We start from the raw sequence: 115343 nt of genomic DNA on the forward strand, positions 1-115343 counted from the left end.
TTCAGAACGCCGGTGATGCTGGAGCTGCTTTGGTGAACGGAGGAGTTCCTGAAATTGGAATGGGAAAACGTATTTTTACAGGGCAGGCCCATCCTTCGGACTATCTTCTTTTCTTATATTTGCTTAACATAAAGGTAAAAGAACCTGCTCCACCTATAAAAGAATCAAATGGTGGCGGCGATAAAGATGGGAACACACCCTCTGATAAAGATGGAAATGCCGATAATAAAAAAGATGATGGGCAGCCCCAAAAAGAAGAAAATAAAGCCCCGGAAGATGAAGGAGCCAATGGAAGTAAAGGACAGGGAGAAAACCAGCCGAAAGCCGACGAGGGAGGAGGAGGAAGTGCTTATGAAGAGTCTGTTTATAGACAGGATAGCCGTCCAAATTCTTCAGAAGGTTCTAAACCAGGAAGGGTTAAATCAAGTATCGATGAAAATGGAGATCTTGTTCCTGCAAATAAAGATGGAAAAGCTACCGTTGCTGATCATATAAGAGGTTCGGAACCGAAGAAAAGTGACAGCCCATACACTTCCTTCTCTGAAGGAAAACCGGGTATAGGTAAAAAGTACGGGGATAATGTAATAGAAGTTGATGTTAAAAGATTAGAAGCAGATATTGCGAATGGTAAAGTTAAAGATGTGGAAGTTCTGAGACCCGAACAGGTTCAGGCAGAATTACAAAGTAAAGTAGACGCGGCAAAAGCCAGATATGATGCGAATCCATCTGCGAAAAATTTGGAGAGACTGGAAAATGCCCAGAGAGATTTAAATAATACCGTAAGAGATAGAGAAGTCTTAATTAAAGGTCAGGTACCCGCAGAGTATATTAAAGTTTATCCCAACAAATAAAAGACAATCATGGAAGAAAACATGTCAAAAGAAACATATGATACCCTATACTATTATGATGAAGAAGGAGAAATAGGGTATGATCTTAGCGAGGTTATGCTTCTTGATAATGTAAATGATACAGATAGAATACATAAGCTCGTACAGTTATTAAGTTCAGATGATAAAGAAATAATTTACCAGGCAATTCTTATATTGGTTTCCTGGAATAAAAAAGAAGGATTTTCTAAACTTCAGCAATTTATCAATGAAAGATGGGATAACATTGAAAATTTTGATCCGCATAGAATATATGGAAGAGATATGGTGTATGATAAATTTTCACATGCACTTAAAATATCAGTCTTCAACGGCAATACCGAAACTCAATTAATGCCCTACATAAATCGGTTTTTGGAGCTATATCATGAGGTTTTTTTTGAAAGCTTTTTTAAGGATCTTTTATTATCACTGAATACTTTGAATTTATACCTTGCAGAAATTGAAAAAGCAGTTTTGAAAACTGTCAAAGCGGGAGAGCCCTACCAAGCCAGCCAACTTTTTCCCGTTTTAGTAAAAGCTGACCGTTCTTATTTTGAAAAATATAAGGTGTTTTTTGAGGATCTTAGCCTTAAAGATGACAGAATAGTATATAATATCGAAGAGGCTCAAAAATTTTTATAAAATGCCCTTCTAAACTTATGATTGACAAAAATGCAGAATTAAGATTAGAAGATATTGATGACCGTTTATATACCAAAAATGATATTAATGGATCCGCAGTATATTTTTTAGATCAGGAATTCACACAACCTTTTACAGGAGAAATATATGTGCAGTTTAAAGAGGTTTTGGAATCTGAAGCTCAATATAAAAATGGCTACAAAAATGGAATCTAATACCTTTATGATTCAGATGGGAATTTAGAACAGACCAATGAAAATAAAGGAAATGTAATGTATGGGATTTCTAAAGAGTATGATGAAAACGGAAATATTATGATAGCCAGTATTGTTTTTAATAATGAGTACCTGAAATCTGTGGAAGTTCTTGACGGGATAATTCAGGAAACGGCTTCTTATAAAGATAAATATGGAGAATCTCTGCCGGAATATATCAAAAAGCTATTAAAAATGTCCGATGAAGAAGTTTTTAATTACGAATTTAAAATCAATAATCCATATCTTAATTATGGTGAATAAGTAAAAAATACGAAAACCTCTCAGGAGTTTTTTTTTATTTTATGAAACTTTAAAATTAAAAATCTACCCATTAATTGTAGAACATAAATATTCCTATTTTCTTATATTTGTTCATTATAGAAAATATGGACGCAACTCAAGATAAAAGGTTATTTCTCATCGATGCTTATGCGATGATTTTCAGAGGATATTACGCATTGATCAGAAATCCAAGATTAACGAGTACAGGAATCGATACATCAGCTATTTTTGGTTTTACCAATTCTTTGATCGAATTGATCAGAAGAGAAAGACCTACCCATTTAGCGGTGGTTTTTGATGTGGGGCAAGCCAGTGTAAGAACGGATGATTTTGCCGACTATAAAGCTAACCGAAGTGAAACTCCCGAAGCAATCAAAATCGCAGTTCCTTATATTCATAGGATTTTAGAAGCAATGCATATTCCCTATTTGGGAGTGGAAGGATATGAAGCGGATGATGTAATTGGAACTATTGCCTGTAAAGCCGAAAAAGAGGGATATACTACTTTTATGGTAACACCGGATAAAGATTTTGCCCAGCTGGTTACAGATAAAATTAAAATGTATAAACCTGGCTTAAAAGGTGGAGATATTGAAATTCTTGGCGTAGAAGAAGTAAAAGCCAAATATGAAATTGAAGATCCTAAACAGGTGATCGATTTTCTTGCCATGATGGGGGATGCTGTAGATAATATTCCGGGATTGGACGGGGTTGGTGAAAAGACAGCCATGAAATTTCTCAAAGAATACGGAAGCATTGAAAACCTTCTAGCTAATACTCATCAGTTAAAAGGGAAATTAAAAGAAAAAATAGAAGCATCAGCAGAAAGAGGGATTTTATCTAAAAAACTGGCAACCATTATTTGTGATGCTCCAATTGAATTCCATCAGGAACAATATGACCTTGAAACTCCGGATTTTGAAAAAGTAAAGGAGGTTTTTGATGAGATAGAATTCAGAAGATTGTATGAAAACCTATACAGAGCCTTCGCACCTACAGAAACTGTTGTAGTTGCTGAGGTTGAAGTAGCTCAAACGTCAAAAGGAACCATTGTACAAGGGCAGGTTACCCAGCTTGATCTTTTTGCTACTTATGAAGAATTGGATCAGGCAACTTCTACAAAATCAACTATAGAACATAACGAACATTTATATCAATTCGTAGATAATCCAAAAGCTCAGAAAATACTTGTCAATAATTTATTACAGCAAAGAGTGGTTTGCTTTGATACAGAGACGACATCACTGAATGAGTTGGAAGCTGAATTGGTAGGAATGAGTTTCTCTTATAAAAAAGGTTTGGCTTATTATATTCCTTTATCGGAAGATAGAAATGAGGTTTTAAAAACATTGGAAATTTTCAGACCGTTTTTTGAAAAAGAAGATTTGCTGAAAGTAGCTCATAATTTAAAATTTGACTATAAAATTTTAAAGCAATATGATATCACGGTAAAAGGAGCGATGTTTGACACAATGATTGCTCATTATCTACTGAATCCGGATGGGCGACATGGAATGGATTATCTTTCAGAAGTCTATTTAAATTATAAACCTGTTTCAATTGAAACGATTATTGGGAAGAAAGGAAAGAACCAGGGAACCTTCAGAGATGCAGATGTAAGAACACAAACAGATTATGCTGCAGAAGATGCGGACGTGACTTTCCAGTTATATGAGCTGTTTGCTCCCCAATTAAAAAAGGAAAATTTAGAAGACCTGTTCTTTAAAATTGAAATGCCGTTGATGGAAGTTTTAGCCAAAATGGAATTGGCCGGAATTTCTCTTGATGAAAAATGGCTGGCTCAGGAAAGTATTGATCTTGAAAATGATTTAAGACAATTAGAATCCAAGATATTTGAGTTTTCTGGAGAAGAGTTCAATATGAATTCTCCAAAACAATTGGGTGAGATTTTATTTGAAAAAATGCAGCTTGATCCAAAAGCTAAAAAGACGAAGACCGGCCAGTACGCAACCTCTGAAGATGTATTACAGAAACTGTCTTCAAAGCACGAAATTATTAAACACATTCTTGAGTACAGAACCTATCAGAAATTAAAGTCAACTTATGTAGATGCATTACCATCACAGATTGACAGAGATGAGCGTGTACATACCAACTTTTCCCAGACCACTGCTGCAACAGGTCGTCTGGCAAGTGTGAATCCGAATTTACAGAATATTCCGATCAGAACTTTGAGGGGGCAACAGATTCGTGGAGCATTTGTTTCCGGAGATGGAAAGAAAATTATCTCTGCCGATTACTCACAGATCGAATTACGTCTCATCGCTGAAATTTCCGGTGAAGATAATATGATCAAAGCATTCCAGGATGGTGAAGATATTCACGCTTCTACGGCAGCTAAGCTCTTTAAAATTCCTTTGGAAGAAGTTTCAAAAACCCAGAGAAGTCAGGCTAAAACGGTGAACTTTGGGATTATTTATGGACAGGGTGCTTTTGCATTAGCTGAGCAAACCGGTTTATCCAGATCAGAGGCCAAGCAAATGATCGAAGCCTATTTTGAAAACTATCCGAAACTAAAAGAATATATGGCTGAGCAGGTGAAGAAAGCCCGCGAAATTGGCTATGTCGAGACCATTTTAGGAAGAAAAAGGCATTTGAAGGATATTAATTCCGGGAACTTTGTCGTAAGAGGTCACGCAGAAAGAAATGCTGTAAATGCTCCTGTGCAGGGAAGTGCTGCTGATGTCGTAAAAATGGCGATGATCAAAATTGATAAGCAACTGGATGAACAGAAACTTCAAACCAAGATGTTGTTACAGGTACATGACGAATTGGTATTTGAGTCTCCAATCGAAGAAATTGAGGTTGCTTCCAAATTAATCAAAACTGAAATGGAAAGTGCAATTGAAACGCAGGTTCCTTTATTAGTTGAAGTTGGAGTAGGAAACAACTGGCTGGAAGCACATTAAAAAAATACCTTGGTTTATACGATAAAAAAATGCTGAATAAAATTCAGCATTTTTTCTTTTACAGTCATTATTGCATTTTAAAATTATCAAGGCTGTGGCTTAAAGTAGCTGAACTGAATTGATCTGCTGTTCCAGAATATCAATGATTTTTTCTTTTCTCCATTTACTTTAAATTCAATGGGTTTGAAAGGAATTCTAAAATCATCAATACTATAGACACCATTTGTTTGTCCAAGAAGCAAAAGTTTTTGCTCTGGAGCCAGTTTAACCATATTTAAAAATTCACCGGCTGCTATTCCAATTTGACCCAGTGTCAGCAAAAGGCTAATTGGACACTGTACCTGAAACTTAGGATCTAAAAGAAGGCTATGGAGTGGGCTTGGATTAATGGAAGCTTTGTAGGAAACATGACCCGGTTTGATATGTAACAATAGGTTTTCCCCATCACGAGATGAGTTTATACTGATCTTCGAAACATTTTGGGGAATATTGATATCGATGTCACTTGTCGTTTTTTTGTCATAATTTGAAAAACAGAAGAAGATATATCCTAAATCCATAGGTTTTAATTCCAAATTAGATTGTAAAGTTGCATCAACCTGTCCTGAATAAGGCATTGTTATCTCTGAAAGATCCCGGTTAAAAGTAAGAGACTGAAGATTAATTAACGCTTTACCATTTCCAGATATTTCCCCTTTAAATTTCCCCAAAGCAAGGAAGTCTAAAGTTTCCCTCCAGACATTACAGGCTGCTACCTTTGCTTCATTTTCTACCTGGTGAGCAATACGGGCTGTCTCACGGGCTGCCTGCCATGCTAACCTTTCAGCTTCCACTCTCAATTTACAGGCTCTTCTTGTTGCCGCACACACAGGATCTTCGACACGAACCCTTCTGCAAAATGGGCAAACTCCAACCGTTATGGTATGCATGCAGTTCCAGTTGCAGCTTGCACCATTAAAATCGGGATATTTAAAATCTGTTCTTACTTTTTGACAATTGATATCACCCCTTTTCACTTCCAGTTTTTCATTAAATGCTGTCTCAGGAATAATGAAGTTCTGCTTTAAAGTAATTGGTTTAGAAAAAGCTTCGTTAAATATAGTAGAAACTTCTTCTTTGCTTATACTCGCTGTTACAGAGGGTTTTATATCAATAGGTTCAAAAACGGTCAGCCATAGATTTTCATACTTTTCATTAAATGCTTTGAACAATTTTGATAATTCGGCGTTGGTTCTTGGTTTAGCTGATGAGGCCAGGGCAGTATTTACAATTGTTGGTTTGTCTTTTATCAGCTCTGCCATTATTGAAATACCATCTGATTGTATTCTTACTGAAGATTTTTTCACAAATCGGGATAGGTTTAAAGGATCAGCAATAACTTCTGTATCCGGATTTTTAAACATTTCCTTAAGACTTAGTTGATAAGATTCGCCCCAGCCAATATCAATAACTGTTGGTTTTTTAAAGATCTGGCCGTTAATATTATCGATGTAGTTCTTAAGAATTGGAGCAATTAATTTTGCTAGTGCTTTTTGAGAGATTTTAGGATGTTTTAAAAATTTGATACTCTCAATTTTTAAAGAGGTTAATGCACTTCTCAAATAAAGAGTATCTGTTTGGGTTGAAATTGCCGTGACACCTTTAAAATTTCCTTTAGTTTCTATATCGTATTTTGGAAATCTAATTAAAAAATCAGCTTGAATAGAGATGCCTTGTCGGTCAAAGGACAGTATAGGCTCAACGTTTTGTACAATAATATTTTCATCATTTATTCCCTCTGTGGCCTTTTTTAACTCCCGAGGCAAATACTGCAAAATAATTTCTTTGTTTACATGCACACCAACATGTGGTTTGAAATCTGAGAGTTCAGAAAGATTCCTTTCTACTGAAGTATATTGTTGATCAATTGTAGAAATAGGAGGGAATTTCTCATTTAATGCTGTCTTTAAGGGTGTACAGCTGCATAAGAAGATCACGATGCAGAGTATGCCCAAGGCTTTTGTTAAATAATTTTTCATGGCTTTTATTTTTAGTTTGTTTTTACAAAATTTATCAATCGCAGGCTGATATTTATTGTCAAACAAAGTTGAAGCTATTGCCATTGAATTTCAATTACCCTTTTTCGCTATTTTAAAAAATAAAAAAGCCTTAAACATTGTTTAAGGCTTTTATCAATGATCAGGTTATCTTCTTCTCGATGGGCTACTTCTTGTATGGGGTCTTACATAAGTTCCATCCTTTCTGGTATATCCTTTTACACTTACTGTTCCTCCTGAAGTCGAACTGTTCGAATTGTAATTATATGTTGAGGAGCTTGTAGTTGTTTTAAGAGGAGTATAATTACCATAGGATGTATAAACTGGATTATAGGCCCAGCCAGAGTAATTTCCCCATTTTATTTTCCTATAATTCCTTTTGTTGATTTTAGATGAAACAAAAACTTGAGTGTCTTTTGGGATTAAAGTTACAATGTTACTGGAATCTGTTGAACTATACATTTTTGCATCTTCAGATAACAAAACTGTATAGTAATTTGTCGAGCATGACATCGTAGTAATACAGAGAAATACAAAGCTTAACAGGTTTAAAATACTTTTCATGATGAATTCTTTTTTAAGTATTTCAAATTTATGGAATGCAATTATTGATTAATTACGGTTTCCCATAACTATTGAAAAGTCTAAGAATTTTCTTACTACTTCGCTTTCGAAAGAACCATTTTCACAGCAAGAAAGACCAGGACACTTGTCATAAACCATTTTTGTACTTTTATCCACATAGGATTTTTAGCGAAAAAGGTAGCTACCTTTGCTGCGGTTAAAACAATGATGAAGTTGATTGTAAAGCTTGTAAAGGTCTGTATGACCCCTAGCTCTAAACTTTGAGTAAAAATAGATCCATATTCCGGTTTAATAAACTGAGGAAAAAAAGAGAGGTAGAAGACGGCAACTTTAGGATTGAGAACATTAGTTAAAAAGCCTACTGCAAATAATTTTCGGGGTCTATCTATAGAAATGTTTTTATCAACTTCAAAAATATTTTTACTATTCGGTTTTATAGCCTGATAAGCCAGATATAAAAGATATATTGTTCCTAATGTTTTGAGGACGATATAGGCATAAGGTACGGCAAACAGAACAGCAGTAAGTCCAAAAGAAACCATGACAATGTGGAATAAAAAACCACAGACCACACCTGCAAGTGAAGTTAATCCTGCTTTTCTTCCCTGCGTTATCGATCGTGAGATAAGATAAATCATATTTGGTCCGGGGCTTATCACCAATATAAATGCGGCTAAGAAGAAAAAGAAAAGATCGTGGATAGGAATCATAATTTTTCACAAAGATAAAGAATCAATAATTGTAATTTATTCATTGTTTTAATAAATCTAATTCTATAATATTATTATCCTTTTTCAAGCCCTCAAGTGCTTTTTTTTCAAATTCACGAAAAATTTCATTTCCGGAGTGAAAAACACCATTAGCATCTGTTTGGTCTGGGAAAGCTCCAACTGAGCCCGCCATCGGATTTTTTCTAAAATTTTCATAAATTTTCACATATTTTTGATAAGTGATTTTCACATCTTTATAATTATTTACGTTGGGATAATTAAAGTTTCCTTTTGTGGCTTTTATCCCCTTAAGTTCAAAAATGTGACTTTTGTTAAGATCCTCTATTTTAAGAATCAATCCTGGAAGTCCAAAAAATTTATATGGACCACTTTGTATCGGAATCTCTTTTGCAAACCACGCAATCCACTTTCTACCTCCAAACTCTGTGGTTGCTTTTTGTACATCATACCCCAAAATATTATTAAACTCCGCAAGTATATTCCATTTTAAATCTATATTCTGATTAACTGAATATCTATAAGGTTCAAGAGGTGTAATAAATTCAATTTTTTGAGTATTAAGATCTCTGACTACTCTATCTTTATTCATTTTTATATTAGAGGGCATGGAAAGGATTCCTTTCTTTGAATCTGCATTCAATGTTGAGTCTGATTTGTATTTTTCAAAACTGTAGAATTCTGATTTATTGTTGCTAATATTTAAAACCATTATTTCTTTCTCTAAACTTTTCGCGTTTGTTGAATCACGAACAAATTTGTATTCATAGAAAAATTGTTTGTTTTGACCAAAAGCATTAATTGAGATAAGAGTAAGAGTTATAATTCTAATTATATTCATTATATTTTTTTATTAAAAAAAGACTGTCATATAATTACTCAACAGTCTCAATAATTTTGGTTGTCTTAACAAGCTCGTAAAAAATATCCTGATGGACAATTGCTACCAGTACTACATCCACCACAAGTATAGAGATCACTACAACATTTATATGTATTTAGAGGTCCACCCTCTCCTGGTTCTTCACAACCTATAGCTCCTCTTGATTGTTCACATTTAGTACCACCAATAACATTTTTTAAATCCTTTCGATTTAATTTTTTAAGATTTTTCATAATAAGTATTTTAAAATTAAGGTGTAAATATATAAAATACTTTGGTCACTACTCAGGGAATTTTATTATGTTAATTATTGTGATGAATATCTTGACTTTTGATCTTAGCTTTTCCCTTGTATAATAATAGTATGATCGACCTTTCACATCAGGATAAGAAAAAGATAAAACTTTTCTATGTCTTCTTAAAAAATAACAGGGAGATGATATTTTTATCTTCCCAGATATTTTGTACTTGTTGGAGTTTATTTTTAATTCCCTTTATAGAGGTGTCTACTATTACTGTATAATCTTAGATTCATCTCGTTTTACCCTTTATTTATTTTATAAGGTGTTAAATCTTCTATATTTAAAATACTGTAACAGTTTTGGAGGAGTATCAGATCTTATAGTTATGGTTAATAGCTCTAAGACCTTTTTTTGCAATTGCCATTTTTATGGTTCTTGTTAGTTTGAATTTTCGATATGTTAGTTTATCCTTGGCTATCCTGATAAATTGCTTCATTTTCTCCAAACTTTATTAATTTATAAAGTTTCATAACGGCATATTTTAATTCATCCTGATTACAAAGATATTCTTCAATTTCACCATATTCCTTGTAACTTGAAATATTGAATCCTTCTTCAATATCATTATACCAGATTACCCTTTGTCCAACAATGGCAACTACCCAAAAACCATTTCCTTCATTTCCATATTCTTTTTCATTCCATTTTTGTGGCTTCACCCTCATAAGTTGCCAGAAATTCCACAAATCTCCCGTTAATTCAAACTGGATCTTGTTAAGCTCTGTATAAATTTCGGTTTCGGTAATTGGAGTCCATCTTTCCATTTTTTAAACTTTTATTAACCTTTAATTTTTTTCCTATTCACTTTATAGTTATCAAAACTAGGATGGTGCCAGAATTTTTCAAGACCAATATTATTATAAATTTCAATCTCGTCGGAGTACATTGGATAGAGACTGGCAATACTTACTTTATAATCTGTTCCAATGTCAATATAGAGATAATCTTCTTTATCGATTGTACTGGGGGCAAAGATAAAAAATGCATCCATTTCAGAATCAGGACTGATCTTTTCTTTAAAATTAATGACCTGGGCATAACTAAAAGGACAGTCACCACGAAGTTGATTGGCAATATATCCCATAGCTTGAGCCCAATCTAAATGTGATGAATTAACGGAAATGCAAAGTTCCGCTCGTCCTATTTTCCAGTCTGGATGTTCAACTAATGATAACCCATAAGTAAAGGCTGTAATACAACCTTTTTCTGGAATGTCTCTATAAACGATTGTTGTTATACCAGGAATTCCTTTTATTAAGCTTTCTTCCAGATACAACTCTGGTTCTTGTTGGAAGATTTGGTATAAGTGATTTAAATACTGATCGGCAGGTAAATGCTTCTGACCTGCTTTCTTTTTCATAAAATCAAATATTCCCATAGTCTTGCTGTTTTGCTTGTATTTGGTTTTAATTCTTAAAACGAATATACTCAATTATATCTTTTTAAATACAAGGATTTTATTCTTTCGTAGTCAATGGTTTTAATACTTTTCAAAAAAAAATGGAAAAAATAATTTTTCATTTCGACAAAATTTGTAAATTTGTCAAATATTTCTACGCAGGATTCTAATCATCAAAATAAATGAACCTACTACTTTCCCAGGAAGAGATTTTAAAAAGCCAGATTTTACAGACCGCACAGGATCTGTACCAACGTTATGGAATCAAAAAAGTAACGATGGATGATGTGGCTAAAGCAGTTGGAAAAACAAGAAGTGCTCTTTATTATTATTTCAAAAACAGGGATGAACTTTTTGAAGCAGTGATGATATCGCTAGTTGATGAGGTGAAAAATGAATTAGAAGAAATCATATACAAAGAGAAAAAACTAGAATCCCGGATTCAGGCGTTTTGTATTGCTAAGGTTAAAGGGTTTAATAAAACCAGAAATTTTATATCCGCCATTGAAGCCAGAATGGATAGTGAAGAACGATCCAAATATTCTGATATCATCTGGGAGATTCATCAAAGAATGATGCAGTCTGAAACAGCGCTGTTGAAAAGAGTGATCCGTGAGTCCAGCGAAAACGGTGAAATTGCTAAACCAGATTCTAAAAATATTGATACTTTATTATTTGTATTGTTGAGCAGTATTCGTGGTATTCGTCGTGAATCCGTAAGTGAGAACTACAAAGATCAATGGGAAGAAGGTGCAAAAATGTTAGCCAAAATGGTTGTGGAAAAAATTAAAGGATAAATTTTTTTAAATAAAATTTGACGTTTTGATGATTTTTGTCAAATAGGTAAATGAATTGTTTGATATATAAAATAGAACATAGTTGAAGTAAGGTATGATGAGTATAAGTAATGTAAGTACATTCAGGGCTTTTAAGAGTGATAATTTTAAATATTATTTTGCAGGCCGGTCAATATCTCAATTTGGAACATGGATGCAGCGAACGGCAATTGTATGGTTGGTCTATTCGCTGACCCATTCTTCATTTATGTTGGGAGTTACCGTATTTGCAGAACAGTTTCCATCATTTTTATTTTCATTTGTTGGTGGTGTCGCTGCAGACCGGTATAACAGGAGTACTATTATTCGTTGGACACAGATTGCGGCAGTAGTTCAAACATCTTTGCTGGCGATTCTGTTTCTGACTAATCATATTGTGGTGTGGCAAATTTTAAGCCTGAGTGTAGTGTTGGGAGTAATCAACGCATTTGATGTTCCTGCCAGACAGACCATGATTGGGCAAGTGGTGAGCGAAGAAGGTGATGTTCCAAGCGCGCTTTCATTAAGTGCAGCAATGTCAAGTGTAAGTAAAGTTCTGGGGCCCGCCGTAGCAGGATTTGTATTGGAACATTGGAATGTGGGATTTTGTTTTGTGCTGAATTCGATCGGTTTTATGGCCGTAATTGGATGCTTTGCCATGATGAAGCTTCCTCCTTATGAAAAAAGAGTAACAGATAAAAAAGTGGTTTCAGAATTTAAAGAGGGAGTTAGCTATCTGAAAAATGAGCCAAGAATTGGATTGGTTATTTTGATGTTATCGTTAATAGGATTGTTTGTTCTTCCTTATGATACTTTAATTCCTGAAGTTGCAAAAATGACCTTTAAGGGCGGTGCTGCAACCTTTGGATATATCTCCGGATTTATTGGACTTGGCGCCGTATCGGGAACGATTTTGCTCGCCTCGCTGAAAAGAAATGACAACCTTCGTTTTTATCTCATCATGAGTACAGTGATACTTGGAATTGGACTCATTTTTTTCTCACAAACCACTAATTTCTATTGGGCTATGTTATTTGTAGTTTTTACAGGATTTGGGAGTGTAATGCAATTTACCAGTTGTAATATCATTGTTCAGTCTGAAGCTGCTGCCCATATGAAAGGAAGAGCAATCAGTATTTTATTAACTGCTATTTTTGGAATGCTGCCTTTAGGTAGTCTGTTGACTGGGTTTGCGTCAGAACATATTGGAAGCAGCAATACACTTTTTATTCAGGGAATTCTCGCTATTCTGATAGCAATATGTTTTTACAGATTGTTTACTGCGTCTAAAAAGAAACAAGTCTCTTCCCTAAAAACGGAAGAGCTCACTAATACAACAATCTAATAGTAAAGAAATGCAACAATCAAAAAAAAGTGCTTTACTGGTAATGGATTTGCAAAATTCCATTGTACAGAATATTGAAGATCATTCAGGATTGGTTATTAAAATAGCTAAGGCTATTTCCCATGCAAGAGCAAATGGGATTCCTGTTATCTATGTAGTGGTCTCTTTCCGACCGGGAGCTCCTGAAATCAGTGAGCATAATAAAAGTTTTTCCAGATTTAATAACAAAGAAATGTGGACACCGGAATTTATTGCACAATGGGAAGAAATTCATCCTGACTTAAAGCCAGAACCTAATGAAGTTACTGTAACCAAACGCCGTTTCAGTGCTTTTACAGGAAGTGATCTTGAAGTAGTATTAAGAGGGCAGGGAATTCAACATCTGGTTCTTACGGGAATAAGCACTTCAGGAGTGGTACTTTCAACGCTTCGGGAGGCTGCTGATAAAGATTATCAGTTGACGGTAATTGAAGACTGCTGTGCTGACAGAGACCCTGAAGTTCATCAGGTTTTAGCTACGAAAGTATTTCCAATGCAGGCCGAAGTTATCAGCCTTGATAGCTGGATCAAGTAAAACTAAAACACCGGATTGCTAGGAGATAATCCGGTGTTTTTATATTTGATTTCCAATATTTACTTATCCATTTCGAAGAGTTTCTTTCTTTTATTGATCATGTAAATAAAAAATAGTAAGCCTCTAAAAGAATAAATCCGATTACAAAAAGTGCTATAGCCAGAATAATAGCAAAAAAATAAATCTTTCTGTTGTATAAATAATCTGCAGGAGCTTTAAAATCATCCGTAGTTTGAATTTCATTCTCTTTAAGGAGCTTATCAACGGCGTCTTCGTCATTTTTATTAAAATAAAACCTAATATAGCCAGAAGTCGTGTGCTGCATTTCAGAATCTATATAATATCCAATTCCTGCATCAATTAACTTAATTTCCAGTAGCAGATATTTCCTAAACGGAACATAAATTCGATATTGGTCACGATCAAAGATTGTTGGTTTCATTAATTTCAGGTTTTGGATGTTAATTAACAAGGCTGATAACTAAGAAAACTGTCAGTATAAAGCCAGTTAAAACCAAAATGAAGATTGCTAATTTTCTAATATCCTCAAGCGTTCGTCCATCCTTTAAAATGAATCTTCTGAAACCACTTGATATGAGTGTAAGAAGGGTAGAGATAAAAATCAATCCCAAAGCAGAACATACTCCCGGGCCGGGAAACGTCGGCGGAGAATCTTCATCTTTAAAGACAGGAAAGAAATCAAAAATAAAAAGAGCATTCCAGGCAACAATAAAAAAGATGGATGCAATTGGTTTTAGAGGAAATCCTCCTTGTGTCTGTCGTTCGATGATTTTGGAATCTCTTGGAATAGGGATCGCATTTTTATTGTCTAAAAATCCTGTATTTTTTATTTCATTAATAACAGTATCAGGGTTTTTAAGAGTCCAGAAAATCACATTCGAATTATAGTTTTCAACGTTATGATTGATTTTGATTCCCTGGCCAATTAGAGGTAAAGAAGTATAAGGTTGTATGGAAATAATATCCTGCGGTTGAAAAATGAGATTGCCGACAAGGGACGCATTGATCTTCAATGTATTTTCATCTACGTACAAATCAGCAAAAGGATACGTTGCATTAGCAAGTCCGATTCTTGCACCGCCTGTTAGTTTAAAAGTTTTTTCCATAGAAATTTACAATACTCGTTTTTCCAGTTCGCTTTCTCCAATAGTCTTCTCCAATCGTGATAACCGTGTTTTTTCCTGTTTAGCAGACATGATCCAATGCAGCATCACCTTTTTATAGGACGGGGCCTGATTAGTAAAGAAATCCCATGCTTTTTTATTGGCTTTAAATTGTTTCTCATAGGCAGGATCCAATTGAGCCAGTTTATTTTCATGAGAATAGATTGACGATTTTTCCTGTTTCCGTAATTCAAATGCTTTGAGGCCCGCAGGCTTCATTAATCCGGCTTTAGTAAGATCTTCCACTTTTTTTATGTTGATGGTACTCCAAATACTGGTAGGTTTCCTGGGGGTAAAACGATTGGAATAGCTGTCTTTATCTATTGATTTTCTAATCCCATCAATCCATCCAAAACATATAGCCTGATCTACAGATTCTGACCAGGTCATAGATGGTTTTTTGGTGCCTACTTTATAGAAGCCTATAATGACTTCTTTCTCTGTTTCATGGTTTTTCTCCAACCATTTTCTGAATTCCTGGGGAGTAGCGAAAAAGAGTGCTTCCATTTAGATTATTTTATGGATTAATTTGATATGTATTTTGTTTTGCTATTTCTAATTTTAGAATTTCAACAAATTTATCACCCTGACCATATGTAATTTTTACTTTTAATCCATTATGCAAAACATTACTATGATTACCACCAAAATGGTGAAATTCATATAAGCCATTATCAATATAATAAAAATGAAGAGAATCAATATCAAATGATTCTGAAGTTGATTCTCCATTTCTCGGATATGCAACTTTTCTTTTAAAGTTCGTAATTCGGCCTTCTATTTTTTTTACTTTATCAGAATTTAATAATTCGGTTAATCTTTTTTCTGTAGTATCTTCGAAAATAAATTTTAAATAAACATATGCAGGAAGTGATAATGCAATAAATAAACTTATTAAAATTAAAAGTAGTTTTTTATCAGGATTATTTTTTGACCTTAATACTAACATAAGTAATGCTACAGAAATAATTAGCATTATTAGGAAAATAGAGTAAGGTTTTATTGAATTACCGGGCGTATCGAGAATAGACCAATATGTATCGTACTCCATTGGTTAATTTTTTAAGGATGTTTTTAGTTCCTTGAATATCATTTTTCTGTAATGCTTTCTGGCTTTTCTCATAAGTTTGGCTGTAGAAACATTTTCATTGACCTGCATGCCATTAAAGTAAAATTTGGTTTTATTACGATCAATACTTCTCATCGCAAAATCAAGGTTCCGTAAAGTATCTTGATCAATAACTAATTGATTGATTTTATAAAAATAAATATTGTTTTTACGAAAATAGGGATTTCTTTCAAGTACTTTTTCGTTCATTGGAAAGATCGTATCGAAAACGATATTATTGTTTCTTAGTTTCCTGACGATTTCTTCCTGTGAATAATTTACTGTAATATTACACTTGAAACAATGTAAATTGCCTTTAGTCCGGGTATAATTGAAACTTGGCGGGGGAGATGTAGCCATCAATGTAAACAATGAAGGAATGAAAACAAAGAGTGGATGAAAATGCATAACTTTGATACTATTCCAATTTTCTACATTTTTAATGATATAATAAGGAATTGGTAAAAGTAGGAAAACCACCAAATCAGAATAGTCTATGACTCTTGTTATAGGAATCAACGCATATTGGTTGTACAAATTAATAAACCCTTCAGAATAGCTCGATTTCCAGAACAGAAATAATAAAGCACTTACCCATAGAGAGTGAACTTTAAGTTTTGGAAAGATGTAGGTTAATAATAAGGGCAGAATAATAATTCCAACAATGTCTGAAAGTTTACCTGTCAGAAAGTTTGAAAATTCATATTTAAAAAAATGATCATTCAGAAATAAAATGAACAGACAAACTACAAAAACATAATTGAGCAGAAGGTATTTATTCCTATTAACTTTCATCAGGTATCGCTTAATATTTAATTCCGAATGTACATAAATTATCAGAAAAACAAAAGCAGATGAAATTATCACCTGCTTTGCTTGTTGTAAAGTAAGATTAACCTGTTTAATTCTTTTTCTTAATAGGATCATCTCTTTTTGTATTGAATAAAATAATATTATTTGTTTTAAGCCTGTTGGCTAACCATGCTTTCAGTTTTTCTTCATCTATTTTAGTTTCAGATTGGTATACAAATGCAGTTTCCAAACTTGTTGAATCAGCCGTAAAATAATTCTGAAGTTTTCCAATCGCTACTTCCTGAACTTCAGGAAAGAGAATTTTGACTTCTTTTACCAATTCAGGATTATCCATTTTATAGAGGTTCAGCTCGTTTTTCAATTCATTGACCTGTAAATCCTTTTCGGTGATATTGTTTTTTTGAAGATTGATTTCACTTAAAATTTCTTTCTTGAGATCACTGGTGTTTTGCTTGATAACAAGGTGGGTGTTCGTTATTCCGAAATCAGGGAGTGAGGCATTGAATTTTTTTATTTCTGTACTGTCAAATTTAGTGGATAAAAAGACCAGCTCAATAGATTTAGGATTTGCATTGTAATCCACTTTTTTATAGATCACCGTATAACCTTTCTTTGAAAACTCTTCATTAACAAAATTTTCTACGTTTTGGTTGTATTTTTTTTGATTCAATAAATTATATGCTAAATAACAGCTGGGAACAATCATCACAATGATCAATATCGAAATTCCATATCGGATTCTCTTTTCAAAAGCTTTGTTAGTCGTCTCAACAGCCTGATATTTAAGAAACTTGATAATAAGAAATGTAGAGATACAAATGAAGAAACAGTTGATGGTATATAAATAAAATGCACCCGCTACAAATGACCAGTTACCCGTTGCGATACCAAAACCAGCGGTACATAATGGTGGCATTAAAGCAGTCGCAATAGCAACTCCGGGAATAGGGTTTCCTTTTTCAACCCGGGTAATGGATACCGCACCTACAATTCCACCGAAAAAGGCAATCAGGACATCATAGATATTAGGAGATGTTCTTGCCAGTAGCTCGGACTGGATGTCCTTGAAAGGGCTTAAATAAAAATATAAACTGGAAACGGTTAAACTGACCACCGTAGCGATCAGCAAATTTTTCATGGATTTTTTTAAAAGGCTGAAATTAAAAGTGGCTAATGCAAAACCTGCTCCTACAATAGGTCCCATGAGAGGGGAGATCAGCATGGCACCGATAATTACCGCCGTTGAGTTTACATTTAATCCTACTGAAGCAATAAGTATGGCGCATGAAAGAATCCAAAGGTTAGCTCCCCGGAAGGAAACATTACTGGTAACATTTTCAAGAACCAGAGCCGGGTTTTCTTCACCGGTATGCAGGTTTAAAAAGTCAGAAATCGTTTTTCTCATAAATGTGTGTTTAAAAAAGTAAAAACGACGGGATGAAAAAGTTTCAGCCCGTCGGGTCAAATATACATGTTTCGTATTAATTACAAAAGATGGCTTTTATTTGCCATCAAACATTTTTAGAAGATTTTCAATGGCATTCTGAGAATGCAGCATGGCAGTATTATCCAAAGTAATTTTAGTCACCTTAGAGGCTCTCTTTTGCATTTGTTTTTCGAAATGAGAAATAGCTGTTTTCACATCTTCAAATGCTCCGCTCGTTAAACATTCAGCGAGTTCATACGCATCCTGCATAGCCATATTTACGCCTTCTCCGGCATAGGGTGGCATTCGGTGGGCAGCATCACCAAGCATTGTAAGATTTGGAAGTGTTTCCCAGGTTTGATCAAGAGGATAATGATACTGTGGACGAACCACAAATGAAGATTCATTGGTGGTAAATAATTCCTGCCAGCTCTCATCCCATGTTCCACATTCTTTCTTAAACCATTCAGAAATCTGATCTTTATTGTTAAAGTCAATTCCGGATTCTTTTGCCCAGTTTTCATCTACATTACATCCTGTATAAAAGGTAAGAGTTCCATCTCCTTTTGTACTGAATAATAAAGTTTTTCCCTCATCTAAAGCAAACATTTTTCCTCCCTCAACAAGTTTCCAAAGCTTCGGTGCATTCATTTCAGCGTTATAGATATTTCCTTCAACCATTGTAACTCCTGAATAAATAGGCAGGATATCTGTAATATAAGGTCGTATTTTAGAATTAGCCCCATCTGCAGCGATTACGATATCTGCATAATAAGAGTTGCCATTTTTGAAATATAATACCCAGCCATCACCATTTTTCTCCATTGATAGGAATTGGCTATCCCAAACTACAGTATCCGGCTTTAAGGTTTCCAGTAACATTTTCCTAAGCGGAGCTCTGTCGATTTCGGGACGGTCTTCTTCATGAGCACTTCCTGAATGATGTTCATCGAGGTATAGGCTAAGGTTTTTATCTACAACTTTTAGTTTCCCTGCATCCGGGCGGTAATTAGCTTTAAAAGCATCGATCAATCCAGCTCTTCGAAGCGCTTCCAGTCCAGATTCTTCATGAAGATCGAGAGTAGCACCCTGAACGCGGACATCCTTATGTTCGTCACGCTCATATACATGAACGTCGGCATTTTGAAGCTGTAAAAGTCTTGCTAAAGTTAGCCCTCCCGGACCTCCTCCAATAATGGCTATTTTTTTATTTTGTATAATCATCATATTTAAATTAATGATGCAAAATTACTTTTTGGGGAGAACGGAAAATTGTATAAATCGGTCGTTTTTGTTCTGACTGAGTTCTTTGGGTAGAAATCCGGAAAGCCTTTTGATCTCTTTAATAAAATGGGACTGGTCACTGAAGTTTTGTTCAGGAAATAATTTCCCTTCTTTAATATGCTTGAAAGAGGCTCTGAAACGGAGAATTCCACAATAGGCTTTTAAAGAAATACCATACTGTTGATTAAAATACCGGTTGATCTGCCGCTCACTCCATATTACCTTTTCTGAAAGTTCTTTGATGGGAATCGCCCCATTGGATAAGTAGATGAAGTTAAAAAGCTTCAACTTTCGCTCATCAATTTTCTGATGAGAAAGTTCAGCTTGTATTTTTTCTGATGCTTTCAAGCAGAATTGATCAAAATCTGTCATATCATCAACCGTAAATCCCCAAAAATCAATGGGTAGATTTTTAGCATAATTTAAAAGCTCTGAAACACTTTCATGCAGAATATATTCGGTGGCCAGCAGATTAAAACTGATCGCGAAAGTTTTGATTTTTTCTGCAATGACAATTTCTTCAGGGTGGGTGCCGATACCTAAAAGAACAATATGGAAAGGCTGCGTTGGGGATTGCGAGAAAATCACATCTATCCGTCCATCAGGTAAAAGAACAACTTCTTTATTGTCCGAAGGATTATCCAACATCCAGAAACTTTCTACAAAGTCTTTGAGAAAGGGATCAGGAAGTTTAGAGTTATAAATAAGATCATTCATCAAGCAAAAAAAAGATTTTTTTTATAAAGTAAATGCGATTTAAATTATTCAAAATTATCAAAAGTTTTTTGTTGATTTTCTCCATCTTCAGGAATATAAGTTCTCATACCCAATATAAAAATTCAGTAAGGTCTTCTGCGATCATTAGTATTATTGTTGATTGCGTAAGTTATTCAAAAAATCTTCAGGGTTTACTAAAAACCTGTAATTATCAGATAAAGTAATTAATTTATATACTTCATTTCGTTCCGGCCGTATCAGATTTCCTTTCACATCCAATAATAGGCAGTTGTATTTTTTTGCAATTTCAATAAATTGATTTAAAAAGACTAAACCACTTTCTCTTAGATCAGCTCTAAAGTAAAGCTCTTCTATCTTTTCAGATTGTTTGTCTAGTACTAAAGAGGCATCGTGATCAATACTATTTACAATATAATATTTCCAATAATAGGAATTAGAATTTTTTATAACATGAGTAGGGAATAGTTTACTGATATAATAAATTATTTCGGTAGGTGAAACATGAATTGAGTCCCACCAATCTATACTTAAAGCATCTTCGAAAAAGTCTGACGATTCCAAGAGATTATCCTTTTTTAGATGATAATGCTCAATTCTTTCTTCAAAATTAATATCTAATTTTGGAGGAATCATTCCCAATATATCCAATACTCCTTTTTCGGGGATTAAGTTTAATTTAAACTGATGAATAGCCATTATTTAATATTGCACTTGTCTTTTTAACAAGATAATTTCAGGAAGTGAAATTAAATAAAATTTAGAGAATTTAAATTTATGCCAATGGTAGCTCAAAATAAAAAGTACTTCCCTGATTTGGAGAACTCTTCACCCCAATTTTACCATCCTGTTTTTCGATAAAGTTTTTTGAAATGGCCAAACCAAGACCTGTTCCATTCTGATGTTCTCCCGGAACCTGAAAATATCGGTCGAAGATCTGACGGTGGTATTTTTCATCGATGCCACTTCCGGTATCTGTAATGCTGAACTGAATCATAGCGTCAGATTTTTCCACTTGAATCTTAATACTCTCATCCTGAAAAGAATGTTTGATCGCATTACTCAGGAAATTATTCATTACCCAAACCGTTTTATCAAAATCTGCGGAAACAAAATCATCATCGGCCATTAGGAAATTTGTTGTAACAGCAATATTCTTTTGCTCAGCTAGTTTTTCTACATTTTTGACAGCTGTAAGGACGATTTCTTTTGGTGAGCAGCTTTTAATATTTAACCGGATGTTTCCCGTTTCTACCTGTGATAGATTGAGTAATTCTCCGGTAATATCTAATAACCTTTGACCATCATCATTAATACTTTTTAAAAGCTCTTGCTGCTGGCTATTCAAATCACCAAATTTTTGATTTCCTAAAAGCTGGACTCCCATCTTTATAGCAGCAATAGGGGTTTTAAGCTCATGCGAGATGGTTGCTATAAAATTGGTTTTTGCAAAATCAAGCTCTTTAAAAGGAGTGATATTTCGTAGGAGAATTACTTTTCCAATATATTTTTTCTCCTTTTCTCCTGTCTTTGCGATATTAATGGGAACGATTTCCTGTTCAAAATAGTTCTCCTTATTATCCGTAACAATTTTGATAGGATCTTTTACCGGATGATCCATATTTTTAAGAAGTTCCCTGATCAGATCATTATTGACAGCAACTTCATGAGCCGTTTTTCCAATGATCTCTTCTTTTCGAAGATTGGTAATATTCAAAGCTTCATCATTGATCATATAGATATGATGATTTTCATCCAGGCCAATGACGGCATCATGCATATTATTGACGAGTGTTTCAATTCGCTTTTTATCCATCAGCTGGGTAGAAAGCGAACTGCTTTCATACTCCTGTAATTTCTCGGCCATAATATTAAAGGAATTGGCAAGGTCATTAAACTCCTCACTTCCTTTAAAATGAACTCTTTCGCTATAATTTTTATTGGCGATCTGTTTGATACTAAACGTTAATTGATTAATCGGTTCAGCAATCGTTTGTGGTAAATTAAATAAAAGGGTAAACGCAATCAGGAAACAAACAGTTCCTATGCTGACGATCCAGAAAGTGGCACGTTCAGCAGTGATAATTGCCGTATCACTTTTACGTTCAATCCCCTTCATATTCAGAGACATGATCTTTACTAAATCTTCACGGATAAGTTTTTCTTTTTTGTAGTCTGGCTGCTTCAGATAACTGGCAAAGTGGATCTTAAGATTTTGAGTAACTTCTTTTTCTCCGATTTCTGATAGGTTATGTTCCTGTAAAGTGTTATTTTTTTCAAAATCCCTTACAGAAACAACACTGTCTGTACTCATCCTATCCAAGGCGATCAGCATATTTTTAGAATATTCTAAGCTATTGTAATTGGCGGTAAGAATTTTCTCGGTGTCAGATTTCAGTTTATTGATATATACAGAGCCAACTACTGAAAGTAAAACGATCAGCAAAAATAAAAGACCTACGCCTAGTGTGAGTTTAGTTTTAAGTTTCATTACTCTTAAGATAAAATGATAATGTCTATCTGTCGTTCGTTCAATCGGTTCATTAATGTATAGATCCAGCTATAACCGGAAAGTCTTTGCCAGAAATGAGAGTGCGGTTTTCCGATACATACTGTTGTGATATTGTGTTGAATGACATAGTCCAGAATTCCTTTATGAACACTGTTTTCCTTTATCCGGATTACTTTGGCACCCATTTCTTGTGCTAAATTAAAATTATTAATTAAATATCGTTGCTTATTTAAGGCTATTTTTTCCGGATTTTCAGAGGGTTTCTGTACATATAAAACCGTCCATGGACTGTTATAATAACTGGCCAGACGCGCTGTTTTCCTGATAATATTTTTGGCGATTTTCTCATTACTGCTGATGCAGGCTAGAAATTTGATGGGTTTAAAGTTTTCAGTTTTAATTTCAGTTTCTACTTTCCTTTCAACATGGGTAGCTACCTCCTTTAAAGAAAGTTCCCGGAGTTGCAGAATGTGTCCGCTTTGGAAAAAGTTGTTCAGTGCCGTCTGAATTTTCTCTTTCTTATAGATCTTTCCTTCTTTTAGTCTGGTTAAAAGTTCATCAGCGGTTAAATCAATATTCACCACTTCATCAGCAAGGGCAAGAATTTTGTCAGGAACTCGTTCTGAAACCTCTATACCGGTGATCTTTTTTACCTCTTCGTTCAGACTCTCAATATGCTGGATGTTCATCGCACTGATGACGTTGATTCCATTATCAAGAATCTCTAATACATCCTGCCATCTTTTTTTATTCTTAGAACCTTCTACATTGGTGTGTGCCAGTTCATCTACAAGAACAACTTCCGGGTGCTCATTGATGATAGCCTGAAGATCCATTTCTTCGAGATTTTTGCCCTTGTAAAATACAGATCTTCTTGCTATTTCAGGAATGCCATCAACCAATGCAACTGTTTCTTCCCGGCCGTGTGTTTCGACATAGCCTATTTTTACATCAATCCCATTTCGTAGCAGGGCATGAGCTTCCTGAAGCATACGGAAAGTTTTCCCCACACCAGCACTCATTCCAATATAGATCTTGAATTTTCCTTTTTTTGATTTTTGAATCAGTTCTAAAAATTGTTTTGCTGATGACATTGATTTTATTCTTTTTAATTTTATTTTTTCTTGAACCATAAAAGGAACAAAATTTTTAGACCTAAACACGCTGAGGTATTTAAGTCTAAAAAAGATTTATTTTTTAAAACCACGCCGCTAGGCTCGTTGTAACAAAGAAGTTTCCTTGTTTAAAATCATCACCTTTTACAAAGATCGCATCTTTTGAATTAAATGCTCTTGCTTCTGTACGAAAAACAATATTTTTCGAAACTGCATAATCTATATTAAAGGAGTATCCAAAAGTCTGAAACCCATTAGGTGTTTTGGTCGCAATAATTACTCCGTTCTTATCACTATAGTATTCAAGTCTTCCCGCAAGAGCCCATCGATTATCAAGTTGATATTTCATCAACAGGTTGGGGCTGTACCACAGACTATATTGGTCACTACCTTTTGATTTCTGCTCAGCACCGATATCAAAACCTATCACTGTGGAAAACGCTTCGGTCAATTGGAAGCTTCCATATAAGTCATGGAAATACCGCATTCTCTTGTCTTCTTTTGCTTTATCATTTCCTATGAAAGAGCTGCTGTTCAAGGTGATTTTATCATTAGGTTTAAAAGTGACCTGATGTCCGAAAGAAATACTTTGATTCCCTTCTGGCTTTGCAATACGCTGCCATCCATTCAATACCATTCCGCTTAGAAACCATTTCCCGTTATCTGAAGTATAAGAGATTTTAGCTCCTGTTTCAAAATAAGGAGAATTTTCAGCAGCAAAACTCCTTGTTAAATTGATATTATCCTTTCCTATCGCACTTTCCCAACCAATATGAGAGGGCATTATCCCCGCATCGATCCATAGGTTTTTGGTTTCGGAGATTTTAATTCCAATATTAGCCTCATTTACATAACGTAGAGCGTTCTGCTCTGCTGCCATATTATCCTGGGCGTACGTCCCTGCCATTAAGGCCATATTAGCACGGAATTTATCACTCTCATACGAAGCTTTTACCATGCCCAGATTAAGATTAAGTTCATTATGCCTGTTGTATGAATACAGGAAATTCTGACGAAGATGATTGGCTGGTTCATTAAAATCATAAGTATAAAATAACTCTGCATAGGCAGAAAATTTCACTTTTGGACTTACTTTCACGGAATCTGAAGATTGAGCTTTTGGAAAATAAATTCCCATTAATATTCCAGCGACAATATATTTTTTCATGTTAGTTTTAAGCATTATTTTAATTGATCTAAAGCGATATTAAGTTGTAAGACATTCACTTTAGAAGGTCCGAAAAGTCCAAGCAGGGGCTTTTCTGTGTGTGTTTTAATAAGATTTTCAATAGTGGCTTCCGAAAGGTTTCTTTCCTTTGCTATTCTTTTGATCTGAAAAGCAGCACCTGCTTCAGAAATATTAGGGTCTAAACCGCTTCCACTTGCTGTAACCAGTTCAACAGGCACTTTTTCGTTGTTCATTTCAGGATTCTGCATTCTTAAAGTGTCTATTCTTTTTTGTACGGTTTCCAGATATTCTTTATTGCTGGGCCCCTTATTGCTTCCTGCACTTCCTGATGCATTGTAGTTCACCGCTGATGGGCGGCTGTGGAAGTATTTCAGGGATTTAAATTCCTGTCCAATGTTGGCGTAAAACTTCTGACCTTTATAAGTAATGGTTTCTGCATTTCCCTGGGTAGGTAAGATCTTTGAACCTGCATAAACAATGATTAAATAAACTCCAACAAGAAGTCCCATTACGAAAGTCAGTTTCAATGATGATATTATATAATTTTTCATTTTTCTAAAATTTTTAAAAGAATAAGCTGATGAGTAGATCAATAACTTTTATTCCGATAAATGGAGCTATGATACCTCCAACACCGTAAATCAAAAGGTTTCTTCTTAACAGCGCACTGGCACCGATGGGTTTGTACGCAACCCCTTTTAAAGCCAATGGAATTAAAATCGGAATAATAATAGCATTGAAGATAATAGCCGATAATATGGCTGATTCAGGGCTATGAAGATTCATAATATTCAATTTCTGAAGAGCCGGAATGAACGTGATAAATAAGGCCGGTATAATGGCGAAATATTTAGCGACATCATTCGCAATACTGAAAGTGGTAAGTGTTCCACGGGTCATCAATAACTGTTTTCCAATCTCTACAATTTCAATCAGCTTGGTAGGGTCGTTGTCAAGATCTACCATGTTTCCGGCTTCTTTTGCAGCCTGTGTTCCACTGTTCATTGCTACACCGACATCTGCCTGAGCCAAAGCGGGTGCGTCATTCGTTCCATCTCCCATCATTGCTACCAGTTTTCCTGACTGCTGCTCTTTCTTGATGTAATTCATTTTATCCTCCGGCTTAGCTTCTGCAATGAAATCATCAACCCCAGCTTTTTCTGCGATAAATTTTGCTGTCAATGGATTATCTCCTGTTACCATCACGGTTTTTACACCCATTTTTCTCAAGCGTTGGAAACGTTCCTGAATTCCGGTTTTAATGATATCCTGAAGTTCAATCACTCCCCAGACTTCTTCATTTACAGAAACGACTAAAGGAGTTCCTCCGTTTTCAGAAATTTTAGTCGTAGCATCCTGAGTTTCCTGAGGAAAGAGATTTCCTGCTTTTTCAGTTAATTTCTTAATGGTATCATAAGCTCCTTTTCGGATTCTTGTATTCTCAAAATCGATCCCTGAAGTTCTCGTCTCAGCAGTAAAGTCGATATAAGTGGGACTCGACACAATCAGGTCTTTTGGTTGTAGTTCGCTTAATTCAATAATTGACTTTCCTTCCGGGGTTTCATCTGCCACTGAGCTTAATGCTGAAGCTTTTATAAATTCTTCCAGTTTAATGTTATGGGCAGGGTGAAATTGGGTTGCTTTACGGTTTCCTATCGTTATCGTTCCCGTTTTATCCAATAGTAAGACATCAATATCGCCTGCTGTTTCAACGGCTTTTCCACTTTTTGTAATGACATTGGCTCTTAAAGCTCTGTCCATCCCCGCAATTCCAATTGCAGAAAGCAGACCTCCGATCGTTGTGGGTATCAAACAAACGAAAAGTGATATAAATGCCGCAATGGTAATCGGCGTCTGCGCATAATCTGCAAAGGGTTTTAAAGTAAGGGTAACTATTATAAAGGTTAAAGTAAATCCTGCTAAAAGTATCGTTAATGCGATCTCATTAGGTGTTTTTTGTCTTGAAGCACCTTCCACAAGGGCAATCATTTTATCAAGGAAAGATTCACCGGGTTTTGTAGTCACTTTCACTTTTATGCGGTCAGAAAGTACTTTTGTACCACCGGTCACTGAACTTTTATCGCCTCCTGCTTCTCTAATGACTGGTGCGCTTTCTCCGGTAATTGCAGATTCATCTATGGTAGCCAAACCTTCAATGATCTCTCCGTCCATTGGGATCTGATCACCGGTTTCACATAAAAAGATATCCCCTAATTTCATTTCAGCAGACATTTTTAACGTAGTGTCTACCTGAAATCCGGGTTTATTTTCGATAATTAATTTTGCCGGAGTTTCTTCACGTGTTTTACGTAATGTATCCGCCTGTGCTTTACCTCTTGCTTCTGCGATAGCTTCTGCAAAATTGGCAAAAAGAACAGTGAAAAATAGAATGATAAATACTAAAAAATTATAAGAGAAACTTCCCTGTGTTTTATCTCCTGTTAAGCTAAATAAGCTCACAACAAACATGATGATGGTTCCGATCTCAACCAGGAACATAACAGGATTTTTAAACATGATTTTCGGATTTAGCTTTACGAAAGACTGTTTGATCGCTTCGTTTACCAAATCTTTTTGAAACAATGTTTGTGATTGATTTTTCATTTTTTTGAAAGAGTTATATAATTTGAAACCAATGTGAACCATTAAGGTGATAAAAAGACCTAAGAATTGATATGGATAATATTATTCGAATGAATGTTTTATGAGAGGTAGACTAGTATCTGGCTTTATCAGTTTCCTTAATGGCTTACGATTGATTTTAATTGTAGGGGTTCACATTTATTTAGAAAAATATTGAAGTTGTTCCGCAATAGGACCCAATGTAAGTGCCGGAAAGAATGATAAGGCTGCGATAAGCAGGATCACGGCTAAAGTCATGAATCCAAAGGTTGCCGTATCCGTTTTCAAAGTACCTGCACTTTCAGGGATATATTTTTTCTGAGCCAGATAACCTGCAATGGCTATAGGACCAATGATCGGGATAAATCTTGAAAGTAAAAGAACAATTCCTGTTGAAATATTCCACCATGGAGTATTATCACCGAGTCCTTCAAATCCGGAACCGTTATTAGCAGAAGAGGAAGTGAACTCATACAGCATCTCACTGAATCCATGAAATCCGGGGTTGTTTAATGTTTTAGCTCCGAATTCCGGCAGGTAGGCGGTTAAAGCTGTTCCCACAAGGATTAAGAATGGGTGGAATAAAGCTACGATCATTGCGATCTTCATTTCCTTGGCTTCGATTTTTTTACCCATAAATTCCGGTGTCCTTCCAACCATCAGACCACTCATAAATACGGCGAGAATGATGAATATGAAATAATTCAGGATTCCTACACCACAACCTCCATAGAAACAGTTGATCATCATAGCCAAAAGCTCGTTCATTCCTGAAAGTGGCATTGTACTGTCGTGCATTGCATTTACAGATCCTGTAGAAATGACCGTCGTAGCGATACTCCAATATCCTGAAGCAGCACTTCCAAAACGGATTTCTTTACCTTCCATTGCTCCCAGGTGACTGTCAGCTCCCATTTGGGTAATCAAGGGGTTTCCATTAGTTTCGTTGATTACATTTGGAACAGTAAGAGCCAGAAAACCAATAGTCATTACCGTGAAAATCGTCCATGAAAGTTTTCTTTTCTTTAAATAAAACCCTAATGCAAATACCAAAGCAAACGGAATGATCATCTGAGTAACCATTTCAGTCATATTGGTCATATAATTAGGGTTCTCAAGCGGGTGTGCTGAGTTGGCTCCGAAAAAACCACCTCCATTGGTTCCCAAATGTTTAATAGAAACAAAAGCAGCAACAGGACCTCTCGAAATATCAGCTTTTTGACCTTCTAAAGTAGTAATATGATCTTTCCCTTCAAACGTCATTGGAGTTCCGTTAGCAGAAAGAATAAGTGCCACAATAATACCTATTGGGATCAATATTCTGATCATGGATTTTGTGAAGAAATCAAAGAAATTTCCTAACTCTGTTGTTGTTTTTTCTTTAAATGCTTTAAAAAGTACCGCCATAGCAGCCATTCCGGTTGCAGCAGTTACAAATTGAAGAAACATTAAATATAATTGACTCAGATAGCTTACTCCCGTTTCGCCGGAATAATGCTGTAGATTACAATTCACCAGAAAAGAAATTGCGGTATTGAAAGCAAGATCAGGTGACATATCTGGATTTCCATCAGGATTTAATGGAAGCCAGGATTGATTTAACAGAATAAAAAATCCAATGATAAACCAAACAAGATTGATCGTCAGCATCGCAAACATGTTTTGCTTCCAGGTCATCTGACGGTTGGGATTAATTCCGGATACTTTATAAATTAGATTTTCAATAGGCTGGAAAATAAAATCTAAAAAGGTTTTTTTATGGCCATAAACATTAGCAATATATTTACCTAAAAATAATCCTATTACTAATGTGATGACAAACATCGCTATGATGCCTAAAATTTCTGTGTTCATGATTGATTAAAATTTTTCTGGTTTTATAAGAACATAGCAGATATACACGAAGGCCAGTATTGAAAGAAAAAATAAACTCCACATAGCTTTATATTTTATCAAAAAATTCAACGGATTTGTACAAAAGCCAAAACATCACTGCACAAAGCAGCACTAAACTAATAAGCATCATATCTTTATAATTAAGGTTAATAGGGTAAATAGTACATACGACACCATCAGCAAGCTCAACTTCGAATGATCCCGTTTTTTGAATGTTCTTTTTGAAATAGTCATTTTGAAATATTTTATTTTTTATCCCTAATGCCAAAAAAGAATCCATTTTGTTATTTTTTAATTTAATACGTTGTTTATTAGTTATTTATGTGTTTTATGGAATAGTACTAAAAACAGAAAAGCCTATCAAAATGATAGGCTCTTTATTAAAATGATAGGCTTAGTTTTATCGTAATCCGTATTCTTCCAGCTTGCGGTATAACGTGGCAATACCAATTTCCAGCAGTCTTGCTGCTTCCGCTTTATTGCCCTTGGTGTAATGCAAAACTTTTTGAATATGTTCTTTTTCAAGTGATCTGATGCTCAAAGAATCTTTGTCACTGTTTACTTTTTCTGAATAATGGGGAAGGCTTTCTGTATCCAGAATATGGTCATTCATTAAAATGAGACTTCTTTCTATCGTATTTCTTAATTCCCGGATGTTCCCTTTCCAGTCATTTTTTTCCAGTGTTTTATAATAGTCAGGAGAAACCTGTACTGAGTTTAAGTGTAATTTGTGTGAAAAAATATCAATAAAGCTTTTAGCCAACACTTTTAAGTCCTCTTTCCTTTCTCTTAAAGGAGGGAGAGTGATCTCAAAAACATTCAATCTGAAATAAAGGTCTTCTCTGAAATTTCCCTGCCTGATCTCATCTTCAAGATTCCTGTTTGTTGCAGCGATCAATCTGAAGTCTGATTTTGAAACTTTTGTTTCACCCATTTTCATAAATTCATGGGTCTCAAGAACGCGGAGCAGTTTAGCCTGGAGCTCAATAGGCATTTCTCCGATCTCATCTAAAAATAAAGTCCCACCATTGGCTTCTTCTACCAATCCTTTTTTGTCTTTGATCGCTCCGGTAAAGGCTCCCTGTTTGTGCCCAAAAAGTTCACTTTCGAGGATTTCTTTGCTAAATGCAGAACAGTTTATTGCGACAAAGTTATTTTTCTTTCGGTCACTTCCTTCATGAATGGCATTCGCAAAGACCTCTTTCCCGGTTCCTGTCTCTCCGGTTAACAGAACAGTGGCATCCGTTAGGGCCACTTTTTCAGCTAGTTTTTTAGCCTGAAGAATGGATGGAGAGCTTCCCATGATCTGATTGAATCCCTTTTGTACATCACCTTTCTGAACAATCTTAGATTTATTATCTTGTACTTTGTCCAAAGCTTTGTATACTAAAGGAATGATTTTGTCATTGTCATCGCCTTTTACGATATAATCGTAAGCACCATTTTTCATCGCCTGAACTGCGTCCGTAATATTTCCGAAAGCAGTCATCAGAATAATTTCCAGATGTGGATATTTTGTTTTGATGGATCTTACCAGTTCAACGCCAAAGCCATCGGGTAAGCGGACATCGCTTAAAACGACATCAAATTCGTATTGCTCAAGCATCGTCATCGCCGAACGGGCAGTAGAAGCTTCTTTGACATTAAAATCTTCCTGAGAAAGGATCATTCCCAAAAGTTTGAGAAGTTTAAGCTCATCATCGATGATCAGAATATTTCCGGACATGGTATAAATTTTAGGTAAAACCTTATGCAAACTTAATCAAACTTGGAGATACAAACCGAATCTTAGAGATTTTTATTTAATGTACAATGTATTTGAATAGCAGAGCATCATTGAAAACTCAACCGATAATTCAACAGTTTTACAAATCTGCAATTTTACCATTTTACCATTTCGCTATTCAGGCATCCAGCCTATCCACTTCGCTATTTCAAATCACCATCATAGATTTAATAATTATAAAATTAACAGGCTTTATTTTTGTATTGCTTACATTTGTAAGGCATTCTGTTTTAAAGAATGAAAATGAACTTACATATTACATATGACGGACAAAAGATATAAGGAGACGATTCACACAGACAAAAATAATTACGAATATATAGCCGTCACTCACGACGAAAACGGGGTAAGAATGTATACCCTGAAAAATGGACTGAAGGTCTTTCTTGCTCAAAATTTTGATTCCCCAAGGATTCAGACTTATATTCCCGTAAGGACGGGAAGTAACAACGATCCTTCTGATAATACTGGTTTAGCACATTACCTTGAACATATGATGTTTAAGGGGACCTCTAAAATAGGAACTCAAAACTGGGATAAAGAAAAGGTCTTACTGGATCAGATTTCGGAATTATATGAACAGCATAAAGCAGAAGAGAACGCTGAAAGAAAAAAAGAGATTTATAAAAAAATCGATGAGGTATCTCAGGAGGCAAGCCAATATGCTATCGCCAATGAGTATGATAAAGTGATTTCTTCATTAGGAGCTAGTGGAACCAATGCCCATACATGGTTCGATGAAACTGTTTATAAAAATAATATTCCTAATAATGAGCTTGAAAAATGGCTGAAAGTTGAGAAGGAAAGATTCTCGGAAATTGTTTTGCGCCTGTTCCATACAGAACTTGAGTCTGTTTATGAAGAATTCAACAGGGCTCAGGATAATGATTCCAGATTAGTGAATTATGAACTGATGGATGCGCTTTTCCCTACCCATGCCAATGGCCAGCAGACTACTTTAGGAAGACCCGAGCATTTGAAAAACCCTTCTATGAAAGCTATTCATAAATATTTTGATGAATATTATGTTCCTAATAACTATGCGATGGTAATGGTAGGGGACTTGAATTACGAAGATACGATCCAGCTTATTGATCAGTATTTCGGAACCATTCCTTATAGAGAACTCCCAAAGAAATCTCCTGTTATTGAAGAACCTCTTACAGGAATTGTAAAGCGGACGGTGAAAAGCCCAACCACACCAAGGGTTCAGCTGGCATGGAGAACAGAAAGTTATGGAACCAGAGAAGCGATGTTGGCGGATATTACAGTAAATATCATGAGCAACAGGGGAGAAGCAGGACTGCTAGATCTTAATATCAATCAAAACCAAAAAATGCTTTGGGCGCAGGCTTTTTCTGTGGGATTAAAACAATACGGTTATTTTTCAATTGTTGCCGTACCTAAAGAAACCCAGACTTTGGATGAAGCAAGGGATATGGTTTTAGAACAGATTGAATTAATAAAAAAAGGAGAATTTCCCGATTGGATGCTTCCTTCAATTATCAATGATTTCAAACTTCAGAGAATGAAGGCGCTAGAAACGGCTGACGGCTTGGCCACCAATCTTTATGATACTTATATAAAAGGAAGGACATGGGCGGAAGAACTTAATGAAATGGATGAATATGCCTCATTTACGAAACAGGACGTTATCGATTTTGCTAAAAGTTTTTTTAAAGATAATTATGTAGTCATTAATAAAGAAAAAGGCATTAACGATAAGCTTGTCAGAGTTGAAAATCCCGGTATTACACCCATTAAAATTAACAGGGATGCGCAGTCAGAGTTTTTAAAACAGATTTTAGCAGAGAAGACAGAGGATATCCAACCTGAATTTATCGATTATAACAAAGAGATCATAACGGGGGCAATTAAAGACAAAAAACTAAGCTTTGTCAAAAATAAGTACAATGATATTGCCCAGGCCTATTTTATTTTCCCTTTTGGAAGTGATAACGATCGTGATTTGGCAATATCAACACAGCTATTGCAATACTTGGGAACTGAACAGTATTCTCCGGAGGACCTGAAGAAAGAATTCTTTAAAATTGGAGTAAGCAACGATTTCAAGACAACAAATGATCAGCTTGTGATTTCACTGAGTGGTTTGGAAGAAAATATTGAGAAAGGAGTTGAGTTGCTACAGCATTGGATGTATAACGTAAAACCCGATCAGAAAATCTACCACCAGTTTGTGGAAACCGTTTTGGAAAACCGGGAAGCGATGAAAAAGGATAAAAACCGGATCATGACCGCTTTAACGAATTATACAAAGCTGGGTGAGTTTTCCAGGTTTACAGATGTCATTTCGAGGGAAGAGCTTGAAACTAGTAAAGTAGAAGTGTTTACAGACCGGATAAAAAAAATGTTTGGGTTTCCATACCAGATATTTTTCTACGGAAAAAATCTCGAAAACTTTAAAAGCTATATTGAGAATTATGTCAAGCCAGCGAGCTTCGAAATTCCTGACGCTAAGAAATATCCTGAGCCTGAAACCAATGGAAAAGTTAATTTCATAGATTATGATATGGTGCAGGTGGAAATGAGTAAAATAGGAAAAGGGCATGATATCAATACCGCCAATTTGGGTAAAATTAATGTGTTCAACGAATATTTTGGACGAGGATTGTCTTCTATAGTATTTCAGGAAATCCGTGAAAGTAAGAGTTTAGCCTATTCAGCCTATGTTTCTTATGCTGCTAATTCAGAATCCGGGCATCCAGATTATGTGACAACCTATATTGGAACGCAACCGGATAAGCTTCAAATTGCTGTGGATACCATGTCGGAACTGATGAGTGAGCTTCCTGAGGTACCTATCCAATTTGATAATGCTAAAAGTACTGCGTTGAAACAGATCGCATCAACCAGAGTTACCAGAACAAATATTTTCTTCAATACATTGAGATTGAAAAAAATTGGAATTACCCATGACTTCAGGAAAGATATTTACGAGCAAATTCAAAAACTGGATTTTGCTGAGGTAAAACAGTTCTATCAAACAGAAATAAAACCATTGCATTTTAATACAGCTATCCTCGGGAAGAAAGAAAACCTGAATATGGAAGCTGCCAATGATATGGGAACCTTTAAAGAAGTCAGTTTAAAAGATATTTTTGGACATTAGATATACAGACCCCGGCTTAGGCCGGGGTTATTTTTTTCAGGCCCTAACTTTATTGATGCGATTTCTGATTGTAAAATTGTTTGCTTGGGTAATGAAAGTTAATGTGGGATTAATAATTTTATAATATATAAAAAATGTTCATCTGTAAATATTTGGTCAAATTTGTCCCTTTCAAATTATTAGGGAATATAAGAACCAAGTATGAACAGAAGAAAGTTTTTGACAAAAACCCCAATTGCAGCTTCTGCATTAATGTTAAGCGGAGCGGCTACCCATCTTTTGGCTGCACCTCAGAAAAATAACAATACAGATCGTAGAAAGAAGCTTTTGCTTACAGTAGGACATATTACTGATGTTCATTTGCCTGCAGATCCTAAAGTAATGGAGCGGTTTTTAAAATGCCTTAAAGAAATAAAGACTAAAAAAGTAGATTTCTTTCTTAATACAGGAGACTCTATTATGACAGTAGATCGGGACAATTCTACACGACAGGAAGTCCATGATCAATGGAATGCATGGGATACCTGTATTAAAGAAATTGCGGATTACGATATGTACAGCTGTGTTGGAAATCATGATATTTGGTGGGCAGGAGATAAATCTGATGAAATGTATGGAGTACCTTATGCCGCCAAAAGACTTAAAATGCCTAAACGTTATTATAGTGCTAAAAAGGGGAAATGGCATTTCATGATGTTGGATGGCAATAATTCCGGGATTACTTTGGATCCTGAGCAAATGGATTGGCTAGCGCATGAACTCGAACGTATTCCTCAGGGAGAATATGCATTGATCATGTCCCATTATCCTATACTTACTGTTACAGGAAGCTGGGAGGGAGGACAGCATAAAGACCATGGAGCCCTGAAAGATCTTTTTTATAAGCATAAGGATAAAGTAAAAGGATGTCTTAGCGGACATCAGCATCTGTTGGATAGAGCCTGGTATAATGATGTGTACTATTTCTGTAACGGTGCAATGTCTGGGTTCTGGTGGGGAGAAGGAGACAAACGCTCTGCAAAGCCCTTCTATTATCAGGAGACACCTCCGGGATATGCTATATTGAAATTCTATGATGATGGTTCATTTGAGAATGAATATATAGTCCATCATTATTAATATATATAATGTAGTAAAATAAAAACTGACGTAATAAGTCAGTTTTTTTGTTTTTGAAAGGTAATAAATACATAAGGGGGTCTGGCATTTATTAGTTTTAGGATTTTGGTTAAAATTTTTAAGCTTGCGTTTCAGTTAGTTAAGGGTGAATATGAATTAAAAGTAAATTTTATGTTAAATAGATTTGGAAGTGTAGGGTAATAAGCTCTACTTTTGCACCACTGAAAACGAGAGATAGTAGGTAGCGCAGAAGAACAGTAATAAAGAGAAACTTTTAAAAAAAAATAAATGAGAATTTATTTTGAAAAGTGAGAAAAGTTTGTATCTTTGCAATCCCAATTAAGGGAGCGCAGGAGTAGAGAAGATTGAATGAATGATTTAAGATTTAGGGTTAACAATAAACTTTAAAATTTCTTAAAAAACATTTGGTCATATTAAAAACATTTATTACTTTTGCACTCGCAAATCGGTAGCTAAAACGACAGAAAAATTAGCTACAGTATAAAGCGGAAGAAAAGAGATCATTGAAAAATAGATATAACAACCAAGTAAGGAAAAACTAAAGCGTCAAAACTTTGAGTGAGTCAGACAAACATACAATGGAGAGTTTGATCCTGGCTCAGGATGAACGCTAGCGGGAGGCCTAACACATGCAAGCCGAGCGGTAGGGTTTCTTCGGAAACCTGAGAGCGGCGCACGGGTGCGGAACACGTGTGCAACCTACCTTTATCAGGGGGATAGCCTTTCGAAAGGAAGATTAATACCCCATAATATATTGAATGGCATCATTTGATATTGAAAACTCCGGTGGATAGAGATGGGCACGCGCAAGATTAGATAGTTGGTGAGGTAACGGCTCACCAAGTCAATGATCTTTAGGGGGCCTGAGAGGGTGATCCCCCACACTGGTACTGAGACACGGACCAGACTCCTACGGGAGGCAGCAGTGAGGAATATTGGACAATGGGTGAGAGCCTGATCCAGCCATCCCGCGTGAAGGATGACGGCCCTATGGGTTGTAAACTTCTTTTGTATAGGGATAAACCTTTCCACGTGTGGAAAGCTGAAGGTACTATACGAATAAGCACCGGCTAACTCCGTGCCAGCAGCCGCGGTAATACGGAGGGTGCAAGCGTTATCCGGATTTATTGGGTTTAAAGGGTCCGTAGGCGGACTCGTAAGTCAGTGGTGAAATCTCATAGCTTAACTATGAAACTGCCATTGATACTGCGGGTCTTGAGTAAAGTAGAAGTGGCTGGAATAAGTAGTGTAGCGGTGAAATGCATAGATATTACTTAGAACACCAATTGCGAAGGCAGGTCACTATGTTTTAACTGACGCTGATGGACGAAAGCGTGGGGAGCGAACAGGATTAGATACCCTGGTAGTCCACGCCGTAAACGATGCTAACTCGTTTTTGGGTTTTCGGATTCAGAGACTAAGCGAAAGTGATAAGTTAGCCACCTGGGGAGTACGTTCGCAAGAATGAAACTCAAAGGAATTGACGGGGGCCCGCACAAGCGGTGGATTATGTGGTTTAATTCGATGATACGCGAGGAACCTTACCAAGGCTTAAATGGGAAATGACAGGTTTAGAAATAGACTTTTCTTCGGACATTTTTCAAGGTGCTGCATGGTTGTCGTCAGCTCGTGCCGTGAGGTGTTAGGTTAAGTCCTGCAACGAGCGCAACCCCTGTCACTAGTTGCCATCATTCAGTTGGGGACTCTAGTGAGACTGCCTACGCAAGTAGAGAGGAAGGTGGGGATGACGTCAAATCATCACGGCCCTTACGCCTTGGGCCACACACGTAATACAATGGCCAGTACAGAGGGCTGCTACCAGGCGACTGGATGCTAATCTCGAAAGCTGGTCTCAGTTCGGATTGGAGTCTGCAACTCGACTCTATGAAGCTGGAATCGCTAGTAATCGCGCATCAGCCATGGCGCGGTGAATACGTTCCCGGGCCTTGTACACACCGCCCGTCAAGCCATGGAAGTCTGGGGTACCTGAAGTCGGTGACCGTAACAGGAGCTGCCTAGGGTAAAACAGGTAACTAGGGCTAAGTCGTAACAAGGTAGCCGTACCGGAAGGTGCGGCTGGAACATCTCATTTTAGAGCGTCTTTAGACGATAAAAAAAACAAAGGTACTTAAATGTACCATGCACTTACTTAAAGAGAAGCTTTAGTTTTTTATTTGGTTGATATATTAAAAAAAATACACACCCACTAGAAATTAGTATAGGGAAGAGATACAAGAGCCCAGAGCCAGGAATCAAGACGAAAGTCTTGTGTCTAGGATCTAGGATCTGTTAGTCTAAAAGACAGTCTCGTAGCTCAGCTGGTTAGAGCGCTACACTGATAATGTAGAGGTCGGCAGTTCGAGCCTGCCCGAGACTACTAATTGAAAAGACGGGAGATAAAAAGACAAGAGATGTGAGACAAATGATAGTCTCAGTTCTCAAATCTCTTCATCTTCAAGTCTAACTAGAGGGGGAATTAGCTCAGCTGGCTAGAGCGCCTGCCTTGCACGCAGGAGGTCAAGGGTTCGACTCCCTTATTCTCCACTATAGATGGTTTAAACTTAAAAAAGCAAATAGAGCCAAATACAATATTTGCGGATTATATCATCAATAGAATAAAGATCATTGACATTAACGGTAAAAATATCACAAAGAGATAACCGAGCACTTTCGAGTGCCGAGTTTATAAAAATAGAGTTCAACAATTAATTGTTGGATAAAAAAAATACTGAACTAATATAATTATTAGGAAAGAAATCGTTAAGGGCGTATGGCGGATGCCTAGGCTTTCAGAGGCGACGAAGGACGTGGTAAGCTGCGAAAAGCTCGGGGGATTGGCACACACGAATTGATCCCGAGATGTCCGAATGGGGCAACCCGGCTGGTTGAAGACCAGTCACCTCTTAGGAGGAGCAAACCCGGAGAACTGAAACATCTAAGTACCCGGAGGAAAAGAAATCGAAGAGATTCCGTAAGTAGTGGCGAGCGAAAGCGGATTAGCCCAAAAGCTTTTATATGTTTAATAGAATGTTCTGGAAAGAACAGCCATAGAGGGTGATAGCCCCGTATATGAAAGGCATATTTAAGTGATAAATGAGTAGGGCGGGACACGTGAAATCCTGTCTGAATATGGGGGGACCATCCTCCAAGGCTAAATACTCCTGAAAGACCGATAGTGAACAAGTACTGTGAAGGAAAGGTGAAAAGCACTTCGAATAGAAGGGTGAAATAGAACCTGAAACCGTACGCCTACAAGCGGTCGGAGCCCACAAGTTGGGTGACGGCGTGCCTTTTGCATAATGAGCCTACGAGTTAATTTTACTAGCGAGGTTAAGGACTTCAGGTCCGGAGCCGGAGCGAAAGCGAGTCTGAATAGGGCGTATAGTTAGTAGGATTAGACGCGAAACCTTGTGATCTACCCATGGGCAGGTTGAAGCTCTGGTAACACAGAGTGGAGGACCGAACCGGTTGACGTTGAAAAGTCTTCGGATGACCTGTGGGTAGGGGTGAAAGGCCAATCAAACTGGGAGATAGCTCGTACTCCCCGAAATGCATTTAGGTGCAGCGTCGTATATAAGTTTATTAGAGGTAGAGCTACTGATTGGATGCGGGGGTTTCACCACCTACCAATTCCTGACAAACTCCGAATGCTAATAAATGTTCTACGGCAGTGAGGGCATGGGTGCTAAGGTCCATGTCCGAGAGGGAAAGAACCCAGACCAACAGCTAAGGTCCCCAAATATATGTTAAGTTGAAGCAACGCGGTTGGACTGCATTGACAGCTAGGATGTTGGCTTGGAAGCAGCCATTCATTTAAAGAGTGCGTAACAGCTCACTAGTCGAGCGGTCCGGCATGGATAATAATCGGGCATAAACATATTACCGAAGCTATGGATTTACAACCGTTGGGTTGTATCTGGTAGGGGAGCATTCTATTTGCGCCGAAGCAGTATCGTGAGGTATTGTGGAGCGGATAGAAAAGAAAATGTAGGCATAAGTAACGATAAAGGGGGCGAGAAACCCCCTCACCGAAAGACTAAGGTTTCCTCAGCCATGCTAATCAGCTGAGGGTTAGTCGGGACCTAACGCGAACCCGAAAGGGGTAGTGGATGGACAATGGGTTAATATTCCCATACTTGCTCACACTAAAAAGGGGACGGAGTGCCGTACTTACTGGAGACTGACGGAATAGTCAAGGCCTAGCCTTCGGGCGAAGCTGCTGTAGGGAAAGTGCTTCCAAGAAAAGCCGAAGTGAAGCAACCCGTACCAAAACCGACACAGGTAGTCGAGGAGAGAATCCTAAGGTGCTAGAGTGAATCATGGTTAAGGAACTAGGCAAAATAGTCTCGTAACTTCGGGAGAAGAGACGCCATCAGCAATGGTGGCCGCAGTAAAGAGGCCCAGGCGACTGTTTATCAAAAACACAGGACTCTGCAAAATCGAAAGATGCAGTATAGGGTCTGACACCTGCCCGGTGCTGGAAGGTTAAGGAAGGGCGTTAGCGTAAGCGAAGCGTTTGACTGAAGCCCCAGTAAACGGCGGCCGTAACTATAACGGTCCTAAGGTAGCGAAATTCCTTGTCGGGTAAGTTCCGACCTGCACGAATGGTGTAACGATCTGGGCACTGTCTCAACCATGAGCTCTGTGAAATTGTAGTCTCGGTGAAGATGCCGAGTACCCGCAATGGGACGAAAAGACCCTGTGAACCTTTACTATAACTTCGTATTGACTTTGAGTAAGTAATGTGTAGGATAGGTGGGAGACTTTGAAGCAGGCACGCTAGTGTTTGTGGAGTCAACGTTGAAATACCACCCTTTACTTACTTGGAGCCTAACTTCTTTTAGAAGGACATTGCGTGGTGGGTAGTTTGACTGGGGTGGTCGCCTCCAAAAGAGTAACGGAGGCTTTCAAAGGTACCCTCAGCACGCTTGGTAACCGTGCGTAGAGTGTAATGGCATAAGGGTGCTTGACTGTGAGACCTACAAGTCGATCAGGTGCGAAAGCAGGACATAGTGATCCGGTGGTTCCGTATGGAAGGGCCATCGCTCATAGGATAAAAGGTACTCCGGGGATAACAGGCTAGTCTCCCCCAAGAGCTCACATCGACGGGGAGGTTCGGCACCTCGATGTCGGCTCGTCACATCCTGGGGCTGGAGAAGGTCCCAAGGGTTGGGCTGTTCGCCCATTAAAGTGGCACGCGAGCTGGGTTCAGAACGTCGTGAGACAGTTCGGTCTCTATCTATTGCGGGCGTTAGATGTTTGAGAGGGCTTGATTCTAGTACGAGAGGACCGAATTGAACAAACCTCTGGTGTATCAGTTGTACCGCCAGGTGCACTGCTGAGTAGCTACGTTTGGAAGAGATAAGCACTGAAAGCATATAAGTGCGAAACTCGCCTCAAGATGAGACATCTTTTAAGGGTCGTGGGAGATGACCACGTTGATAGGCTATAGGTGTAAAGGCAGTAATGTCATAGCCGAGTAGTACTAATTACCCGTAGATTTATAGCCTAATAAGGCGCACGAAAGTGCAGCAAGGTTACCTCTTTGTGATTGTTTTTATCGATTAAAACAGACAAGAGATGTAAAGATAAGAGAAAAGAGACTAAAAGTCTCGTGTCTCGACTCTTAAAATCTCAAAGTCTTATATACCTTCTTTAGGGTGGTTTTAGCGGTGGGGCTCACCTGTTCCCATTCCGAACACAGAAGTTAAGCCCACCAGCGCCGATGGTACTGCGAAAGCGGGAGAGTAGGTCGCCGCCAGTTTTTATTTAAAAGTCTCATACATTTATTTGTATGAGACTTTTTTTTGGTACATACATTATCATTATCCATACATACCCAATCAATAATCAATAATTGATCATAGGAGTTATGAGTTATGAGGGCGAGGCAATCTGTCATTATTGATCAATGATTCCTTCTAATATATTCCTTACTACTACTACTACTACTACTACTACTACTACTACTACTACTGATTGCCTTATCACTAGAGGTGGGCTTTAGCCCGCCTTCAATAAAAAATGCAAAAGCTTATTGGCTTTAGCCAAAACTTACCTATAACCATACAAACTCTCAACTCTCCATTTTCAACTTTCAACTTTTCAATTTTAGTCGATTACTGATAAGCAGCAAATGAGCTCCTCACAATCTCTTTCGCATTATTATTCACATTTTGATATGGATAAAAACCATAAATCGTATCATACTGGATTTCTTCAAAGCGCTTTTCAATTCTTCTAATTTCATGTAATGGGAGAGGAATCCGGTTGGGATAGCTTCTCATGGTTGCAAAATGTTTCATTGAAGGTGATAAATACATGGTATCTCCAATTAAAAGAGTTCCGTTTTCACTCATCCATGGTATTTCTATAATTGAGCTTCCCTCAAAATGTCCGCCGATATTGTGAAGTTTTAATTGATCCCATAGTTCAAGTTGATTACCGGGCCAATATTCTATAAAATCGCCACCATTGGCTACCCATTGTCTGTCATTTTCATGAATGTAAATTGTACAGTTAAAAGTTTCAGCCCACATTTTCATGTTGGAATAGTAATGTGGGTGCGAAAAAGCTATAGCTTTTAAACCTCCTTTAGTATTAATAAATTCCACTAGTCCTTCATCTAATAAAGGGATGCAATCCCATAATATATTTCCACTTTCGGAAAGTATAAGTAAAGCGCGTTGACCGATAGAAAATCCTGGATTAACTAATAATTCATAAAGGTGTTCATTGATCTTTTTTATTTTCACACTGTGCTTTTCCAAGAGCTTTTCGTGGGTTGTCCATGTCTGTCCGCTTTGAGGCATAGCTTGCCTTTCGTCTTTGCAAATTATACACAGGTCATTATTATAATCATTTGGATATTGTGTACCACATTCAGTACAGATTTTAAGATGATTGCCATTCATAAATTGTTTTTACTAAAGTTACATAGAGGTTTGACCTTGGAAAATATTTTTCTATAGATTTTACCTATGCCTAATACTATCTCTTAGTTCCCGACAATTTTATTTGAAACAAATCATAAAAAAACCTATTTAAAATAAATTAAATAGGTCTTGTCAGTTATTGTCGAGATAACAATTATTTTATAATCTTCATTTCATCGATGAGCCATTTAGCATCTGCAAATTTATCAATGATGAATAAGATGTATTTGGTATCAACCATTATATTTCGGCTGAAACGTGGATCGTAATTAATATCACTCATTGTTCCTTCCCACTGTCTGTCGAAATTCAATCCAACCAGATTTCCATAGGCATCAAGAGCGGGACTTCCTGAGTTTCCTCCTGTTGTATGGTTGGTGGCGGTGAATCCTACTGGAACGTCACCTGCTTTATCTCTGTAATTTCCAAAATCTTTTTTGTTATAAAGATCAATAAGTTTTTTAGGAACATCAAACTCATAATCTCCAGGTACATATTTTTCTATGACTCCCGCTAAATGGGTCTGATATCCATAAGAAACAGCATCCCTTGGACTTGAACCTTTAACTCTACCGTAGGTTACACGAAGTGTTGAATTAGCATCAGGGAAAAATTTTCTATCCTTATCTGTCGTTATCTGCTGCGCCATGAATTTTTTCTGCAATGCATCAATTTTTGTCTGAATGGATGTAAATTGTGGATCAGCAGTTTTCATATAGGTATCTCTTATGGAAAGATATAATTGATATACCGGATCTTTCTTAAGTACTTTGATCAACTTATCCTGGTTAGAAAAAGCTTTATCAATATCAGTGCTCAGATTTGCTCCATTTACAGCAGCTCTTCCCGTAATAACGGAGTTTTTAGATATTTCTTCTATACTCTGGATATTTTGGTTTTCATTTTTAAACTTATCAAATCCTGAAGGCAAAAACTGGGCACTTGTTTTATTTGCATATAAAGCGAGGAGTTTCGCTGTTACTTTTGCATCTAGCTCAGGGCTGTAGTCTTTGTAAAAAGAACTAAGTTTATCCTTTAGAGATGCCAAAGCTTTTTCATCCATTCTTCCAGCTTCTACAGAACTGATATAGTTATAATAATCGCTGGCAAGCTTTAAGGTCTCTGCGTTTCTGATTACCTCAGAATAATAGGCATTGTTTAAGGCGTATGGAGCTTGATCTGTATACAGCTTATTAAGTTGATCAAGGGTTGTTTTGATTTCAGAATTTTTAGAAACCAAAGATCCCTCATACATTACTTTCTTATCAACTGCGCCGGACTTTTTAAGGCCTTCTACTTCCCCAATCCACTTTTTCCAGTAATTGGCTACGGAAGCATATTTGGAAGCATATTTAATACGTGTTGCATTGTCTACACGCATTTTTTCGTCTAGGGTTTTTAAAGCGATATCACGAACAGCAATTTTTGCCGGATCAATTTCGGTCATGATTTTCTCAACTGCAACTGCGGGAAGATATTCTGTTGTTTTTCCTGGGAAGCCAAATACGAAAGTAAAATCATTTTCATTTTTATCCTTAATGGAAACGGGAAGGAAATGTTTTGGAACATAAGGTACATTATCCTTTGAATATTCTGCAGGCTTGTTATTTTTATCAGCGTAAATTCTAAACATTGAGAAATCACCCGTATGTCTCGGCCATACCCAGTTATCAGTATCACTACCAAATTTACCGATGCTTTGTGGCGGAGCGCCAACTAGACGGATATCTTTATATGTTTCTATTGTATAGGCATAATATTTATTACCATAATACATGGATTTTACAGCAATCGACTGATAATTTTCAATTTTTTGAGAGTTTTTATAGATCTCAATATTATTATTGATTTTTTTAGTAAGATCAGGTTCTGTAAGATTGTCGGTTCCCTCTAAAATCTGGTCGGTTACTTCTTTGATATCTACAATGAAATCTACTGTTACTCCCGGGTTAGGAAGTTCTGTGCTCATATTGGTTGCCCAGAAACCATTGGAAAGAAGGTCATTTTGTACCGTAGAGTGAGCCTGAATCTGCCCATAACCGCAGTGATGATTGGTTAATAATAATCCTTTTGGGGAAATAATTTCAGCCGTACAGCCGCCATTGAATTGAACAACAGCATCTTTAATACTGGCTTTTTGAGGATTGAAGATGTCTTTTGCAGAGATTTTCATTCCCAAGTCTTTCATTTCCTTTTCATTCAGCTCCGTGGGAATCCACATTCCTCCATATTGCTGGGCAAAAGCCATCGCAGCAGGCAAAAGAAATGCAGATAAAAGTATCTTTTTTATCATAATCAAAAATTTTGTCCAATTTACGAAGAAAATTGAGATTATAGGCTAGTAAATGCACGGAAAACGGGTGTGGAATTAAATTAAAGAGCATTTAATACTTCGTATTGAAAAATATAATTGAGATGTTTACGTTATTGTAAAACCAATATCAATACAACATTTTATGAAGAACAAAGCAATTTTATCAGGAGGAGTGTTGGCTATATTTTTACTTTCATGTTCGCCAAATGAAAAGAAAAGGGAGCTATTTTCCAAGCCGGAAACAGATTCAGTAACTGTTCAAAAGCCAATGGACTCTGTGACAGTTGACTCTGTAGCAGATGGGCATAATTCCCAAATTTCTTTAGATTGGAGCGGAACTTATGAAGCCGTACTTCCTTGTGCAGATTGTCCGGGAATAAAAACCTCTCTTACATTAAATAAAGACAACACATTTATGATTACAGAGGAATATATTGACAGAAAATCAATAAATGAAGATAAAGGTACGTTTCAATGGGATAAAGCCGGAAGTATTATTACTTTAAAAGGGAAATTGGCTAATTACAAATATAAGGTCGGCGAAAACCACCTTAACCAGCTTGATCTGGAAGGTAAGGAAATTACGGGACCCAATAAGGATTTCTATATTTTCAAGAAAAAATAGAGAGTTTTTTTGTTCTAAAACTGATAGGACATTATTTTAGGATCATTCATCATTTGTCTGATCAATAGCTCGTGATGTTTTGTATTTCCTGTTAGTCTCCAGGTTGTAATCAAACTTCCCTGTGAATACTGTTGGCGCATAATGAGAAACTTCAGATGATTATTTCTGAATAACTCTTCACAATGGCTGATATGATCTGAAGCTGAAATGGATATTTTATATTCCCTGATCTTGTGATTATTATCAATAAAATTCTGAAGATAGCTAAGCGAGCTCAAGATCAAAAGGACTAAGGCCGTGCCTAATAAAGAAAAGTAAACATATCCTGAACCTACAGCCATTCCAATAGAAGCCGTTGCCCAAATTGTGGTCGCTGTTGTAATTCCATCTATTTTATTGTCTCCCTTAAAGATGACCCCAGCTCCCAGAAAACCAATTCCGGTAATAATATTGGCAGCTAAACGATCCGGATTTTGAACTCCTATTTTGATTGATAAAATAGTAAAGAGACACGATCCGAAACAAACCAGAATGAATGTACGAAGCCCAGCTGACTTATTTCTGTATTCACGCTCAGCACCTATAAAAAGCCCAAGTATCACTGAAATGAATATCAGTAAGAGTTCGTTTTGAATAGAATAATGATCTTGCAAAAAATCCATTGGTGTACAATTAAAACCTTAAATAAAAATACGATAAATTCTTAAGTGATGGTGAAAGCTCATAAAAAAAGACTGCCTTCAGTTGACAGTCTTTTTTTAACATTAATTTATTGTTTTTCTATCAAATCCAGAAATTGCTGTTCATCAAGAATCTCAATCGTCCCTATATCCTGAGCTTTCTTTAGCTTACTTCCAGCTTTTTCACCCACCACAAGGAAATTGAGGTTTTTGGAAACGGCTGAAATATTCTTCCCCCCATGTTTTTCTACCATATCTTCTGCCGATTCTCTTGTGAATAAAGATAGTTTACCTGTAAACAAAAATGTTTTTCCCTCAAGAACATTAGATAAAACCTCATTGGTACTTTCTCCTTTTTCAAGTTGAACACCATACGATTTCAGACGTTCCAGCATTAACAGATTTTCAGGGTTATTGAAAAATGCCTCAATACTGTAAGCTATTTTTGATCCGATATCTTCTACCTGGCAAAGCTCTTCTGCGGTAGCAGCTTTTAAATCATCAATGGTGGCAAAATTTTTAACCAACTTCTTGGCAACCGTTTCCCCAACATGTTTGATCCCGATACCGTACAAAACTTTCTCGAACGGAATCTCTTTTGACTTTTCAATTCCTGAAATAATGTTCTGGGCAGATTTTTCAGCCATTCTTTCTAGAGGAAGCAGTTGTTCTTTTGTTAAAGCATAGAAATCAGCTGGATTTTCAATCAGTTTTTCTCTATACAATTGCTCAATAGTTTCACTTCCTAAATTTTCTATATTTAAAGCCTTTCTGGAAACATAATGGATCATTCTCCCAACTACCTGAGGAGGGCAGTGAAGCTCATTCGGGCAGAAATGGATCGCCTGGTCTTCAACTTTTACAAGTTCTGTCCCGCATTCTGGACAATGTTTAATATATTCAATTTCTTTACTTTCCTTATTTCTTTTATCAGTGTTGATTCCAACAATTTTAGGAATAATTTCACCTCCTTTTTCTACATAGACAAAGTCATGTTCGTGAAGATCTAATTTTTTAATGATATCCTCATTATGGAGAGATGCTCTTTTAACAATCGTTCCAGCTAATAAAACGGGTTTCAGATTGGCAACCGGGGTAATGGCTCCTGTTCTTCCCACCTGATAAGAAACACTTTGTAATTCTGTTTCTACTTTTTCGGCTTTAAATTTATAAGCCATCGCCCAACGAGGCGATTTTGCTGTATATCCAAGCTGTCTTTGCTGTTGCAGAGAATTAACTTTTAATACAATACCATCAATTTCAAAAGGGAGGTTGTGCCGTTCTGTGTCCCAGAAAGTGATAAAATCCTTTACTTCATCTAATGTTGTGCAAAGCTTTGCCTGTTGAGAAGTTTTAAAACCCCATGTCTGAGCTTTTTGAAGTAATTCCCAATGGCTTTCTGCAGGGACTTCTTCAGAAATATATTGATATAAAACAGAAGATAGTCCTCGTTTTCTGACTTCACCACTATCCTGCATTTTCAAACTTCCACTTGCTGTATTTCTTGGATTCATAAACGGATCCAATCCCTCTTCTTCACGAAGTTTATTGATTTTATCAAAGTTTTTTCTTGTCAGGTAAATTTCACCACGCATAAAAAAACGATAGGGGAAATCTCCTTTTAAAGTTAAAGGAATATCTGAAATGGTCCGTACATTCGCAGTGATTTCATCTCCCTGAAAGCCATCTCCTCTGGTAACCCCCTGTACTAATTTTCCATTTTCATAAAGAATAGAAATGGAAGCACCATCGTATTTCAATTCAGCGACAAATTCGACCGGATCGTTAATTGTTTTGATAATTCGTTTTTCCCAATCTTCCAGGTCATCAAAATCATAAGAATTGTCCAAAGAATACATTCTGAACTGATGCTGAATAGTAGGGAAAACTTTAGTTATTCCACCACCCACGCGCATACTTGGAGAGTTTACATCATAAAATTCCGGGTGCTTTGCTTCAAGATCCTGAAGCTCCTTTAATAACAGATCAAATTCCAAATCTGAAATAGTGGGTTCATCCAGTAAATAATAATTTTCATTATGTTGATGAAGATCCTTACGAAGCTGCTCTATCTTTTGTTGAATGTTTTCAGACATTGCTATTATTTCTTTTAAGCAAAAATAGCTAAAACTAATTTCATTTAAAAAATAAGATAATTAAATAGTGTAGAAAGATTAAAAGTATGTAACATTATTTAATTATTTGGTTTTCAAATTTTTATATATTTTGTTAGTAATTATTTAACAGAACGTTCTAATTTAATTAAAGAAATGTTAAAATTCTCTTAAATAGAAGCTTCATAAGACCTAATACCTTTGCCCCAGCTAATTTGAAAAGATGAGAAAAGTAAAGATTGTATTAGGATTGTTGTTTTTGAGCTTTGGAACAATGGCATATGCTCAAACCACACAAGCTTCTATTGTTGGTAAAATTACAAATACGGGGAATAATGCACAGGGAAAAGTTAAAGTAACTATTGTTAATGAGTCAACAGGTTTCAAAACAGAAACAGAAACCAATTCAAAAGGTGAGTATATCTTTAAAGAAATTCCTTTAGGTGGACCTTACACCGTTATCGTGAATGACGAAAAAAGAGAAGGCTACAATGTGAACTTTGGTGATCAGGTTACTGTCAATATGGATTTGGGTAGCGAAAAAACGATAGAAACCGTAGTCGTTACAGGAAATTTAAAAAACAAAATCGGAAATCTGGGAGCAGCTACTGCTATCTCAGCTAAAAATATAGGAATCTTACCCGTAAATGGAAGGAATTTTGCCAGTCTTACAGAGCTATCTCCTTTAAGCGGAAAAGGCGGAAATCTTTCCGGGCAGTTAGGTTCTTCTACCAACTTTACTATTGATGGGATGACTGCGAAGAATCCAACTTCTGCAGGATCTACCACAAGCCGGAGTGGTGCTCCCTATTCTATTTCAATTGAAGCTGTACGCGAATTTAAAATTACAACAAACCAATATGATGTAACGCTGGGTAGAAGTGGTGGTGGAACAGTAAGTGCTGTAACAAAATCAGGAACAAATACCTTTACAGGAAGTGCCTGGGAGTACCTTAGAACAGGATGGTTATCCAGTAAATATGACATTAGAGGGAATGAAAGAGTCAACGACTTTTCAACTTCGCAGTTCGGAGTGTCATTAGGAGGTCCAATTATTAAAAATAAATTGCACTTTTTTGCTGCCTGGGATCACCAATTAGATTCCAGACCTTTGATTATAGCTGATGTAAGAACTAATGATGATGCTTTAAGATTCAATGTTACTAATGAAACGCTTAATCAGGTTTTGAACATCGGTAGAGCTAAATATGGTGTTGGAAATACACCACAGTTTGGTAGTTTTGATAAAGTAAGAAATTCTGATGCAGGTTTTTTACGTTTAGACTGGCAGATTAACCCTAAAAACTTATTGACATTAAGGAATAATTTCACGTATGATTTTAACAAAAATGGGTTGGCAGATAATACTGCAATCAATTTTTTTGAATCCTATGGAAATGATAAGAACTTAGATAACAGTTTATTGTTAACCTTAAGATCAAATCTAAAACCTAACCTCACCAATGAATTAAAAGCACAATATTTATATACTTACCAGAATAGTTTTCAAAATAGTGAATTAGGACATGCTGTTCCAAGAGCTATTGTAGAGCGTGTTCCGTCCACAATTGATGGAAAAGACCTTACCACTAATATTCAGATAGGAGGACATCGTTTTGGGCAGGAAAGTTTTAGAAACAATGTTTTTCAGATCGTTGATAATTTATACTATAATACAGATAAAATCAAATACACTGCTGGTATAGATTTAATGTATACAAAATCAAAGTCTATTTATGGTAGTGAGGTGAACGGAAGGTTTCAATTCTTAGGAGTTGATAATTTTAATAACCTTACACCTTACAGGTTTTACAGAGAAGTTCCCTTAATGGATGATCCTTCAGTAAAATCAAATATCTGGAATATTGGGGTATATGGACAAATTCAAACTAAAATTGCCAAAGGACTTGACTTAATGGCTGGTTTAAGGCTAGATTATGGTGGATACCCGAAAGCCGAGCTTAATCAAAAGCTATATGATCAAATGGGAATCAGAACCGATAATCGTATTAAATCATTCGTTATTCAGCCTAGATTTCAATTTGACTGGAATATCAATGAAGAAAGTAAAGACTTCCTGAAATTTGGTGCGGGAATCTTCTCTTCTGATATCAATAATTATATGGTGATCAACAACCTTGTATTTGACGGAAGACATTTAGCAACGGTAGATGTGACCGGTAATAATGTTCCTATCCCGAACTTCAATAATTATAGAAATGATTATGGAACTGTTCCTAGTTTATCACAATATCAGATTCCTACCATTAATTACACAGGTAAAGATGCTAAAATTCCAATCGTTTATAAAGCGAATATCTCTTATACTCACTTCTTTAACGAACGATTCAGGGCAGGGGTGGCTGGTTATGCTGCTTTAGGAAGAAATAATTATTTCTATTACGACAGAAACATGGTAGCTAATCCTTATTTTACATTGAGTAATGAAGGTGGAAGAGGTGTTTTTGTTCCTTTGAGTACAGTAAATGCTAATGGAACTGTTGACTGGAAAGCAGGCAGAATTAATAATAATTTCGGAAGGGTTCTTGAGCTTGTAAGTGATGGAAAAGTAAATCAATTCTCGTTTGTACTTGATACCAGCTACCGTTATTTTAAAGATGGAGAAATTACAGCAAGTTATACCTGGTCAGATATCAAAGACAATACTTCTTACAACGGGAATGTAGCCAACTCAGCGACATTATCTACAATGGTAGAGAGTGATCCGAGAAATCTGAGAATGACTTATTCAGATAACCAGTTCCGTAATAAAGTGGTATTGTACGGAAACTCTCCGACATTCTATGGATTTACAGTGGGTATAAGATATTCAGGAATAGGAGGGACACGATTCTCATTAACTTCCGGAGGAAATACAAATGGAGATTTTGTAGATACGAATGATCTTGCTTATATCTTCCCAAATCTTACCCAGACTTTAATTGATAACCCTGAAGTAGGAAAAGCATTAAAAAACTATATCACTGATTACAATAATAAGATTGCTGAGCGTAATGGAGGTAAAAATGGCTTCTATGGAGTTTGGGATATCCGTATTGCTAAAAAAATCAAGTTTGAAAAAATAGGTGGATTTGAGCTTTCTGTTGATATCTTTAACGTGGCCAATTTACTTAACAAAGAATGGGGGGTGAATAAATCTTACGGAAATACAGCATTGTATAGAATTACGGGATTTGATGCTGCCACACAACAATATCAATATAAATTGAATACAAGTGGTTTAGAGCCTTTATCAGGGAATCCTTACCAAATTCAATTAGGAGCAAAATATACTTTCTAAAATTTTAATACTACCTTTATGTCAAAGTCCTGGACTTTGACATTTTTAATTATCTGATTATATTATGAAAAATTTTATCTTAGGGTTAGCAGTTTTAAGTACAGTTGTAATGAAGGCACAGACTCAGATTATCGCACACAGAGGCTATTGGCAAACACAACCTCCCACCACAGAAAATTCACTGAAATCATTGGAAAACGCTCAGAAGCTAAAAATCTACGGAGCTGAATTCGATGTAAGAATGACTAAAGACGGTATTTTGGTTGTTAATCATGATGAGCATCATGACAAAATGGAAATCTCTGAAACGGATTTCAAAGAATTGGAAAAGGCAAAATTATCAAATGGTGAAAATTTTCCAACCTTAAAGGATTATCTGAAACAAGGAAAGAAAGATAAGTCTCTTCAATTAATCGTAGAGATCAAACCTGCAAAAACAAAAGAACTGGAAGATGAATTGGTTCAAAAGACACTGAAAGAAATTAAAGGAATGAAACTGGAGTCTCAAAGTGAATTTATTTCTTTTAGTTTAAACATTTGCAAAGAGATTAAAAAAGCAGAGCCAAAATTCAAAGTTCAGTATCTTAATGGAGAACTATCCCCTGAGCAAATTAAAAATGAGGGATTAGACGGGCTGGATTATCATTATAGTGTTTTCGAGAAAAATCCGACATGGATCTCTGAAGCTAAAGCACTAGGATTAATTACCAATTCCTGGACAGTGAATGATGTTACTGTATATGAAAAATTGAAAGGACAAGGAATTGGGTTTATCACCACTAATATTCCTGATCAGCTAAAAAATAAATAGCATCAAAGATTAAAAGCCGGTCAATTAAAAAGAATCAGCTTGCCTCGTAGAGGCAAGCTGATTCTTTTTAATCAATAAGGAGATTTAATTGTTAAATCACTGAAAATGAAATGTTTGATTAATTTACAATGCTAATTAATCAAAAAAAGACAATAAAGATAGATAATTAAGCTATGCTAATCATATTAAAAAGACTTAATTGAGTTAAGATATTGTTAACCAGAATGATATCGAATATTGTTGATGATACGTTCATATTGTGTTTAATATTTTTTTAATATATGTTAAAATAATATTAAAATCATCTTGAGCAGGTCCTTTTACTTTTGCACAAACAAAAAAGGATATGCGTAAAGAGACACAGAAACTACTGGTTTTATCACTGTTGGGATTAATAAGCGTTAACCTGGCGGCTCAACAAAAGACGAAGAAGGATACCATTAAAAACATTGATGAAGTTGTTGTAACTGCTTTAGGTATTAAAAGACAGGATAAATCCCTTGGATATGTGGCTGAGACCATTAAATCGGAGGAAATCTTAAGAACCCAGAACAATAACTGGTCGCAGGCTCTGGAAGGAAAAGTTGCCGGCCTAAAAATACAGACCGCCGGAGCAGGTCCCTTAGGAAGCTCATTGATCAAATTGAGAGGAGATATCTCTATGAATATGGACCAGAATAATGCACTTATCGTTGTAGATGGAGTTCCTCTCAGCAATTCAACAACAGGTACAGGGTTCTCTGCTTACGGTGCAGGAGCCAAAGCTGATTTACCAATCGATTATGGAAACGGAATCAACAGTATCAATCCGGATGATATTGAAACCATAACCATTCTGAAAGGTTCTACAGCTGCAGCCCTCTATGGCTCCAGAGGGGCGGGTGGAGCAGTAATGATCACTACAAAATCCGGGAAAACAAAAAAAGGTAAGGTCCAGGTTACTTTAAATTCTTACTCAAGCTATGATACTGTTTTGAAATGGCCTGATTATCAGTACGAATATGGACAGGGAACCATGCAGAAAGATACCAAAGGGAATTATTTCTATTCATATGGAGCTTCCCCGGACGGAGTAAGTACGGGAGGAACAAGTAGTGCTTTTGGTCCCAGATTCGCTGGCCAGTCTTATTTCCAATATGATCCGTTACTGGAAGGCCAAAGCGCAGAAAGACAACTATGGAGACCCTACAAAGACAATATAAAAGGCTTTTGGCAAACAGGGACTACATTTTCAAACAATATAGCAGTAGAAACATCTAATGAAAATACATCATTCAGATCATCATTAACCTATCTTAAAAATGAATGGATGATGCCCAATACGGGGTTTGACAGATTTAATGCAGCACTTTCTTTTGATCATAAAATTAATGAAAAACTAAAAGTAGGTGTTAAATTTAATTACAATAAAACAAAGAGTGATAACTTGCCTGCAACAGGTTATAGCAATCAGTCAATTTCCTACTTCATGATCTTTCAGAACCCGAATGTAGATTTGGCATGGTACCAGCCCATCTGGAAAAAAGATAAGTACCAGGTTGATCAGATTCATCCGTTTAGTTCCTACATTGATAATCCTTATATGATCGCTTATGAAATGCTGAATGGAGTGGATAAAAATTTCATTACCGGAAACATTAACCTTAATTATAAAATTGTGAAAAATTTTGAGGTTATGTTCAGATCTGGGATGGAACTTACCAATGAAGAACGGACCCAACAAAGACCATGGAGTTCTGCTAATTACCTTCAGGGAATGTACAGAGAGCAGCATATCAGGCAAATGGATCTTAATAACGATTTATTATTTACTTATAAAAACACATTTAAAGATTTTGACTTCAGTGCATCCGTTGGAGGAAATATCCGTTATTCAGAATATACCATGTATGATTATCTGGCAGACGGACTTCTTAAGCCAGGAGTTTATACCCTTCCTAATGGGATCTCAAATATTACAAAGTTTGCAACCCCAAGTGATAAGCAGGTAAACAGTGCTTATGGTTTGGTAACTTTAGGATATCAGAACAAAATTTTCCTTGATCTTACTGCAAGAAATGACTGGAGCAGTACACTTCCAAAAAATAACCGCTCTTATTTTTATCCATCTGCAGGGCTTTCCTTTATTCTTTCAGATATTTTCAAACTAAGTTCAAACCAGTTTAACTATTGGAAATTAAGAGCCTCCTGGTCAAAAGTAGGAAATGATACAAGCCCTTATAAACTGATCAAGTATTATAACAACAGTGTCTTTTCAGGGTCAGTGGAAGCACCCTCCTTATTTCCGAACCCTGACCTGAAGCCTGAAATGCTGACGAATATTGAGGCCGGGATGGATTTCAGCATTATTAAAAACAGGATAAGTTATTCCATTACTGCTTATCAGAACAACTCAAAAGATCAGATTGTAGATATTCCTGCTTTGTATGAAACAGGGTATAGCAAAAGAACAATCAATGCCGGAGAGGTAAGAAACAGAGGAGTTGAAATGACTTTAAACACCTTTCCTGTTAAGAATAAAAACTTCTCCTGGAGCATCAATGCTAACTGGTCGATGAACAGAAATAAGATTTTGTCCCTTCCTGATGAATTTCAGGGACAGCCTTATACTTTAGCAAGCGTAGGAGGAGTAGTATATTATAATGCTGTTGTTGGAGGCTCCCTAGGAGATATGTATGGATATGGGTTAATGTATTCACCCGACGGACAGGTCGTTTTTGGGACCGATGGTTTAACGGCAAAACCTACTGAAATGAAAAAAATAGGGAATGCTTACCCAAAATGGAGAGCTGGCCTACAAAATGAATTCAGATATAAAAACTTTGCAATAAGCTTCTCATTTGACGGACAGTACAAAGGAATGGCTTACTCGCAGTCTCATCATAAAATGACTGAACAGGGTAAATTAGGACATACTTTAATCGGAAGGGATAATCCAAATGGTCTTATCGTAGGAGAGGGTGTAGTACAAAATCCTGATGGATCTTATTCTCCAAACACAAAAGGGGTCGCGGTTTCAGCATATTATGCTGATTATTATAGAAGAGCCAATGTGGAAACCAATTCATTTGATACTTCTTTCATCAAATTAAGAGATGCCAGAATATCTTATTCTTTTCCTAAAAGTGTAACAGAGCAATTGAAATTGACAGATTTATCTATAGCATTATTTGGAAGGAATCTTTGGATGTGGACCAAGTTTCCATTATTCGATCCTGAAGCTGCGACATTAAATGACAGTCAAATAACGCCCGGAGTTGAAATGGGGCAGCTCCCCACAGCAAGAACAGTGGGAATCCAACTTAACGTTAAATTTTAAAATTTGCAATCATGAAAAAATTACTATTCAATATATTACTGGTATCAAGTGTAAGCCTTATTGCTGTTTCCTGTGACAGAAGTCTGGATGAAGTTAACATTGACGAGAGTAGGATAAGCGATCCTGTAGCAGCCAAATTATTGGTGCCCATTCAATATAATATGGCTACCATAAATTATATGAGAGCCAATGATTTTACATTTGATATCATGCAGGTTTCTCTTGATTTCCCAAATGAAGGGAATTCTTTGAGCCGGTATTATCTTACTGAAAATACAGGATCGGGATTTTGGAATAACTCATACAAATGGCTGAAACAGGTAAAAGATCTTAAAGAGGCTGCTATAGAAGAAAATGATCAGAACTATCAGGCTATTGCCATGGTTTTAAATGCTTGGATCTACTCCAATCTTACTGATACATATGGTGATGTCCCGTTCACGGAAGCTTCGAGATTAGATGACGGTATATCCCAGCCTAAATTCGATAAACAAAAAGATATTTACGTTCAGTTGCTTGATGATTTAAAAGCGGCAAATACTCTTTTTATTACTAATAAACCCCTTACAGGAAATGACCTTTTTTATAAGGCTGAATCAGATGCCAATGGTATTTTAAACTGGAAGAAATTTTGTAATTCCCTTTCACTGCGATTATTAACAAGGATCTTAAAGAAAAATGGTGAAGTAAATGTTCATCAGAGAATACAGGAGATTGTTAATGATCCTGCAACATATCCTGTTTTTCAAAGTAATGCGGAAACAACAAAGCTAAATATAACAGGAGTTTCACCACTTCTTCCACCTATTGCAAGGCCACAGGATTTTACAACAGGAAGAGCGGCGTCAGAGTTTTTTGTTGAAACTTTAAAAGCCAATAATGACCCACGATTAGCCATGTTTTTTGGTCAGGCTAAAGATATTGCTTCTCAACAAAATATTGGATATAAAGGAGCTCCGTCAGGATATGCATATGGTACTGTATTTACTTATCAGCCTTCCAATATGAATCAGAACCTGGCAAAAGCACCTTTGAATATTCTCATTTATCCTTATGCAGAATTACAGTTTACACTTTCTGAGCTTGCAAATAAAGGAATAATTCAGGGAAGTGCCCAGACGTATTATGAAAATGGAGTAAAAGCAGCAATAGAACAGTGGGGATCTGTAATGCCTGCAAATTACTTTGCAAATCCTAATGTAGCTTATAATGGAAATCCGGAAAGGATTATGCTTCAAAAATATATTGCTCTTTTCTTTGTTGATCAACAGCAATGGTTTGAGAAAAGAAGAACAGGATATCCGGTACTTCCAAACAATGGAGGGCTTCTCAATAACGGAAATCTTCCTCAAAGATTAATGTATCCTCCCAATCCTAAAGTGCTCAATACAGCAAATTATCAGGCAGCTGTACAACAAATGGGAGGTGATGATATCAATATAAAAACCTGGTGGAATAAATAATTGATTACCTCTAATTTTAAATACAATCATATTATGAACATAAAATTTTTAATGCCATGCGTGCTGATCTCAGCAATGGCACTTTCGCAAACTTCAGTATCCGGATACGTGTATGAAGACACCAATAAAAATCAAAAAAAAGAGAGCCGAGAAAAGGGAATTGAAGGAGTTGCTATATCAAACGGTGTTCAGGTTATCTTAACGGATAAAAATGGAAAATACAGTCTACCTGTTACTGAAAACCAAACCATTTTTGTGATCAAGCCATCCGGCTATATGACACCACTAAATGCGAATAATCTACCTCAATATTATTATCAGTATAAGCCCAAAGGTTCACCTGCAGATTTGAAATACAAAGGTACGCTCCCAACAGGAGAATTACCAAAAGAACTCAACTTTGCATTACACAGACAGCAGGAGGAGAAGAATTTTGATATTCTGGTTTTTGGAGACCCTCAGCCTTACACAGAAAAAGAATTGGATTATTTTAAAAGAGGGATTGTAAATGAAGTAAAGAATACAAAGAAAAATGCTGTTTTGGGAATAAGTCTGGGAGACCTGGTTGGAGATAACCTGAGTTTGCAAAAACCTTATGCTGATGTAATGAAAGAGATCGGACTGCCATGGTATAATGTGATGGGTAATCATGATATGAATTATGACGCCAAAGAAGATCAGTTTTCTGATGAGACATTTGAATCTAATTTTGGACCGGCTAATTATTCATTTAATTATGGAAATGTGCACTTTATTATTTTGGATGATATTCTTTATCCGGACCCAAGGGATGGAAAAGGATATTGGGGAGGATTCCGTAATGATCAGCTGCAATTCATTGAAAATGATCTTAAACTGGTAGATAAAAATAAATTGATTGTGATTTCTTTCCATATTCCTTTAGAACATCACAATGAAGACAATTTTAGAGATGCTGACCGTCAGAAATTATTTGATTTTCTAAGTCCTTTTCCCAACGCACTTCTTTTATCTGCACACACCCATATCCAGCAGCAGATTTTTTATGGAAAAAAAGCAGGATGGAATGGCGAGAAGGATTTACATGAATATAATGTAGGAACAACTTGTGGCGATTGGTATTCCGGGACACCGGATGAAATGGGATTACCCACTTCTACGATGAGGGATGGTACAGCAAAAGGGTATTCGTTTATCAGTTTTACAGATAATCAATACAAGGTTAAATATAAGACTGCCGGAAAACCGGAGGATTATCAAATTAAATTATACGTTCCCAAAGTAATTCCATATCCTTCAAAAACTTCTGCTAAGATACTGGCTAATTTCTTTATGGGAAGCAAGAAAGATAAAGTAGAGTACAGAATTGATAATGCGGAATGGAAAGACATGGAGTACGATGAAACGATCGATCCTAATTTTGCGTTGTCGGTTTTCAAATGGGATACTACCCAAAACCTTTTTCCAGGGAGGAGACCTTCAAATCCTGAAATGGCAAAACATATCTGGATTGGTGGATTTACGAACAAGCTAACTAAAGGAAATCATAAAGTTGAAGTGAGAGCGATAGATATGTATGGAAATCAGTTTTCCACTTCAGAAGAATTTGAGGTTAAAGAACCTATCATTATTCCTTAATTTTTTCATTTTTACTATACTTTTCAAAGAAACCGACTTGTACGAGTCGGTTTTATTTTTTTAACAGGGATGATGAAAAACTTTTGGTTTGTTCATGCCTAAACAAATTTGCTTCGTAAATTTGTGTAACGAAAAAGTACTATTATGAATATAAAAGGAAAAAATGCCATTGTAACTGGTGGTGGAAGAGGTTTGGGTAAAGCAGTTGCTTTAGCGTTGGCGAATGAGGGAGTGAATGTGGCAATCACAGGTAGAAACGAAGCGAATCTAAAAGCTGTTGCTGAAGAAATTAAGAATTTGGGAGTAAATGCAGCTTATGCAACCTTCAGTGTTGATGATGAGTCGGCAGTGAAATCAGGAATTGAATCTTTAGCAAAAGATCTTGGAGGAGTAGATATTTTAATTAATAATGCAGGAATCGGAGACTTCGGAACAATTGAGGAAATGCCTTCTGAAACCTGGGAACAGGTTATTAAAACCAATCTTTTTGGGGTATATTATGCTGCAAAAGCAGTATATCCATTCTTAAAAGAAAGAGGAGAGGGGGATATTGTGAATGTAGCTTCTACAGCAGGTTTAAAAGGAGGACCGAATATGTCTGCCTATGCAGCTTCTAAAGCAGCCGTAGTGTCTCTATCACAGTCTATGATGGCTGAATGGAGAAAACAAAACATCCGTGTGATCACATTGACACCAAGTACTATTGCCTCTGACATGAGTATTCAGGGAGGACTGACTGATGGAAACCCGGATAAAGTTTTACAGCCTGAAGATTTTGCAGAATGGGTAAGGGATATTTTGAAAATGAACAGACGAGCGTTAATTGCTAATGGTTCTATTTTTTCAACCAATCCTTAAGAATAGATTCTTATCAATATAGATCCTTGATCTGTATTTTAAATGATTTATTTTATATCAATAGAAGCGGGTTTTAATCCGCTTTTCTTTATTTTTGTACCAAATTGATCACATGCAAAATTATTTAGAATTCGATTTCAAGATTTCCCCACTTCAACCTTGGAATGAAATATTAATGGCAGAACTTATTGAAATAGGTTTCGACAGTTTCACGGAAGAATTGGAAGGGATATTAGGATATATACAGAAGGACTTATTTAATGAGAATGAGCTGAAAGCATTACCCCTTTTTGAGAATGAGAATGTAAAAATTGAATATACTTTCCAGGAAATGCCAAACATCAACTGGAATGAAGAATGGGAAAAAAACTTCTCCCCCATTAATATCGATGATAAAGTATTGATCAGAGCAGAGTTTCATGATTCTGTACCTGGAATGCATGAGATTATTATTCAGCCTAAAATGTCCTTTGGAACCGGACATCACCCAACAACACATTTAATGATCCAACAGATGATGGATATGGATTTGAAGGGTAAAAAAGTGTTGGACATGGGATGTGGTACTTCAGTATTGGCAATTTTTGCGAAGCAACAAGGAGCAGGAGATACAAAAGCAATTGATATTGATGAATGGTCAGTTGAAAATTCTAAGGAAAACGCTGAAAGAAATGGAGTTGTTCTTGATATTGAGCAAGGAACTGCAGATAATCTGGGAAAAGAAAATTACGATATTATTTTAGCGAATATCAACCGAAATATTTTGATTTCAGATATTCCGACTTATGTTTCTGTTTTAAATGAGGGAGGCAAGTTATTGCTGTCAGGATTATGTTTCTTTGATGTAGATGATATTCTGGAAGTATGTAAGGAAAATAACCTTGAATTAAAAAAGCAATTACAAAGAGAAGAGTGGGTAAGCTTATTGCTTGAAAAGTAGTACTCAAATTAATTATATGAAGGCTTTATTTACTGTTTTATTTTTGTTTACAATTCAGTTTTTTTCCGCTCAGGAAGAAGCTTATGCCAATGGTGTCTTTGGATATGAAGAAAATAAGGCGCAAAAAATATTCACTAACTGGACAAGAGTTAGACAGGAACCTAAAGTGGATGCTCAAATCCTGGATTCTTTACAAACCAATCAACAGATTCTCATTCTACAAAAAGATGAAGCTATTTTGAAGTTGGGGGAGAGGCGTTCTAACTGGTATAAGATCTCCTATCAGAAGGGAGAGCAAATAGCAGAAGGCTATATCTGGGGTGGAAACCTTTGTGTAGGATACCGCAATAAAAATGGATACGACTTTCTTTTTGGACTTTCAAAAACAGAAAATAAAAAAGATAAACGGTCAGGAGAAAATTTAAAACAGAATATTGCCAGCATTAAAGCGCTTGAAGGAAGTACACTAATCGATGAGGTTTTCTTCAATACCGGACAGGGTGAGGAGCTGAGTTACGGTACATTTACAGTCGAAAGTAATCATAAATTACAAAACGTAGAATTGACCTTAAAAGCAATGGTTTCAGGTGAAGCCTGTGGAATTGCAAGTTATGATCAGTATGTCTTATTTAAGGATAAAAAATTAATGGTATTACCACAACTCATGAACGTCGGAGATGCCGATGTTTATTATCATAGTGAGAGTTTTATATTTCCTAATGATAAAGGTGGTTCTCCTAATACAATTATATTTAAAATGGAAGAAATGGAGAAAGATGACCATGATAAGAAAAAAAAGAAACATTCTTCCAAAACCTATCTTTGGGATGGGAATGCTTATAAGCTGAAATAGCCTAACAACAAGAATCAAAACCACCAAACACCTGGTGGTTTTTTTTATCCAAACCTTTGTCGTTATTATAATGTAAGATTAAATAAGATGGGTAACTTTCAATCGTATTAAATTAGATATGTACAGTAGAATTAATTGCAATAAAATGTCAGCTTGTTTCAGATGTCAATATGAAAGATTTGGTCGTGATCACCTGTCGCATTTTTTCTCTCATCAATTTTAATAAAACCATATTTTTCATAAAGCCCCTTTTCACGGGTCACAAGATATACTTTTTTTAATCCTATATCTTTTGCGTAGCTCAAAGCTGATTTTATCAATTGCTCACTTAATCGCATTCCCCGGTAGTCTTCTCCAACAAAGATAAACCCGATATAAGGCGTATAGTTAACATCGGGAATAGTATCAGTTTTTGTTATAGTACAGTAACCTGCAATATTTTGATCATCAATTGCAACAAAAACTCTTTCCCAGTCTAAAAATCTGTTTTCCTGCATGAGTTTTGCCAGCATTTTTCCGGCCCTCCATGAGCAATTTCGGGCATACTCAACTACTGGATTCCACAGATCATCATCAAATTTCAAGGTTTTAATTTCCATAATCCAAATATACGTATTGCATGAAGCTAATGAACACAAAAAAAACTCACAATAAAAATTGTGAGTTTTAAGTGAGCGCGAAAGGATTCGAACCTTTGACCGTCCCGATTAAAAATCGGGATGCTCTATCCTTACTGAGTTAGTTGTAAAATAAAAAACTCACAATAAAAATTGTGAGTTTAAGTGAGCGCGAAAGGATTCGAACCTTTGACCGTCCCGATTAAAATCGGGATGCTCTATCCTTGCTGAGCTAGTTATAAAATAAAAAACTCACAATAAAAATTGTGAGTTTTAAGTGAGCGCGAAAGGATTCGAACCTTTGGGCGTCCCGATTAAAATCGGGATGCTCTATCCTTGCTGAGTTAGTTATAAAATAAAAAACTCACAATAAAAATTGTGAGTTTTGAGTGAGCGCGAAAGGATTCGAACCTTTGACCGTCTGCTTAGAAGGCAGATGCTCTATCCAGCTGAGCTACGCACCCATTGGTAATTTTGAGAAAATTACTAAAACAGTCGGGGCGGCAGGATTCGAACCTGCGACCTCCTGGTCCCAAACCAGGCGCGATGACCGGACTACGCTACGCCCCGATTAAAGGTCATCTTAAACAAGATTTACCTTGTTTTTTGTGGGTGCAAATATATATAGTTTTTTTGAATTAAAAAAGGAAAAACAAATAAAATATTTTTGAATTACAAATGTTAATGGCTATAAGTCTTTTAATCATTATGTTAAATCTGAAAAAAAAATGTTTGAGTACTGAGTGTATCCTCTTGAATATATTCAATAAACTCAGTAGTATTTTGGGATATTAGATATTAATTGAAAATCACCTATTCTGTTTTGAAAAATTCTGTGGTACACTTATGAATTTTAATCTGGTCCCTTAAATAGGTTGTTGTGTGTTCTAATTTTGAGTTGTCAAATTTTGCTAACCTTCTTAGTGAAGAAGTTAGATGGTAACACTTAAAAAGAAATGAATATAAAACTATTGTCCAAATTATTACTGCTATGCAGTTTGTATGGAATAAGTACTCAGGCCCAATCTCAAAAGAATGTAAAAGAACCGATAAGCTCACATTATGTTATTCTGGAGCAGGTACTTAATGGAAAAGGATTTGATCACAAGTCTGTAGAAATGATGATTGTTGATTTTCCACCATTAGGAACCTCTGCAGCACATAGGCATCCCTGTCCGACTTTCGGATATGTACTTTCGGGAGAGTTAGTTTCAGTATTTGAAGGGAAGTCACATACTTATAAAGCTGGTGACAGCTTCTATGAAACGCCGGAAGGGCTGCATAATAGTACACGAAACCCAAGCCGGACAAAACCAGCTAAGCTGTTGGCATTTTTTATAAAGGATGATCCCGGAGTCACAATAGTTCCTGAGAAAAAGTAAGGTTTTTTTTCAATTACAAATAAAATAGCAATTACGATTTTTAATATAAACTCATACAATATCAACTATTATGAAAAACTCACATGGAATTCCTCAACTTTTTTTACGGATCGCACTTGGTCTAGGTTTTATAATCCCGGTTATGGACAGGTTTGGTTTGATTGGAGCTCCTGACTCAGGAAAAGTTGCCTGGGGTGACTGGTCCCATTTTTCTGCTTATACCAACGTTTTAATGCCATTTCTCAATAAAACCGGAGCCGATGTTGTGGGGATGTTGGCTACATTAGCAGAGATAGCAATAGGAATAGGTTTATTAATTGGTTTTAAAACAAAAATAGTCGCATTGGGAGCTGCTATAATTACATTTGTTTTTGCTGTTATTATGATTTTTAGTCTTGGAATAGGTGCGCCTTTTAAATATCCTGTTTTTGTATTTACTGGAGCTGGATTATTGTTGTCGAGTCTACATCAATTCAATTGGAGTATAGATAACCTCTTGCTCCCAAAGGGAAATAATACTGCGAAAAATATAGATTAATATATTTAGTGATAGGGGATATTGGAAAACTCACAATTTCTTATTGTGGGTTTTAGCTGATTCCTCTGAATAGAATTCGAATTATTTTTCATGGGATTTGAAACTTTTATACGAAATTTGAAGCCACAACCGACAATCAAAAAGTAACCAAAAAACTGAATTACAATGAAATTAGAAACAAACCGATTAGTTTTAAGAGACTGGATATTGGAAGATGTTGATGATTTAGTAGAAGGGTTAAATAATATCGAGGTAGCAAAATGGTTAGCTTTTGTGCCTTACCCATATACAGCCACTGATGCGGAAAAATGGATTCAGTATTGCATGAAAAATTCAAATGAAGAAAAGGGTAGAATGGCGTATCATCTTGCGATTGAACTTAAATCAACGCAAAAAGTTATTGGGGGTATAAGTTTAGATAAAATCAATAATTATCAAGGTACTGCTGGTGGTGGAATTTGGATCAATACAAAATATCATGGTCTTGGATATGGATCCGAAGCTTTTGGAAAACGAATTGAATTTGCCTTTGATGAATTAAACTTAAGACGATTGGATAATGGATATTTTAAGGGAAATGAATCATCCTTTAAGATGCAGGAAAAATTTGGTTATAAACTCGAAGGAATAAGAAGAAATGGTTTCGTTTGTACGGCAAATGGAGAGGTTATGGATGAGTATATCACTGGTTTATTAAAAGAAGAATGGATAAAGGGCTAAGTTGATACTTTAAATGTGTCGTAAGTATATTATCTTCCCATATGCTTTTACAAGAATGCCATCGATGCCTTAATTTATATCAGGCAAAAATATTTTCACCTTTCAGGATTTCTTTATAGGCTATATTGGATAAGTCAAATTCATTGTGTTTAGAATAAAACTGGGGTTTAAAAACAAAATTTTCCCGGTAAAGAGCATTTATTTTATCTGTCTCACTTTGATCCATATGGTCAAAATCGAGATCCCCATTTTCAATGTCCTCCATCAAATCAAAATATTTAATCCCACTCTCCCCACAGGCAACAGGTTTTGAACTGCCTAATTGATGAATACTTATACTCAATTCGTCTAATGATGCATCAATGTCATTTCTAGAAAGATTAACATGATAATAGAAATTCGGAACATTTAAAGTGCTCTGAACGGTCAAGCTAAAGGATTCTACATATGCATTCATAGCGTTGAAATTTCCTCCGCAGGCAATATACCCACAGTCTGTATTGATTGCATAAAAATCTTTTATTATCTCGATATTTCCACGAACAACAATGTCAGATAATGAACTCATGACCACATTCTCTGCAGTTAAGTTTCCGGTTACATACAGGCATATCGGATATCCTACATCTGTTCCATACATATTGATATGGTGATTGATATGGAGATTTCCAATGACTAAAATGGCTCTATTTTGAGGTTGCTCTAAACCATATCCTAAAATAGTTAAGTCCAATTCATCCATTGTGGTATCACCCTCATAAACAGCAAAGGTATTTGTCGCTGGATCAGGGTATACAGCCTCATCTGTCGGGTTATTCGATAAAAATAAATCAGAACTGTAGTCTTGGATATGTAAACCAAATCTGCTTTTAATTTCCATAAAAGGTACAACAATGAAATCTTTTTGCTCAAGCATAATACAAAACTAAATGATATGATAAAATTATGTAAATAAATTTTAAAGTGTCAAATCGATCAGGTTATATTTGTATAGAGATTTAGAATAAAGTATGTGAGCGCGAAAGGATTCGAACCTTTGACCGTCCCGATTTTAATCGGGATGCTCTATCCTTACTGAGTTAGTTGTAAAATAAAAAACTCACAATAAAAATTGTGAGTTTAAGTGAGCGCGAAAGGATTCGAACCTTTGACCGTCTGCTTAGAAGGCAGATGCTCTATCCAGCTGAGCTACGCACCCATTAAAAAAGTTGATTCTCGCTTAGTTAATAAGCGCATTAAAAAAGTCGGGGCGGCAGGATTCGAACCTGCGACCTCCTGGTCCCAAACCAGGCGCGATGACCGGACTACGCTACGCCCCGAAAATGATAGTCGCGGAGAGTAAGGGATTCGAACCCTTGGTACCGTTTCCAGTACGCATGTTTAGCAAACATGTCCTTTCGGCCTCTCAGGCAACTCTCCTGTTAATAACGTTTTTTAATGATCGCTGTTCCGTTATTGCGAGTGCAAATATAGAATAGATTTCTTTATTTACCAAATAAATTTCAAGAAAATTTTACGTATTTTTGAGGTAATAAATGATTAAAAAATTAGACTAATGCGTAAAACATTATATATCATCGGATTAAGTGCTTTTGTTTTTTCTTGCGCCCCTCAGAAGAAAGTTGTGAAAACAACATATAAGCCAAAAAATCCAGTGACACAGCCAAAAACTGTCGTAAAAACTCCTGTTACTGAAAAACCAAAACCACAAATTACAAACGATCATGGAGTAGAGTTTTTTACTACGAACGTTGCCGATCCAACCAAAAATGATAACACGGCAAGTTATGGTTCAATTGTCTCTGCGAAACCAGCGGGGTATAAGGTGGTGAAAACCTATTTTCCGGCTGTCGCTCAGAATTTCAGACAGAGATATCTAATACTCCATTATACTGCTTTACCAGATGATAAATCTATAACGGTGCTTACTCAACAGGCAGTAAGCGCACATTATTTAGTTAATAATACCGGAGATAACGAAATTTATCAGTTGGTAGATGAAAATAAACGTGCATACCACGCAGGAATAAGCTCATGGAGAAACGATAAAAACCTTAATGACAATTCAATTGGTGTTGAAATTGTCAATGCAGGATATACGACTGATGGGACGGGAAAAAGGATTTTTGCTCCATTTAGTGATGAGCAGGTAAGAAAGGTGGCGGCTTTAGCAAAAGATATTGCGACCAGATATCAGATTCCTGCAACCAATGTTTTGGCTCATTCTGATATTGCACCCACAAGAAAACAAGATCCCGGACCTATGTTTCCATGGAAAAAATTATATGACGAATATCAGATAGGAATGTGGTATGATGAAGCGGCAAAACAAAGTATCTTTGAACTGGCACAAACCGATTTTGTAACCAGATATAATGAACCTTCATTTATCTTTTTAATTCAGACTGCGCTTCAGAAGTTTGGATATGGAGTGGAGCAGAGCGGTAAATGGGATGATGCAACAAAGAAAACCATTGAGGCTTTCCAGTATCACTTCCGTCCTCAAAACTATGATGGAATCATGGATGCTGAAACATGGGCCATATTACAGGCCCTGAATCAGAAATATCCTGTAAAATAAAATCTAAAGCGCATCTGTTAACGATGCGTTTTTGCTATATTTAAACGATAAAAAAATAAAAAATCTGTAATGGAAAATTTCAGAAAAGAAAGCGATTTGCTGGGAGAGCTTAATGTACCGGTAGACGCTTATTATGGAGTGCAAACCCAGAGAGCGATCGATAACTTCAAAATTTCGGGACAGCTTCTGTCTTCATATCCTGATTTTATTAAAGGACTAGCTTTTGTGAAAAAAGCAGCAGCCAAAACGAATTATGAATTAGGATTATTAGAGGAAGATCTGTATTTCAAGATAGCGGAAACATGTGATGAGCTTATCGACGGAAAACTGCATGATCAATTTCCTGTAGATATGATCCAGGGAGGAGCAGGGACTTCGATCAATATGAATGCGAATGAAGTAATAGCTAACAGGGTTTTAGAGAAATTAGGAAAAAATAAAGGAGAGTACCAATTTTGCTCGCCTAATGACCATATCAATCTTTCCCAATCTACAAACGATGCTTATCCTACAGCCATTAAGATGGGACTTTTGCGCATGAACGTAGGTTTAGTAGATAAACTGGAAAGAATAGTAGATGCCTTTCGTGCAAAAGGTCAGGAATTTCAGGATGTTATTAAAATGGGGAGAACACAGCTGCAGGATGCTGTTCCGATGACTTTGGGACAGGAATTTGAAGCTTTTGCTGCGAACCTTGAAGAAGACATCTCTAAATTGAATAATAATGCTGACCTTTTTGTTGAGGTTAATATGGGAGCGACTGCAATTGGAACTGGAATTAATGCTCCGATTGGGTATGCTGCACTTTGTGCTAGAAATTTAGCTCAGCTTACAGGTTTCCCGATTGTTTCTGCTCCTAATCTTGTGGAAGCAACTCCGGATACAGGATCTTATGTTATTTATTCTTCCGCAATGAAACGTCTTGCTGTGAAACTATCAAAAATCTGTAACGATTTAAGATTATTGGCTTCAGGCCCGAGGGCGGGGTTGTTTGAAATCAATTTACCTCCGATGCAGCCAGGGTCTTCAATTATGCCTGGAAAAGTAAATCCTGTGATCCCTGAGGTAGTAAATCAGGTGTGCTATAAAGTAATCGGGAATGATCTTACGGTAACTTTTGCTGCTGAAGCCGGACAATTACAGTTAAATGTGATGGAGCCTGTACTTTCTCATGCAATTATGGAGAATATCAACTTTCTGTCCAATGCATTAGACACGCTTCGCACTAAATGTGTTGTGGGAATTACGGCCAATAAAGAAGTTTGTTTGAATATGGTAAAACACAGCATTGGTATCGTTACTGCTCTTAATCCTTATATCGGATATAAACAATCCACACAAATTGCTAAAGAGGCATTAGAAACTGGAAAAAGTGTTTACAATTTGGTATTGGAGAAAGGAGTCCTTACTCAGGAAAAGCTTGATGAGATCCTTGATCCTAAGAATATGCTGATGCCACACAATAAATAATATTTTTATTGTTCTTTTAAAATAATAATACAAAGATCATCACCGGAAATATTTTCTAGTGGTGATCTTTATAATACATTCTGGAAAATTGAGGTTTTTAATTGTAATTCCTGCACATAACGAAGAAGATAATCTTTCATTTACCTTAAACTCTTTGCAACAACAACGGTATAAGGATTTTAAAGTTGTGGTCACGAATGATGGATCCACAGATCGTACACCGGAAATTATTAAACAGTACACCGATACTGATCCGAGGTTTGAAACCATCAATCTTCAGAAATCGGCACATCAGCCAGGATCAAAGGTGGTCAATGCTTTTAAAAATGGTTTACAAACACAAGACCTTGACACTTTTGATATCATTTGTAAATTTGATGCCGATATTATTTTAGCGGAAAACTATCTTGAAAAGATAGAAGAAGCCTTCAGGAATCATCCGGAATATGGTTTGGTAGGCGGTTTATTATATGTAGAAAAGGAAGGCGAATGGGTGTATGAAGGTAATTCAAATAAAAACCATGTCAGAGGTCCGATGAAAGCCTATCGGAAAGAATGTTTTCTTGGGATGGGGGGTCTTAGAGAAACATTAGGCTGGGATAATATCGATTCTTTATTACTCGAAAATTTAGGGTGGAAAGAAATTGTTTTACCGGAGCTGAAAGTGAAGTTGATTAAAGTGAAAGGGGCCGATTATACGGTAAAAGAATCTGATTATTACGGACGATATTTTTATTTTTTAGGATTAAATAGATTTTTGGCTTATATCGCATCTTCAAAAGAAGCTATGAAAAGCAAGTCTATTTCATTTTTCTTCGCGATTATTAAAACGTATGAAGACTGCAGATCTAAAAAACTTGAATTAAAAATCAGTAAGGATGAGCAGAAAATGATTAATGAGCGCCGTTGGAAAACTTTAAAAAAGAAATGGTTAAAGATTTAAATTCTAGATTATAGTAACTAATTTTTGCTAAGTATTAACGCCCTTGCGATCTTAAAAAAAGCAAACTATCATTAAAAATTAGCGAACCTTGCGTTTAAAAAAAATATCATAAATATTTTGAAAAACATAGCCTATATAGAAATTGATACCCATGCCGAAATTGCACAGGCTTTCATAGATATTATGAAAGATTCGCAGGAATTTAAAGTAGATTATTATTTTTCAAAAAAAATTAAAGACCAGGTCAGGGAAGAAGGGGAAACTGTTTTTTTAAGTGACAGTTCGATGATCAGTGATCAGTTAAAAGCAAAAAATTATGATCTGATTATCATAGGAACTGTTCACCGGTATTTTAATACCTTCCTCACGATTGTTCAAAAATATAATACGGCAGTTATTACCCATAATCTGAACTTTCCCCAATCTTCAAAATTCAGCTTAATTAAAAGCATCTTCAAAGAAGATTTGATTTACAGAATTAAATTATGGTGGAAAGAAGGTCTTTTTTATTCTTCTAAAGTGTACAAACAAAGCAGGAGTCTTTTGGTTCTGGATAATGAGTTGTGTGTAGGTAAATACCAGTTTCTGCCATTGTTTTATACCTCGTATTTCGGAACAGGGACACAGGATAATATCGTTATCGTTATTCCTGGAGGAGTTTCGCAAAAAAGAAGAGATTATAATTACATTTTTAAAACAATTCAGGAGCTGACAACCGATGAAAAATTCACTTTTGTATTTCTTGGTAAGGCTCAGGATAAGGAATTGAAAATACTTGACAAATTAGCAGGGAATCTGCCTGAAAATATTACTGTAAACTATTTTAAAGAAAGAGTCTCTTCTGATGATTATGATCTGTGGATGGAGAAAGCTGATGTATTGTGGTGTCCCATTCAGCAGCAAACGGAATTTTTCAGTCAGAAAGAGATCTATGGAAAGACTAAAATGACCGGAAATCTTGGTGATGCCATTAAATATGGAAAATGGGCTGTATTTCCTAAAAATTATCCTTCACAGCTGGAATTTATCATTCCGGAAGAGGAAGATATTATTAAGCAGTTTCAACAGCTTAAAACACAGAATTTCGATTTTCAAAAAAACTACGGCAAAAAGAATATTCAGGAAAAGCTTGGGGAACTCTTGGATCGCCTTATTTAAATTTAAATATACCTTTGATAAACGTTGCATTTAAATAATCCTCAACAGGAAATATTTTTGTGAAGTAATTTCCTATATAGATCAATATCAGGACGACAGCTGGTTTGTAGAATAAATTAATAAGATTATTGTTAAAGGTTGGCAAAACAATCGCTACTGTAATAGCCAGTGTACAAATAATGGATACAAAAATCATCTCAATAGATAAAGGGGAAACTTTAAACATAAAATAATTAAAAGCAATTTTGATGACATTATAAGTGGTTAGTGAAATCGCTGTAGATAAAGCAATTCCAATTAATTTTAAATCGGTATGCTTGATAAAATAGTAATTCAATCCGATCGTTAAACCTGCCAATAAAAGCATAACCAAAATATTAAAACGGTAATATTTCGAAAGAGAAATGATATTTCCATTGAATCCTGTTGCAAGGTCTACTAAAACCGCAGAACCCCAGATCCATACTACGGGCTCATATTCTCTAAGCATGACCCCATTTTTAGGCATAAATTGCGTAAGAAAAGGAAATCCTACCATAATACATGAAAACAGCACAGCGCCCAAAAAATATAGGGATAAAGAAGTCTTTTTGTGGAACCGGTCCAATTCTTCCATATCTCCATCTGCAAGGGTTTTACTAATGATTGGTGCCGATATGTTGAACAATCCCAGCTGTGGGATCGAAATAAGAGAGATAAGAGCATACAGAACAGCGTAGATTCCATTTTCCTCCATTCCCATAAATTCCCCAATCATAAAACTATTGATCGCCAAATAGTTTCCGAAAGTTCCCAAAAACCCAAAGAAACTGTAATTGGAAAACTCTTTCCAGAAGTTATTTTTTTTGAAATAATCTGTGCTGAAATCCAATTGGATTTTTTCCAGTCTGTTGGTATAATAAACGTATCCTGCAAGCATCAGCGAAAACATTCCAAAGAAGAAAGCAAAGGCAATTCTTTGAGATAGCAGTAAGTATGAAAATAGGCAAAAGGCACCTAAATTAGCAATTTTAGGAAACAGATTATCAAATACGTTCGAGACAACAATTCTTTTATAATTCGAAATGTATTTATTGAATATTGCGCACAGTGAAAGGATCAGAACCATCGGTAAGATGATCTCTTTGCTCTTCCATGCTTCCAATTTGGTGAATTTGGGATAGAATAGTGGAAGAATAAAGAAAACAATACTAAATATAACAAAGTTGATAAGGATAGTGAGCAATGAAAGTGAGAGCATATTTTGCTTCTTGCCATCTCTTTCTACCCTGTGGAAAAATTTAACGTTAGAATAGGAGATTCCCAATACAACAAAAGGAACCAGCATTTCTGCTGTGGGCAAAATGTAGCGTAGCTTCCCATAAAATTCAAAATTATTGGGAAAGATAAATATAGCTGAAATGGTACCCAACAAGAAACCAATATAACCAATAATGGAATATTTGAATCCCTGTCTTGCTACTACACTCATAAAGATATTTTAAAAGGTTTTTGGTATAAAAATAATATTGTTGATGTATTCGGTTTTATTTTTTTCGTCGCTTGTGTTCTGTATTAAAATTTCTTCAGTCAGTTTTTCAAGCTTGAAATGAGCACGGTTTAGATATTGTGCTTCATATCCCCAGCTTTCAACCTCAGAAATCTCGCCCCAGATTGGTTTGTCATGATGTCTCTGTTCCATTTCAACCATAAGGGTAGGCTGAAATTGTTTGATGGTTTCTTTGCCACCCAACAAGGTTTTCATTTCGTTTCCTTCAACGTCGATTTTTATAAAATCCAATTTTTGAAGTTGTTCTTTGGCTGCCCAGTCATCAAGCTTTGTTACTTCTACTTTTTCTGTATAGCTTTTTTCTTCCCCTTTTTCTTTATATGAAGTATTTAACGTCCCTCGTGATGCCACCATTTTCCCATTAATGATGGGAACTTTAAATTCGGCAGTTGTATTTTCATCCGAAAGCGCTAAAGAAAGAACTTTCATGGAAGGGAAAAGCCTTTTTAAACGCACAAACAATTTATGATTCGGTTCAAACGCATAAATGTGCTGATGTTTAAGCTTATTTTCCAGTTGGTACAAAAATGTTCCTACATTCGCTCCAATATCTAGGATCACAGCGTTTTCAGATAAATATTCTTTGATCCACACTAATTCAGGTTCAACATTACGCGTTGAAAAGTTATCTTTTGAAAGGTGGTGTAAACTCTTAAAATATCTACTTTTATAAAAACTTGGACTTATGTATTGTAAGTTTTCTGCAATTCTTTGGTATAAAGACATCCTTGATTATTTGACAGGAAGCAAAGATAATCAAAAATGTTAAACTCATGTTAATTTTGTTTAAATCTAAATCATTGATTATGAGTAGTTATTTGCCTGATTGTTTATATTGGAAAAGGGTCTTAATTCCCTGTGTTATATTATGCTATTATTGCGTACACGTATGATTGTGAATGCTTTGTGTTTGGTGTGGAATCAATATTGATGATCATTTTTTTTAAAATGTCATAAAACTATAAAAAAGGAGCATTTAAGAAATCATTGAAAGGTTTCATCAGTTTAAAAACTTTTGTGAGTTCCTTTACCGCGTTCTTATCCAGAATAGTCTCATCTTTCACTTTGTAAACGACAATAAAACTTTTCAGTTTTAGATATTCTCCCATTGGATCTTCCTTTTCAAATCCCTGTGGGATCTTTTTTAATTTGTCTTCCTGGTCTAATTCAGGAAAATGTTTTTTAAAATCCTTGTTGTTGATGATTTTAATGAAATCGTCTCCATATAATGAAATCTCTTTTCGAACTTCTTTTAAAAGAGAGGATTCAGGCATATAAATTCCGCCTGCCAAAAAACTTTTCCCGGGTTCCAAATGAAGATAGTATCCTCCTTTTTGACTTCCTTTCCCCATTCCTAATGAAGCTCCGAAATTCGTTTTGTAAGGAATTTTATCTTTTGAAAATCGCGTATCTCTATAAATTCTGAATAGTGCTTTTTTTGCATCGATCTTGGCCAGTTCTTGGTCGAACCCAGACATTTCCTTTGTTAAATCTTCCAGAAAAGCAATGACATTCTCCTGTGATTCAGTATACAGGTTTTTATTTTCATTGAACCATTCACGGTTGTTATTTTTGGTAAGTTTTTTTAGAAAATCAAAAGTTTTTGTAGAAATGGTTGCCGACATGTTTTTTTATTTTAATCAAATTTAATTAAATCTATTCATATCTCAATGCTTCGATCGGATCAAGTTTAGACGCTTTTAAAGCGGGGTAGTATCCGAAAAATACTCCAGTGATTGCGCAGACAATAAATGAAATAAGGATAGATGATTCTGTAATAAATGTAGGCCAGGATAAAAATGCGGTTACCAGTTTTGAAGTCAGTATTCCTAAAATTACCCCTATAACTCCTCCTGTAATACTGATCAGTATAGCTTCAATAAGGAACTGATATAAAATATCTTTACCTCTTGCGCCAATCGACATTCTTAAACCAATTTCTTTTGTTCTCTCAGTAACGGATACATACATAATATTCATGATCCCGATTCCTCCAACAATCAGAGAAATCCCGGCAATAGCGGATAGTAAAACAGTCAGGAGCTGACTTGTAGAACTCATTGTAGAGATAAGCTCTGCCTGGGTCCGGACAGAAAAATCATCATTATTTCCATCTGCAGAAAGCTTATGCTGTTTTCTTAAAATTTCAGAGACTTCATCTGTGGCTTTCTGGGAAGTACTCGCATTGGTTGATGAAGCATAAATAGTTTGTACGTAAGTGATTCCTAAAAACCTTCTTTGTACGGTACTGAACGGAGCAATGATGACATCATCCTGATCCTGGCCAAATGCGTTAGATCCCTTTGAGGCGAGAACACCAATTACCTTCATCGGGACTTTATTAAATCTGATAACAGAGCCGATAGGGTCTTCACCGTTAGGAAACAGGTTTGTAACAACCGTTTGTCCGAGAAGACAAACTTTATCTGATGTACTTACGTCTTTCGTGGAAAATGAAGTACCATCTGACACAGCCCAATCTCTTATGCTGAAATAGTCCGCATTGACACCCTGTAATTGAGTAGGCCAGTTGTTGGGACCGTTAATAGATTGGCCATTAGTCTGAACGGCGGGAGAAACATAGGATACGTCGGGAGCATTCTTTGAGATTGCTTCAACGTCCTGTGGTTTTAGGGTTTGAAGTCCGGAAGCTCCGATTCTTGCACCTCCGGAAACATTAATGTTACTTGATGGCCGTATGGTGATCATATTAGAACCCATAGATGAAAGTTGGTCACTAATGCTTTTTTTAGAACCTTCACCAATTGCGGTCATCGCTATAACTGAGGCTACCCCTATAATGATTCCAAGCATTGTAAGGAATGCCCGGAGTTTATTTCTTAAAAGTGCCCGCCATGCAATTCGAAAAAGGTTTGAAGTATTCATTGCTTTTCTTTTTTTGGTTGGGATTATTTGTAATCATCATTCACAGGAAGCTGTTCAAGCGCTTCTTTAGCGGACTTTATATTTTCATTTGAAATATCTTTAATAACCTTGCCATCCCTCAGTGTCACGGTTCTGTTGCTGAATGCAGCAATATCGGGTTCATGGGTTACAAAAACAATCGTTCTTCCTTGTAAGTGAAGATCCTGCATCAGGGCCATAATCTCATAAGAAGTTCTTGTATCCAGGTTACCTGTCGCTTCATCAGCTAATATCATGACCGGCTCATTCACCAGGGCTCTGGCAATGGCAACTCTTTGTTGCTGACCGCCAGACATTTGATTGGGGAGATGGTCTATTCTGCTTTCCAGTTTAACGGCTGTAAGAGCTTTTAAAGCACGGTTATGGCGTTCTTCAGTAGATATTTTCGGATTATAGAGCAGAGGAAGTTCTACATTTTCTTTAGCTGTCGTCCTGGGTAAGAGATTGTATGACTGAAAAACGAATCCGATTTTCTGATTTCTTAGAACGGCCAGTTCATCACGATTCAGGTTTTTAATATTAACACCATCCAGGATATAGTCTCCGCTTGTGGGTTTATCAAGGCATCCCAGAATGTTAAGGAGTGTCGATTTTCCCGACCCGCTGCTTCCCATAATGGTTACAAACTCGCCACGTTCCACAGTGAAAGTAACCCCTTTTAAAGCGTGTACAGTTTCCTCACCCATCTTAAAATCTCTTTTCAGATCTCTTATTTCCAGAATTTTTTCAGCCATGATCTTTATTTTTTAATTGAAAACTATCTTGGTCCACCGCCGCCGCTGTTTTTGTTGTTACCTCTTGATCGTTGAGGCAGGAATGGGCTTTTTCCAGCGTTGCCTGAAGATTTTTTAGATAATGCTTTATATCCTGTAATCACTTTATCATTTTGAGCCAATCCTGAAACAACCTGTATTTCAGTGTCATTGTCTAATCCTGTTTTTATTTTTTTACGGGAGATAATACTGTCCTTAGCAATGATCCAGACTCCTGCTTCATTTTTATTGCTGTTAGGAAGTGTAGCCTTTCGTGATTTTTTTCCATTCTTTTTCCCATTGGCAAAAGGAGAATTGATTTTGTAATTTTTCATAACCAGGCTATCCGGCCAGAAAGTGGTTGCTGCAACAGGAATTTTCATTACGTTTTCCAAAACATTTGTATAAATGGTAATATTTGCTGTCATACCAGGTTTTAATTTCAGACCTGAATTATCCGCATTGATGATAGTGGTGTAATTCACTACATTTGAAGAGACTGTAGGATGAAGCCGGACGTCTGAGACTTCTCCATTAAAAGTTTCATCGGGAAATGCATCCACCGTAAAAGTGGCTTTCTGACCTACTTTTACATTACCGATATCAGCTTCGTCTACAGAGGCACGAACCTGCATCTTGGTCAGGTCTTTTGCAATACTGAAAAGAGTAGGAGTGCTGAAGCTTGACGCTACAGTTTGTCCTTCACTTACATTTCTGTTCAAAACAGTTCCGTCAATTGGGGAGTAGATGTTTGTTAAGGATAGATTTTTATTGGCTGCGGCAAGCTGAGCATTAACTGAATTTACCTGTGCTTTTGCTGCATTATACTGATTTAATGAATTGTCATAATCAGCTTTGCTTATCGCACCTACTTCATAAAGTTGCGACTGTCTGTGGAAGTTGGTGTTGTTGTAGGCGAGGTTGCTTTTTGCATTTTGTAAATTGGCATTGATCTGTAACATTTGGTCATGAAGCAATTCCGGATCTAAAGTAGCCAATAATTGTCCTTTTTTAACCTGCGAATTAAAATCAACGTAAAGATTCTTAATAATTCCTGAAACCTGGGTACCCACTGCAATGGTATCTACAGGTTGAATGGTTCCGGTAGCAGTAATTGAATTGGAAATTTCACCCATTTCAGGTTGTACGGTTTCGAGTCGGATTTTTACTTCTTTTTCTTTAAAGAAGAAATACCAGGCTACTCCAATAACAACAATGCCACCGATGATCCAAATGAGCCATTTTTTATTTTTTGATTTCATAGTTATTTGAGTGTTATAGGGTTACCTTCGTAAAATTCATAGATCTGTTTATTAAGTACCGCGGAATATTTTGCCTGCAGATAATTTTGTATGGCCTGGATATAAGCCAGTCTCTGTTGCTGAAGCTGAACGTAATCGATGCTTCCGATTTTCATTTGAGCACTTACGATGTCGTAGCTTTCCTTGCTGATGTTCATTTGCTTAAGAGCAGATTCGTATTGGGCAAGTGAGTTTTGTAAATTGATATAAGACTGTTCGACCTGTTGGTTGAGCAGTGTTTTAGTATTCTGCAACTCGAGATCCGCTTGCTTGATGGCAATTTTTGATTTTTCAATTTCAGTTTTATAGATTCGGTTATTGTAGATCGGGATTCCGAGGCTTAGCCCAACGGGTAAATAAAAATTATTTCCCAGCTGATTAAAATAACCTCCGTTTCCATTGGAATAATTCGTAGAAACACTTCCGACCAGGTTAAGTGTAGGTTGTATAGAAGCACGTGTCATTTTTAAATTGACATTTGAATTTTCAAGGTTGAGTTGACTGTATTTTACCTCTGGACGTTGGTCCTGTGCCAAATTCTGAACATCCTGTAGGGTCTTTAAATTGTTGTCTACAATAATACTGTCGGGTTTTGCAACTTGAAAGTCATAGGATGAAGGCAACTGAAGGAGTTGTTTTAAGTTGACAATATTGGTTCTGAGATTATTTTGGACAGAAACAAGGTTATATTCATCCTGAGCTACCTGAGCCTGAATCTGAAGAAAATTCAATTTGGAAATATTTCCCGCTTTATAAAACTGGCCGCCTTGTTTTAACTGAGTTTGGGTTGTTTTTAAAACATTTTCGAAAGAAATGATATTTTCCTGCGACATTAAAATATTTAAATAAGCCTGAGTGATGCTTAAAGTTATATTGTTTTCTGCCTCCTGTACAGATAGATCAGCCATTTTTACTAAAAGATCTTTCGAGATTTCATTATTTTTAATGTAATTGGCATGATAGAGGGTCATGGAAGAGTTTGCACTTATATTTTGAGAAGGAGCGCCATTCAACTGCAGTCCGTTGGATCCGTTTACAGCAAAAAGATTTTGGGATACAGAAGCGCTCAGATTAGGATATTTTGAATCTTTTGCCTGTAGTAAGTCCTGCTGAGCTGAGTTTTTTGATAACCTGAGGGTATTGATGGAAATATTATTTTCTTTTGCATACCCTATACAGTTTTCAAGGGTCCACTTTTCAGGATAAACAGATGCTTGGGAAAAAAATGCAATTGTTTTGAAAAGGAATATCAAAAAGAAAAATTTGCGTTTCATGATTTTATTTTTGAAAATTCATTAATACCAAAGAAAAAATCAATCCAATTTAACAAAAAAAAATATTGTTTAATAGTTTTTTAACATAAAGCATGATTTTTTGCGTTTAATTTTTTAAAAATTAAAAATACATTAAAGGATTCTGAAATTAAGATTCGTTATTTAACACTTTATTCAAAAAAAAGTCAAATATTAATTGTATCTTTGCAAAAATTTTAAAATATTTAATGAATTTATTTACGGAGTCCAATTTAAGTCCTGACATCCTTAAGGCAATTGGCGAAATGGGTTATGAAAGCCCGACAGAAATCCAAAAACAGACTATCCCTTTTATTCTTTCAGATATACGCGACTTGATCGCACTTGCGCAGACTGGGACAGGCAAAACTGCAGCGTTTTCGCTTCCGATTTTGGATATGATTGACGATACGAGTCGCAAAATCCAGCTATTGGTGCTTTGTCCGACACGCGAACTATGTCTTCAGATTTCTAAAGACATTAAAAATTATTCTAAGTACATGCAGAACATCAAAAGTACAGCAGTATATGGTGGGAGCAGTATTATGGATCAGATCCGTTCTTTAAAGGATAAACCGCAAATTATTGTGGGAACTCCGGGAAGAGTAATTGATCTTATCAACAGAAAAGCACTTGACTTTTCGGCTATTCATTGGTTGGTTTTAGATGAAGCTGACGAAATGCTTTCAATGGGTTTCAAAGACGAATTGGAAACAATTTTGAGAGAAACTCCTGAAACAAAACAAACATTCTTATTCTCGGCAACGATGAATAAAGAAGTGGAAAGAATTTCTAAAAATTATCTTACAAAGCCACATCGTATTTCAGTAGGTTCTATTAACGAAGTTAAGAAGAATATTAAGCATGAATACTATGTTGTAGGATACCGTAACAAAAAAGAAGCTCTTAAGAGATTAATTGACGCAAATCCTAATCAGTATTCCATTATTTTCTGTAGAACAAGAATGGAAACTCAGGAAGTTGCAGATTTCTTAATGCAGAATGGATATGCAGCCGATGCTCTTCATGGTGATCTTTCTCAGGCGCAGAGAGATACGGTAATGAAGAAATTCAGATTGAAGAATATCGATATTTTGGTGGCAACTGATGTTGCTGCAAGAGGATTAGATGTAAACTCTTTAACTCACGTTATTCATTATTCTTTACCTGATGATCCTGAAGTATTTGTTCACAGAAGTGGTAGAACGGGTAGAGCTGGAAAAGACGGTATTTCTATGGCTTTAATTAAGCCTGAAGAAAGCAGAAAGCTAAAACAGATCAAATCAACAACGAAAATTGATATCGTTGAAAAAACTATCCCTACAGGAGAAGATATCATTAAAGCTCAGGTTGGTGGAGTTTTTGAAAAACTATTCACTGAACATGAAGATTTGTTTGAATTTGATGACAGCTTGATTCCTGATCTTAGTAAGTTTACAAAAGAGGAACTGGTACATCAGTTATTGCAGTTTCAGCTAAAAGATCTTGCTTTGTACTACAAAGATAAACATGATCTTGCCGAGCAGAAATTAAGCAGTAGAGACGATGATTACTCAAGAAGAGACAGAGGTCGTGATAGAGATGGAAGAGACAGAGATAGAGGAAGAGATCGCGATAACAGAAGTGGAGACAGAGGAAGAGATCGTGGTGGAAAACCAAGAAGAAAGAATGATGATATGGTAAGATTCTTCTTCAATCTTGGAAAAAAAGACCAATTGAAGAAACTGGATGTTTTAGATATTATCAATAAAGCGACTGCTGGAAACAGTAAAAAAAGAGCTGAAATTGGGGATATTGAAATTTTAGAGAAATTTTCATTCTTTGAGATTGAAAAATCATTTAAAGGAGAACTTTTAAATAATATTTCTTCAATGAAATTCAGAGGAAAAGATATGAGAGCTGAAGAGGCTAATTAAAAACTCATTCTTCGTCATATTAACCGGCTTTACAGCCGGTTTTTTTATTTGAAAATCAGTACTTAAACCAATGTTAACAAAACTTAATGTTATATGCTTTTGGGTAAGGTCCTTTTTTAGGAAATTTGCAGACGAAATTATAAATACTAAAAAATGGGAATTGGAAATATTTTCCACGCTTTTCAGCCTAAAGATAAAATCTTCTTCGTACTTTTTGAAAAAGTAACTGAAAACCTAGTGGCAATGTCTGAGGAATTCAACAACGGAATCAAAGATTTTGACCTTAATGATGACTCTATGTTGAAGAAAATGAGTGATTATGAGCATAAAAATGATGAGCTTACTCACGAGATCTTTATTGAGCTTGGAAAAAACTTTATAACTCCTTTTGACCGTGAAGATATTCACACATTAGCGACAGGTCTGGATGACATAGCAGATTACATCTATGCTTCAACAAAATATATTTTCCTGTATAAATCTCCACTAATGAAGGCTTATGCAGACTTTTCACTATTGATTCACAAAGCATGTCTTGAAATCCAGAATGCGATGAAAAACCTGAAAGGGTTTAAGAATATGGATCAGGTAAAAGAAGCTTGTATTAAAGTAAATTCTATTGAAAATATTGCGGATGATTTACTTTCCAATTCAATGGTAGAATTGTTTGAAACGAATGATGCAATCAATATTATCAAAGTTTCATCTGTACTTAATTATCTTGAAATAGTAACTGATAAGGCAGAAGATGTTGCCAATACTATTGAGAACATCATGATCAAATACGCATAAACAATATAACAAAAAATGGAATTTCCGATTTTACTTACGGTTATTATTGCTTTAGCTTTAATTTTCGATTATATTAATGGTTTTCATGATGCGGCCAACTCTATTGCTACTATTGTTTCTACAAAGGTTTTAACTCCATTCCAGGCTGTACTTTGGGCAGCGCTTTGGAATTTTGCGGCATTCTTCTTAGCTGCTTACGTAATAGGTGAATTTAGAATTGGAAACACCATTGCTAAAACAGTTAATGAAAACTTTATTACTCTTGAGGTCATATTTTCAGGCCTTGTGGCAGCTATTGCCTGGAACCTTTTAACGTGGTGGTTTGGTATACCGTCTTCTTCTTCTCATACGCTGATTGGAGGATTTTTAGGAGCTGCATTAATGCATGCTTTTATGCTGGATTATCATGATGTAGTAGCATCACAACCTAATCTTGGTTCATTTGAAACATTAAAACAGGCTTTTCATCAATTAACAACGCAGAGTGTTGTGAAATTTGACAAAGTAATACCTATTTTCCTGTTTATTTTTATGGCACCGGTTATAGGGATGGTGATCTCGATCATTATTACGTTAATTATTGTTCATCTTTATAAAAGATCAAATCCATATAAAGCGGATAAATCGTTTAAAAGATTGCAGCTTGTATCATCAGCTTTATTCAGCGTAGGGCATGGTTTGAATGATGCTCAGAAGGTAATGGGAATTATTGGAGCGGCATTGATCTATTATCACGTTGAGATGTTGCACGATCCTGTTTATCTTAACATACCTTCAGCAGGTCGTTTTGATTATTTTGCTCAACATTATCTTTGGGTTCCTTTAGTTTCCTTTCTTGCGATTGGTTTAGGGACGATGAGTGGTGGATGGAAGATCATCAAAACCATGGGGACTAAAATTACGAAAGTGACTCCACTGGAAGGAGTGAGTGCTGAAACAGCGGGTGCAATAACTTTATTTATTACGGATCAGCTAAGTATTCCGGTTTCTACTACCCACACAATTACCGGTTCGATTATCGGAGTTGGATTAACGAAGAGAATTTCTGCCGTAAGATGGGGTATTACAGTAAGTTTACTTTGGGCTTGGGTATTAACAATTCCTATTTCAGCAGTTGTTGCAGGAATTACTTATCTTTTGGTGACTTTTCTTTCTTAAATAAAATTTAAAATAACAATACTAAACTTTGTCCAAATGGGCAAAGTTTTTTGTTTTATAACGACTTGAAAAATTGTATTTTTGTTGGAAATTATAGGATTTTATGGAATTTTTAGACAAGTACCAACAGCTGGTTGCTGATGCCATTACTAAGTACACTTTTAAAGACAAACCTACGGAATTATACGATCCGATGAACTACATCATTTCTCATGGTGGGAAACGCCTTCGTCCAATTATGGTGTTAATGGCTTGTGACTTGTTTGGTGGTGATCTTAAAGAAGCAATTAAGCCTGCTTTGGCAATTGAATTTTTCCATAATTTCACGCTGATCCATGATGACATTATGGATGAAGCTCCGTTAAGAAGAAACAAACCCACTATCCATACTTTGCACGGTCTTAATGTAGGAATTCTTTCCGGTGACGGACTACTGCTGAAGGCATACAAGTTTTTCGAAGATCTGGAGCCTGAAATATTTAAAGCATGTATCAGGATATTTACTCATACCGGACTTTTATTATGTGAAGGTCAGCAATATGATATCAATTTTGAAACACAGGAAGATGTAACTTTTGATGATTACATCAGAATGATCACTTATAAAACCGGGGTTTTAAGTGCATCTTCTTTTGAGATCGGTGCTTTAATAGCTAAAGCGAATTTTAAAGATGCCAAGTCTATTTTTAATTTTGGAAAACACATTGGAATTGCTTTCCAGATCATGGATGACTATCTGGATGTTTTTGGAGACCAGGCCCAGTTTGGTAAAAAACATGCCGGAGATATCTATGAAAATAAAAAAACAGTTCTTTACCTGATGGCCAGAGAGCATGCAACTGATGAAGAAAGAAAAGAATTGGATCACTGGTATGCTAAAAAGACCGATAATATTGATAAAGTATACGGAGTAGAGAAAATTTTCAGAAGAACAAAAGTGGATGAAAAAGCTTTACGTTTAATTGAAAAACACAATGAAATAGGACAGAGCTACCTTAAGAAAATAAATATTCCTGAGGAGAAGAAAAAACCATTTATCGAACTGGCTAATTATCTGTTAAGCAGGGAGAGTTAATACAGGTCGTAGATTGAAGGTAGCAGCAGATTTACCTGCAACCTTATACCTATAACCTAATACCTACATAATGAAATTCAGAACTGAAGTTGACATCAAGGAGTCCGAAAAAAAGATCACCATTGAGGATAAAATATTTTCAATAGGTTCGTGCTTTGCTTCTGAAATGTCAGATTTGTTCCAACAGGGACAGCTTCAGACAGTAAATAATCCTTTTGGGACGATTTTTAACCCGTTTTCTATCAATAATGCCCTCCAGAGGCTTCATGATTCGGAGTTCTATGCAGAAGATGATTTAATCACCTTTAATGATGAGTATATCTCTTTCGATCATCACACCAGTTTTGATACAAGATATATTCATCAGACACTGAGTAAAATCAATGCTAAATTGGAAGAAGGAAATCTTTTTCTACAAGAAACCAATTGGGTAATTATAACCTATGGGACTTCCTTTATTTATGAATTTCAGCCGAAGAAAAAAATGGTGGCCAATTGTCATAAAATTCCGCAAAAATATTTTGAAAAAAGACTTTTAACGCATCAGGAAATTACAGACTCCATCTATAAAACTATTTTAAATCTTCAGGATATCTGTAAAGAAAATGTTCAGATCCTTTTTACGGTTTCTCCTGTACGGCATACCAAGGATGGAATGGTGGAAAATCAATTGAGTAAGTCAAAATTAATTACCGCTGTTCATGAAGCTATTTCGGCTTTTGAAAACTGCCATTACCTTCCGGTTTATGAAATTCTGATGGATGATCTGAGGGATTACCGTTTTTATAAAGAAGATATGATTCACCCAAATTCTCAGTCTATTCAGTATGTTTTTGACAAGTTCGGATCTGCTTATTTCTCAGAAGACACAAAAGAATTTATCAGAGAAAACTTTAAGATCAATAAAGCTTTGGAGCATAAAGCGGCTGACAAAAAAGATCCTAAATACCTTGAATTTAAGGAGAAATTAAAGCAGAAGATTGAAAACCAGCAGAAAAAAGTAAAACACAAAATATTCTAGTTGATCATGATAGACTTTACAAAAATTGATTATTTGCAAAGTGGCAATCAGAGACAGCGAAGAGCATATGAAGTTCTTAAAAAATATGAAGTTTTTGAAAAGCTGGAAAATTTTTCTCCCATTTTAGCAGGAACGGTTCCGATTGAAATTGATGTGGAGGGAAGTGATTTAGATATCATTTGTCAAGTAAATCTTACATTTGAAGAAGATTTTCTGGATGAAATCATGCTCGGTAAACTTATTCCTTTTGGAGTGGAGGTAACAGTTGAAAAAATGATTATCAATGGTGAAAAGAGTATTGTTTTAAACTTTATGCTTGACGAGTTTCCTGTCGAAATTTTCGGACAAAATAAACCGACGATCATGCAAAATGCCTATCGCCATATGATTGCCGAATACAAAATATTAGAGGAAAAAGGAGATATATTTAAACAACAAATAATAGAACTTAAGAAGAAAGGGATCAAGACAGAACCAGCTTTTGGTTTATTGATGAATTTGGAGAATCCTTATGAAGATCTATTAAAATTTTAAAATAATGATTGATACACATACCCATTTATATGCTGAAGAGTTTGATGAGGACAGAAATGAAGCAATTCAGAGAGCTTTAGATAAAGGAATTACGGAATTCTATCTTCCGGCCATCGATTCTGAGTCTCATGAAAAGATGCTTCAGTTGGAAAGTGAATATCCGGAACATATTTTTTCAATGATGGGCTTGCATCCCTGCTATGTAAAACCAGAATCATGGGAAAAAGAATTAGATATTGTTAAAACCTATCTGGACCAAAGATCTTTTCCTGCGATTGGAGAAATTGGTATCGATCTATACTGGGATCGGTCAACGTTGGATATTCAGGTGAAAGCCTTCGAACAGCAGATCGATTGGGCCATAGCGATGGATCTGCCTATTGTAATCCATACCAGGGACAGCTTTGATGAGACTTTTGAAGTATTGGAAAGAAAAAAGCATCCAAAACTCAGAGGGATCTTTCACTGTTTTTCAGGTGATCTTGAACAGGCAAAACATGCAATTGACTTAAATTTTATATTAGGAATTGGTGGAGTAGTAACCTTTAAGAACGGGAAAATAGATCAGTTTTTACAGGAAATCCCAATGGAGAAAATTGTTCTGGAAACCGATTCTCCTTATTTAGCTCCGGTTCCCCACAGAGGAAAGAGAAATGAAAGTGCTTATCTCGATCTGGTGGTTGGAAAATTGGTTAATATCTACAATAAAGATTTTTCGGAAATAGACAAAATAACAACAGAAAATGCAAAAAAATTATTCATTTAATGAATAATGACACAAAAATACTTCCTAACATTACCGCGTTAAGATTTTTTCTGGCGCTATTGGTTGTTATGTTGCATGTTCCGCAGTTTTTTCATAACAGGGGAATTGTTACTTTTAATAGTTTACCGGTATTCAATAAGGGGGGGGAAGCGGTGTATATGTTTTTTTCCCTAAGTGGCTTTCTTATTATAAGACAGCTTTTTGAAGAAAAAGAACTGTTTGGGAAAATTGATCTGAAGAAGTTTTACATAAGAAGAATTCTCAGGATCTTTCCGCTTTATTATCTGGTGGTATTTATCGGTCTTATTTATTATAATATTGTTCTTCCGGGATTGGGGATGCCTTTTGAAAGGAATTATGATTTAGTAAATGGAATTATCCTTTTGCTGACCTTTTTTCCAAATATCCTTGCCAGCTATGGACCGGGTGGAATATTGGAAGTACTGTGGTCCATTGGTATTGAAGAGCAGTTTTATATTTTAATAGCCCCACTTTTTGTGATCCCTGTGAAATACATAAAATGGCTTCTTTTGCTCTTCAGCTTTGTATTTGTGTTTTTGTATAACGATGCAAAGCTTCCTTTTCTCGCTGAATATCGGATGCTTTTCTTTTACTTTTCTTTTGCCGGATGGTGTTCTGTCATGAGAATTAAAGATTATAAATATTCAGGTATTGTAGATATTCTTATCTTTATTTTAGTGACTGTTTATTTTACGACCGATATTTTTAAAGAGCATTTTACAGATCTGCAGTATCATATCTTTAGTATGGTTTTATTCGGTACTTTTCTTATTTCATTTACAAAAAAGAGCTATTCTTTTTTTCAGCATAAAACCTTGGTATATCTGGGTAAAATATCTTACGGGATTTATATGTTTCACCCCATTGTCATACAATTAGTGGGTTTTATTTTTATAAAGTTTTTAGTGAACTATCAATTAAATGATCCTACACTTATTATAATGAGTTTTTCAATGGTGATTGGAATAACCATTTTGATAGCCCATATTTCTTATCAGTACTACGAGAAAATATTTCTGAGAATGAAACAGTATCACAGAAGAAGCTGAATGCTATTATATACAGGATATTATATATAAAAAAGCCTTCTCAATCATGAGAAGGCTTTCTATTATTTCTTTCTGAAAAAGCTTTTATTCTTAGGTTTTTTAAAGCCTACATCTTTCTTTTGTGTTGGCTTAGGTCTTGCCTGGCCTGGATTAACAGGTTTGTTATTAGAATCTCTTTTTTGTGCTACAAGATTCTCCGTGTGGAATGGATGATCTTTTACCACCGGAATTTTGAGACCGATTAATTTTTCCGTGTTTCTTAGGTTCAATAAGTCCAGACCATCTACAAATGATAAAGAAGTTCCTTCCGCACCCGCTCTTCCGGTTCTTCCGATTCTGTGAACATAGGTTTCGGAAACATCGGATAGCTCATAGTTGATTACATATTTCAACTCATCAATATCAATTCCTCTTGCGGCAATATCTGTAGCAACCAAAACTCTGGTTTTTCCGGACTTGAAATTATTCAATGCATTCTGACGTGCATTTTGAGATTTATTTCCATGAATAGCCTCTGCAGAGATGCCACTTTTTTGAAGCGTTCTTGCAATTTTATCGGCTCCATGTTTGGTTCTTGAGAAAACCAAAACTGATTCGGAAATATGGTCTTTCAGAATATGGGTAAGAAGGCCTAATTTGTCCTCTTTCTGCACAAAGTATACAGACTGCTTAATAGTTTCTGCGGTTGAAGAAACAGGGGCTACTTCCACCTGTACTGGGTTGTTTAGGATAGAACCTGCCAGTTTTTGTATTTCAGGAGGCATCGTTGCCGAGAAAAATAAAGTTTGTCTTCGTTGTGGTAAAAGTTTTATAATTCTTTTTACATCATGTACAAACCCCATATCCAACATTCTGTCCGCTTCATCAAGAACGAAAATTTCCAGATTTTTAAGGCTGATAATTCCCTGGGCAATAAAATCGAGTAATCTACCCGGTGTTGCTACCAGAATGTCTATTCCTTTTCTTAAAGCAGCTTCCTGAGAACCTTGTTTTACCCCTCCGAAGATCACTAATTTTCTTAAAGGAAGGTTTCTTCCATAAGCATTAAAACTCTCTTCAATCTGTATAGCTAGCTCTCTCGTTGGAGTTAGAATTAAAGCTTTTATCTGATTGCTTTTTGGACGTTCTGCAAGGTTTTGAAGAATAGGAATAGCAAAAGCTGCGGTCTTACCTGTTCCCGTTTGCGCTGTTCCCAATAGATCTTTTTTCTCTAAAATAGAAGGAATAGCTTTTTGTTGTATAGGAGTTGGTTTTTCATAACCTTCCTTTTGAAGCGCATCTAAAATGGGCTTAATGATTTTTAAATCTGTAAATAACAAAATATGTTTGTGTATTAAAAATAATGCGGTCGAAGTAGTATACTTCATCATTTTTAGCGAATCTGCTAAAATTGATTAACAGAATTTTTAAGTAAAATTAATTACTGAAAGGGCTGAGAATGCCGCGAAATATAATGCAAAGGTAGGGAAAATAATTGAAGAACATCATTTTACCCTTCTCTATTGTAAATTCGCTTGTATTATTTAAATCGATAACCTACCCCTGCTTGTAAAAAGCCTGCTTTTACAGGGAGGCTATTTTCTTTATTCATTTCAATAAAATTGAAATTATAACGGGCATCTACAAAGAATTTTTTGTTGAATTTGTATTCTGCTCCTAAAAAAGGGTAGAGGTTTACTGTTTTTATCCCATCAAAATCATACATATCGCTACCCAGGAATGTTGTCTTTACTTTTGTAGGTACGTTAAATGCGATATTTATTCCAACGGATGCGGAGAGCTGGGGAATGATGCTGTATTTTACGGAAAGAGGAACTTGAATTTGAGAAAATTGGTAGTCATAAGAAAGAGAGCCTAAATTAACAACTTGATTGTCAAATATGTGTATTCATTCTGTACTCATTTTTCCTCCAATCTGTGTATAAAGCAATTCTCCTTGAACGGCAACTTTGGGAGACAGAGAGTATTCTACAAGCCCACCAGCATAAAAGAATGATTTAGGATCGAGCTTTTCACCGGTAAATTTTACAGTTGAAAGGTTGTACCCAGCTTTTACACCAAAGTTTATTTGTGCCTTTAGAATAACTGAAGCGCTAATCAAAAGTAAAATAAAGAGAAAATCCTTTTTCATAAAAATTTAAATTTAGATTATTGTTTTTTAATGATTAGATGATAAAAGAATAGAGTATACTAGTGCATACTCTATTCTTGTTTATAATAAGATTATATAATTATCTATCCATGAAGTTTCTTCCAGATGGAATCTTTCAGCTCTGTAAGCCCTTCTCCGGTTACACCAGAGAAAAATAACGGTTGCCTGTTTTCAGGAAACTCCGCTGAGATTTCTTTTTTCAGCTCATCGTCAAGAAGATCAGCTTTTGAAACAGAAATAATGAAGTCTTTATCCAATAATTCCGGATTGTATTCTTTTAATTCATTTTCCAGAATTTTAAACTCCTGGAAATGATCTTCAGAGTCTGCAGGAATAAGGAATAATAAAATAGAATTTCTTTCAATATGTCTTAAGAATCTGTGTCCAAGACCTTTTCCTTCAGCTGCTCCTTCAATAATTCCCGGAATGTCGGCCATTACAAAAGATTTGTAATTCCTGTAATCTACAATTCCTAAGTTAGGAGTTAAAGTGGTAAAAGCATAATTTGCAATTTTAGGTTTAGCCGCAGAAACAGAAGCTAAAAGAGTCGATTTTCCTGCATTAGGGAAACCTACCAAACCTACATCAGCTAAGATCTTAAGTTCGAAAACAATGAAACCTTCCTGGCCTTCCATTCCCGGTTGGGCATAACGAGGGGTCTGATTGGTAGATGATTTAAAAAATTCATTTCCCATACCTCCTTTTCCACCTTCCATAAGGATGATTTCCTGTCCGTGTTCTAAAATCTCTCCGACGATTTCTCCATCTTCATTTTTAGCAATAGTTCCGATAGGAACTTCTATATAAACATCAGCTCCATAAGCTCCTGTAAGCTGGTTTTTTCCTCCGTTTTCTCCACGTTCCGCTTTTATGTGACGGGTATAACGAAGGGGAAGTAAAGTCCATTCCTGGGAATTCCCTTTCATGATCACATGACCGCCTCGACCTCCATCTCCGCCATCAGGACCACCCTTAGGAATGTATTTTTCACGGCGAAGATGCGCAGAACCTGCACCACCATGGCCGCTTTTACAATGAATCTTTACGTAATCTACAAAATTAGACATATAGTATTTGTTACGAGTTGCGAGTTACGGGATAGGAAACTCTCATCCCGTCCCCCGAATCCCGATTATTTTATTTTTTCTATTTCAGCAAACAGTTTTTCGGAAATTTCGTTGATTTCTCCAACTCCGTTTACCTCTACATATTTACCTTGCTGCTTATACAATTCAGCAACTTCTGCTGTTTTTGTATAATATTCTTTAATTCTGTTTTGAATGATCTCTTCGTTGCTATCATCAGATCTTCCACTGGTTTCTCCTCTTTTTAGCAATCTTTCAACCAAAATCGTATCCTCTACAATTAATGAAAGACAAATATCGATTTCGTCATTCAGCTCTTCTTTTACGATCTTTTCCAAAGCTTCTGTCTGTACAGCTGTTCTTGGATACCCATCGAAGATAAATCCTGCTGCATCCGTTGGCTTTCTTAATTCGTCTATCAGCATATCGATTGTTACCTGATCTGGAACTAATTCTCCCTTATCGATGTATGACTTAGCTAATTTTCCCAATTCAGTATCGTTCTTCATATTGAATCTGAAAAGATCACCTGTTGAGATTTGTTTTAAGTTGAATTTTTCGATGAGGTTTTGAGCTTGTGTTCCTTTTCCACTTCCTGGAGGCCCGAACAGAACAATGTTTATCATAATGTTGCTTTGCTTTTGGCAATTCGCTTTTGGCTTCTTGCTTTTAGCTTTGTTTAGTTAATATTTTACTTTTATTTCGATTTAATATTTAAGCTAAAAGCCAGTAGCTGATAGCTATCGGCAATCTAATGATTGATTTTTCCTTCTTCTAATTGATACAGATCTGAAAGGTTTCTTCCCAATTCATCATAATCTAATCCATAACCAAGAACAAATTTATTTGGAATTTCTTTTCCAATATAATCCAGTTTGAAATCTTTCTTATAAACTTCAGGCTTCAATAAGAAAGAAGCTAGTTTTACTGATTTCGGACGCTGTGTTTCTTTGAAATACTTGAAAAGGCTTTCAACCGTATTTCCTGTATCTACAATATCTTCAACAAGAATGATGTGACGGTCTTTAACATCTTTCGTCAGTTCCATTTTTTGATAAACGATTCCTGTAGATTCTGTTCCTGCGTAAGAGCTCATTTGAATAAAAGCGATCTCACAGTTTCCCGGATAATGCTTTAAAAGATCTGAGAAGAACATGATAACTCCGTTCAAAACTCCTATGAAGACAGGAACTTCATCTTTGTAATCTTCATAAATTTTCAGCGCTGTGGCCTTTACTATTTCCTGAATTTCGGCGTCCTTTAGATAAGGAACAAAAGTTTTGTCGTGAACTTTAATGCTTTCCATAAAAATTTTTAGTAGTTGGCAAAGTTACGGTTTTTTGATTTTTCATTAAAATGTTTTTCTGTTTAATCCACTATTTGCATTATATTTGCATTCACAAAACCCAAAAATACGCACATGTAGGATATAATTTCTTTCAGATTTAATTTACAATAACTATTCTGGTTATTGATGTTTAACTTCAATTAGAAAGAAATTATGATTTTTCTACAAAATATATCCTATAGATTTCCCAACAGAGACCTTCTCTTTAATCATATCAATATAACGATCCCAACATCCTCAAAATCGGCTTTAGTCGGAAGTAATGGTATGGGCAAATCCACGTTGCTTAAATTAATTGCAAATGAAATTCAGCCTTTAGAGGGGAGTTTAAATATTCAGGGACACCTGTATTATGTTCCCCAGATGTTTGGGAACTTGAATCATCTTACCATCGCTGAATGTTTGAAAATTGACAAAAAACTCGAGGCTTTACATAAAATTTCCAATGGTGAAGTCGATGAAATTTATTTTGAAATCCTTAATGACGATTGGGACATCGAAGATCGGGGTCTCCAGGCATTGCATCACTGGAAGCTCGGTCATTTGGATTTAAACCAAAAACTGGAAGGCTTAAGCGGAGGACAGAAGACAAAGGTTTTTCTTGCCGGAATACAAATCAATCAGCCGGATATCGTACTATTAGATGAACCCACCAATCACCTTGATGTGGAAGGAAGGGATTTGTTATATGACTATATGGATAAAACGAATTCAACAGTGGTTATTGTAAGTCACGACAGGGTTTTATTAAATCAGGTCGATACGATATACGAATTAAGTAATCAGGGCATTTCTACCTACGGAGGGAATTTTGATTTTTATACAGAAGAAAAGGAAGCAGAAGAGGAAGCACTCCATCATGATATCCATGCCAAAGAGAGGGCTTTGAAAAAAGCAAAAGAGAAAGAACGGGAAACACTGGAAAGGAAACAAAAACTGGATGCCAGAGGAAAAAAGAAGCAGGAAAAATCGGGTGTGGCCAGAATAATGATGAATACACTTCGAAATAATGCCGAAAAGAATACTTCCAAATTAAAGAATGTCCATACCGAAAAGATCAATGATATTTCCGGCGATCTTCGGGGACTGCGTTTGTCTGTGAAAAATACTGAGCAAATGAAAGTGAATTTTAATAATTCTAACCTTCATTCAGGAAAGATTTTAATAAAGGCTGAGAATATTAATTTCAAATACAATGAAAAATTTCTTTGGCCGGCAGATCTTACTCTGGAAATCAGAAGTGGAGACCGTATTTCCATAAAAGGTTCTAATGGATCAGGAAAAACAACTTTGATTAAGCTTTTAATTGGAGCCCTGGAATCTTCCAAAGGTTCTATAGCAAGAACCGATTTTAATACATTATATATTGATCAGGAGTATTCATTGATCGCCAGGGAAATAACAATTTATGAGTTTGCTCAAAAATTTAACGATCACGCATTGCAGGAATCGGAAGTGAAGACGATATTATCTAGATTTTTATTCGGAAAAGAAACCTGGGATAAAAAGGGGGAGATGTTAAGTGGAGGAGAACGTTTAAGACTTTTGCTCTGCGGACTTTCGATCAGTAATAAAGCTCCCGATGTTATTGTTCTGGATGAACCTACGAATAATTTAGATCTTCAAAATGTGGAAATTCTAACGAATTCTATTAAGGATTATAAGGGAACACTCTTAGTAATTTCCCATGATGAAATTTTTCTGGAGGAGATCGGGATAGAAAAGGAGATTATTTTAGATTAATAAAGATTTTTGTTAATCTCAAAGACGCAAATTATATTATAAGGTATATATTTTTAATGTGCAAGGATTTTATTTGTGATGACCATCTATAATGTAACTTTTGTCATTCCGTAGGGAACTAAGTAGTCAATATGAAAGTAGTAGCTTAGATTCTTACAGAATGACAATTTTACATATTATTTGATCTCAATATTGGGTAATTGATAATTCCCAACAGCTTCTATTAGTTTGGAAGTGTCATTTTTTAGGTTGTTAAAAAACTTCTCTATATTTTCTTTATAGCCTCTTTCGCTAACAGCAAAAAGTAAAACTCCTTTGTTTTTATTATTTGAAATAAGCTTATAACGATAAACATTTCTTTCCGCAATAAGTATTTCTTTTCCATCTTTTGAATTTTCAGTAATAAGAAAGTCTAATATATATTCTCCATTATTTTCATAAGTTTTGTAATTGACAACCGGATTTGATTTCTTCAGATTCTCAAGTTCAGTTACTTTTTGATCAATTACATCTTCAGGCTTTAGATTTCCCTGGATATAATCAATCATAACTAAAGTATTGTATTTTTCAATTTTTTCATTTGGACTTAAGTACTCTTGCTTATAGTAGTTGTCATTTGGATGAGAACTCCATACTAGGTTGTAAGATTTATTATCAATTTTGAGAGGTCCGGGGATATTGAGATAATCATTGATTTTATTCTGTGCTTTTAAAGGAAGTGCCGAGCAGAAGAATAGAACTACAAGAAGTATTAATTTTTTAGACATATTTGTTTTCGTTTTTGTCGTTATTTAGGGCTAAATATACAACAATCAAAAAGGATTAATGGAAGTGATCTACAAATGACTTTCGATCCACACATAAATTTCATTCAGCACCTCTTCTCTTATTTCTTCATTCATGATTTCATGCCGCATTTCAGGATAGATTTTAAAATTGACTTGAGTAAATTCATCCTTTTTTAAATTATTTACCGTTTGCATAACCCCTTTTCCAAAATCTCCAATCGGATCATCCTTACCACTTATAAATAAAAAGGGTAGCGATTTAGCAATAGGCTCTGCCCAATTTCTTTTTGTAGCTTTATTATACAGTTTAAATAAGGTGTAAAAAGCATTGTTGGTGAAAGGAATCCCGGAAAGTTCATCATGAGTAAACGCATCTCTGTTGGCCTGATTAATACTCAGCCAGCTTGTATCACTGAAATTTTTATCTTTTTTAAAATGGCTGTTGTTAACAAAATTAAAAAGCGAATTGAAAAATGTTTTTTGATGGGGTGCTATTTTGTTAGCTATTGAAAAATAAGTGTTCAAGAGAGTAATCCCGGCTAGAGGGCCTCCGGTACCTACGATAATGGCTCCGGCCAATTGATTTCCCATTCTCTGAAGAAGACAACGGGTAACAAAAGATCCCATAGAATGTCCAAGGACAAAGTGTGGAACTTCAGGATATTGGCTGGCCAAATGATTGCTCATCATTTCTGCGTCATAGATCAGCTTTTTATCAGGTTTGTTCAATTGAAAAAATCCAATATCTTTTTTCTCATTTACAGATTTTCCATGTCCCAGATGATCATAGGTAAGAACAGCTATTCCCTGCTTCGCAAAATATTCTGCTATTTCAGAATATCTTCCGCTGTGTTCCTGCATTCCGTGAATGATTAAGAGAGTTGCTTTTATAGCATGGGTTTCTGGAATAAACAGGTTGTAGAAAAGCTTTGGTTGATCGTTGGTATTTTTAGATAAGTATCCTGATTGATGTAATGTTCCCATATGATAGACGATCTAGATTGTTTTAGAGAATACTCAAATATACATAATAAATAAACGAACAGAGGGTATTTAGCTTTTGTTGACCGGAATTTTATGGTATGAAATCTGTCATAATTCCATGATTTTAAACAAGAATGAAAATAAATTTCACCCATAATTTGCCCACCCTATTTTTTCAGAGTAATTTTGCATGAATCTAAAAATAAAAGAAAAATATGTCAACTTACGTAGTTGTAGGTCTTCAATACGGAGATGAAGGTAAAGGGAAAATCACGGATGTTTTATCTGCTAAATCGGATTATGTAGTTCGTTTCCAGGGAGGAGACAATGCTGGTCATACGGTGTATGTAGGTGAAGAAAAATTTGTTTTGCATCTTCTTCCTTCAGGAGTTCTACAGTGCAAAGGGAAGTGTATCATTGCCAATGGAGTAGTGGTAAATCCTAAGTCTTTCATTAAGGAGGTTGGACAGATCGAAAGCAAAGGCTTAAGAACTGACCACATTTTTATCAGCAGAAGAGCGCATGTGATCATGCCTTACCACATTCTTTTGGATACTTACCGTGAAGAAGAACACGGAGGAACTCAAATCGGAACAACTAAAAAAGGAATCGGTCCTTGTTATGAAGATAAAATAGCAAGAGTTGGGATCAGAATGATCGACCTTTTAAATCCTGAGATTTTAAGAGAAAAAATTGAGAAAAACCTTAAGATTAAGAATTCTCTTTTTGAAAAATACTACGGAAAGCCTACTTTAGATGTAGAAGAAATTTATAATGAATTTTTAGAAATAGGAAAACAACTTCAGGACAGAATCGTTGATACAGAAGTTGAATTGAATGAAGCAATTAGAGACGGTAAAAATGTACTGTTTGAAGGGGCTCAGGCGTTGATGTTGGATATTGATTTCGGAACATATCCTTACGTTACTTCATCTTCTCCATCTACAGGAGGAGTTTGTTCGGGAGCTGGTGTTCCACCTACTTCACTTCAGAATTTAATTGGTGTTGCTAAAGCATATTGTACAAGAGTAGGAAACGGACCTTTCCCTTCTGAATTAGACAATGAATTAGGAGAGAGCATCAGACAGATTGGTGGTGAATTCGGAGCAACTACCGGAAGACCGAGAAGAACAGGTTGGTTAGATCTTGTTTCATTGAAACATGCTTGTATGATCAACGGAATTAATAACCTTGTGATTACCAAACTTGATGTTCTTACAGGAATTGAAAACCTAAAGATCGTAACACACTATAAAACTGAAGATGGTAAAATCATTGATTATTTCACTTCTTCAACAGAGAAATTATACAATTACGAGCCAATCTATCAGGATTTACCGGGATGGAATGAAGATCTTACCAAAGTAAGAAGCTATGACGAACTTCCTGATAACGCTCAGAAATATATTGAATTTATTGAGCAGTACTTAGGAATTAACGTATATTTAGTTTCTGTAGGGCCTGAAAGAAGTCAGAACATTATCAGAAAAGAATTATTCTAAGACAGAATAATATATACATATAAAAAAGAGACCGTTGAATCAACGGTCTCTTTTTTATTGTAAACTTGTCATTGCGAGGAGCAAAGCGACGAAGCAATCTACAGAAATAAATACTCCCACAGATTTCATAATCTCTACAAAGATTTGAAATCCATGGAAGTTTTAATTGTAATGCAAAGGGAACTTTTATGATCAATGCATTACGTGTTTAACCATCTAATTATAAGAATATTTTGCATAGGCCTTAGCAAGCTTTTCATCGTATTTATTTTGCTTATAGCCACCACCATTATAACCTTTTGCGAAATTCGCCCAGTTTTTATTTCTCAAATGGATCAGTAGCCCATTTTTTTCCAGGAACTTGCCGAATGCTTTCAGGTGTTCTCCTTCATTGATCTCCATTTTAGAAACAAAGTCATTGACATCTGTATAACCTAAGTTTTTGGCGTGAAAGCCCATAATCTGAAAACTTCCCCAGGAAGCTGAAGATAAGGCGGCTTCTTTGATTTTTGAATCGGTTCCTAATCCGATCGCTTCATTCAGCCTGTCATATTCTCTTACGCCTCCTTTGTAATAGATTCTGGTCCACTTGGGATAGAGGACATCTTTACTGGAATCATTGTAGTAAGAATTCGGATCAATTCCTCTTTTTTTAAGCTCATTCCAGAAAATATGTCCTTCAAAAAGGATTTTAGGCTGATTGTTGATTAAAAACCCTTTTCCGCTGCTTTCAATTTCATTGACTGCTTTTACTGCAGCCAACTCAAGGCCATATTGATCTGCAAATGCAATCAGATCACTTTCTTTCAGGAATTTATCGGTTGAAGTTATTGGTGTTGAGTTTTTCTGAAGCAAAACGGCCCATGTTTTCACACCGACAATTCCGTCAACAACTAAAGAATTCTTGCTTTGAAAATCTTTAATGGCGGCATCAACTTCTAAAGTGAAAGAATCAGAAATTTTAATGGGATATCCCAATTTATAAAGAAGCTCACATAAGGTGAGAACTTCTGGTGCTCTTGTGTTGTATTTTAAAAGTTTCATGGTTATGTTTTTTTTTGGATTAAAAGATTAAAAGATTTCTTGTTAGATGTCATAAATACATTGTACACGAATACATTTTACAACAAATCAATTAACAGGTATTTTCGGCATCTTCTCACAAATCATTCCGATCAGGAAGAATGACTTGAACTTCACTTCCTCTCTTTGAAGTTTGTATTCTAAGTTGAGAGGTGTTGTACTTGTTATGCTGAAATTTTGATTTAAAATGGCATAATCATCAATTCTCAATTCGATGCTATATTCGCCGATGGCAATAACCTGATTGATCATTCCTATTTCATTTGTCTCTATTTCGTAAATTCTGCTGTTGTTGGTTCCTTTAATAGAGATCGAACATTTATAAATAGGATCATTGTTTATTTTATCAAAAACCCTGAACTGTACATTCGCTCCTGTTGATGGAACCTGGATAGGGAATTTTATTGGGACAAAAATTCCTGTATTTCTGATTGGAATTACCGGTTTTGTAGGTTGGATCGGATCGATCGGCTGAGGTCTTACAATGGGAGTAACAGGTCTTAAATTTCTTACACTGTTGAGCGTACTCATATTGATTTTGTTGTTAAATGCAATGTTGGGGTTTATTTTAGCTGTTTCAGCAACAGGTTCGGATATGGTTTTAGCAGTAAATTCTGTAGTAGCTATTCCTGAGTTTTCAACACTGGTTGTTTTCCTGGTTAGATTGTTGAGCTGGTCAGACTTGATCGTTTTAACGTTCGTAATAGCTTTCAGAAACTTTTGATTATTATTTTTATTTACGAAAAGCTGTTGTTTCATGATAAGAGGTCCAAAATAGATCAATTGATTCGGGTTGTTAATGGTATCATTCGTAATAGAGGGATCTAAAACTATTTTTAAATTCTTAATTAAGATCATCGTTTTTGGAAAGGCGGGCAGCTTAAAATCATTGGAAATATTTTGCCCATCTGATATCTTTTTGGGTTCGTTCCATTCAAAAAGATCGGACATCATAAAGTTTTTATTGAACCAGCTTCTTTTTAAATGAACAAAAGAGTAGTCTAATTCTACAGCCTCGATAACATTTTCATCATAATCTATCGATAAAATCTCTGCCGGTAGATTATTATTCGTGTTTTTGGCTTCTGTATGCAGGATATCAAGTTCCGATTTTTCAATTCTCATGCTATTCCATCCGGATTCGTTTTCCATGAAATCATAGGGAATGAAATTGATGTCATGAATAGAAGCATTGCTGATTACGTCAGTTTTTTCTGCTGCTTCGAAAGTGTTTTTGGCATTTTGAGCCATCGCTAAATAGAGATCTGCGTCAGAAGCTTTGTTGATTCTTGTCAGTTCTTTTTCAATAAGGTCTTTATTTCCTTTTATTTTCCAATCAGAAAAAGCCAGTTCTTTAAGAGTATTGAAATTGACCAATTGATCATTCCAATTGTTTTTTTCTTCATCTGTGTTCAGGTTGTCAAAAAGCTCAAGATGAGCTGCAATCTTATCAACGGCTTGTTCATAAACTGTTCTGTATTTTTTGTAGGCTTTAAATTCCTTGGTGTCACTCTTTTTTGCATCAAAAAGGATCGTGCTTTGAGTGGCGATCACCTGATCCAGGCTTTCTTCCAGATTTTTTAAATTGTTTTTATCTAAAATGTCCCTGTAAATATCAAACAGAGAGTTATTTGGATTCAGGTCCCAAAACTGAGATGAAATAGGAACTGAATTGAGTTCATACGCCATGTTCTGTTTTTTGATAATAGAAAGTGCTTTTTTCTGGTCATCATTAAGCAGGCTTTGCGGTTTCAGAAGTTCCAGCTCTTCATTTTCATAGATTCTAAGAGATGGGCAGATCATTGGGAGGTCATTTTCCATCGAGCTTTGGGACAGGTAAGTGTTTTTTAGCTTTTGGTAAACAGCAATAAAGTATTTCATGGCATTGGTTTTTGATTGATTTTTAAATAACCGACAGAAAAGATTTCTGCCGGCTATTCTTTATTGAGAAGGATATTATGATTTTCCGTCAGTCCATTTCTTGATTTCTGGATTTGGATTTGGAGATTTTGGAACGACATGGCATTTATAACCAATGATATAGATTCCATCAGATGTTAATTTCTTACCATTCCACTTAGAATTGGAGTGTACATCCTGATTGTCATAGCTATAGGTTCCTCCGAAAACGAAAGGTCCGATTCCCACAGCTGCTCCTGAAGTTACTGAGTTTTTAACGTCAGTAAAAGCAGTACTGTTATTGGCGAAATCCAGGCAAACATCTTTTGCAATGATCAGTTCTGTGATCATAGAAGGCATTAATCCTTTACCTTTTCCATCGCTGATCACATCACCACTTAAAGTTTGTGGAGATTGTTCGTGAAGCTTCCAGTATTTAGATTCTATGAAGTTTTGGTTAAGCCATCCTCTTTCTACTCTTACTTTTCCAAGTTTGAAAGAGATTTTCATATTAGTATAATCAGTATTGATTTTTGTTTTTTCGTGTTTTCCACCACCTCTGGCTCCGATTGAGAAAATACCTAAACTAAATCCTGCAGCGGCACTCCAGTTATGAACTGATTTTGAGTAGTCATAATTAGATTCACCCTCTACAATAGTTACTGTTGGCCATCCTTTGGATTCTTTTAATGCATTAGCAGCAACCGGAATAGATGGGGAATAATTGGTATAGTCTAAAACCCTTGTTCTTTGACTGTTTCTAAATTCAGATTCCATTCTTTTTTTGATCACAAGCATGTTCTTTTGCTCAACCTCACTTAGGTAGTTCTGGATTTTTTCTACAGCCTCTTTATATCCTAAAGATTGCCATGCTTTAAGGGAGGCGTCCTCTCTTTTCTTCATGTTTTTACCGTCAATTGATAGCTTGGCCATTGCCTCTGCATCTCCGTTGTCTGCTGCTGTTCTTATTTCATTGTTAGCATCTACGATATCGTAATACTTCATCTGATATTCCACATACTTAGAATAAGTTGGAGACACAAAAGTGTGGAAGATCTCAGGTTTGTTCATATCGTCGATAGGCGAGTTAGGATCAAAATCTGTGTTCTTTACTTTTTTGATTTTGAAAAGCTTGTCTCTTAATGTATTCAGTTTCTTTTCTACTTTTTCATCAAACTGAGTGTCAACAACGACAGACCATTGTAAAAGATCTTCGTATACTTTAGATACTCTTTTCTGAGAATCATTCATAATGCTCATGATAGACATTGATCTTCCGTTTCCAGAACTTGTTAAAGGAGGTAATTGAGAAGGAATAACATCAACCATTGCAGCAAACTGTTCCATTTGAAGATACTTTCTGAATTTACTGTTCGATAAGGCATTTTGATAGGCTTCCATATCGATTTTAGGGTTTCCGTTAGCGTCAAGGATAGGTTCTCCTTTTGCATCTAGCATTGGTTTCGGTGATGGGGCATCTCCGAAAAGTCCGTTAAGAGCATAGTCAAAGGTATCTTCGGAAAGAGTAATCCCTACCGGGTCAAATGCAATGAAATCATTAGGTCCCAGAGAGTCCGGATCTCCACCGTTAGTTACTGTGTCATACACTTGTTTTAAAAGCATGCTCATTAATGAGTTCGATTTTGCTTCTTGAGTTAAAGTTGGCATAATTATTTAGTTTTTGTTTTTTTTGCTTACTCTTTTCGGTTTTCAGCATCCCCGGTTTTGTATGGTACAAATATATTTTGGGTTTAAATTAGATATCTCAGTATTTTTCCTGTTTTAAGATGTGGTTTTCACTATTTTTTATTTTATAATGAATTTTATTAATCAAATTGATGTTATTATTGAATAATATGAAGTTTTAAAGAGGTGTTTTTTAGGCTTTACTATTGCTTGCATAGTTAATTTTAACTATTGTCATAAAGTTTTTTAAAATATTAATGTTTTGTTAAAAATTTGGCAAATGTTTTGATATTATACCAGTACTTATCGATAAGTGCTATAAAAACTAATAATCACATTATTTACTAACCGTTTTAATATTTTAAGTGATGAAACACCTACACACTAATCAGGAATTTCGCTTCAATGAAGTTCTTTTTGAGCATCGTAACAAGGAATATGGTGCTTATGTTTTAAGAAATGAATCAGATAGAATACTAACAAAAGCACTATTCGTGGGAGTAAGTTTGTTGGCTGCTATTTCAATTACACCGTTGGTAATTTCAGCGTTCAGGACTCCCGAAATAATTACAGACGGGGGTTTTGTATTACCACCGCCGGTTATTATTAATGATACGGAGGATCCGCCTGTACAAGTTGTAAAACCTGTCCAGCCTGTTACCCCTCCGAATACAAAGCAATATGATAGTTCGGTTCCAACACCAGTAAAAGATGCAATAGAACCGGCTAAAATTACAAAACCTGCTGATGCAGCTCCAGGATTGATTAATAATCCAGATGGTGAGTCCGTTAAAAACACATATATTCCTCCGGCTCCAACTATTGGGAATGGGCCAATTGCGCCGCCAGTACAACAACCGCCAGCACTTCCTAAAAATCCTGGCAATTCAATAGCAGATCAAGGTGAACTTAGCGTTGAAGCTAATTTCGTAGGTGGAATCGATTCATTCAGAAATAAAGTAATGAATAATTTTGATGGTTCAGGATTTGAAACAGGTGGAATAGTAAAGACTACTATTACTTTTATCGTAGAAATTGATGGAACAATCTCAGGAATTAAGGCTAATGGTACCAACGCAGATTTCAATAGCGAGGCGATGAGAACGATAAAATCGATCAGAGGAAAATGGGTGCCTGGAAAAAATAAGCAAGGACAAAATGTAAGAAGTTATTTCAAATTTCCGATTTCAATGAAGTTTGAATAATATATATCAAACAACTCTTGACAGTTATCCACAAAATACTATATTTTGTGGATAATTTTTTTTAGCGTTAATTTCCTTATTAACAATATTTTAACTCATTTTTACTTTTCATCATTCATTAAGAGCAAAGAAAAATGTGTATTTTTGAGGCTTAAAGTTCTAATAATGGGAAAAATCATAGGTATCGCTAATCAGAAAGGGGGAGTTGGAAAAACAACAACAGCTGTAAATCTTGCTGCGGCATTAGGGGTATTGGAAAAGAAAATATTAATCATTGACGCAGATCCTCAGGCAAATGCTACTTCGGGATTAGGTGTTGAAGATGTACAATATTCTACATACAATCTTTTGGAACACAGTGTGGAAACAATCAACTGTATCAAGAAAACGGCAACACCCAATCTTGATATTGTGCCATCTCATATAGACTTAGTAGCCGCGGAAATTGAATTGGTTGACAAAGATGACCGTGAGTATATGCTTAAAAAAGCATTGCAAAGTGTAAAAGATGATTATGATTTTATTATCATCGATTGCGCACCAAGTTTAGGTCTGATTACTGTAAACGCATTAACAGCAGCTGATTCTGTGATCATCCCGATTCAATGTGAATACTTCGCGTTAGAAGGTTTAGGAAAGCTTTTGAATACCATTAAAAACGTTCAGAAAATCCATAATAAAGATCTTGATATTGAAGGATTGCTTTTAACAATGTATGACAGCAGATTAAGATTATCGAATCAGGTGGTAGAAGAGGTGAATGCCCATTTTCCTGAAATGGTTTTTGAAACGATCATCAGTAGAAATGTAAGATTAAGCGAAGCACCAAGTTTTGGAGAAAGTATTTTAAACTACGATGCTGAAAGTAAAGGAGCAATTCAATATATTCAGTTAGCAGAAGAAGTTCTGTTGAAAAATGAAAATTTAGTAAAGAATTAAATTTAAAATAAATAATAGATAATACTGAAATTCAGATGAATTGATTTTTGATTTTTATTGATCATTCATCACTTATCACATAGGTTATCATCATTTATCAAATATATCTATGAAGGACAAAAAAAGAGCTATGGGACGTGGTTTGGGGGCTATTTTAAGTGCTGAATCCAAAGCAACTGTTAACTCTGCTACTGATGAAGGAGCAGATAAATTTGTAGGGAATATCGTAGAAGTAGCGATTGAAGATATTTATCCTAACCCAACGCAGCCAAGAACTTATTTTGATGAAAAGGCACTGAATGAACTTGCACAGTCTATTAAAAACTTAGGTGTAATCCAACCCATTACCTTAAGAAAAGAAGGTGAAAGGTTTGAGATTATATCTGGGGAAAGACGGTTCCGTGCAAGTAAAATTGCAGGCTTAACTTCTATTCCTGCTTACATCCGTTTGGTAAACGACCAGGAGCTTTTAGAAATGGCTCTTGTTGAGAACATTCAAAGAGAAGATCTTGATTCTATTGAAATTGCTTTAACTTACCAAAGACTTTTAGATGAGATCGGAATGACTCAGGAAAATCTTAGCCAAAGAGTAGGAAAGGATAGAAGTACCATTACCAACTCTATCAGATTATTGAGATTAAGTCCGGATATTCAGAACGCCATCAGAAGTGGTGAGATTTCTGCAGGACATGGAAGAGCAATCATCAGTATGGATAATGATGAGTTACAGCAAATTTTATTTGACCTTATTATCAAAGAACAGCTGAATGTACGTCAGGCTGAGCAAGCTGCTACAGCTTTAAAGAATCCAAAATCACCTGCAGCCAAAAAAGTAAAAGCTGAGCTTTCAAATAACTATAAGAGAGCCCAGAAGACGATCTCTGACATCTTAGAAGTAAAGGTGGAGATCAAAACAACTGGAAATGGTAAAAAAGGTAAAATTGTTCTTGACTTTAAGAATGAGGATGAGTTGGAATACATTCTATCTCATATTAAATAAATGAAGAAATTATTGTTCACTTTTTTCTTGTGTCTGTATGCATTAGCCTATTCACAAGTAAATCCTAACGATACTATTCGGGTAGAGCACCATCCGAAGGATAGTATTTCTGCGGCAAAACCACAGAAGTCTGAAGCAAAAGTGGTTTCAGATCTTGAAAAAGCCAACGGCCCTACAGCGAAAACTTTAAAATTAAATCCTACAAAGGCCGGTTTATATTCTGCAGTTTTTCCAGGGTTAGGCCAGTTTTATAATAAAAAGTACTGGAAAATTCCTATTGTATGGGGAGCTGTCGGAACCGGAGTTGGTATTGCAATGTGGAATGACAAACAATATAAGAAATACAGAGAGTATTATATTGCCAAATTAAATGGAACTCCCAATGAATTCATCGATAGCCGTCCCTGGCTGGATAAAATCGCATTGGCCAATGTTCAGGACAGGGCAAAAAGACAAAGAGACTATGCTATAGCAATTACAGGATTGATCTATATTCTGAGTATTGTTGATGCCGTTGTAGATGCACATCTTTACGAAAGCCGCCATGACCCTGATTTAACTTTTAAACCCGCTGTTATTCAGGATCAGTTCAGTATAGAACCTCCTAAAACAGGACTGAGTTTAAGTTACAGATTCTAATAAATAATATACATTACATGAAAATAGCATTAGTTGGATATGGAAAAATGGGCAAGATCATCGATGAAATTGCTATGAAAAGAGGGCACGAAGTCGTTGCCCGTCTGAAAGAAACTCCAACTGCTGAAAATCTTAATAATCCTGATGTTGTTATCGAATTTTCACTCCCGGAAGTGGCATTTAGCAATATAAAGGCCTGCCTGGAAAATAAGATTCCGGTTATTTGCGGAACTACAGGATGGCTGGATAAAAAGGAAGAAATTGAGAGAATTGCAATAGAAAATCAAACTGCATTTTTATACGGTTCTAATTTTAGTTTAGGGGTTAATTTATTTTTTGCATTAAATGAAAAGCTGGCTGACTTAATGAAGAATGTTAATGAATATTCTTGTCAGCTTGAGGAGATTCATCATATCCATAAATTAGATGCACCGAGTGGAACCGCTATTTCCCTCGCAGAAGGTATCTTTAAAAACAATCCTAAATTTGACGCGTGGAAGCTTGAAGAAACCCAGGGAAATCAGTTGGGTATTTTTGCGGTTCGTGAAGATGAGGTACCAGGAACCCATAGCGTATTTTATAAAAGTGAAGTGGATGAAATTGAAATCAAGCATACAGCATTTAACAGAAATGGTTTTGCATTGGGAGCAGTAGTTGCTGCAGAATGGATCAAAGATAAAAAAGGAAATTTCACAATGAAAGATGTTTTGGGTCTTTAAATTGTAACAAATCTCCCAAATCACAAACTAATACAGCAGTTATTCAACGTAAATTAATAGAATAGGCACGAAATTTATGAATTATTTTTTAACATATACAGTATACGTTCTCATTTTATCCCTTTTAATGGGGATTTCGACATGGAAACTATTCAAAAAATTAGGGTATAGTCCATTATTTGCTTTTATCCCTTTTTACAATTATTTCATTATTCTAAAAGAAACCAAACACCCTAGGTGGTGGGCTATTTTATCATATTTTCCAATTGTGGGTCCGATTATGATGTCCGTTTTTCATTTATACTTAATGAAAAAATTTGGTAAGTCTCTTTTCAAAGACCAATTGCTTACTGTAATCCTTCCTTTCATTTACATGGCTGTAGTAAATTATGGCAAAGATGTAGAATTGGAAGATGAAAATGATCTGTTTTTAACAGACGAAGAAAAAACAGCGAAAAAGAAAGACTCTTTTCTGGGATCTGTTACTTTTGCAGTTGTTTTTGCAACGATCATCCACGTTTTCGTAACACAGCCTTTCGGTATTCCTACCGGATCAATGGAGAGAACATTATTGGTGGGTGATTTCTTATTTGTAAACAAATGGAGCTATGGGTATAGATTGCCAATGCGTCCATTAGCAATACCTTTTTTACAGGGAACTATTATGGATACCGGGGAGCCGGGAAATCCGAAGGATGATCCTAAATCTTATGTAGATGGTGTAAAATTACCGTATGCAAGGATTATGCAATTCAACAAACCTCAGAAAAATGATGTTCTTGTTTTCAACTATCCTCAGGATTCAGTACATACGGCGATAGATAGAAAAGATCCTTATGTAAAAAGATGCGTTGCTGTTGCAGGGGATACTTTTGAAATGAGATCAGGAAGACTTTTTGTCAACGGAAAGCCTGAAACGGTTTTAGGAGATCAGGAAGTTCAGCATGCTTATACTGTTAATACTGGAGCTCAGTTAGATATTCCGGGATTGTATAATACATATGGTTTCTTACCGGTAAGAGAAATGCAGACTGACAAAGGTTTTGTTTACATGTTCCAGGGGTTAACGAATAAAACTGCGGCGGAAATTAAAGCATTACCAAGTGTAATCGATATGGAAGAAAGTATTTTTCCAAAAGATTCTGCAACGGTTCAGCATAAATTAAATGCTGATAAAACAGCCTACACAAAAAGTATTGATACCACGCAATCCATATTTCCAATCAATAAACCTTGGAACCAGGATTGGTATGGACCACTTAGAATTCCTAAGAAAGGGGATGTTGTAGCAATCAACAAAGAAACACTTCCAACCTATCAATGGATTATCTCTGAATATGAGCACAATAGTCTGGAGAATAAAAATGGGAAAATTTTCATCAATGGAAAAGAGGCTACTCAATATACCATTAAGCAGGATTATTATATGATGGTTGGAGACAACAGGGATGCATCTTTGGATGCAAGGTTCTTTGGTTTTGTTCCGGAAGAAAATATTGTAGGAAAACCAATATTTACCTGGATGAGCTTACAAGGTGTTTTCAAGGATGCGAGTTCATCTTATCAGGCACCATTTAAGATCCGTTGGGAAAGGATGTTTAAAGCAACCAACACTGGAGAGACTAATAAAACCTCTTACTGGTGGATTGCAGCGATGATTCTTATTTTATTCTTTGGATGGGATTACTTTGTTAAACTGTTCAGAAAGAAAAAGACAGAAGAAGATTTATAAATAAAATAAATTTAAAATAGAATGAAGTATTTGGAAAAATACTTCATTTTTGTATTATGAATATGAAGAATGTACTATTGCCGGTGTTCTATTTACCACCGATTTCATGGTTTTCAGTTTTTTTAAATGCTGAAAACGAAGTTACTTTTGAGCAGTTTGAAAATTTCCCCAAGCAGACCTATAGAAACAGAACTAATATTTATGGGGCTAACGGAAAACTTTCGCTAATTATCCCAATCAGTCATACAGGAAAAAGAGAATTAAAAGAAATAGAAGTTTCGAACAGGGAAGACTGGAGGAAACTTCATTGGAAATCTATTAAGACTGCTTATCAAAGTTCTCCCTATTTTGAATTTTATGAAGATAGATTAATAAAACTGTTTGAATTAAAGGAAAATAATCTTTTTGATTTTAATATAAAGGGTTTAGAGATTATACAGCAGATCTTGAAAACAGAAAAGGCATACTCTTTGAATGAAGAATATATCAAAAATCCTGAAGAAATTAATTTTAGAGAAAAATTTTCCACAAAAGTCCCTTCAGAATATGAAATGGATACGTACTATCAAACATTCTCCGATAAATTAGGATTTTTAAATGACTTATCGATTCTGGACCTTATTTGTAACAAAGGACCTGAATCTTTGACTTATATTAAAAATATTAAACAATTATACTAGCATGAAAAAGGTATTACTAGCTGCTGTCTTTTTAGCAGGCTTTAATTCTGCTTTTGCACAAAAAGCACAGACAAAGAGCGTTGACCCGAAAGAAGATAAAGACTTGATGACCTGGTATCACAAAGATTTTAGCACTACTAAAGTATATGGTATCAATACAGAAAATGCATATAAATATTTAGAATCTAAAGGACTTAAACCTAAAACGGTGGTTGTAGGTGTCTTAGATAGTGGTGTGCAGGTAGATCATCCAGGGTTGATCAAAAACATATGGTCAAACCCTAATGAAGTTCCTAATAATGGAAAGGATGATGATGGAAATGGATATGTTGATGATGTTCACGGATGGAATTTTATTGGTGGGAAAAATGGTGATGTAGATATCGATAATATGGAAGTAACCAGAGTTGTTGCAAAATATAAACCTGTATTTGAAGGGGATGATTCTACTAAGAACAAAGCCAATCAAGCTAAAATGCCTGAAGAATTTGCTATGTATATGAAGGCTAAAGAGCTTTTTGGAAAGAAAAGTATCGAGGCAAAACAAAGTCTTCAGCAATACACGATGATCAATGATCTTATTCCTAATATGGTGAAGCTTTTGGACGGAAAATCAGTAACTGCTGAAAATGTATCTGCCATAAAAGCACCAACGGACCAAAAAGATGCAATTGCCCTTAATATCCTGGGTCAGGTTGCTCAAAGCCCGGAATTTAAAGGGAAATCTTCTGCTTATTTTGAAGTGGCAATGAAGAAGGAAATGAAAGGAGCTATTGATCATTTTGCTCCTGCAGCAAAACAATACGATCTAAGCTATGATACAAGAGCTGAGATCGTTGGGGATAATTATGATGATTATGGTCAGAGAAACTATGGGAACAATCATTATCAGGGACCTGATGCAGAGCATGGAACTCACGTTGCGGGTATCATAGCGGGCTTGCCACAAGGTAAAGAGGTTCAGCATGGTGTCGCTTCAAGAGTAGCTAAAATCATGTCTGTAAGAACTGTTCCTAATGGAGACGAAAGAGATAAAGATGTGGCTAATGCTATACGATATGCTGTAGACAATGGTGCTAAAGTTTTAAATATGAGTTTTGGAAAACCAGTATCTCCAGGAAAAAATGAAGTATGGGATGCATTTAAATATGCTGAGGATAAAGGAGTTCTTCTGGTTAAAGCTGCAGGAAATGAAAATGAGGATGTTGCTGAGCATCTTGCTTACCCAACTAATTTTAAAAATATCACAGACGAAAATCCATTTGTCAATAACGTAATCGTTGTAGGTGCAAGTACAAATAGAAATAATGAATTAAGAGCAAGCTTCTCTAACTTCAATAAAAAGATGGTGAATGTTTTTGCACCTGGTGAAGAAATTTACTCTACTGTTCCTACCAGCACTTATGAATATCTACAGGGAACTTCAATGGCATCACCTGTTGTTGCGGGAGCAGCAGCTGTTTTGTTAGCATATATGCCTAATTTAAAACCGAATCAGATTATTGAAGCATTAGTGAAATCAAGTAATGCAAGTACAGAAAATGGATTTGTTGATCTTTCACAGGCTGGAGGTGTTATAGATCTTAAGAAAGCAGCTGAATATGCTTATACCAATTTCTATAATGGGAAAACTTCAGCAGTAAAAAAAGCTGCGAAATCCGTAAGAAAGACTGTTAAAAAGTAACATGTTTCACTGTATTACAGTGTATATAATAAAGAGTCCGAATTTTTCGGACTTTTTTGTTTTTATTTTTCAATTTTGGCACGGTTTTTTGTAACTTTAATGTAACAAAAAATAAACGACAAAATGAAAAAGTTACTACTTGCAGGAATGTTGGGAACATCACTTTTTGCAGTGTCTTGTTCCTCAGTGAAAAATGCACAAACATCACAAAATCAAAAATCAGACTTTTTAAAAATTAAAGGTGATTGGGAAATTGTAAGCATCGATTATGACAAAGGATTTAAGATCAAACCTTTTGATGAAGGAGCAGATGCACAATGTTTTGTAGGAAGTCATTGGAGATTAATTCCCAATAACTATACAGGATCTTATACTTTAAATGGTGGGGGATCTTGTCCCAGCGTAATGCAGCCAATTAAATTTGAAGTTAAAGGTGGAAATACTTTTATGTTCAAGAAAATTGCTGAGGGAACAAAAGCTAAACAAAATACAGTAGGATATTCTCTAAACATGATCAATCAGTCTACAGATCAGTTTTCACTTGAACAAAACGTTCCATTCGATGGAAGTACAGTAAGAGTAGTTTATAATTTCCAGAGAACTGGAATGAAATAATTAGTAATCATAAAAAATAAAAAAGATGAAATTTAATAAATCATATATCGCAGGGATTTTCCTATCGTCAACTTTATTATTAACAAGTTGTGAAGCTGTTCAGAATTCTAATCACCAACAAAGAGGTACAGCAGTAGGTGTTGCATCTGGAGCTGTTCTTGGAGGTATCTTAGGGAATAATGTAGGTAAAGGTGGAAATGGTGCTTTAGGAGCTGTATTGGGTGGTATTATCGGTGGTGTTGCTGGTAACGTTATTGGTAATAAAATGGATAAGCAGGCTAAGGAGATCAAAGAAACTTTGCCAGGGGCTCAGGTTGAAAGAGTAGGTGATGGTATTAAAGTAACAATGAATGAAAGTATCGTTAATTTTGCTTTCGATTCATCAAATCTTACTTCAACGGCTCAAACGAACTTGGATAAATTGGTACAGGTATTAGCAAACAACCCTGATACAAATATTAACATCTACGGACACACGGATAGTGTAGGTAAAGATGCTTATAATATGTCACTTTCTCAAAGAAGAGCAGATGCTGTAAAAGCTTATTTAACTGGAAAAGGAATTGCATCTGGCAGAATGTTTACTAAAGGAGAAGGTAAAAATATGCCTGTTGCAAGCAATGACACTGAAGATGGAAGAGCTAAAAACAGAAGAGTAGAGTTTGCTATTACTGCAAATGAAAAAATGATTAATGATGCTAAACAAGGGCAATAATTAATTAAAATATAAATATTTTCTTAAAAGACCGCCACGGCGGTTTTTTTTGTACTTTTATGCTACTCATCTTGAAATTACTATTTTTGCAATTGAAATAACATAAATGAAGAAATATCTTAAACTGCTACGTGTAGAGCAATGGGTCAAAAATCTATTTGTTTTTGTGCCATTATTTTTCTCGGGCAACATCAAAAACCTTGATCTCCTTTCCAAAAGTATTTTTGCTTTTATTATCTTTTCCCTCGCTGCCAGTATGGTGTACATCCTGAATGATTATAACGATATTGAAGCTGATCGGCAACATCCTGAAAAAAGAAGAAGACCTCTTGCAAGTGGAGCGGTTTCCAAGTCGAAAGCTATCGGGATTTTATTAGGATTGGTAATTATAGATATTGTACTTATTCTTTTTGCCCAATTTTATTTTGAAGAGGTGCTTTGGAAATTCGCTACAATCATAGGGTTTTATTTTGTGATGAATCTTGCTTATACCTTCAAATTAAAACATGTTCCCATTATTGATATTTTTATTATTGCTATTGGTTTTGTTTTAAGAGTGTTGGCTGGGGGGTATATCACAGGCATCAGTATTTCACAGTGGGCCATCTTACTTACCTTTGTACTTGCTTTGGTATTGGCTATAGGAAAAAGGCGAGGTGAGCTGATCAACGCACAGGTTTCCGGTAAAACGAGAAAAGCATTGGACGGCTATAATGTACAGTTTGCAGATATTGCACTTTCAATTTCTGTGACGCTGGCTATTATGTGTTATTTGATGTTTACGTTATCACCGGAAGTACAGGCAAAGTTTCATGAAAGAGTCTTTTATACTGTTATTTTTGTTGTATTTGCATTTTTAAGGTATCTTCAGCAAACATTAGTATACAACAGAACAGAGTCTCCAACAAAAATTGTATACAGGGACAGATATATACAGGTTACCTTGTTATTATGGGTTGCTACATTTTTAATTCAAATTTATTTTAAGAAATGAAGCCAAATTTTATCCAAAAAGTTACCAATTGGGGTAATTTTCCCATAGTGGAAAAAGAAATGAAGTCTGAAGACAGCTTTAAAAAAATTAAGGAATTTGTATTAAATCATAATGAAGTCATTGCAAGAGGAAATGGAAGATGTTACGGGGATGCTTCATTAGGGGAACATATATTTTCAACAAAAAAATTAAATAAATTTATCAGTTTTGACCGTTTGAACGGTATCATAGAGTGTGAATCGGGAGTTCTTCTTTCTGAAGTATTGGAGATTGCCGTCCCTCAGGGATATTTTCTATATGTAACGCCAGGAACTAAACTTGTTACCGTTGGTGGTGCTATTGCTTCAGATGTACATGGGAAAAACCATCATTCCGAAGGATGCTTTTCAGAATACGTCATTGAGTTTAAGTTAATGACAGAAAATGGTGAAATCATCACATGCTCAAGAGAGTCGAATGCAGATAAGTTTTGGGCAACTATGGGAGGAATGGGGCTTACTGGGATCATCCTCACTGCAAAGTTTAAGCTTAAAAATATCGAATCAGCCTATATCCGACAGGAAAGTATTAAAGCAGAAAACCTTGATGAGATTTTCAGGCTGTTTGAAGAAAGTGAAAGCTGGACCTATACCGTAGCATGGATCGATTGTTTGCAAAAAGGGAAGGATATCGGAAGAAGTATTCTAATGCGGGGAGAACATGCTTTTCAACATGAACTTCCTCAAAGTATGACTAAAAACCCCTTAAGACTTAAGAAAAAATTTCAACTTGTTGTTCCTTTCTATTTTCCAGGTTTTATTCTGAATGCTTTAACAGTGAAGATTTTTAATTTCCTGTACTATAAGAAACAGACTAAAAGGGAGGTTAAAGATTTTATCGACTATGAAACATTCTTTTATCCGCTGGATTTGGTGCATGACTGGAATAAGATTTATGGAAAATCAGGATTTATCCAATATCAAATGGTTATCCCCAAAAAATCAGGAAAGGAAGGAATGAAGAAGATTCTTGAAGCAATTGCAAATAGTGGAAACGGTTCATTTCTGGCTGTTTTAAAGCTTTTTGGGAAAGATAATCAGGAAGCTTATAATTCATTTCCGATAGAGGGATATACTTTAGCGTTAGATTTTAAAGTAAACTCTAAGCTTAAAAAACTTGTTGACCAGTTAGATGCAATTGTTCAGGAGTTTGGAGGACGGGTTTATTTAACCAAAGACAGTATGAGTAAATCTTCTCTGACCAATTATCTTAAAAACGTTCAAAGTTCAAAATTTGTGTCTTTACAGCACAAAAGAATCATAAATAATAAGTAGTAAATGATAGTTCTCGGAAGTACCTCTGAAGTGGCGCAGGCTTTTGTTGAAAAAGCTTTACAGGAAGGAGAAAAATATGAAAAAATCTATCTGTTTACCTCTAGTAAGGAAACTACGGAAAGATTTGCAAGGCATCTCGATGTGAAGTTTCTGCAACAGGCAGAAGTGATCGATTTGGACCTTATGAAAGAAATAGATTATACAAAATTTGACCATATCAATTCAAATGTATTATTTTGTGCAGTGGGATATATGGGTGATGGAACAGAAGAGGGATTGTATGATCATAGGAATACCGAGCGGATCATTGATATTAATTACGCAAAGCTGATTCCTTTAATGAATTATTTTGCTCAAAAATTTGAAAGCAGAAGGTCAGGAACCATTATTGGGCTATCTTCTGTAGCAGGAGATAGAGGAAGGCAAAGTAATTTTATTTATGGAAGTGCAAAAGCTGCTTTTACAGCTTATTTAAGTGGTTTAAGAAATTATCTTTTCGATAAAAAGGTACATGTAATTACGATAAAACCAGGTTTTATGGAGACCAAAATGACGGAAGGACTTCCATTGAATCCTGCACTGACAGCCAAGCCTAAACAAGCAGCTGCAGGTATTTATAATGCTTATAGAAAACAAAAGAATGTTGCCTATGTATTACCTGTCTGGGGGATTATCATGATGATCATAAGGAACATTCCAGAATTTATATTTAAAAAGTTAAAGCTCTAATAAAATGAAAAAATTGTATTGTTTTGATTTTGATGGGACAATTACCTATAAAGATACCATGTTTATGTATCTTAAGTTTTATGATTCTACAAAATATCATATACAATTTTTGAGACACGTTCCTCTTTTTATTTTATTAAAATTAAAACTTGCTGAAACGGAGAAAGTAAAAAAGAGTTTTATTGGTTCCATATTAAAAGGGCAATCGCAGGAAAAAATCGAAAGAAAAGCGAAACAGTTTTTTGAACACCATTACCCAAGAATTGTTCGCGAAAATGCACTGGACTTTATTAAAAATATAGATCGTAATAATACTCAGAGTCTATTAGTTACAGCGTCATTGGATATTTGGGTGAAGCCATTTGCTGAAGAACTTCAAATGCAGCTGATTTCTACGCGGGCAGAGTTTAAGAACGGTATTTTTACCGGAAATTTTATTGGAAAAAATTGCAACGGGAAAGAAAAACTGATACGAATTCAGGAACAAATTAATAATACAAAATACGACAAAATAATCGCTTTTGGCGATACTTCAGGAGATAAACAGATGCTTAAGTGGGCAAATGAAGGACATTATCAATTTTTTCACTAATTTTGGATGGTAAAAATGTTAAAAATGAATAAACTGTTTATTTGGTTTCTTGCTTTCTTCATGAGCTGTACCAGTGCACCATCTTCAGCATCAAATAATGCAGAGAAAAGTGGAAAAATTCTAGTTTCTGAATCTCAGGGTGGTAGTGAAACTGCCGGTTTTACTATTTTAAAAAATCAGGAAGAACTACAGAAAGTAATAAAAGGGAACTCCAGTCTTGCTGAATTGGGCAAAGAAACAACGGTGAGTTATCCTTCCTTTCCAAAAGACCAAAAAGCTGTTTTATACAATTTAGGAACATTCAGATCCGGAGATCACAAAATCACTGAAATCAAAAATCTTTCTGTGAAAGATAATGTACTGTATGTAGAAGTTCCTCAACGTGAATCGGGAGGAATGGAAATACAGGTTATATCAAATCCTTGGGTGGTTTTCACCGTTCCTTCGAATTATCAATTCAATTCCGTCGTATTAAAATATTCAAAATAAAATGAATAAAGTATATTTAGATAACGCAGCAACAACACCACTTTCTGA

Annotated in this window: 98 protein-coding genes, 7 tRNA genes, 3 rRNA genes and 1 pseudogene (2 of these 109 cut by a window edge); 57 read left to right on the plus strand and 52 right to left on the minus strand. The window is 35.7% G+C overall.

What is annotated here, in order from left to right; genetic code table 11:
* The 5 genes from CEY12_RS19435 to polA all read left to right on the plus strand — a co-directional run.
* Window positions 1-851 carry the 3' portion of a hypothetical protein gene (locus CEY12_RS19435; RefSeq protein WP_089029246.1) on the plus strand. 730 nt of this gene lie to the left of the window's left edge, so 851 of the gene's 1581 nt are visible here — the last part of the coding sequence; its start codon lies beyond the left edge, outside the window; its stop codon occupies window positions 849-851.
* 9 nt (window positions 852-860) lie between these two features.
* Window positions 861-1514 carry a hypothetical protein gene (locus CEY12_RS19440; RefSeq protein WP_089029247.1) on the plus strand — a complete coding sequence of 218 codons (654 nt, stop codon included), beginning with the start codon at window positions 861-863 and terminating at the stop codon, window positions 1512-1514.
* 17 nt (window positions 1515-1531) lie between these two features.
* The gene (locus tag CEY12_RS19445) at window positions 1532-1729 is read left to right on the plus strand and encodes a hypothetical protein (RefSeq protein ID WP_089029248.1); all 198 of its coding nucleotides are present in this window, start codon (window positions 1532-1534) and stop codon (window positions 1727-1729) included.
* Between the two features lie 57 nt (window positions 1730-1786).
* Window positions 1787-2032 (plus strand): hypothetical protein, encoded by a 246-nt coding sequence (locus CEY12_RS19450; protein WP_089029249.1) that lies wholly within the window; start codon window positions 1787-1789, stop codon window positions 2030-2032.
* Between the two features lie 125 nt (window positions 2033-2157).
* Complete coding sequence (gene polA / locus CEY12_RS19455) at window positions 2158-4983, plus strand: DNA polymerase I (protein ID WP_089029250.1); 2826 nt, start codon at window positions 2158-2160, stop codon at window positions 4981-4983.
* 86 nt (window positions 4984-5069) lie between these two features.
* Here the strand turns inward: polA and CEY12_RS19460 are convergent, their stop codons facing one another.
* The 7 genes from CEY12_RS19460 to CEY12_RS19490 form a co-directional block, all read right to left on the minus strand.
* Complete coding sequence (locus tag CEY12_RS19460) at window positions 5070-7001, minus strand: hypothetical protein (protein ID WP_157676857.1); 1932 nt, start codon at window positions 6999-7001, stop codon at window positions 5070-5072.
* A 165-nt stretch (window positions 7002-7166) separates the two neighbouring features.
* Window positions 7167-7583, minus strand: a complete 417-nt coding sequence (locus tag CEY12_RS19465; RefSeq protein ID WP_157676858.1) for a hypothetical protein — start codon at window positions 7581-7583, stop codon at window positions 7167-7169.
* A gap of 95 nt (window positions 7584-7678) precedes the next feature.
* Window positions 7679-8314 carry a LysE family translocator gene (locus CEY12_RS19470; protein WP_089029253.1) on the minus strand — a complete coding sequence of 212 codons (636 nt, stop codon included), beginning with the start codon at window positions 8312-8314 and terminating at the stop codon, window positions 7679-7681.
* Between the two features lie 40 nt (window positions 8315-8354).
* A complete protein-coding gene (locus tag CEY12_RS19475; protein ID WP_089029254.1) occupies window positions 8355-9173 on the minus strand; it encodes a GLPGLI family protein in 819 nt (272 codons plus the stop codon).
* A gap of 65 nt (window positions 9174-9238) precedes the next feature.
* A complete protein-coding gene (locus CEY12_RS19480) occupies window positions 9239-9448 on the minus strand; it encodes a bacteriocin-like protein (protein ID WP_089029255.1) in 210 nt (69 codons plus the stop codon).
* A 473-nt stretch (window positions 9449-9921) separates the two neighbouring features.
* Entirely contained in the window at window positions 9922-10281 is a 360-nt protein-coding gene (locus tag CEY12_RS19485; protein ID WP_172821054.1) for a hypothetical protein, read from the minus strand.
* Between the two features lie 14 nt (window positions 10282-10295).
* Complete coding sequence (locus tag CEY12_RS19490) at window positions 10296-10949, minus strand: suppressor of fused domain protein (RefSeq protein WP_228409735.1); 654 nt, start codon at window positions 10947-10949, stop codon at window positions 10296-10298.
* Between the two features lie 149 nt (window positions 10950-11098).
* On the opposite strand from CEY12_RS19490, the gene CEY12_RS19495 reads away from it, so the two are divergent.
* From CEY12_RS19495 to CEY12_RS19505, 3 genes are all read left to right on the plus strand, one after another.
* Window positions 11099-11713: a TetR/AcrR family transcriptional regulator gene (locus tag CEY12_RS19495; RefSeq protein WP_089029256.1), complete on the plus strand. Its 615-nt coding sequence runs from the start codon at window positions 11099-11101 to the stop codon at window positions 11711-11713.
* A gap of 94 nt (window positions 11714-11807) precedes the next feature.
* Window positions 11808-13076 carry an MFS transporter gene (locus tag CEY12_RS19500; protein ID WP_089029257.1) on the plus strand — a complete coding sequence of 423 codons (1269 nt, stop codon included), beginning with the start codon at window positions 11808-11810 and terminating at the stop codon, window positions 13074-13076.
* A 10-nt stretch (window positions 13077-13086) separates the two neighbouring features.
* Window positions 13087-13650 carry a cysteine hydrolase family protein gene (locus tag CEY12_RS19505; RefSeq protein WP_089029258.1) on the plus strand — a complete coding sequence of 188 codons (564 nt, stop codon included), beginning with the start codon at window positions 13087-13089 and terminating at the stop codon, window positions 13648-13650.
* Window positions 13651-13747: 97 nt separating this feature from the next.
* On the opposite strand, the gene CEY12_RS19510 is transcribed toward CEY12_RS19505, so the two are convergent.
* The 17 genes from CEY12_RS19510 to CEY12_RS19590 form a co-directional block, all read right to left on the minus strand.
* Entirely contained in the window at window positions 13748-14092 is a 345-nt protein-coding gene (locus CEY12_RS19510; RefSeq protein WP_157676859.1) for a hypothetical protein, read from the minus strand.
* A gap of 19 nt (window positions 14093-14111) precedes the next feature.
* Window positions 14112-14777: a hypothetical protein gene (locus tag CEY12_RS19515; protein ID WP_089029260.1), complete on the minus strand. Its 666-nt coding sequence runs from the start codon at window positions 14775-14777 to the stop codon at window positions 14112-14114.
* Between the two features lie 6 nt (window positions 14778-14783).
* The gene (locus tag CEY12_RS19520; RefSeq protein WP_089029261.1) at window positions 14784-15341 is read right to left on the minus strand and encodes a YdeI/OmpD-associated family protein; all 558 of its coding nucleotides are present in this window, start codon (window positions 15339-15341) and stop codon (window positions 14784-14786) included.
* A 10-nt stretch (window positions 15342-15351) separates the two neighbouring features.
* The gene (locus tag CEY12_RS19525) at window positions 15352-15885 is read right to left on the minus strand and encodes a hypothetical protein (protein WP_157676860.1); all 534 of its coding nucleotides are present in this window, start codon (window positions 15883-15885) and stop codon (window positions 15352-15354) included.
* Between the two features lie 3 nt (window positions 15886-15888).
* On the minus strand, window positions 15889-16737 hold the full coding sequence (locus CEY12_RS19530; protein ID WP_089029940.1) for a hypothetical protein: 849 nt from the start codon (window positions 16735-16737) through the stop codon (window positions 15889-15891).
* Between the two features lie 106 nt (window positions 16738-16843).
* Window positions 16844-18160 (minus strand): DUF389 domain-containing protein, encoded by a 1317-nt coding sequence (locus CEY12_RS19535; RefSeq protein WP_089029263.1) that lies wholly within the window; start codon window positions 18158-18160, stop codon window positions 16844-16846.
* A gap of 96 nt (window positions 18161-18256) precedes the next feature.
* Window positions 18257-19408: an FAD-dependent oxidoreductase gene (locus CEY12_RS19540; RefSeq protein WP_228409736.1), complete on the minus strand. Its 1152-nt coding sequence runs from the start codon at window positions 19406-19408 to the stop codon at window positions 18257-18259.
* A 21-nt stretch (window positions 19409-19429) separates the two neighbouring features.
* Window positions 19430-20182: a helix-turn-helix domain-containing protein gene (locus CEY12_RS19545; protein WP_089029264.1), complete on the minus strand. Its 753-nt coding sequence runs from the start codon at window positions 20180-20182 to the stop codon at window positions 19430-19432.
* A 150-nt stretch (window positions 20183-20332) separates the two neighbouring features.
* A complete protein-coding gene (locus CEY12_RS19550; protein WP_089029265.1) occupies window positions 20333-20899 on the minus strand; it encodes a hypothetical protein in 567 nt (188 codons plus the stop codon).
* Window positions 20900-20975: 76 nt separating this feature from the next.
* The gene (locus tag CEY12_RS19555; protein WP_089029266.1) at window positions 20976-22691 is read right to left on the minus strand and encodes an ATP-binding protein; all 1716 of its coding nucleotides are present in this window, start codon (window positions 22689-22691) and stop codon (window positions 20976-20978) included.
* Between the two features lie 5 nt (window positions 22692-22696).
* Entirely contained in the window at window positions 22697-23806 is a 1110-nt protein-coding gene (locus tag CEY12_RS19560) for a histidine kinase (RefSeq protein WP_089029942.1), read from the minus strand.
* A 103-nt stretch (window positions 23807-23909) separates the two neighbouring features.
* Window positions 23910-24995, minus strand: coding sequence for a porin (locus tag CEY12_RS19565; protein WP_172821055.1), 1086 nt, complete (start codon window positions 24993-24995; stop codon window positions 23910-23912).
* 14 nt (window positions 24996-25009) lie between these two features.
* Window positions 25010-25567, minus strand: a complete 558-nt coding sequence (gene kdpC / locus CEY12_RS19570; protein WP_089029944.1) for a potassium-transporting ATPase subunit KdpC — start codon at window positions 25565-25567, stop codon at window positions 25010-25012.
* Between the two features lie 13 nt (window positions 25568-25580).
* Window positions 25581-27620 (minus strand): potassium-transporting ATPase subunit KdpB, encoded by a 2040-nt coding sequence (gene kdpB / locus CEY12_RS19575; RefSeq protein WP_089029945.1) that lies wholly within the window; start codon window positions 27618-27620, stop codon window positions 25581-25583.
* A gap of 177 nt (window positions 27621-27797) precedes the next feature.
* Window positions 27798-29492: a potassium-transporting ATPase subunit KdpA gene (kdpA, locus tag CEY12_RS19580; RefSeq protein ID WP_089029267.1), complete on the minus strand. Its 1695-nt coding sequence runs from the start codon at window positions 29490-29492 to the stop codon at window positions 27798-27800.
* A gap of 88 nt (window positions 29493-29580) precedes the next feature.
* The gene (locus CEY12_RS19585; RefSeq protein ID WP_089029268.1) at window positions 29581-29814 is read right to left on the minus strand and encodes a hypothetical protein; all 234 of its coding nucleotides are present in this window, start codon (window positions 29812-29814) and stop codon (window positions 29581-29583) included.
* A gap of 120 nt (window positions 29815-29934) precedes the next feature.
* The gene (locus tag CEY12_RS19590) at window positions 29935-31260 is read right to left on the minus strand and encodes a sigma-54-dependent transcriptional regulator (RefSeq protein WP_089029269.1); all 1326 of its coding nucleotides are present in this window, start codon (window positions 31258-31260) and stop codon (window positions 29935-29937) included.
* 322 nt (window positions 31261-31582) lie between these two features.
* Here CEY12_RS19590 and CEY12_RS19600 point away from each other — a divergent pair, with 322 nt between their 5' ends.
* The 7 genes from CEY12_RS19600 (at window position 31583) to rrf (ending at window position 41354) form a co-directional block, all read left to right on the plus strand.
* A complete protein-coding gene (locus CEY12_RS19600; RefSeq protein ID WP_089029271.1) occupies window positions 31583-34450 on the plus strand; it encodes a M16 family metallopeptidase in 2868 nt (955 codons plus the stop codon).
* A 201-nt stretch (window positions 34451-34651) separates the two neighbouring features.
* A complete protein-coding gene (locus CEY12_RS19605) occupies window positions 34652-35569 on the plus strand; it encodes a metallophosphoesterase family protein (RefSeq protein WP_089029272.1) in 918 nt (305 codons plus the stop codon).
* A 596-nt stretch (window positions 35570-36165) separates the two neighbouring features.
* Window positions 36166-37682: ribosomal RNA gene (locus tag CEY12_RS19610) — 16S ribosomal RNA — on the plus strand.
* Window positions 37683-37893: 211 nt separating this feature from the next.
* Window positions 37894-37967, plus strand: a tRNA-Ile gene (locus tag CEY12_RS19615).
* A gap of 93 nt (window positions 37968-38060) precedes the next feature.
* Window positions 38061-38134: transfer RNA gene (locus CEY12_RS19620), tRNA-Ala, on the plus strand.
* Between the two features lie 206 nt (window positions 38135-38340).
* Window positions 38341-41099, plus strand: a 23S ribosomal RNA gene (locus CEY12_RS19625).
* 147 nt (window positions 41100-41246) lie between these two features.
* Window positions 41247-41354, plus strand: a 5S ribosomal RNA gene (gene rrf, locus CEY12_RS19630).
* The 16S, 23S and 5S rRNA genes sit together here with 2 tRNA genes alongside, the layout of an rRNA operon.
* Before the next feature lie 355 nt (window positions 41355-41709).
* On the opposite strand, the gene CEY12_RS19635 is transcribed toward rrf, so the two are convergent.
* Both CEY12_RS19635 and CEY12_RS19640 read right to left on the minus strand, forming a co-directional pair.
* Window positions 41710-42504 carry an MBL fold metallo-hydrolase gene (locus CEY12_RS19635; RefSeq protein WP_157676861.1) on the minus strand — a complete coding sequence of 265 codons (795 nt, stop codon included), beginning with the start codon at window positions 42502-42504 and terminating at the stop codon, window positions 41710-41712.
* 175 nt (window positions 42505-42679) lie between these two features.
* Window positions 42680-44818: a S46 family peptidase gene (locus tag CEY12_RS19640; protein ID WP_089029274.1), complete on the minus strand. Its 2139-nt coding sequence runs from the start codon at window positions 44816-44818 to the stop codon at window positions 42680-42682.
* 163 nt (window positions 44819-44981) lie between these two features.
* Here CEY12_RS19640 and CEY12_RS19645 point away from each other — a divergent pair, with 163 nt between their 5' ends.
* Window positions 44982-45464 (plus strand): copper resistance protein NlpE, encoded by a 483-nt coding sequence (locus tag CEY12_RS19645; RefSeq protein ID WP_089029275.1) that lies wholly within the window; start codon window positions 44982-44984, stop codon window positions 45462-45464.
* A gap of 14 nt (window positions 45465-45478) precedes the next feature.
* On the opposite strand, the gene CEY12_RS19650 is transcribed toward CEY12_RS19645, so the two are convergent.
* Both CEY12_RS19650 and ligA read right to left on the minus strand, forming a co-directional pair.
* Window positions 45479-46126 carry an MgtC/SapB family protein gene (locus CEY12_RS19650; RefSeq protein WP_089029276.1) on the minus strand — a complete coding sequence of 216 codons (648 nt, stop codon included), beginning with the start codon at window positions 46124-46126 and terminating at the stop codon, window positions 45479-45481.
* 107 nt (window positions 46127-46233) lie between these two features.
* Window positions 46234-48240 (minus strand): NAD-dependent DNA ligase LigA, encoded by a 2007-nt coding sequence (gene ligA, locus CEY12_RS19655; protein WP_089029277.1) that lies wholly within the window; start codon window positions 48238-48240, stop codon window positions 46234-46236.
* A 241-nt stretch (window positions 48241-48481) separates the two neighbouring features.
* On the opposite strand from ligA, the gene CEY12_RS19660 reads away from it, so the two are divergent.
* The 8 genes from CEY12_RS19660 (at window position 48482) to CEY12_RS19695 (ending at window position 61420) form a co-directional block, all read left to right on the plus strand.
* Complete coding sequence (locus CEY12_RS19660; protein WP_089029278.1) at window positions 48482-51559, plus strand: TonB-dependent receptor; 3078 nt, start codon at window positions 48482-48484, stop codon at window positions 51557-51559.
* 64 nt (window positions 51560-51623) lie between these two features.
* Window positions 51624-52370 (plus strand): glycerophosphodiester phosphodiesterase family protein, encoded by a 747-nt coding sequence (locus CEY12_RS19665; protein ID WP_089029279.1) that lies wholly within the window; start codon window positions 51624-51626, stop codon window positions 52368-52370.
* A 346-nt stretch (window positions 52371-52716) separates the two neighbouring features.
* On the plus strand, window positions 52717-55689 hold the full coding sequence (locus CEY12_RS19670) for a SusC/RagA family TonB-linked outer membrane protein (RefSeq protein WP_089029280.1): 2973 nt from the start codon (window positions 52717-52719) through the stop codon (window positions 55687-55689).
* An 11-nt stretch (window positions 55690-55700) separates the two neighbouring features.
* A complete protein-coding gene (locus CEY12_RS19675; protein ID WP_089029281.1) occupies window positions 55701-57152 on the plus strand; it encodes a SusD/RagB family nutrient-binding outer membrane lipoprotein in 1452 nt (483 codons plus the stop codon).
* Between the two features lie 33 nt (window positions 57153-57185).
* A complete protein-coding gene (locus CEY12_RS19680; protein ID WP_089029282.1) occupies window positions 57186-58769 on the plus strand; it encodes a calcineurin-like phosphoesterase C-terminal domain-containing protein in 1584 nt (527 codons plus the stop codon).
* A 144-nt stretch (window positions 58770-58913) separates the two neighbouring features.
* Window positions 58914-59627 carry a 3-ketoacyl-ACP reductase gene (locus CEY12_RS19685; protein WP_089029283.1) on the plus strand — a complete coding sequence of 238 codons (714 nt, stop codon included), beginning with the start codon at window positions 58914-58916 and terminating at the stop codon, window positions 59625-59627.
* Window positions 59628-59739: 112 nt separating this feature from the next.
* Entirely contained in the window at window positions 59740-60567 is an 828-nt protein-coding gene (prmA, locus tag CEY12_RS19690) for a 50S ribosomal protein L11 methyltransferase (protein WP_089029284.1), read from the plus strand.
* A 16-nt stretch (window positions 60568-60583) separates the two neighbouring features.
* Window positions 60584-61420 carry an SH3 domain-containing protein gene (locus CEY12_RS19695; RefSeq protein ID WP_089029285.1) on the plus strand — a complete coding sequence of 279 codons (837 nt, stop codon included), beginning with the start codon at window positions 60584-60586 and terminating at the stop codon, window positions 61418-61420.
* A gap of 158 nt (window positions 61421-61578) precedes the next feature.
* Here CEY12_RS19695 and CEY12_RS19700 read toward each other — a convergent pair whose 3' ends face one another.
* From CEY12_RS19700 to CEY12_RS19710, 3 genes are all read right to left on the minus strand, one after another.
* Window positions 61579-62019: a GNAT family N-acetyltransferase gene (locus CEY12_RS19700; RefSeq protein ID WP_089029286.1), complete on the minus strand. Its 441-nt coding sequence runs from the start codon at window positions 62017-62019 to the stop codon at window positions 61579-61581.
* 408 nt (window positions 62020-62427) lie between these two features.
* Window positions 62428-62501 (minus strand) — tRNA-Arg (locus tag CEY12_RS19705).
* Window positions 62502-62532: 31 nt separating this feature from the next.
* Window positions 62533-62607 (minus strand) — tRNA-Pro (locus CEY12_RS19710).
* A gap of 386 nt (window positions 62608-62993) precedes the next feature.
* On the opposite strand from CEY12_RS19710, the gene CEY12_RS19715 reads away from it, so the two are divergent.
* The 3 genes from CEY12_RS19715 to CEY12_RS19725 all read left to right on the plus strand — a co-directional run bounded on the left by CEY12_RS19715 (window position 62994) and on the right by CEY12_RS19725 (window position 64677).
* Window positions 62994-63419, plus strand: a complete 426-nt coding sequence (locus CEY12_RS19715; protein WP_089029287.1) for a cupin domain-containing protein — start codon at window positions 62994-62996, stop codon at window positions 63417-63419.
* Between the two features lie 70 nt (window positions 63420-63489).
* On the plus strand, window positions 63490-63957 hold the full coding sequence (locus CEY12_RS19720) for a DoxX family membrane protein (protein WP_089029288.1): 468 nt from the start codon (window positions 63490-63492) through the stop codon (window positions 63955-63957).
* A gap of 165 nt (window positions 63958-64122) precedes the next feature.
* Window positions 64123-64677, plus strand: coding sequence for a GNAT family N-acetyltransferase (locus CEY12_RS19725; protein WP_089029289.1), 555 nt, complete (start codon window positions 64123-64125; stop codon window positions 64675-64677).
* A 79-nt stretch (window positions 64678-64756) separates the two neighbouring features.
* Here CEY12_RS19725 and CEY12_RS19730 read toward each other — a convergent pair whose 3' ends face one another.
* The 4 genes from CEY12_RS19730 to CEY12_RS19745 form a co-directional block, all read right to left on the minus strand.
* Window positions 64757-65593, minus strand: a complete 837-nt coding sequence (locus tag CEY12_RS19730) for a hypothetical protein (RefSeq protein ID WP_089029290.1) — start codon at window positions 65591-65593, stop codon at window positions 64757-64759.
* Window positions 65594-65801: 208 nt separating this feature from the next.
* Window positions 65802-65875, minus strand: a tRNA-Arg gene (locus CEY12_RS19735).
* Between the two features lie 46 nt (window positions 65876-65921).
* Window positions 65922-65996 (minus strand) — tRNA-Pro (locus CEY12_RS19740).
* Between the two features lie 13 nt (window positions 65997-66009).
* Window positions 66010-66096, minus strand: a tRNA-Ser gene (locus CEY12_RS19745).
* A 136-nt stretch (window positions 66097-66232) separates the two neighbouring features.
* Between CEY12_RS19745 and CEY12_RS19750 the strand changes: the two genes are divergently transcribed.
* The 4 genes from CEY12_RS19750 to CEY12_RS19765 all read left to right on the plus strand — a co-directional run bounded on the left by CEY12_RS19750 (window position 66233) and on the right by CEY12_RS19765 (window position 70829).
* The gene (locus CEY12_RS19750) at window positions 66233-67258 is read left to right on the plus strand and encodes an N-acetylmuramoyl-L-alanine amidase (protein ID WP_089029291.1); all 1026 of its coding nucleotides are present in this window, start codon (window positions 66233-66235) and stop codon (window positions 67256-67258) included.
* Between the two features lie 69 nt (window positions 67259-67327).
* Window positions 67328-68728 carry an aspartate ammonia-lyase gene (gene aspA, locus CEY12_RS19755; RefSeq protein ID WP_089029292.1) on the plus strand — a complete coding sequence of 467 codons (1401 nt, stop codon included), beginning with the start codon at window positions 67328-67330 and terminating at the stop codon, window positions 68726-68728.
* A 61-nt stretch (window positions 68729-68789) separates the two neighbouring features.
* Window positions 68790-69671 carry a glycosyltransferase gene (locus CEY12_RS19760; protein WP_228409737.1) on the plus strand — a complete coding sequence of 294 codons (882 nt, stop codon included), beginning with the start codon at window positions 68790-68792 and terminating at the stop codon, window positions 69669-69671.
* Window positions 69672-69788: 117 nt separating this feature from the next.
* Window positions 69789-70829, plus strand: a complete 1041-nt coding sequence (locus CEY12_RS19765; protein WP_089029294.1) for a hypothetical protein — start codon at window positions 69789-69791, stop codon at window positions 70827-70829.
* Here CEY12_RS19765 and CEY12_RS19770 read toward each other — a convergent pair.
* The 7 genes from CEY12_RS19770 to CEY12_RS19800 form a co-directional block, all read right to left on the minus strand.
* Complete coding sequence (locus CEY12_RS19770; RefSeq protein WP_089029295.1) at window positions 70822-72300, minus strand: lipopolysaccharide biosynthesis protein; 1479 nt, start codon at window positions 72298-72300, stop codon at window positions 70822-70824. The two genes, CEY12_RS19765 and CEY12_RS19770, sit on opposite strands and share 8 nt — an antisense overlap.
* A gap of 9 nt (window positions 72301-72309) precedes the next feature.
* Window positions 72310-73104, minus strand: a complete 795-nt coding sequence (locus CEY12_RS19775) for an FkbM family methyltransferase (protein ID WP_089029296.1) — start codon at window positions 73102-73104, stop codon at window positions 72310-72312.
* Between the two features lie 233 nt (window positions 73105-73337).
* On the minus strand, window positions 73338-74003 hold the full coding sequence (locus tag CEY12_RS19780; protein ID WP_089029297.1) for a DUF2461 domain-containing protein: 666 nt from the start codon (window positions 74001-74003) through the stop codon (window positions 73338-73340).
* 31 nt (window positions 74004-74034) lie between these two features.
* Complete coding sequence (locus CEY12_RS19785) at window positions 74035-75264, minus strand: ABC transporter permease (protein WP_089029298.1); 1230 nt, start codon at window positions 75262-75264, stop codon at window positions 74035-74037.
* 23 nt (window positions 75265-75287) lie between these two features.
* The gene (locus tag CEY12_RS19790) at window positions 75288-76037 is read right to left on the minus strand and encodes an ABC transporter ATP-binding protein (protein ID WP_089029299.1); all 750 of its coding nucleotides are present in this window, start codon (window positions 76035-76037) and stop codon (window positions 75288-75290) included.
* A 23-nt stretch (window positions 76038-76060) separates the two neighbouring features.
* Window positions 76061-77317: an efflux RND transporter periplasmic adaptor subunit gene (locus CEY12_RS19795; protein ID WP_089029300.1), complete on the minus strand. Its 1257-nt coding sequence runs from the start codon at window positions 77315-77317 to the stop codon at window positions 76061-76063.
* A 2-nt stretch (window positions 77318-77319) separates the two neighbouring features.
* Window positions 77320-78630 carry a TolC family protein gene (locus CEY12_RS19800; protein ID WP_089029301.1) on the minus strand — a complete coding sequence of 437 codons (1311 nt, stop codon included), beginning with the start codon at window positions 78628-78630 and terminating at the stop codon, window positions 77320-77322.
* Window positions 78631-78857: 227 nt separating this feature from the next.
* Between CEY12_RS19800 and CEY12_RS19805 the strand changes: the two genes are divergently transcribed.
* The 8 genes from CEY12_RS19805 (at window position 78858) to CEY12_RS19840 (ending at window position 86980) form a co-directional block, all read left to right on the plus strand.
* Entirely contained in the window at window positions 78858-80564 is a 1707-nt protein-coding gene (locus tag CEY12_RS19805; RefSeq protein WP_089029302.1) for a DEAD/DEAH box helicase, read from the plus strand.
* Between the two features lie 153 nt (window positions 80565-80717).
* The gene (locus CEY12_RS19810) at window positions 80718-81356 is read left to right on the plus strand and encodes a DUF47 domain-containing protein (RefSeq protein WP_089029303.1); all 639 of its coding nucleotides are present in this window, start codon (window positions 80718-80720) and stop codon (window positions 81354-81356) included.
* 15 nt (window positions 81357-81371) lie between these two features.
* Window positions 81372-82514: an inorganic phosphate transporter gene (locus CEY12_RS19815; protein ID WP_089029304.1), complete on the plus strand. Its 1143-nt coding sequence runs from the start codon at window positions 81372-81374 to the stop codon at window positions 82512-82514.
* Between the two features lie 103 nt (window positions 82515-82617).
* Window positions 82618-83589: a polyprenyl synthetase family protein gene (locus CEY12_RS19820; protein WP_089029305.1), complete on the plus strand. Its 972-nt coding sequence runs from the start codon at window positions 82618-82620 to the stop codon at window positions 83587-83589.
* Window positions 83590-83659: 70 nt separating this feature from the next.
* Window positions 83660-84610, plus strand: a complete 951-nt coding sequence (locus CEY12_RS19825) for a GSCFA domain-containing protein (RefSeq protein WP_089029306.1) — start codon at window positions 83660-83662, stop codon at window positions 84608-84610.
* 6 nt (window positions 84611-84616) lie between these two features.
* The gene (locus CEY12_RS19830) at window positions 84617-85144 is read left to right on the plus strand and encodes a DUF4269 domain-containing protein (RefSeq protein ID WP_089029307.1); all 528 of its coding nucleotides are present in this window, start codon (window positions 84617-84619) and stop codon (window positions 85142-85144) included.
* A gap of 4 nt (window positions 85145-85148) precedes the next feature.
* Complete coding sequence (locus CEY12_RS19835; protein WP_089029308.1) at window positions 85149-85910, plus strand: TatD family hydrolase; 762 nt, start codon at window positions 85149-85151, stop codon at window positions 85908-85910.
* Window positions 85910-86980, plus strand: a complete 1071-nt coding sequence (locus tag CEY12_RS19840; RefSeq protein WP_089029309.1) for an acyltransferase family protein — start codon at window positions 85910-85912, stop codon at window positions 86978-86980. Before CEY12_RS19835 ends, CEY12_RS19840 begins: the two co-directional genes overlap by 1 nt.
* Before the next feature lie 62 nt (window positions 86981-87042).
* On the opposite strand, the gene CEY12_RS19845 is transcribed toward CEY12_RS19840, so the two are convergent.
* From CEY12_RS19845 to CEY12_RS19870, 5 genes and pseudogenes are all read right to left on the minus strand, one after another.
* The gene (locus tag CEY12_RS19845; protein WP_089029310.1) at window positions 87043-88299 is read right to left on the minus strand and encodes a DEAD/DEAH box helicase; all 1257 of its coding nucleotides are present in this window, start codon (window positions 88297-88299) and stop codon (window positions 87043-87045) included.
* 200 nt (window positions 88300-88499) lie between these two features.
* Window positions 88500-89111: pseudogene (locus tag CEY12_RS22680) on the minus strand (porin family protein).
* Window positions 89112-89215: 104 nt separating this feature from the next.
* Entirely contained in the window at window positions 89216-90199 is a 984-nt protein-coding gene (gene obgE / locus CEY12_RS19860; RefSeq protein ID WP_089029313.1) for a GTPase ObgE, read from the minus strand.
* A 65-nt stretch (window positions 90200-90264) separates the two neighbouring features.
* Window positions 90265-90843 carry an adenylate kinase gene (locus CEY12_RS19865; protein ID WP_089029314.1) on the minus strand — a complete coding sequence of 193 codons (579 nt, stop codon included), beginning with the start codon at window positions 90841-90843 and terminating at the stop codon, window positions 90265-90267.
* Between the two features lie 125 nt (window positions 90844-90968).
* Window positions 90969-91523 carry a phosphoribosyltransferase gene (locus CEY12_RS19870; protein WP_089029315.1) on the minus strand — a complete coding sequence of 185 codons (555 nt, stop codon included), beginning with the start codon at window positions 91521-91523 and terminating at the stop codon, window positions 90969-90971.
* A 195-nt stretch (window positions 91524-91718) separates the two neighbouring features.
* Between CEY12_RS19870 and CEY12_RS19875 the strand changes: the two genes are divergently transcribed.
* Entirely contained in the window at window positions 91719-93308 is a 1590-nt protein-coding gene (locus CEY12_RS19875) for an ABC-F family ATP-binding cassette domain-containing protein (RefSeq protein WP_089029316.1), read from the plus strand.
* 176 nt (window positions 93309-93484) lie between these two features.
* Here CEY12_RS19875 and CEY12_RS19880 read toward each other — a convergent pair whose 3' ends face one another.
* Entirely contained in the window at window positions 93485-94075 is a 591-nt protein-coding gene (locus CEY12_RS19880; protein ID WP_089029317.1) for a hypothetical protein, read from the minus strand.
* Window positions 94076-94144: 69 nt separating this feature from the next.
* Window positions 94145-95080: an alpha/beta fold hydrolase gene (locus CEY12_RS19885; protein WP_089029318.1), complete on the minus strand. Its 936-nt coding sequence runs from the start codon at window positions 95078-95080 to the stop codon at window positions 94145-94147.
* A 215-nt stretch (window positions 95081-95295) separates the two neighbouring features.
* Between CEY12_RS19885 and CEY12_RS19890 the strand changes: the two genes are divergently transcribed.
* Window positions 95296-96582: an adenylosuccinate synthase gene (locus CEY12_RS19890; protein ID WP_089029319.1), complete on the plus strand. Its 1287-nt coding sequence runs from the start codon at window positions 95296-95298 to the stop codon at window positions 96580-96582.
* A 216-nt stretch (window positions 96583-96798) separates the two neighbouring features.
* Here the strand turns inward: CEY12_RS19890 and CEY12_RS19895 are convergent, their stop codons facing one another.
* The 3 genes from CEY12_RS19895 to CEY12_RS19905 form a co-directional block, all read right to left on the minus strand.
* Window positions 96799-97626: an N-acetylmuramidase domain-containing protein gene (locus CEY12_RS19895; RefSeq protein ID WP_089029320.1), complete on the minus strand. Its 828-nt coding sequence runs from the start codon at window positions 97624-97626 to the stop codon at window positions 96799-96801.
* A gap of 87 nt (window positions 97627-97713) precedes the next feature.
* The gene (locus tag CEY12_RS19900; protein ID WP_089029321.1) at window positions 97714-99546 is read right to left on the minus strand and encodes a hypothetical protein; all 1833 of its coding nucleotides are present in this window, start codon (window positions 99544-99546) and stop codon (window positions 97714-97716) included.
* 75 nt (window positions 99547-99621) lie between these two features.
* Window positions 99622-101232 (minus strand): hypothetical protein, encoded by a 1611-nt coding sequence (locus CEY12_RS19905; RefSeq protein ID WP_157676862.1) that lies wholly within the window; start codon window positions 101230-101232, stop codon window positions 99622-99624.
* 386 nt (window positions 101233-101618) lie between these two features.
* Between CEY12_RS19905 and CEY12_RS19910 the strand changes: the two genes are divergently transcribed.
* The 16 genes from CEY12_RS19910 to CEY12_RS19985 form a co-directional block, all read left to right on the plus strand.
* The gene (locus tag CEY12_RS19910) at window positions 101619-102455 is read left to right on the plus strand and encodes an energy transducer TonB (RefSeq protein WP_089029323.1); all 837 of its coding nucleotides are present in this window, start codon (window positions 101619-101621) and stop codon (window positions 102453-102455) included.
* A 165-nt stretch (window positions 102456-102620) separates the two neighbouring features.
* On the plus strand, window positions 102621-103394 hold the full coding sequence (locus CEY12_RS19915) for a ParA family protein (protein ID WP_089029324.1): 774 nt from the start codon (window positions 102621-102623) through the stop codon (window positions 103392-103394).
* A gap of 109 nt (window positions 103395-103503) precedes the next feature.
* On the plus strand, window positions 103504-104394 hold the full coding sequence (locus CEY12_RS19920; RefSeq protein ID WP_089029325.1) for a ParB/RepB/Spo0J family partition protein: 891 nt from the start codon (window positions 103504-103506) through the stop codon (window positions 104392-104394).
* A complete protein-coding gene (locus CEY12_RS19925; RefSeq protein ID WP_089029326.1) occupies window positions 104395-105033 on the plus strand; it encodes a DUF5683 domain-containing protein in 639 nt (212 codons plus the stop codon).
* Between the two features lie 17 nt (window positions 105034-105050).
* Window positions 105051-105752: a 4-hydroxy-tetrahydrodipicolinate reductase gene (dapB, locus tag CEY12_RS19930; protein ID WP_089029327.1), complete on the plus strand. Its 702-nt coding sequence runs from the start codon at window positions 105051-105053 to the stop codon at window positions 105750-105752.
* Window positions 105753-105828: 76 nt separating this feature from the next.
* Window positions 105829-107484: a signal peptidase I gene (gene lepB / locus CEY12_RS19935; RefSeq protein WP_089029328.1), complete on the plus strand. Its 1656-nt coding sequence runs from the start codon at window positions 105829-105831 to the stop codon at window positions 107482-107484.
* Between the two features lie 56 nt (window positions 107485-107540).
* Entirely contained in the window at window positions 107541-108164 is a 624-nt protein-coding gene (locus CEY12_RS19940; RefSeq protein ID WP_410493869.1) for a WbqC family protein, read from the plus strand.
* A gap of 1 nt (window position 108165) precedes the next feature.
* Window positions 108166-109848: a S8 family serine peptidase gene (locus tag CEY12_RS19945; protein WP_089029329.1), complete on the plus strand. Its 1683-nt coding sequence runs from the start codon at window positions 108166-108168 to the stop codon at window positions 109846-109848.
* 123 nt (window positions 109849-109971) lie between these two features.
* Entirely contained in the window at window positions 109972-110463 is a 492-nt protein-coding gene (locus CEY12_RS19950) for a lipocalin family protein (protein WP_089029330.1), read from the plus strand.
* Between the two features lie 25 nt (window positions 110464-110488).
* Window positions 110489-111178 (plus strand): OmpA family protein, encoded by a 690-nt coding sequence (locus CEY12_RS19955; protein ID WP_089029331.1) that lies wholly within the window; start codon window positions 110489-110491, stop codon window positions 111176-111178.
* Between the two features lie 106 nt (window positions 111179-111284).
* Entirely contained in the window at window positions 111285-112172 is an 888-nt protein-coding gene (locus tag CEY12_RS19960; protein WP_089029332.1) for a decaprenyl-phosphate phosphoribosyltransferase, read from the plus strand.
* Window positions 112169-113485 carry an FAD-binding oxidoreductase gene (locus tag CEY12_RS19965; RefSeq protein ID WP_089029333.1) on the plus strand — a complete coding sequence of 439 codons (1317 nt, stop codon included), beginning with the start codon at window positions 112169-112171 and terminating at the stop codon, window positions 113483-113485. Before CEY12_RS19960 ends, CEY12_RS19965 begins: the two co-directional genes overlap by 4 nt.
* A 3-nt stretch (window positions 113486-113488) precedes the next feature.
* Window positions 113489-114214, plus strand: coding sequence for an SDR family NAD(P)-dependent oxidoreductase (locus CEY12_RS19970; protein ID WP_089029334.1), 726 nt, complete (start codon window positions 113489-113491; stop codon window positions 114212-114214).
* Window positions 114215-114218: 4 nt separating this feature from the next.
* The gene (locus tag CEY12_RS19975) at window positions 114219-114806 is read left to right on the plus strand and encodes an HAD-IB family hydrolase (protein ID WP_089029335.1); all 588 of its coding nucleotides are present in this window, start codon (window positions 114219-114221) and stop codon (window positions 114804-114806) included.
* Window positions 114807-114830: 24 nt separating this feature from the next.
* On the plus strand, window positions 114831-115295 hold the full coding sequence (locus tag CEY12_RS19980) for a hypothetical protein (protein WP_089029947.1): 465 nt from the start codon (window positions 114831-114833) through the stop codon (window positions 115293-115295).
* Window position 115296: 1 nt separating this feature from the next.
* Window positions 115297-115343 carry the 5' portion of a cysteine desulfurase family protein gene (locus CEY12_RS19985; protein ID WP_089029336.1) on the plus strand. It continues 1129 nt past the right edge of the window, so only the first 47 of its 1176 coding nucleotides appear in the window; its start codon is at window positions 115297-115299; its stop codon lies off the right edge, out of view.

This window comes from Chryseobacterium sp. T16E-39, assembly GCF_002216065.1.
Taxonomy (GTDB): Bacteria; Bacteroidota; Bacteroidia; order Flavobacteriales; family Weeksellaceae; genus Chryseobacterium.

What these genes read in the sequence shown, in the direction of transcription:
- CEY12_RS19440 (WP_089029247.1), top strand. Translation starts at nt 861, where the DNA reads ATGGAAGAAAACATGTCAAAAGAAACATATGATACCCTATACTATTAT.
- CEY12_RS19445 (WP_089029248.1), top strand. Translation starts at nt 1,532, where the DNA reads ATGATTGACAAAAATGCAGAATTAAGATTAGAAGATATTGATGACCGT.
- CEY12_RS19450 (WP_089029249.1), top strand. Translation starts at nt 1,787, where the DNA reads ATGTATGGGATTTCTAAAGAGTATGATGAAAACGGAAATATTATGATA.
- polA (WP_089029250.1), top strand. Translation starts at nt 2,158, where the DNA reads ATGGACGCAACTCAAGATAAAAGGTTATTTCTCATCGATGCTTATGCG.
- CEY12_RS19460 (WP_157676857.1), bottom strand. Translation starts at nt 7,001, where the DNA reads ATGAAAAATTATTTAACAAAAGCCTTGGGCATACTCTGCATCGTGATC.
- CEY12_RS19465 (WP_157676858.1), bottom strand. Translation starts at nt 7,583, where the DNA reads ATGAAAAGTATTTTAAACCTGTTAAGCTTTGTATTTCTCTGTATTACT.
- CEY12_RS19470 (WP_089029253.1), bottom strand. Translation starts at nt 8,314, where the DNA reads ATGATTCCTATCCACGATCTTTTCTTTTTCTTCTTAGCCGCATTTATA.
- CEY12_RS19475 (WP_089029254.1), bottom strand. Translation starts at nt 9,173, where the DNA reads ATGAATATAATTAGAATTATAACTCTTACTCTTATCTCAATTAATGCT.
- CEY12_RS19480 (WP_089029255.1), bottom strand. Translation starts at nt 9,448, where the DNA reads ATGAAAAATCTTAAAAAATTAAATCGAAAGGATTTAAAAAATGTTATT.
- CEY12_RS19485 (WP_172821054.1), bottom strand. Translation starts at nt 10,281, where the DNA reads ATGGAAAGATGGACTCCAATTACCGAAACCGAAATTTATACAGAGCTT.
- CEY12_RS19495 (WP_089029256.1), top strand. Translation starts at nt 11,099, where the DNA reads ATGAACCTACTACTTTCCCAGGAAGAGATTTTAAAAAGCCAGATTTTA.
- CEY12_RS19500 (WP_089029257.1), top strand. Translation starts at nt 11,808, where the DNA reads ATGATGAGTATAAGTAATGTAAGTACATTCAGGGCTTTTAAGAGTGAT.
- CEY12_RS19505 (WP_089029258.1), top strand. Translation starts at nt 13,087, where the DNA reads ATGCAACAATCAAAAAAAAGTGCTTTACTGGTAATGGATTTGCAAAAT.
- CEY12_RS19510 (WP_157676859.1), bottom strand. Translation starts at nt 14,092, where the DNA reads ATGAAACCAACAATCTTTGATCGTGACCAATATCGAATTTATGTTCCG.
- CEY12_RS19515 (WP_089029260.1), bottom strand. Translation starts at nt 14,777, where the DNA reads ATGGAAAAAACTTTTAAACTAACAGGCGGTGCAAGAATCGGACTTGCT.
- CEY12_RS19520 (WP_089029261.1), bottom strand. Translation starts at nt 15,341, where the DNA reads ATGGAAGCACTCTTTTTCGCTACTCCCCAGGAATTCAGAAAATGGTTG.
- CEY12_RS19525 (WP_157676860.1), bottom strand. Translation starts at nt 15,885, where the DNA reads ATGGAGTACGATACATATTGGTCTATTCTCGATACGCCCGGTAATTCA.
- CEY12_RS19530 (WP_089029940.1), bottom strand. Translation starts at nt 16,737, where the DNA reads ATGAAAGTTAATAGGAATAAATACCTTCTGCTCAATTATGTTTTTGTA.
- CEY12_RS19535 (WP_089029263.1), bottom strand. Translation starts at nt 18,160, where the DNA reads ATGAGAAAAACGATTTCTGACTTTTTAAACCTGCATACCGGTGAAGAA.
- CEY12_RS19540 (WP_228409736.1), bottom strand. Translation starts at nt 19,408, where the DNA reads ATGATGATTATACAAAATAAAAAAATAGCCATTATTGGAGGAGGTCCG.
- CEY12_RS19545 (WP_089029264.1), bottom strand. Translation starts at nt 20,182, where the DNA reads ATGAATGATCTTATTTATAACTCTAAACTTCCTGATCCCTTTCTCAAA.
- CEY12_RS19550 (WP_089029265.1), bottom strand. Translation starts at nt 20,899, where the DNA reads ATGGCTATTCATCAGTTTAAATTAAACTTAATCCCCGAAAAAGGAGTA.
- CEY12_RS19555 (WP_089029266.1), bottom strand. Translation starts at nt 22,691, where the DNA reads ATGAAACTTAAAACTAAACTCACACTAGGCGTAGGTCTTTTATTTTTG.
- CEY12_RS19560 (WP_089029942.1), bottom strand. Translation starts at nt 23,806, where the DNA reads ATGTCATCAGCAAAACAATTTTTAGAACTGATTCAAAAATCAAAAAAA.
- CEY12_RS19565 (WP_172821055.1), bottom strand. Translation starts at nt 24,995, where the DNA reads ATGAAAAAATATATTGTCGCTGGAATATTAATGGGAATTTATTTTCCA.
- kdpC (WP_089029944.1), bottom strand. Translation starts at nt 25,567, where the DNA reads ATGAAAAATTATATAATATCATCATTGAAACTGACTTTCGTAATGGGA.
- kdpB (WP_089029945.1), bottom strand. Translation starts at nt 27,620, where the DNA reads ATGAAAAATCAATCACAAACATTGTTTCAAAAAGATTTGGTAAACGAA.
- kdpA (WP_089029267.1), bottom strand. Translation starts at nt 29,492, where the DNA reads ATGAACACAGAAATTTTAGGCATCATAGCGATGTTTGTCATCACATTA.
- CEY12_RS19585 (WP_089029268.1), bottom strand. Translation starts at nt 29,814, where the DNA reads ATGGATTCTTTTTTGGCATTAGGGATAAAAAATAAAATATTTCAAAAT.
- CEY12_RS19590 (WP_089029269.1), bottom strand. Translation starts at nt 31,260, where the DNA reads ATGTCCGGAAATATTCTGATCATCGATGATGAGCTTAAACTTCTCAAA.
- CEY12_RS19600 (WP_089029271.1), top strand. Translation starts at nt 31,583, where the DNA reads ATGACGGACAAAAGATATAAGGAGACGATTCACACAGACAAAAATAAT.
- CEY12_RS19605 (WP_089029272.1), top strand. Translation starts at nt 34,652, where the DNA reads ATGAACAGAAGAAAGTTTTTGACAAAAACCCCAATTGCAGCTTCTGCA.
- CEY12_RS19635 (WP_157676861.1), bottom strand. Translation starts at nt 42,504, where the DNA reads ATGAATGGCAATCATCTTAAAATCTGTACTGAATGTGGTACACAATAT.
- CEY12_RS19640 (WP_089029274.1), bottom strand. Translation starts at nt 44,818, where the DNA reads ATGATAAAAAAGATACTTTTATCTGCATTTCTTTTGCCTGCTGCGATG.
- CEY12_RS19645 (WP_089029275.1), top strand. Translation starts at nt 44,982, where the DNA reads ATGAAGAACAAAGCAATTTTATCAGGAGGAGTGTTGGCTATATTTTTA.
- CEY12_RS19650 (WP_089029276.1), bottom strand. Translation starts at nt 46,126, where the DNA reads ATGGATTTTTTGCAAGATCATTATTCTATTCAAAACGAACTCTTACTG.
- ligA (WP_089029277.1), bottom strand. Translation starts at nt 48,240, where the DNA reads ATGTCTGAAAACATTCAACAAAAGATAGAGCAGCTTCGTAAGGATCTT.
- CEY12_RS19660 (WP_089029278.1), top strand. Translation starts at nt 48,482, where the DNA reads ATGAGAAAAGTAAAGATTGTATTAGGATTGTTGTTTTTGAGCTTTGGA.
- CEY12_RS19665 (WP_089029279.1), top strand. Translation starts at nt 51,624, where the DNA reads ATGAAAAATTTTATCTTAGGGTTAGCAGTTTTAAGTACAGTTGTAATG.
- CEY12_RS19670 (WP_089029280.1), top strand. Translation starts at nt 52,717, where the DNA reads ATGCGTAAAGAGACACAGAAACTACTGGTTTTATCACTGTTGGGATTA.
- CEY12_RS19675 (WP_089029281.1), top strand. Translation starts at nt 55,701, where the DNA reads ATGAAAAAATTACTATTCAATATATTACTGGTATCAAGTGTAAGCCTT.
- CEY12_RS19680 (WP_089029282.1), top strand. Translation starts at nt 57,186, where the DNA reads ATGAACATAAAATTTTTAATGCCATGCGTGCTGATCTCAGCAATGGCA.
- CEY12_RS19685 (WP_089029283.1), top strand. Translation starts at nt 58,914, where the DNA reads ATGAATATAAAAGGAAAAAATGCCATTGTAACTGGTGGTGGAAGAGGT.
- prmA (WP_089029284.1), top strand. Translation starts at nt 59,740, where the DNA reads ATGCAAAATTATTTAGAATTCGATTTCAAGATTTCCCCACTTCAACCT.
- CEY12_RS19695 (WP_089029285.1), top strand. Translation starts at nt 60,584, where the DNA reads ATGAAGGCTTTATTTACTGTTTTATTTTTGTTTACAATTCAGTTTTTT.
- CEY12_RS19700 (WP_089029286.1), bottom strand. Translation starts at nt 62,019, where the DNA reads ATGGAAATTAAAACCTTGAAATTTGATGATGATCTGTGGAATCCAGTA.
- CEY12_RS19715 (WP_089029287.1), top strand. Translation starts at nt 62,994, where the DNA reads ATGAATATAAAACTATTGTCCAAATTATTACTGCTATGCAGTTTGTAT.
- CEY12_RS19720 (WP_089029288.1), top strand. Translation starts at nt 63,490, where the DNA reads ATGAAAAACTCACATGGAATTCCTCAACTTTTTTTACGGATCGCACTT.
- CEY12_RS19725 (WP_089029289.1), top strand. Translation starts at nt 64,123, where the DNA reads ATGAAATTAGAAACAAACCGATTAGTTTTAAGAGACTGGATATTGGAA.
- CEY12_RS19730 (WP_089029290.1), bottom strand. Translation starts at nt 65,593, where the DNA reads ATGCTTGAGCAAAAAGATTTCATTGTTGTACCTTTTATGGAAATTAAA.
- CEY12_RS19750 (WP_089029291.1), top strand. Translation starts at nt 66,233, where the DNA reads ATGCGTAAAACATTATATATCATCGGATTAAGTGCTTTTGTTTTTTCT.
- aspA (WP_089029292.1), top strand. Translation starts at nt 67,328, where the DNA reads ATGGAAAATTTCAGAAAAGAAAGCGATTTGCTGGGAGAGCTTAATGTA.
- CEY12_RS19770 (WP_089029295.1), bottom strand. Translation starts at nt 72,300, where the DNA reads ATGAGTGTAGTAGCAAGACAGGGATTCAAATATTCCATTATTGGTTAT.
- CEY12_RS19775 (WP_089029296.1), bottom strand. Translation starts at nt 73,104, where the DNA reads ATGTCTTTATACCAAAGAATTGCAGAAAACTTACAATACATAAGTCCA.
- CEY12_RS19780 (WP_089029297.1), bottom strand. Translation starts at nt 74,003, where the DNA reads ATGTCGGCAACCATTTCTACAAAAACTTTTGATTTTCTAAAAAAACTT.
- CEY12_RS19785 (WP_089029298.1), bottom strand. Translation starts at nt 75,264, where the DNA reads ATGAATACTTCAAACCTTTTTCGAATTGCATGGCGGGCACTTTTAAGA.
- CEY12_RS19790 (WP_089029299.1), bottom strand. Translation starts at nt 76,037, where the DNA reads ATGGCTGAAAAAATTCTGGAAATAAGAGATCTGAAAAGAGATTTTAAG.
- CEY12_RS19795 (WP_089029300.1), bottom strand. Translation starts at nt 77,317, where the DNA reads ATGAAATCAAAAAATAAAAAATGGCTCATTTGGATCATCGGTGGCATT.
- CEY12_RS19800 (WP_089029301.1), bottom strand. Translation starts at nt 78,630, where the DNA reads ATGAAACGCAAATTTTTCTTTTTGATATTCCTTTTCAAAACAATTGCA.
- CEY12_RS19805 (WP_089029302.1), top strand. Translation starts at nt 78,858, where the DNA reads ATGAATTTATTTACGGAGTCCAATTTAAGTCCTGACATCCTTAAGGCA.
- CEY12_RS19810 (WP_089029303.1), top strand. Translation starts at nt 80,718, where the DNA reads ATGGGAATTGGAAATATTTTCCACGCTTTTCAGCCTAAAGATAAAATC.
- CEY12_RS19815 (WP_089029304.1), top strand. Translation starts at nt 81,372, where the DNA reads ATGGAATTTCCGATTTTACTTACGGTTATTATTGCTTTAGCTTTAATT.
- CEY12_RS19820 (WP_089029305.1), top strand. Translation starts at nt 82,618, where the DNA reads ATGGAATTTTTAGACAAGTACCAACAGCTGGTTGCTGATGCCATTACT.
- CEY12_RS19825 (WP_089029306.1), top strand. Translation starts at nt 83,660, where the DNA reads ATGAAATTCAGAACTGAAGTTGACATCAAGGAGTCCGAAAAAAAGATC.
- CEY12_RS19830 (WP_089029307.1), top strand. Translation starts at nt 84,617, where the DNA reads ATGATAGACTTTACAAAAATTGATTATTTGCAAAGTGGCAATCAGAGA.
- CEY12_RS19835 (WP_089029308.1), top strand. Translation starts at nt 85,149, where the DNA reads ATGATTGATACACATACCCATTTATATGCTGAAGAGTTTGATGAGGAC.
- CEY12_RS19840 (WP_089029309.1), top strand. Translation starts at nt 85,910, where the DNA reads ATGAATAATGACACAAAAATACTTCCTAACATTACCGCGTTAAGATTT.
- obgE (WP_089029313.1), bottom strand. Translation starts at nt 90,199, where the DNA reads ATGTCTAATTTTGTAGATTACGTAAAGATTCATTGTAAAAGCGGCCAT.
- CEY12_RS19865 (WP_089029314.1), bottom strand. Translation starts at nt 90,843, where the DNA reads ATGATAAACATTGTTCTGTTCGGGCCTCCAGGAAGTGGAAAAGGAACA.
- CEY12_RS19870 (WP_089029315.1), bottom strand. Translation starts at nt 91,523, where the DNA reads ATGGAAAGCATTAAAGTTCACGACAAAACTTTTGTTCCTTATCTAAAG.
- CEY12_RS19875 (WP_089029316.1), top strand. Translation starts at nt 91,719, where the DNA reads ATGATTTTTCTACAAAATATATCCTATAGATTTCCCAACAGAGACCTT.
- CEY12_RS19880 (WP_089029317.1), bottom strand. Translation starts at nt 94,075, where the DNA reads ATGTCTAAAAAATTAATACTTCTTGTAGTTCTATTCTTCTGCTCGGCA.
- CEY12_RS19885 (WP_089029318.1), bottom strand. Translation starts at nt 95,080, where the DNA reads ATGGGAACATTACATCAATCAGGATACTTATCTAAAAATACCAACGAT.
- CEY12_RS19890 (WP_089029319.1), top strand. Translation starts at nt 95,296, where the DNA reads ATGTCAACTTACGTAGTTGTAGGTCTTCAATACGGAGATGAAGGTAAA.
- CEY12_RS19895 (WP_089029320.1), bottom strand. Translation starts at nt 97,626, where the DNA reads ATGAAACTTTTAAAATACAACACAAGAGCACCAGAAGTTCTCACCTTA.
- CEY12_RS19900 (WP_089029321.1), bottom strand. Translation starts at nt 99,546, where the DNA reads ATGAAATACTTTATTGCTGTTTACCAAAAGCTAAAAAACACTTACCTG.
- CEY12_RS19905 (WP_157676862.1), bottom strand. Translation starts at nt 101,232, where the DNA reads ATGCCAACTTTAACTCAAGAAGCAAAATCGAACTCATTAATGAGCATG.
- CEY12_RS19910 (WP_089029323.1), top strand. Translation starts at nt 101,619, where the DNA reads ATGAAACACCTACACACTAATCAGGAATTTCGCTTCAATGAAGTTCTT.
- CEY12_RS19915 (WP_089029324.1), top strand. Translation starts at nt 102,621, where the DNA reads ATGGGAAAAATCATAGGTATCGCTAATCAGAAAGGGGGAGTTGGAAAA.
- CEY12_RS19920 (WP_089029325.1), top strand. Translation starts at nt 103,504, where the DNA reads ATGAAGGACAAAAAAAGAGCTATGGGACGTGGTTTGGGGGCTATTTTA.
- CEY12_RS19925 (WP_089029326.1), top strand. Translation starts at nt 104,395, where the DNA reads ATGAAGAAATTATTGTTCACTTTTTTCTTGTGTCTGTATGCATTAGCC.
- dapB (WP_089029327.1), top strand. Translation starts at nt 105,051, where the DNA reads ATGAAAATAGCATTAGTTGGATATGGAAAAATGGGCAAGATCATCGAT.
- lepB (WP_089029328.1), top strand. Translation starts at nt 105,829, where the DNA reads ATGAATTATTTTTTAACATATACAGTATACGTTCTCATTTTATCCCTT.
- CEY12_RS19940 (WP_410493869.1), top strand. Translation starts at nt 107,541, where the DNA reads ATGAATATGAAGAATGTACTATTGCCGGTGTTCTATTTACCACCGATT.
- CEY12_RS19945 (WP_089029329.1), top strand. Translation starts at nt 108,166, where the DNA reads ATGAAAAAGGTATTACTAGCTGCTGTCTTTTTAGCAGGCTTTAATTCT.
- CEY12_RS19950 (WP_089029330.1), top strand. Translation starts at nt 109,972, where the DNA reads ATGAAAAAGTTACTACTTGCAGGAATGTTGGGAACATCACTTTTTGCA.
- CEY12_RS19955 (WP_089029331.1), top strand. Translation starts at nt 110,489, where the DNA reads ATGAAATTTAATAAATCATATATCGCAGGGATTTTCCTATCGTCAACT.
- CEY12_RS19960 (WP_089029332.1), top strand. Translation starts at nt 111,285, where the DNA reads ATGAAGAAATATCTTAAACTGCTACGTGTAGAGCAATGGGTCAAAAAT.
- CEY12_RS19965 (WP_089029333.1), top strand. Translation starts at nt 112,169, where the DNA reads ATGAAGCCAAATTTTATCCAAAAAGTTACCAATTGGGGTAATTTTCCC.
- CEY12_RS19970 (WP_089029334.1), top strand. Translation starts at nt 113,489, where the DNA reads ATGATAGTTCTCGGAAGTACCTCTGAAGTGGCGCAGGCTTTTGTTGAA.
- CEY12_RS19975 (WP_089029335.1), top strand. Translation starts at nt 114,219, where the DNA reads ATGAAAAAATTGTATTGTTTTGATTTTGATGGGACAATTACCTATAAA.
- CEY12_RS19980 (WP_089029947.1), top strand. Translation starts at nt 114,831, where the DNA reads ATGAATAAACTGTTTATTTGGTTTCTTGCTTTCTTCATGAGCTGTACC.